The organism is Goodfellowiella coeruleoviolacea (genome assembly GCF_024171785.1).
In the GTDB taxonomy this organism is placed as follows: Bacteria; Actinomycetota; Actinomycetes; order Mycobacteriales; family Pseudonocardiaceae; genus Goodfellowiella; species Goodfellowiella coeruleoviolacea.
Genome location: NZ_JAMTCK010000007.1, coordinates 1 through 115343 on the forward strand (window position 1 = coordinate 1; position 115343 = coordinate 115343).

Below are 115343 nucleotides of genomic sequence, written 5' to 3' on the forward strand. Positions count from 1 at the left end.
CGCACGTGCGGCTACCGAGAGGGGTATCGACCCTGACCGGATCTCCTTGACCGTGACATTGCGGGCTGCCCGCCACTCGCTGGTCCTCGCCCGCACGGCAGGCGGGGGCGAGGGCTTGGCCGGTGCCGTACCCGCGGGGATCCGCCACGCGATGCTGAACCCGCGCGAACTCGGCCCGAAGCATCGCCGATCACGGATTCTGCCCCGGCGCGTCAAACGGCCAGTCTCGCCCTTTGCCTACAACAAGACCAGACACGACGAATCCTTGTCCCGGGTGAGGATCAGCTACAGCATCACCCCGCCAACACCCGACTTGACACCTGGCTCAACGACCTAACTTCCCGGCATTGCTTTGCAAACACTGCGAGTTGACACTTCGCGCAGGCCCGTTCGGGTGAACAGGGGGTGCCGCCGGGGCCGGACGGGTGCGGGTCAGGTCGCGGTCGCGCCCGGCCGGTGGCTCACTCCGCGTGCGACAGCTCCCACAGGTGCAGGCTGGTCCGGTCCCTGGTGAGCGTGCCCCACCGGCCCCGGCCGGCCGACAGGGGCGAGCCCGCGATCGGGAACGGGTAGGCGACCTGGCCGCGCAGGGTCATCGTGCGCGGGTCGACGAGCCAGTGGCGGGGCGTCTCCGCGTAATCCTCGGTGCCGACCACGGCGGTGTCGTCGTGCGGGAACGCGGCCTCGTAGGCCCAGCGGGCGCGGTCGTCGGTCGCCGGCGGCGGCACGGCCGCCTCGTCCAGCTGCCGCAGTTCCGCGCCGTCGGCTGCCCGGTGCAGGTAGAGGGTCCACTGCCCGGGGTCGGTGGTCAGGAAGTGCTCGCCGGACGGGCTCACGGCGAGGAACACCTCCTCGACGAACCGCTGGACCGTGAGTTCCGCGCCGTCCCAGTGCCCCCACAGCACGGGGGAGTTCTCGTCCCCCTCGCCGACGGTCAGTCCCATGTGGGCCGGGTCCGGGTGGGGGAAGTGCGCCGAGCCCGAGCCCACCGTCATGGTCGCGGCCCGGCCCAGCACCGTGCCGTCGGCGGGGTCGATGACCAGCCACTCCTCCTGGACGTCGTCCCCCACGTGGCCGCGCACGTGGGCCCACAGGAGCGCGCCGTCCGGGGAGAACGCCGCCGAGCCGCTGTCCGCGCGCGCGTGGTGGTCGTCGTCGGCGTACTCGGCGAACGAGGCGTGCGCCTCGGCGCACACGGCCGCGGACCAGCAGCCGTGCCGGACCTCCCAGCGCACCGCGCCGGTCGGTTCCACCGCGCGCAGGGCGTGCACGCCGGCGAACACGGCGAGATCAGCCCCGGGGGAGACGGTCACCGAGCCGTACCGGCGGGGCCAGGGCGCGGGAAAGCGCACCTCGGGCGCGGCCCCGTCCAGGTCGCGGACGACCAGTTCGGTGTCCCCGCGCTGCACCAGCAGCGTGCGCCCCGGCCAGCCCAGCACCTGGGGGCCGTCCGAGGTCGCGGGGTCGAGCGGCGCGGCGACGGTGGCCACCAGACGGGCGGCGAACCGGGCGGAACTGCTGTGGACGGCGTCGTTCGGCACGGGCGACATCCTGTCACGCGTGCCGGAGGCGGATTGATCTCACAGTGGCCGGCGCTTTATTGCCATTCTTTCGCAACAGTCCTTATTGTCCCCGGTCGTGCGCCAACGACCCGTTCCGCTGCCCGCGGTCCTGCTGCTCGCCGCCTCGGTCGCGGCCGGCTGCACCACGCCGACCACGCCCACCGCGGACGGCGGCCCGGCCGGAACCTCGATCACCATCGGCGACGGGTCCGAGCCGGACACGCTGAACCCGCTGCTGGGCTTCGGCGAGGACGGGGTGTCCAAGCTCTACGACGGGCTGGTCGAGCACAACGCCGACCGCAGCCTGCGGCCGGCGCTGGCCAGCGGCCTGCCAACGGCCACACCGGACGGTCGCAGTTGGACGGTGGGCCTGCGCACCGGCGTGAAGTTCAGCGACGGCACCGACTTCGACGCCCAGGACGTGGTCGCCACCTACCGGGCGCTGCGCGACCCGGCCTACGCCTCGTCGCTGACCTCGGACTACGCCATGATCTCGGACGTGGTCGCACTGGACGCGAACACCGTCCGGTTCGACCTGTCCCACCCGTACGCGCCGTTCCCGCACAAGCTCGTGCTCGGCATCGTGCCCAGCGAGAAGCTGGCCCAGCCGGGGCCGCTGGAGGCCAACCCGCTCAACACCGAGCCGGTGGGCACCGGCCCGTACCGGCTCGCCGAGTGGCGGCGCGGCGAGCGGCTGGTGCTGGAGGCCAACCCCGACTACTTCGGCGGCGCGCCCGCGGTCACCAAGGTCACGGTGGTGTTCGCCACCGACGACAACACCAGGGCGCAGCGGATGAGCGGCGGCGAGTTCGACGCCACCGTGCTGCCGCCCACCCTGGCCGCCACCTTCGCCGACACCGACGACGTCACGGTCATCACCCACCACAGCGCCGACTACCGCACCATCGCGCTGCCCACGCACCACCCGGTCACCGGCGACGCCGCGGTCCGGCTCGCGCTCAACCACGCGGTCAACCGGCAGGGCATGATCGACGCCTACCTCGGCGGCAAGGGCGTGCCCGCGTACACGCCGATCCCGCCGGTGCTGCCCGAGTTCGTGGAGCCGGCCGCCACCTTCTCCTACGACCGGGAGCAGGCCGAGCGCATCCTCGACCAGGCCGGCTGGGTGAAGGGGGCCGACGGGGTGCGCGCCCGCGACGGCGTGCCGGCCCGGTTCACCCTGATGTACGCGGCCGGTGACGCCGTGCGCAAGGACCTGGCCACCGCGTTCGCCTCGGACGCCAGGGCGGTCGGCATCGAGGTCAGCCTGGAGGGCCTGGGCTGGGAGGCCATCGACCCGAGGCTGGGCCAGGACGCGGTGGTGCTGGCCGGCGGCCGGCCGTTCGACCCGGACCTCACCGCCTACCCGCTGCTGCACTCCTCGTACGCGGCCAACGGCTACAACAACCCCGGTTCGTACGCCAACCCCGAGGTCGACGCCGCCCTGGACGCCGGAAGGCACACCACCGACCCCGGCCAGCGCGCGGTCGCCTACAAGCAGTTCCAGCGCGCCTACACCGCCGACCCGGGCATGGTGTTCCTGGCCTTCCTCGACCACACCTACGTGCTGCGCGACCGGTGGCAGGGCTACCAGGAGGTGGTCGACCCGCACACCCACGGCCTGACCTGGGGGCCGTGGTGGAACCTGCCGTCCTGGACCCCCATCTCGTGAGCGCCGGCACCGCCTCCCGCGGCCGGGGCAGGGCCGTGCTCGGCCTGGTCGGCCGGCGCCTGGCGCTGGCCGTCCCGGTGTTCGGGCTGGTCTCGGTCGGGGTGTTCGCGCTCGGCGCGATCTCCCCGTTCGACCCGGTCTACCAGTACTACGGCAGCCGGATCTTCACCGCGGACGAGGCCGACGTGGCCCGGGTGCGGGCCGAACTGGGGCTGGACGACGGCCTGCTGGCGCAGTTCGGCCGGTGGGCCGGCGGCCTGCTCTCCGGGGACCTGGGCACCAGCCGGTCCCTGCGCCAGCCGGTCGCCCAGGTGCTGGCCGAGCGGCTGCCGTGGACGCTGCTGCTGGTGTGCGCCGGGCTGGCCGTGGCCGTGCTGCTGGCCCTGGTGTTCGGGGTGTGGGCGGCGTGGCGGCAGGGCGGCTGGCTGGACCGGGTGGTCACCGCGGTCGGCCACGGCCTGGAGGGGGTGCCGCCGTTCGTGCTGGCCCTGGGCGCGATCGCGGTGTTCGCGCTGGGCCTGCGCTGGCTGCCGGTGGCCGGGCTGACCGACGCCGGGGCCGCGGCCAGCCCCGGCCAGGTGGCCAGGCACCTGGTGCTGCCCGCGCTGGTGCTGGGCGTGTCCCAGTCGCCGTGGCTGGTGCTGCACGTGCGCCAGTCCCTGCTGACCGCGCTGGCCGAGGACCACGTGACCGGGGCGCGCGCCCGGGGCCTGGCCGAGCACGTGGTGGTGCTGCGGCACGCCCTGCCCACCGCGCTGCTGCCGTTCGTCACCGTGCTCGGCGCGCGCGTGCCGGAACTGGTCACCGGCGCGGTGCTGGTGGAGGAGGTCTTCTCCTGGCCGGGCGTGGCCGCCGCGGTGGTGCGGGCCGCGCTGGCCGTGGACTTCCCGCTGCTGGCCGCGCTGACCCTGCTGGCCACGGCGGCCGTGCTGCTCGGCTCGCTGCTGGCGGACGTGGCCACCGCGCTGCTCGACCCGAGGGTGGCCACGGATGGCTGACCCCGTGCCGGAGACCACCGACACCGACAACACCGACACCGACACCGACATCGGGGGCGGGTGGCACTCGGCCGCGCGCCGCCGCGCGGGCACGCCCCGGCGCGCGGCCGCCGCGGCCGGCCGGGCCCGGCTGCGCGGCGGCGTGAGCCTGGTACTGCTTGGCCTGCTCGCGCTGGTCGCGCTGCTGGTGCCCTGGCTGGGTGACGCGGCCGGGCAGCAGGTCGACTACGCGGCGGTGCTGCGGCCGCCCAGCCCGGCCCACCCGTTCGGCACCGACGGCTCCGGCCACGACCTGTTCGTGCGCGCCAGCGCGGGCCTGCGGGTCTCGCTGCTGGTGGCCACGGCCTGCGCGCTGGCCTCGACCGTGCTCGGCGCGGCCGTGGGCGCGCTGGCCGGCGCGGTGGGCGGCTGGCTGGACCGGCTGCTGATGCGCCTGGTGGACACCGTCAACGCCGTGCCGCACCTGCTGCTGGGCATCGTGATCGTGGCGCTGTTCCGGGGCAGCCTCGGCGCGGTGGTGGTGTCCATCGCCGCCACGCACTGGACCACGGTGGCCCGGATCGTGCGCGCCGAGGTGCTGTCGCTGCGCTCCCGGCCGTTTCTGGACGCGGCCATCTCCGGCGGGTCGTCCCGGGCCAGGGTGCTGCGCCGGCACCTGCTGCCGGCGGTGGTGCCGCAGGCCGCGCTGTCCGCGGTGCTGCTGCTGCCGCACGCGGTGTGGCACGAGACCGCGCTCAGCTTCCTCGGCCTCGGCCTGCCGCCGCACCTGCCCAGCCTGGGCAACATCCTGGGGGAGAGCCGGCGCGCGGTGCTGCTGGGCGCCTGGTGGGTGGTGGCGCTGCCGTCCGCGCTGCTGGTGCTGGCCACCCTGGCCACCTCCGGCCTGGCCGCGGGCTGGCGGGACCGGCTGGTGCCCCGGCGGCGATCGGAGCTGGCCCTGTGAGCGACCAGACCGTGAGCGACCAGACCGTGCACGACCAGGCGGTGGGCGGCCAGGCGGCTCCGCTGCTGACCGTCGAGGCCATGTCGGTGCGGTTCACCCTCGGCCGGCCCGCGGCGCGGCGGGTGTTCGCGCGGCGCGCGGCAGGCCGGGGCGAGGTGCACGCGGTCACCGACGTCAGCTTCGCGTTGCGGCCCGGGCAGGTGCTTGCCCTGGTCGGGGAGAGCGGGTGCGGCAAGTCCGTGCTGGCCTCGGCGCTGCTGGGCCTGCTGCCGGCCAACGCGCGGCTGCGCGGCCGGGCCGTGCTCGCCGACCCGGCTGGCGCGCCCGTGGAACTGCTCGGCGCGCCCGAACCGGTGCTGGCCGGCCGGGTGCGCGGCCGGCTGGTCGGCCTGGTGCCGCAGTCCGCGGCCACCCACCTCACGCCGGTGCGCACGGCCGGCGCCCAACTGGTGGAGGCGGTGCGGGCACTGCGGCCGGCGGTGGCCGAGCCGCGCGCGCTGGCCGAGGCGCTGGCCGACCGGGTGGGCCTGCCGCGCCAGGCCCTGGACAGCTACCCGCACGAGCTGTCCGGCGGCACGGTGCAGCGGGTGGCCGTGGCCATGGCGCTGGCCGGCGACCCGCCGGTGGTGCTGGCCGACGAGCCCACCACCGGGCTGGACCGGCCACTGGTCGACCGCACCGTGGACATGCTCGCCGAACTCGCCGACCAGGGGAGGGCAGTGCTGCTGATCACCCACGACCTGGCCGCGGCCAAACGGGTGGCCACCCACGTGGCCGTGATGTACGCCAGCCGGCTGGTGGAGATCGCCCCGGCCGGGCAGCTGTTCACCGAGCCGTGGCACCCCTACACCGGCATGCTGCTGGACGCCCTGCCGGACGGCGCGTTCACCCCGATCCCCGGCCACCCGCCGGAGCTGACCGCGCTGCCGTCGGGCTGCGCGTTCTGCCGGCGCTGCCCGGACGTGCCCGGGTACGCGCCGTGCACCGACGACCCCGGCCTCATCCGAGTTGGCGACCGCTGGGTCGCCGCCCACCCGCCGTGCTGAGCGCGACCGGGATCGTGGCCGGCTACCGGCGGGGCCGGCCGGTGCTGGACGGCGTCGACCTGGGCGTGGCCCCGGGCGAGGTGGTCGGCCTGGCCGGGCCGAGCGGCTGCGGCAAGTCCACCCTGGCCCGGGTGGTCAGCCTGCTGCACCGGCCGTGGGCGGGCCGGGTCAGCGTGGACGGCACCGTGGTGACCCGGTTCCGCCACGCCGCGCCGGCCAGCCTGCGCACCCGGGTCGGCGTGGTGTTCCAGCAGCCCCGGCTGTCCGTGGACCCGCGGTTCACGCTGCGCGCGGTGGTCGCCGAACCGCTGCTGGCGGCGGGCGCGGACCGGGCCACCGCGGCCGAGACCGTGGCCGAGCTGGCCGACCGGGTCGGGCTGACCGGGGAGCTGCTGTCCCGCCGGCCGCACGAGGTCAGCGACGGGCAGTTGCAGCGCGCCTGCCTGGCCAGGGCGCTGGCGCCGCGGCCGGGCTACCTGGTCTGCGACGAGATGACCGCGATGCTGGACGCCTCCACCACCGCGGCCCTGGTCCGGGTGGTGCTCGACCACGTGCGCGACACCGGCGCCGGGGTGCTGGCGATCAGCCACGACGAGAGCCTGCTCGCGGTCTGGGCGGACCGGGTCAGCCGCCTCGGGGGAGCCGGCCGACCCGGTGCCGGGGGTGGTCAGCAGGAGCCGCCGATGACGCGCGGCACGCAGTCGGCGTAGCTGAGCAGCAGGTCGACCGCGCCGTCGTTGCGCGCGGTCTGCGCGGCGATCACGGTGTCGCGCGGGTAGAACCCGTTCAGGCCGCTGCCGCTGCTCGGGTACATCTCGAAGGTGTAGCTCCAGATCTTGTGCTGGCCCCACATCCAGTCGTTGACGTCGCCGTCGGTGATGTAGAGGTCACTGCTCTGCATGGGCGTGTAGCCGTTGCTGCCGGCCATCTGCTCGCCCAGCGCGGCGAACGCCCTGGCCTGGTCGGCGGTCAGGCCGGGAGCGGTGTCGTTGTAGGTGTAGCCGTAGGGCCACAGCACCAGCTCGGAGTAGGTGTGGAAGTCGATGTGCGCGGTGATCTGCTGCTTGCCGCCGACCACGCGGGAGTTCACGAAGTCGCGCACCCGCTGGGTCTCCGGCGCGGAGAACGCGGACGCGCCCCGGTAGGTCTCACTGCCGGTGCTGCCGCTGGACCCGCCGCAGCAGCCCCACTGGTAGCCCCAGTTGCGGTTCAGGTCGGTGCCCGCCGACGAGCTGCCCGAGTTCGGCTGCCGGTTCTTGCGCCAGCCGCGCAGCGTGCCTGCGGCGATGTCGTACTCGGCGCCGTCCGGGTTGACCGTGGGCACCACCCAGATCTCCCGGCTGTCCACAAGGGACTTGATCGCCGCGTTGCCGGCGTAGTTGTCGGTCAGCCGGTTGACGATGCGCAGGCACATCTCCACGGTGAGGTGCTCGCGGGCGTGCTGGTTGCAGGTGAACAGCACCTCGGGCTTGCTCTGGTCGGTGCCGGGGTTGTTGCTGATCTTGACCAGCGGCAGGCTCCGGCCCTCGTAGGAGTTGCCGATGCTGGACACCCGGACCAGGTTGGGGTGGTCGGTGGCGGCCTTCTGCAACTCCGCGGTCAGCTCGGCGTAGTTGTGGTAGCCGGTGTAGCCGGACGGGAAGTCCGCCGTGCCCACCGGGCCGGCCTTGGTGCCGGCGTCCCGGGTGAGCGCGTCGAGCTGCTCCTGGGTGCTGCCCAGCGAGGTCATGGTGAACCCGGCCCGGTGCAGCTGCTTGGCCTGCTCCTCGGTGGCGATCAGGGTCATCTGGTCACCGCGCACGCTGAGCACGTCAACACCGGTGTTCGCCACCCTGGTGCGGTCCTGCGGGGTCGCCGCGGTCACCTGGTAGGTGGTCGAGTCCGTGCTCGCCGATTCCGTGGTGGTCGCGGTCGGGTCCGCGTTGGCGGCCACCACGGGGGTGAGCGCCGCCAGCGTGATCCCGGCCACCAAGGCGACGAGCCTGCGACGGGTTGTCGACATTGGGCCTCCGATGGTCGACGGAGAGTGAGACCTACGGCATGTTACGGATGCCGTGCGTAGTTGACCGGCTACTCCGCAACACGTGCCATGGAGCGTGACTCCGCGCCCTGCCCGGGGAAAGGACCGTTTGTCGCCTTCCCGGGGGACGGTCGGGGTGACTGTTAACAGTTGCGCCGGGTCGCCGGCGGCGCGGCCCGCCCGGTGTGTCCGTTGTGGCCGGCGGCGCACGCCGTACCCTGGGGTGCGTAGCTCGCCAGCCGTCGGACGAACCGAGGAAGTCCATGCTCAGCCGCATTGACCTGCGTGGTCGTGTCCCCGCCCCGGTGGAACTGCGTGCGGTCCTGCCCCGCGCCGAGGTCGATGTGGACGCGGTGCTGCATCGGGTTCGCCCGATCGTGGACGACGTGGCCGCGCGCGGGGTGGCCGCCGTGCTGGACGCCACCGAGCGGCTGGACCGGATCCGGCCGGAGCGGGTGCGGGTGCCCGTCGAGGAGCTGACCGCCGCACTGGCCGGGTTGGACCCGAGCGTGCGCGCGGCGCTGGAGGAGACCATCGCCAGGGCCCGCGCGGTGCACGCCGACCAGCGCCGGGTGGACGTGACCACCCGGGTGGTGCCCGGTGGCACGGTCACCGAGCGCTGGGTGCCGGTGGCCAGGGTCGGCCTGTACGCGCCGGGCGGGCTGGCCGTCTACCCGTCCAGCGTGGTGATGAACGTGGTCCCGGCGCAGACCGCCGGGGTGGAGTCGCTGGTGGTGTGCTCGCCGCCGCAGGCGGAGCACGGCGGCCGGCCGCACCCGACGATCCTGGCCGCCTGCGCGCTGCTGGGCGTCACCGAGGTGTGGGCGGTGGGCGGTGCCCAGGCCGTGGCGCTGCTCAGCTACGGCGGCACCGACACCGACGGCGCCGAACTGGCCCCGGTCGACCTGATCACCGGCCCGGGCAACATCTACGTCACCGCGGCCAAGCGGCTGCTGCGCGGCCTGGTGGGCATCGACTCCGAGGCCGGCCCCACCGAGATCGCCATCCTGGCCGACGACACCGCCGACGCCAGGCACGTAGCCGCCGACCTGATCAGCCAGGCCGAGCACGACACCCTGGCGGCCAGCGTGCTGGTGACCACCTCCGAGGAGCTGGCCGACGCGGTCGACGCCGAGCTGGCCAGGCAGGTCGAGGCCACCAAGCACACCGAGCGGATCAGCACGGCGTTGCGCGGCAAGCAGTCCGGCTGCGTGCTGGTGTCCACTGTGGACGACGGGCTGCGGGTGGTGGACGCCTACGCCGCCGAGCACCTGGAGATCCAGACCGCCGACGCGCGGGCCGTGGCCGCCCGGGTGCGCAACGCCGGCGCGGTGTTCGTCGGCGCGTACTCCCCGGTGTCGCTGGGCGACTACTGCGCCGGCTCCAACCACGTGCTGCCCACCGGCGGCTGCGCCCGGCACTCCTCGGGCCTGTCCGTGCAGACCTTCCTGCGCGGCATCCACGTCATCGACTACGACGAGCGGGCCCTGCGCGAGGTCGCCGACAAGGTGGTGGCGCTGGCCACCGCCGAGGACCTGCCCGCGCACGGCCAGGCCGTGACCGCGCGGTTCGACCAGACCCCACTCGACGAGAAGTGAGACGGAGCACCGTGACCGAGGTGATCGGCGGCCAGGTCGACCTGGCGGACCTGCCGCTGCGCGAGGACCTGCGCGGCCGGAGCCCGTACGGCGCGCCCCAGCTGGACGTGCCGGTTCGGCTCAACACCAACGAGAACCCCTACCCGCCGCCGCCCGAACTCGTGGCCGACGTGGCGCGGGCGGTGGCGGCCGAGGCCGCCGCGCTGCACCGCTACCCGGACCGGGACGCACTGGCGTTGCGCGCCGACCTGGCCGCCTACCTGACCCGCGCCACCGGCGTGGCGCTGGCGGTGGCCAACGTGTGGGCGGCCAACGGGTCCAACGAGGTGCTCCAGCAGATCCTGCAGGCCTTCGGCGGCCCGGACCGCACCGCGCTGGGCTTCGAGCCGTCCTACTCGATGCACCCGATCATCGCCTCGGGCACCCGCACCCGGTGGCTGCCCGCGCCGCGGCGCGCCGACTTCTCGCTGGACGCGGCCGAGGCCGCGCGCGTGGTGGCCGAGGCACGGCCCGACGTGGTGTTCGTGACCAGCCCCAACAACCCCACCGGCCAGTCGCTGCCACCCGAGGAGCTGCGCGCCCTGCTGGCGGCGGCGCCCGGGATCGTGGTGGTGGACGAGGCGTACGCGGAGTTCTCCGCCCAGCCCAGCGCGGTGCGGCTGCTGGCGGAGTTCCCGGAGAAGCTGATCGTCAGCCGCACCATGAGCAAGGCGTTCGCCTTCGCCGGTGGCCGGCTCGGTTACCTGGCGGCGGCGCCGGCCGTGGTGGACGCGCTGCAGCTGGTCCGGCTGCCCTACCACCTGTCCCGCATCACCCAGGCCGCGGCCAGGGCGGCGCTGCGGCACGCGGACGCCACCCTGGCATCGGTGGCGGCGCTGGCCGCCGAGCGCGACCGGGTGGCCGCCGAACTGGCCGGGCTCGGCTTCGAGGTGGTGCCCAGCGACGCGAACTTCGTGCTGTTCGGCCGGTTCGCGGACACGCCGGCGACCTGGCGGTCCTATCTGGACGCCGGCGTGCTGATCAGGGACGTGGGCATCGCCGGCCACCTGCGGGTGAGCATCGGCACGCCCGAGGAGAACGACGCGTTTCTCGCGGCCAGCAAGGAGGTAGCGCAGTGAACCGGGTCGCCACGGTGGAGCGGACCACCAGGGAGTCCTCGGTGTTCGTCGAACTCGACCTCGACGGTGCCGGCAAGGTGGACATCAACACCGGGGTGCCCTTCTACGACCACATGCTCACCGCCTTCGGCGTGCACGGCGCGCTGGACCTGGTGGTGCGGGCCACGGGGGACGTGGAGATCGACGCGCACCACACGGTGGAGGACATCGCGATCGTGCTCGGCCAGGCGATCCGGCAGGCGCTGGGCGACAAGGCCGGCATCCGCCGCTTCGGCGACGCGTGGATCCCGATGGACGAGACCCTGGCGCACGCCGCCGTGGACGTGTCGGGTCGGCCGTACTGCGTGCACGTGGGCGAGCCCGAGGCGTTCCACACCTTCACCATCGGCAACAACTACCCGTTCGTGCTCAACCGGCACGTGTTCGACTCGCTGGCCTTCCATGCCCAGATCGCCCTGCACGTGCGGGTGATCCACGGCCGGGACCCGCACCACATCGCCGAGGCGCAGTACAAGGCGATCGCCAGGGCGCTGCGCGCGGCCGTGGAGCCGGACCCGAGGCTGTCCGGGGTGCCCTCGACCAAGGGCGTGCTGTAGCCGCCCGCGCGTGGGGCGCTGGCAGCGGGAGAGGAAAGACGTGAGCAAGGATCTCATCTGGATCGCCCTGATGGCGCTGGCCGGCTTCCTGATCGGCGGTGCCTACAGCATGTGGAAGACGGCCAAGCCGCTCGCGGTGCTGCTGGGCGTTGGCGCCCTGCTCGCCGGCGCGGGCGCGGTCGCCTGGATGTTCTAGCACCGGCGCGGGCCGGGACCGGCGAGTCCGGCGTGGACCGTCGGTAGTGGACGTTCACCGACCACTGGCCGTTTCCGAGGCGGAAATTCACTGCCTCGACCAAAGAACAGAGCTGACCGCGACACAGGGCGCTGGTGCCGGGAGTACGCGAACGAGGTCACTGCGGTAATCGGCCAGTTCGCGAAAACCGTAACCAGGGGTTGGCTATTCCGACCTGGTGTGGGTTCATTCGTCGATCTCGTCCCAGAACGCGTGAACCTGCACTGGTCCTGGCAGGTCAACGCGTGCGGCGGAACCGCCGCCCGCGCTGGGGTTCGCGCAGGCCCGCGAGCACGGTGCGGCCTCTCAGTTCTTCGCGTTCATATTGTCCCCACCGATTTTCGCGCACCGCGTCCCGCGGCAAAGTTCACGCATACATCGAACTTGTTGAGTTTTCGTCACTCACTCGGTTGGCGCTCATCGGCGTTCAGGTGAACACCCGCGGAAAACTATTGCTGCTCGCCATTTCCCGCCTGCACGATGCGACCGTAGCTGTCCGGCTATCGAATGCGAGGAGGCTGTGATGGACGAACAGACGACGGTGGAGTACGTGCCGCCCATGCTGGCCGAGGTCGGCCAGTTCAGCGCGGACACCCTCGGCGCTTTCTACGGCGACGACGAGACCGGCGGAACGTTCTGAGTCTGTGACGCGCTCCGGGTTCGTGGTCCTGCCGGACACCGCCGCGACCGCGGCGGTCCGGGTGATGCTGCCGTGGCCAGCCCCGCAGGTGTTCTCACACGCCTCGGGGCGGCCGTGGCTGGTGGGTGACCGGCCCCTGGATTCGGTCGCCGTGGTGACGGCCGGCCCGGTGCGGATGGCGGTGATCGGGGTCTGCCCGGTCACCGCCCAGCAGTTCCGCCAGTTGGTCGCCCGGGTGCGGACCCTCGCCGACGTGGACGCGCTGGCCGCCGCACTGCCGGGCACGGCGCACGTCGTGGCCAGCATCGACGGCCAGACCCGGGTGCAGGGCAGCGTGACCGGACTGCGGCGGGTGTTCCACACCCGGATCCACGGGGTGCCCGTCGCGGCCGACCGCGCCGAGGTGCTCGCGGCCATGACCGGCGCCGCCGTGGACGAGCAGGCCCTGGCCACGAGAATGGCCTGCGGGCACATCCTGCCCGCCCCCCTGGCCGAACAGCCCCTGTGGCGCGGCATCACCGCGCTGCCACCGGACTGCTGCCTGATCGTCGGCCACGACCAGGCGCACACCCGACGGTGGTGGCGGCCGCCCGCCCCGGTGCGGGGGCTGGCCGAAGGCGCCCGCGCCGTGCGGGCGGCGTTGACCGACGCGATGCGGCACCGCGGTCCCGCCGCCGGGCGGCTCAGCGCTGATCTCTCCGGCGGGATGGACTCCACCAGCCTGTGCTTCCTGGCCGCCCAGCACACTCCCACCCTGCTGACCTACTGCCACGCCGCGGCCGGAGCCGGCGACGACGACGCCGTGTTCGCCGCGCGCGCCCGCCGCGCCCTGCCCCGGGCCGAGCACCTGGTGGTCGCCCCGGACGAGCTGCCGCCGTTGTTCGCCGACCCCACCCGGGTGGTCGACACCGAAGAACCCTGCCCCTACTTCCGCGCCGTCGCCCGGCACCGCCACCTCGCTGGTCTGCTGACCGAACGGGGGGCGCGCCGGCACCTGGCCGGGCACGGCGGCGACGAGTTGTTCACCAACGCGCTGCACGGCTACCTGCACCGGTTGCTGTGGCGGCGCCCGGTCACCGCGGTGCGCCACGTGCGTGGGTACCGGGCGCTGCGCCGGTGGCCGTGGCAGGCCACCCTGGTCGGGCTGGCGCGTGCGGGCAGTGTGGCCTCGTGGTGGCGCGCTCAAGCCGATCACCTCACCCACCCCCGCGACGCTCGGCGGCTGCCGCTGCTCGGGTGGGGGCTGATGGCGCTGCACGCCCAGCCGTGGATCACTCCCGCCGCCGCCGATCTGGCTCGGCAGGCGCTGCACGCCACCGCCGAGCACGCCCAGCCCCTGGCCGACGATCCCGGCCAACACCAGCTGCTGCTCCTGCTGCGCACCAACGCCTCCCACTACCGGCTCGTGGCCCGGGTGTTCAGCGACGCCGGCGTCCAGTTGGACATGCCCTACTTCGACGACCGCGTCGCCGACGCCGTCCTCGCCGTGCGCCCGGAGGAGCGGGCCTCACCCTGGCGGTACAAGCCACTGCTGGCCGAGGCGATGCGCGGCATCGTGCCCGAGACGCTGCTCGGCCGGACCACCAAGGGCGAGTTCAGCCAGGACAGCCGGACCGGGTTTCACGCCAACCGCGGCGCGATCCTCGCGCTGTTCGCCGACTCGGTGCTGGCCGGGCGCGGCCTGCTCGACCGCGACGCGCTGCGGGCCTGCCTGGCCACCCCGCAGCCCGACACCGTCATGCGGCAGAACCTGGAAGTCCTGATCAACTGTGAGACCTGGCTGCGTGCCGCACTCCGGTCCACCACCCCACCCCCGGGGAGAACTGATGCCGCTGCGCCTGCACCCTGACGTGACCATCACCGACACCGCCGACGGCACGGTGCTGCTGCACGGGCGCACCGGCCGCTACTACCAGCTCAACCCCACCGGGGCGGCCGTGCTGCACCGGCTGGTCGCCGGCGAGGAACCGGACCGCATCGCCCACCGGCTGGCCGAGCACCACCGCATCGACCCCGACCAGGCCCACCGGGACGTCACCGCCGTGCTGACGCAGCTGCTCGCGGCCACCCTGGTGGTGCGGTCATGAGCGTCCCGATGGCGGTGTCGCCTCGGGATCGGCTCCCCCTGTGGCGGCGTGGCCTGCCACTGGCCGCCGTCGCCCTGGCACGACTGCTGACCACGCTGCGCCCGGCCCGGCTGCGCCGGGTGCTGGAGTTCGTCCGGGGCGGCGCCGCCCCGGCCACCGCGGCGCAGGCGTTGCTCGCGCGGCGGGCGGTGGTGGCGGTGAGCCTGCGCTGCGCGGGGCAGGGCTGCCTGCAACGCTCGATCGCCACCGCGCTGCTGTGCCGGCTCCGGGGAGTCTGGCCCACCTGGTGCACCGGCGTGCGCACCGATCCGTTCGCCGCCCACGCCTGGGTCGAGGTCGACGGCCAGCCCGTCGGCGAACCGCATCCGAAAGGTCACTACGCGCCCCTGCTGACCATCCCACCAGTACCCCGCGACGCGGGCCAGGTCGGGCCGGCACGCCGCAGCTGATTGCTGGCACTGGCCATCCGGCGCGGGCCGTTCGGCCCGTCCCGGTCCCGGCTCCGCTCACTCCGGTCGGTACAGGCGCAGGAACGCGCGCACGCCGTGGGTGATGAGCCTGGTCACCTCCGACTCCGGCAGGGCGATCGCGCCGTAGAACGAGCGCTGGTGCGCGATGTCGATGAACGTCAGCAGGGTGAGGTAGTTGGCGGCCTCGTGCTCGTCGTCGATGGCGAGCAGGCCCTGGTCGGCGATCCGGCGCAGGTAGCCGGCCAGGTGCCGGTTCGAGCCGCGGGGGCCGGCCTCCTGCCAGGCCTCCAGCACCGGCCGGGGAATGCGGCCCGCCTCCGCGTGGATCGCCCGGACCAGGGCGAAGTGGTCCGCGGCCGAGGCCACCGCGGCGGCCCGGTCGACGCTGAAGGCGATCAGGTCCTCCTCCAGGTCGACGATCTTGCGCAGGTGCCGGTCCATCAGCGCGGCGATGGTCTGGGTGACCTCGACAGCGCCCTCCAGCGCGGTGGACTGGAACAGGTCCGCCTTGTCGTCGAAGTGGTTGTAGATGGTGCGCTTGGACACGCCGGCCTCGGCCGCGATCGCGTCCACGCTGGCCCGGGAGTAGCCGTCCCGGCCGAACACCAGCCGCGCCGCCTGGATGATCGCCCTGCGCTTCTCCGGCATGCCGGCCACGGCTGCCCCACCTCTCCTCGTCTGCCCGATGTGCACTGCCCGGTGCAGTGTACTACCAGCGCAGATCCTGAATGGTAAACCAGTCGGTGTTGCGGCAACACTGGTTGGTGTAGTTAGCTCTGCGGCACCGAACCACTCGCTGTCGAGGAGCGCTCATGACCGACCTGCGCACCGCCTCCGCTGATTCGCCGACGCGAACACCGTCCGCCCGGCCACCCGCGCGGGCACTGCCCGGCCCGTGGCTCGCCCTGCTCGCCGCGCCGGTCGCGCTGGGCACCACCGGGCCGACCGTGGTCCTGCCCCGGATCGCCGCCGACCTGGAAATCCCCGTGGCGGCGGCCACCTGGCTGGGCACCGCCTACGGCTGGGGCGTCGCCGTGGGCACCCCGCTGCTGGCCGGGCTGCTCCGGCTGCGCGGCATCCGCGCCGCCCTGCTGCTCGGCGCGGCCCTGGTCGGCGCCGGCACCCTGCTGCTGGTGCTGGCCCCCACCCTGCCGCTGCTGCTGGCCGGTCGGGTGGTGCAGGCGCTGGGTGCGGCCGGGCTGATCACCGCGGCGATGAACCTGGCCGGCTCGACCCGGCGAATGGGGCTGATCACCGCGGCCATCTCCGCGGCGGGCGCGGTGGGGCCGCTGGCCGGCACGCTGATCGGCGCCGCGGGGACCTGGCGCCCCGTGCTGGCCCTGGCCGCGCTCACGCTGCTGGCGGTGCCCGCCGCGCTGCGGGTGGCGCCCGCCGCGGCCAGCGCCCCGGTCAGTGAGTTCGACCTGCCGGGTGCCGGGTTGGTGCTGGTGCTGGCCACCGCCCTGGTCCTGGTGCCCAGAGCGGCGCTGCCCTCGGCGGCCGTGGCGGTGCTGGCCGCGGTCGCGCTGGCCCGGCACGTGCGGCGCCGCCCGGAGGGGTTCGTGCCGCTGGACGTGCTGCGCTCGCGGTCGTTCACGGGCTGCTGCGCGCTGGCGCTGGCCCTGGCCACGTCCTACTTCGCGATCCTCTACGCGGTGCCGAGGCTGCTCGCCGACCGCGGCTGGAGCGCGGGGAGCGTCGGTGTCGGCCAGTTGGCCGTGCTCCTGCTGGGCGCGTTGCTGGTGTGGGTGCTCACCTCGGTCCGGCTGGCGCGCCCGGTCGTGCTCGGCGTGCTGACCGGACTCGGGGTGCTGGCCCTGGGGCTGGTGCTCACGCCGTGGCCGGTGCCGGTGCTCGCCTCGGCCGGCGTGGCGGTGGTGTCCGCGTCCGGCACCCAGGCGACGCTGTCCGTGCTGGCCCCGGCGGCGGTGCCGGACCGGCACCGGCCGGTGGCCATCGGCCTGTTCAACCTCTGCTACCAGCTCGGCGGTGCCTTCGGCCCGGCACTGGTGGCACTGCTGCTGGCCTGACCCGGGCCGTTTCGGACCTCACCCGCCCGGGTACCAGCCTGACCTGCGGTGAAGAACGTGGGAGGTAGGCATGTCCGAGCGGCGGCGGAACAACCACAACGACGACAGCCACGGTCACGGCGAGATGCCCTCGGACGTCCGCGAGCCGCTGTCCGTGTTCGACCGGTTCGCCACCAAGGCCAGCGACTTCGTGTCCCGCGCCTGGTTCTTCCTGATGTGCGTGCTGATGGTGGTGCTGTGGGCGCCGTCGTACTTCGTGCTGCAGGAGGTGGACACCTGGCAGCTGATCATCAACACGGTCACCACGATCGTCACGTTCCTGCTGGTGGCGCTGTTGCAGAACACCCAGAAGCGGGCGGACGACGCCACCCAGCACAAGCTCAACGCGATCGCCGACGGCCTGGCCGACCTGATGCGCCGCACCGCCGCCCAGTACCCCGAACTGGACCAGGACCTGCGGGAGCTGCGCGACGCCGTGGGCCTGGAGGACCGGGAGAGCGCGTCCTGACCGCGGCGCCGGTCAGCAGCCGCCCTCGCCGGCCGGGGTGAGCAGGGAGGCGCCCGGGCCGCGCTGGCCGTACTGGTCGTCCGGGTTCTGCAGCGCGCACACCGACAGCGACAGGCAGCCGCAGCCGATGCACGAGGTCAGCCGGGTCCGCAGCCGGGTGAGCGCGTCGATGCGGGCGTCCAGTTCGGCCTGCCACCGCTTGGACAGCCGGGCCCAGTCCGACCGCGTGGGGTTGCGGTTGTCCGGCAGCGTGGCCAGGGCGGCGCGGATGTCCTCCAGGCTCAGGCCCACCCGCTGGGCCGCGCGGATGAACGCCAGCCGGCGCAGCACCGCCCTGGAGTAGCGCCGCTGGTTGCCACTGGTGCGCTCGGAGCTGATCAGCCCGCGCTCCTCGTAGAAGCGCAGCGCGGTGTGCGGCACCCCGCTGCGCTCGACCACCTGCCCGATGGTCAACTGGGTCGGCAGTTTGGACACGCCGGCAAGCCTAGCCTTGACCTCCACATAGGTCGAGGTTGCACCGTGTTGTCATGACCACGGCGACACAGTTCGGCTACGCGGACCTCCCGCGCCTGCTCGCCCGCCTCGGCGGTGACGAGAAGCACGACCGCACCGCACTGTCCACACTGGACGTTCTCTGGGTGCTCTACGACCGGGTGCTCGCCGTGCGGCCCGACCGGCTGGACGATCCGGAGCGGGACCGGTTCCTGCTGTCCAAGGGGCACAGTCCCAAGGCCTACTACGCGGTGCTGGCGGCCAAGGGGTTCCTGCGGCCCGAGCAGCTGGACGGCTGGACCGGGTTCGCCTCCGCGCTGGGCGGCCACCCGGACCGCACCCTGATCCCGGCGGCCGAGATCGCCAGCGGCTCCCTGGGGCACGGGCTGCCGCTGGGCGTGGGCACCGCCCTGGGGCTGCGCGCCCAGCACCGCCGCGGCCCCCGGGTCGTGGTGCTGGTCGGCGACGGCGAACTGGACGAGGGCAGCAACCACGAGGCCATCGCCCTGGCCGGCCGGCTCGGCCTGGACCGGCTCACCGTCGTGGTGGTGGACAACAGCTCGGCCACGCACGGCTGGCCGGGCGGCATCGCCACCCGGTTCGTGGTGGAGGACTGGGCCACCCGGACCGTGCCCGGCCACGACCACGACGCCCTGCACGAGGCGTTGACCAGCGAGCACCCCGGCCGGCCACTGGCCGTGGTCGCCACCACCGAGCCGGCGAGGAGGTCGGCGTGAGCGGCGCGACGGGCACCGGGACCACCATGCGCGAGGCGTTCGTGGCCACCGCCGGGCACCTGCTGGACGAGGACCCCAGGGTCGCCGTGGTGCTCGCCGCCATCTCCGCCGACGTGTTCGCCGACGCGGCCCGCCGCCACCCGGACCGGGTCATCGACGTGGGCATCCGGGAACAGCTGCTGGTGGGCGTGGCCGGCGGGATGGCGCTGACCGGCATGCGCCCGATCGCGCACACCTACGCGCCATTCCTCGTCGAGCGGCCCTTCGAGCAGGTCAAGCTGGACCTGGGGCACCAGGGCGTTGGCGCGGTCCTGGTCAGCGTGGGCGCGTCCTACGACTGGGCGGCCGGCGGGCGCACCCACCACGCGCCCGGTGACGTGGCCCTGCTGGACACCCTGCCCGGGTGGACCGTGCACGTGCCGGGTCACCCGGACGAGGTGGTCGACCTGCTGCGCCGGGCGGCGCGCACCGACGACCGCGTCTACCTGCGCCTGACCAACGACGGCAACGCCCGCGCGCACCCGGTCGGCGCCGGCTTCCAGGTGCTGCGCACCGGCCGGCGGGCCGTGGTGGTGGCGGTTGGGCCGGTGCTGGACCGGGTGCTGGCGGCCACCGCGCGGCTGGACGTGACCGTGCTGTACGCGTCCACGGTGCGGCCCTTCGACGCGGTCGGGCTGCGCGCGGCCGTGCTCGCCGCCGACCGGGCCGACGTGGTGCTGGTGGAGCCCTACCTGGCCGGCACCTCCACGCACGCGGTGGCCGAGGCGCTGGCCGACGTGCCGCACCGGGTCCGGGCCCTGGGCGTGCGCCGGGACGTGGAGCTGCGCGGTTACGGCGAGCCCGCCGACCACGACGCCGCCCACGGCCTGGACGTCGCCGGCATCGCCGCCCGCATCCACGCGTTCACCAGGGCCTGAACACCCGCCCCGCCACCCATCACTCGATCGAGCGGTTTTATCTAGGGGGGCTTTATATTGAAACTAAATCCCCCCTAGAGTAGTTTGGTGGTGTTCAAACCCATGAAGCGGGCTAAGGTGGTCGCCGCCCTGATCGCGCACGGATGTGAGTCATTGCGCAACGTGGGGGTCATGAGGTGTATATCTGCCCGTGCGGTCAGCACCGGGCTCCGGTTCCGAACCATCGTCTTGTCACAGCTGGAGTGGTGTGGAGTATCAGCAAGCTGATGGGCTGCCTGCCCGAAAGGTGGTTGCAGTGAGGACCTATCGCGCGACAGCTCACCGCGAGGACAAGTGGTGGGTTGTCCACGTCGACGGCGTCGGTGCGACTCAGGGAAGGTCAACTGCGGAAGCTCAGCGGATGGCGACCGATCTGGTCGCTGTGATGGAGCAGGTGCCGATCGAGGAAGTGCTCGTGCAGATCGAGTTTGAACTCCCCGGTTCGCTGGGAGAGGAAATCAAGCGAGCGCGGCAGGAGGCTCAGGCTGCTGAGCAAGCACAGCGAAACGCCGCGGAGAAGGTGCGACGTGTGGTGACTCACCTGCTTGGCAGCGGATTGTCCAAGCAGGACGCCGCCCGGATTCTGGGGGTCTCCCCGCAACGGATCAGTCAGCTTGTGAAGTCCGGGTGATCGGTAGGGTCGGTGCGCGGTGTGCGACGGCGCCGACCCTGCCCCTCGTGCGGATGGCGGCGAGGCTGGCGCGCTGGTCAGCGGCGTTCTCCGGGGGAGATGGCCTACCCTGGGGTGGTGCCTCGTGTCGTCGTGTTGGACTACGGATCAGGAAACCTGCGCTCCGCCGAACGCGCGCTGCGCCGGGTGGGTGCCGACGTCGAGGTCACCTCGGACCATCGTGCCGCCCTGGCCGCCGACGGCCTGGTGGTGCCCGGTGTGGGCGCGTTCGCGGCCTGCATGACCGGGCTGCGCGCGGTGCGCGGCGACCGCATCATCGGCGAGCGGCTGGCCGGCGGCCGGCCGGTGCTTGGCATCTGCGTGGGCATGCAGATCCTGTTCGAGCGCGGCATCGAGCACGGGCTGGAAACGGCGGGCTGCGGGGAGTGGCCGGGCACGGTGGAGCGGCTGACCGCGCCGGTCGTGCCGCACATGGGCTGGAACACGGTGCGCGCGCCCGAGGGCTCGCTGCTGTTCGCCGGCATGGCCGAGGACACCCGGTTCTACTTCGTGCACTCCTACGCCGTGCAGCGCTGGGAACTGGTCACCGAACCGCCGTTCACCCCGCCGCTGGTGACCTGGGCCACCCACGGCGGTGACTTCGTGGCCGCCGCGGAGAACGGCCCGCTGTGCGCCACCCAGTTCCACCCGGAGAAGTCCGGTGACGCCGGGGCGCAGCTGTTGGAGAACTGGACCAAGTCGCTGGTGTCCTGAACGACCGGCCGGCCCGGTCCGCTCGGGCCGGACCCCGGCCTGCCGGTACGGCGGCGCCAGCCTGCCCCTATGGTGGAATCGTGACGTTCACCCTGCTCCCGGCCGTTGACGTGGCCGAAGGAAAGGCAGTCCGGCTCGTGCAAGGCGAGGCCGGTACGGAAACCTCCTATGGCGACCCGTTGGCCGCCGCGCTCGCCTGGCAACAGGGCGGTGCCGAGTGGGTGCACCTGGTCGACCTCGACGCGGCGTTCGGCCGCGGCTCCAACGCGGAGCTGTTGGCCAGGGTGGTCAACGAGCTTGACGTGAAGGTCGAGCTGTCCGGGGGCATTCGCGACGACGAGTCGCTGGCGGCGGCGCTGGCCACCAACTGCGCCCGGATCAACCTGGGCACGGCCGCGCTGGAGCACCCGGAGTGGTGCGCCAAGGTCATCGCCGAGCACGGCGACCGGATCGCCGTCGGCCTGGACGTGCGCATCACCGAGCAGGGCCACCGGCTGGCCGCGCGCGGCTGGACCAGTGACGGCGGCGACCTGTGGCGGGTGCTGGACCGGCTGGAGGCTGACGGCTGCGCCCGGTACGTGGTGACCGACGTGAGCCGGGACGGCACCCTGACCGGCCCGAACGTCGCACTGCTGCAGGAGATCTGCGCGCGCACCGACGCCCCGGTGATCGCCTCCGGTGGAGTGTCCAGTGTGGACGATCTGAAGGCGTTGGCGGCGCTGAGCCAGGACGGCGTGGAGGGCGCGATCGTCGGCAAGGCGTTGTACGCCGGTGCTTTCACGCTCCCGGAGGCGCTGGCCGCGGTCGCCGGCTGACCCCGCAGGCGCGGTCGGTGCCGGCCGGACCGGCCGACCGGTAAGCGTTTCCTCCGCAGGACTTCGGCGCACCGTCCCCGCAGCGGGGCGGTGCGCCGCGCTGTGTGCGCCACCCGCCGGGCGCCTGCTCCCATCTGGTGGGACAACCGGGAACGCCGGTGTGTGGCTTCCGCCACGTCCGATCGGACGATCCCAGTCCAGTATGGAGGGACATAACCGGCGGCTGGCGGGTGAAAAGATGATCTTCTGCCATTCGCCGGGAACGCGGCCGACCGATCGGTATCCTGGCCTCTCCTCAATCCTGATCCACAGGGGTGTGCGGTGGAAACGTGGCCAACGCGCCTGCCCAAGGGCGTTGACATCAATCAGCCGAGCGCGGCCCGTGTCTATGACTACTACCTGGGCGGAGCGTGCAACTTCGCCGCCGACCGCGACCTGGCCAGGCGGGCGGCCGAGGCCGTTCCCTGGGTCCGCGACCTCGCCAGGGCCAACCGGAGTTTTCTCGGCCGGGTCGTGCGCTTCATGGTCGAGTCGGGGATCAGGCAGTTCCTTGACATCGGCTCGGGTGTGCCCACCCTGGGCAACGTGCACGAGATTGCCCAGTCGGTCGATCCGTCCTGCCGGGTGGTCTACGTTGACAACGAACCGGTGGCGGTGGCGCACAGCGAGCTGCTGCTGGAGGGCAACGAGTTGGCCACCGTGGTGCAGGGCGACCTGCGCGACCCGGACGGGGTGCTCGGCGATGCCAGGACCACCGCGCTGCTCGACTTCGACGAGCCGATCGGCCTGCTCATGGTGGCGCTGCTGCACTTCCTGCGCGACGACGAGGACCCGGCCGGCATCATCGAGCGGTACCGGCGGCGGCTGGCGCCCGGCAGCTTCTTCGCCCTCTCCCACGGCACCGCCGACGTGTTCCCGGAACGGATGGGTGAGCTGGTGGAGTTCTACCGGTCAAGCAGCAACCCGGTGACCCTGCGGGGCAAGGCGGAGGTGGAGCGGTTGTTCACCGGATTCGATCTGGTCGAGCCCGGACTGGTCTGGACGGCGCAGTGGCGGCCGGAGTTCCCCGAGAACGTGGGCGAACACCCTGAGCGGTGCGCCGTCTACGCGGGAGTCGGGGTGAAGGCCGCCGGCGCGGTCGCGTCCAGTCCCGCCGAGAGCCGAACAACATGAGCGAGCCGGCGCACGACGATCCCGGCCCCAGCGCGGCGTGGCGGTCCGGCGAGGAACTCACCGCGTGGCGCGCGGACCTGGTGCGCGAGTGGGCGCGGGTGATCGCCGCGAGTTCCTCGGTGTCCAGGCCGCGCGGCGAACTGGAGGACCTGGTCGGCGGTTTCGTGGACCGGCTCACCGACGCGATGACCAGCCAGCCGCTGCACATCCAGCCGGCCAGGGACGTGGGCGCGGACCTGGTCGCCGCCGAGGTGGTCGGGGAGCGCAGCCTGCGGGACAGCATCGCGCTGCTGGGCCGGTGGCTGCCCGTGCTGGGCGGCGGCAGCGGCGCGGACTCGGTGAGCCAGCGGGTGGTGGCCGTGCTCGGCGAGCTGGCGGCCAGCTACGCCGAGGCCATGCGCGACCGCACCGTCGAGATCCAGGAGAACCTCAAGCTCGCGCTGGTCAAGGCCAAGGAGGACACCGAGCGCACGCTGCGGGTCAGCCAGGCCCGGTTCGAGGAGGTGTTCAACTCCGTCGCGGTGGGCATGGTGATCAGCGAACTCGACGGGACCATGGGCCGCAGCAACGAGGCCATGACCGAGATCCTCGGCTACTCGCCGCAGGAGATGGTCGGCCGCTCGGTGCACGAGTTGTTCTACATCGAGGACCTGGCCGATCTCACCTACCAGTACGCGGCGCTGCCGCACTCGGGCACCGGCCGGTTCCGCCGGCAGGCCAGGTTGGTGCGCAAGGACGGGGAGACCGCGTGGACCTACCTGTCGGTGTCGCTGCTGACCGACCCCGACGGGGAACCCACCCACATGGTCACCGCGGTCGAGGACGTCAGCGACCTGTACCTGCTCAAGGAGCGCTTCAAGTACCAGACGCTCTACGACACCCTGACCGACCTGCCCAACCGGCAGTTCTTCACCTCCCGCCTGGAGGCCGTGCTGGAACGGCCGCCGGTGGGCACCAGGGTACTGCTGTCCTATGTGGACCTCGAAGGGCTCGCCGCGATCAACACCGCGCTGCACCGGGATGTCGGTGACTACGTCATCCGCACCGTCGCCGGCAAGCTGCGCACGGTCTTCAGCGAGTTCTTCGACGAGCCCGACCTGATGCTGGCCCGGGTCGAGGGCGGGATGTTCGCGCTGCTCGGCCGGTACCGGGACAGCGCGCCGGACCTGGTCGGGCTGGTCAGCAGCGTGCAGGGTGAGCTGGCCGAGCCGATCTACGTCGGCGGGCACGGCGTGATGGTGACCGCCGGCATCGCGCTGGTGGACCGGGCGGCCAACGAGGTCACCGTGGAGGAACTGCTCGCCGCCGCGGACTTGACCCTGCGTCGGGTCAAGCGCAGTGGCAAGGCCCAGTGGGGTCTGTACGACCCGCAGCAGCACATCCAGGACCTCAACCGGGCCAGGGCCTCGGTCACTCTGCCCGGCGCGCTGGAGAGCGGTGAGTTCGACCTGGCCGGCCAGCCCCTGGTGGCGCGGGGACCGGACGGCGAGAACGAGGTCGTCGGCGTGCGCTTCGCCGCCAGCTGGGACAGCCTGGAACACGGGTCGGTCGGCCACGACGAGTGCCTGCGCCTGGCCGAGGAGGTCGGCACCGACCGCCAGCTCGGCGAGTGGCTGATCCGCCGGGCGGGCGAGGAAGCCCAGCGCTGGCACCGGACCTTCGCCTCGGCCGCGCCGTTCGCCCTGGTCTGCCTGACCCAGGGGCACGCGGCCGACCAGGACCTGGTCGCCGTGGTGCGCCGGGTGCTCACCGACACCGGGCTCAGCGGCGACGCCCTGCGGGTGAGCGTGCCGGCCGGCGCGCTGCGCGACGAACTCGGTGAGGCCGCGGACAACGTGGCGGTCCTGGCGGAGCTGGGAATTTCCGTGCTGCTGCACGATTTCGGCGACACCGCGGGCAACATCGCCCTGCTCGACCGCTATCCGATCCGCGGGGTGCTGTTGGCCGAGTCGGTGTGGCGGCCGTTGTGCTCGCCGCAGGAGCACAGCGCGCTGGTGCGCAGGGCGTGCACGGGATTCGTGAAGCTGGTGCGGGAGGCCGGTGCTCAGGCCATTGTGGACGGTGCGGACGCGGTGGCGCACGTGGACCGGTTGCGGGAGTTCGGTGTGGACGTGATCGCGGGTGGATTCACCCCGTTGGCCCGACTGGACGCCGAGATCGACGCGCTCACCCGAGCCGGCCGCCGCCAACCGGCCGAACCGGGCGGCGGCCCCACCGGGTCGGCCTAGCCGCCACCCCGCGCGGGTCGGGTCGGGGCCTCCGGGCGAACCGGGGTCCCCACCGGGAGAAGCAGCAGACCGCCCGGAGCCGCCGGTGGGTCCGCACCACCTCCGTGGCCGCGTCGGCCACCGGGAGTCCGTCAGTCCAGCGTGGTGGTGATCTGGTCCGGTGCCGCGGCCAGGAGCAGCAGGACCCCCGCCATCCCGAGGATCCGGCGCAGCGTGGCGCGGGATCCCCGCTGAGCGTTGCTCACCCGGCGTCGCGAGTGTGGCACGCCGTCCGGATCGCGGTGGGGTCTTCGGGGTTGTCCTGACGTGCCGCCGGCGGCGCCGCGGGCCCAGGTTCCCGGTCGACCCGAGCAGGGCGCGGGCCGTAATGTCCATTGTGGACGGACTGGGGCCCGGGTTGTGGTGTCACACGATCGGGTGTTGCTGGCACCCGGTTGCTGGTGCGCGGAACGCTGGCTGACCAGACTGGCGAAGATCCCCAGCGACCAGGGAGGTTGACGTGGCCACTTACGACACCGAGATCCAGTGGGGCGGTCCGAACGGTCAATGGCAGGCGGACCAGCCGTTGACGCTCTCCATCGTGAACCGGGAGGAGGGCGTCCCGAACAACGGCGCCCCCGCCACCGGTACCACGGTGACCTGGAGCAGCCCCAACGCCGGCAACGGCAGCATCACGTTCTTCGACGAGGGCAGCAGGTTCCAGGGAACCGCCCAGTTCCCCAACGAGGGGCCGGTCGGCTACCGCGGCACGCTCGCGAGCTGACGCCGCCCTTCGCGCTGAACTGACAGAAGCCCCGGACCACCGCAGAGCTGGATCCGGGGCTTCTGGCCGTCCGGGACCGCGGTCACGGGCGTGCCGAGGTGATCCGGTCGATCTCGTTGTCCGACAACGAGATCCCGGCCGCGGCGAGGTTCTCCGCCAGGAACGCCGGCGTCGTGGTGCCCGGCGTGGGCAGCATCACCGGGGAGCGGTGCAGCAGCCAGGCGAGCGCGATCTGGTTGACCGTGGCGCCGTGGGCCGAGGCGATCTCGCCGAGCAGTCGGGAGAGTTCCGGTGACCGGGACAGCGCGCCGCCGGCCAGGGGCAGGTACGGCAGGAAGGCCAGCCCGTTGCGCTCGCACAGCCACAGCACGTCCTCGTCGGCCCGGTGCGCCACGCTGTAGTGGTTCTGCACCGCGCTGATCGGCGCCAGGGCCATGGCCTGGCGCAGCTGGTCGGCGGTGATGGTGTCCAGACCGATGTGCTGGATCTTGCCGGCCGCGCGCAGTTCGAGCAGGGTGCCGAGCTGGTCGGCCAGGCCGACGGCCGGGTCGACGCGGTGCAGCTGGTACAGCGGCAGGCAGTCCAGGCGCAGCCGGCGCAGGCTCGCCTCGCAGGCGGCCCGCAGCTGCTCGGGCCGCCCGGCCAGGTGCCACTGGTCCGGCCCGGTGCGCACCACCCCGCCCTTGGTGGCGATCACCACCTCGGCCGGGTAGGGGTGCAGGGCCGAGGCGATGAGTTCCTCGGAGACCCCGGGCCCGTAGTTGTCCGCGGTGTCGATGAGGGTCACGCCCGCCGCGACCGCCTGGCGCAGCACGGCCACGGCCGTGTCCCGGTCCGCGGGCGGCCCCCAGTAGCCGGGGCCGGTGATCCGGCCGGCGCCGAAGCCGAGCCGGGTGACGGACAAACCGGGGCCGAGGTCGAACGTGGCGCGCACCACCGGATTCCACCACGCGGACCCCGGGCGGGCCCACCCGATCGGGGCGCCACCCGCCGCCGGAGTGGGGCACGGTCTCGCGCGCTGTGCGCGGGAACCCGGGGTGACGTGGCCGGCGTCACTCGGCGGAGCTGGCCTAGGCTCAGGGTATGTCGGTTGCCGTGCGTGTCATCCCCTGCCTGGACGTGGATCGGGGGCGGGTGGTGAAGGGGGTCAACTTCGCCAACCTGGTCGACGCGGGCGACCCGGTCGCCCTGGCGCGCGCCTACGACCGGGAGGGCGCCGACGAGCTGACCTTCCTCGACGTCACCGCGTCCGCATCGGACCGGGAGACCACCTACGACGTGGTGCGGCGCACCGCGGAACAGGTGTTCATCCCGTTGACCGTGGGCGGCGGGGTGCGCTCGACCGACGACGTGGACCGGCTGCTGCGCTCGGGCGCGGACAAGGTGAGCATCAACACCGCCGCCATCGCCCGGCCGGAGCTGCTGCGCGAGGCGTCCGTGCGGTTCGGCGCCCAGTGCGTGGTGCTGTCCGTGGACGCCAGGCGGGTGCCCGAGGGGGAGCGGCCCACCCCGTCCGGCTTCGAGGTCACCACGCACGGCGGCCGGCGCGGCACCGGCATCGACGCGGTGGAGTGGGCGGCCAGGGGCCAGGAGCTGGGCGTCGGCGAGATCCTGCTCAACTCCATGGACGCCGACGGCACCAAGGCCGGCTTCGACCTGGACCTGATCACCCGGGTGCGCGCGGTGGTGGACGTGCCGCTGATCGCCAGCGGCGGGGCCGGCGCGCTCGACCACTTCCCGCCGGCCGTGGCCGCCGGCGCCGACGCCGTGCTCGCCGCCAGCGTGTTCCACTTCGGCCAGCTGCGCATCGGCGAGGTCAAGGACGTGCTCCGCGGCACCGGGGTGGAGGTGCGGTGACCGACGCCGACCCGTCGAAGCGGGCCCGTGCGCGCCGCCCCGTGCCGGTCGAGGTGCGCGCGGCCGCGCTGGTCGCCCTGGCCGGGCCGGCGCTGTTCCTGATCGTGGCCCTGGTGCGGTGGCGCGTGGAGGGCGGTGCCGGCCTGTTCGGGGTGCCCACCGCGTTCGCGGTGGCCGAGTTCGCCGTGGCCGGTGGCCTGCTGGCGGGCCTGCGGCCGGCGCGGGCCACCGGCATGGTGGTGTTCGTCCTGGCCGCCCTGGTGCACCTGATGATCCTGCTGGGCTCGACACCGTGGTGGGCGCGCCTGGTCGCCGCGGTGCTGGCCGCCGCGCACATCTACGCGACCGTGCTGCTCGGCGCCGGGCCCACCCGCGACTACCTGGGAGGCGCACGATGACCAGCCCGCTCGACCCCGCCATCGCCGCGCGCCTCAAGCGCACCCCGGACGGGCTGGTGTGCGCGGTCGCCCAGCAGCACGGCACCGGCGAGGTGCTGATGGTCGCCTGGATGGACGACGAGGCACTGCACCGCACGCTCACCACCCGCCGCGCCACCTACTACTCGCGCAGCCGCCAGCAGCTGTGGATCAAGGGGGAGACCTCCGGCCACACCCAGTACGTGCACGAGGTGCGGCTCGACTGCGACGGGGACACCCTGCTGCTGGTGGTCGACCAGGTGGGCGGCGCCTGCCACACCGGCGACCGCACCTGCTTCGACGCCGCCCAGCTGCTCGCGCCCGAGGCCGACGCCGCCGGCCCGTCCGGGACGAGCGGGGCGAGTGGGGTGAGTGGCTGAGCCGCCGCCGGGCGCGCGGTCTCAGCCGCCGGTCAGGTCGCCGGTGAGGTAGCGCTGCAGGGTGGGGGCCACCGCGGCGACCACGGTGTCGATGTCGGCCGAGGCCATCGGCTCGAACTTGGCCACGTACCGGATCATGCCCAGCCCGATCAGCTGGGTGGCGCACAGCGTGGCCCGGAACTGGCCCTGGTCCGGCCCGGTCACCTCGGCGATCCGGTCGAAGACGCGGTTGAGGAAGACGTCCTTGAGGATGGCGGCGGCGGCCTCGTGGGTGGCCACACTGCGCACCAGCGCCGCGAACCCGCCGCCCTCGCTGCTGTCCCACGTGGTCAGGAAGGCCCGCACGATCCGCTCGCCCAGCCCGGACGGGTTGCCGTCGAACTCGTGGAGCACGCGGCCGATCACCTCCTCGGCGGTGACCGGCAGGTCGAGCACGGCCTCGGCGAACAGCCGCTCCTTGCCGCCGAACCAGTGGTTGACCATGGCCGGGTCGACTCCGGCCCTGGTGGCGATGGTCCGCACGGTCGCCTTGGTGTAGCCCTGCTCACTGAACACCTGCTTGGCCGCGGCCAGCAGCACGCCCCGGGTGTCCTGGCCGGCCGGGCGGCGGCCCCGCCGCCGAGGCGGAACATCCGGCTGCTGCGGCGGTGCTGCCCTGCCGTTGTCCTGCCGCGCTCGCCCGGGCGTCCGTCCGCTCACCCGGCCATCATCGCTGGCCAGGTGGAACGAGTTCAACACCGGCGCGCGTCGGGCCCAGGGCGGTGTCGGTTCGGGCCAGCCCCGCAACTCGCCGTGCTCGATCAACTGGCGAACCGGCACAATGGCGGCCATGGCCAGCGTGAGTGTCGGAGCCGTACCTGTCAGTGCCATGGGGGCGGTCAGCCCGTCGCGGGAGGAGTTCCACGCGTTGGCGGCGGACCGCCGGGTCATCCCGGTGGTGCGCCGGCTGCTCGCGGACGGGGAGACCCCGCTCGGGGTGTACCGCAAGCTCGCCGCGGATCGACCGGGCACCTTCCTGTTCGAGTCCGCGGAAAACGGGGACTCCTGGACACGGTGGTCGTTCGTCGGGGTGCGCAGCCCGGCCGCGCTGACCGCCAGGGGCGGCGAGGCGTACTGGACCGGCGTGCCACCGGTCGGCCTGCCCGACGGCGGCGACCCGCTGGTCGCGCTGCGCGACACGGTCGAGGCGCTGCGCACCGAACCGCTGCCCGGCATGCCCCCGCTGACCGGCGGCATGGTCGGGTTCATCGGCTACGACGCGGTGCGCCGGCTGGAGCGGCTGCCCGAACTGGCCGAGGACGACCTCCAGGTGCCCGAACTGGTCATGCTGCTGGCCACCGACCTGGCCGCGCTGGACCACCACGAGGGCACCATCACCCTGATCGCCAACGCGGTGAACTGGGACGACAGCCCGGAGCGGGTGGACGCCGCCTACGACGACGCCGTCCGCCGGCTCGACGCGATGACCGCCGACCTGCACACCTCGGCCGCGCCGACCGCGGCGGTGTTCTCCCGGCCCCGCCCGGAGTTCAAGCGCTGCCGCACCCCCGAGGAGCACCACGCCGCGGTGGAGGCGGCCAAGGCCGCGATCCGCGCGGGGGAGGCGTTCCAGGTGGTGGTCTCCCAGCGGTTCGAGATGCCCACCACGGCCGACGCCCTGGACATCTACCGGGTGCTGCGCACCACCAACCCCAGCCCGTACATGTACCTGCTGCGGCTGGACGGCTTCGACATCGTCGGCTCCAGCCCGGAGTCGCTGGTCACCGTGCGGGAGGGCCGGGCGACCACCCACCCCATCGCCGGCACCCGCTGGCGCGGCACCGACGCCGAAGAGGACGCGCTGCTGGAGAAGGACCTGCTCGCCGACGCCAAGGAGCGCGCCGAGCACCTGATGCTGGTCGACCTGGGCCGCAACGACCTGGGCAAGGTCTGCGTGCCGGGCACGGTGCGCGTGGTCGACTTCTTCAAGGTCGAGCGCTACAGCCACGTGATGCACATCGTGTCCACGGTCACCGGTGAACTCGCCCCCGGCCGCACCGCGTTCGACGCGGTGGCCGCGTGCTTCCCGGCCGGCACCCTGTCCGGCGCGCCCAAGCCCAGGGCGATGGAGCTGATCGAGGAGCTGGAGCCGACCAGGCGCGGCCTGTACGGCGGGGTGGTCGGCTACCTGGACTTCGCCGGCGACGGCGACACGGCCATCGCCATCCGGACCGCGCTGCTGCGCGACGGCATGGCCTACGTGCAGGCCGGTGGCGGCATCGTGGCCGACTCCGACCCGGTCGCCGAGGACAACGAGACCCTGAACAAGGCCGGTGCGGTGCTGTCCGCCATCGCCATCGCGGAGACGCTGGTGCCGGCCGACCGACTAGACGAGTTTCCCCGTGCCTGAAGCAGACCACCCAGCCGTGCCCGGACCGACGTCGACGCCGAGCGAGCTACCCCGAGCCGATTCACCCGCCGCCGGTTCACCCGCCGCCGATTCACCCGCCGCCGGTTCACCCCGCGGCGACGCGCCACGGGCCCGGCGGCCCGGCGCCCGGCCGATGTGGCTGTTCGTGCTGGCACTGCTGGCCGCCGCCGCCGCGCTGGGTGGCTCGTCCCTGCTGACCTGGACGGCCTACCTGCAGGAGCGGCCGGGTGGCGGCTACACGCTGGTCCGGCACACCGGAGCCGAGGCCAGCCCGGCGCTGGTGCCGCTGGCCCTGGTGTGCCTGGCGGCGATCGCGGCCGTGGTGGCGCTGGCCGGCTGGCTGCGCCGGGTGCTCGGCGCGCTGCTGGTCGCGGCCGGGCTGGGCGCCGCCTGGATCGGCGTGTTCGCCGGGCGGGGCGCGGCCGGTGCTGGCGCGCAGGTGCTGTCCAGCCAGCAGTACCAGGCACAACTGCGGGACTCGGCGCTGACCGGGGTGCTGGGCCGGGGGCTGGTGGTGCTGGCCGCGCTGCTGGTCATCGGCGCCGGCGTGCTGCTGGTGCTGCGCGCCTCGGCCATGCCCCGCCTGGGGTCGAGCTACCAGACACCCGGCGCGGCCCGCGCCGCCCGCAGGGCCAGCGCCGACCCGGACCGGGAACTGTGGAACGCGCTCAGCGAGGGCCACGATCCCACGGTGGGCGAACGGTGAGCCGCACGGAGTCGCCGCGTGCGCACGTTTGCGCACGTCGGCCTGGAAGGGCCTGCCCAAGCAGCGCGGATCGGGTGACCCGGTGCCGCGTGGGTCGCTCGCGCGGGGTTAGCATCCTTGCGGCGGGAAGGGGAGCATGACGTGAGGGAGCTTGCCTGCGAGCAAGGCGACATCGGAGCCCTGGGAACCGGCGTGAGGCCCACCGGACGGGCCGTTCGGACAGCGCCGACGAGCGTCGGTGAGGTGTTCGGATGACTGTTCTCGAAGCGATTCTGGAGGGTGTGCGGGAGGACCTCGCCGAGCGCGAGGCCGCCACTCCGTTTGAGACGATCAAGGAGCAGGCCAGCAAGGTCGCGCCGCCGCTGGACGTGATGGCGGCCCTGCGGGCGCCAGGGGTCGGGGTGATCGCCGAGGTCAAGCGGCGCAGCCCGTCCAAGGGCGCGCTGGCCGAGATCGCCGACCCGGCGGCGCTGGCGGCGCAGTACGAGTCGGCCGGCGCCAGGGTGATCAGCGTGCTGACCGAGCGGCGGCGCTTCGGCGGGTCGCTGGCGGACTTCGACGCGGTGCGCGCGGCGGTGCGGATCCCGTTGCTGCGCAAGGACTTCATCATCAGCCCCTACCAGGTGCACGAGGCCAGGCTGCACGGCGCGGACCTGGTGCTGCTGATCGTGGCGGCACTGGAGCAGAACGCGCTGGTCTCGCTGCTGGACCGGGTGGAGTCGCTGGGGATGACCGCACTGGTGGAGGTGCACACCGCCGAGGAGGCGGACCGGGCGCTGGAGGCCGGCGCGAGCGTGATCGGGATCAACGCCCGCAACCTGCACACGCTGGAGGTGGACCGGGACGTGTTCGGCCGGATCGCGCCCGGGCTGCCGCACGACGTGCTCAAGATCGCCGAGTCCGGGGTGCGCGGGCCGGGCGACCTGATGGCCTACGCCGGGGCCGGCGCGGACGCCGTGCTCGTCGGTGAGGGCCTGGTGACCAGTGGCGACCCGAGGGCCGCGGTGAACCAGTTGGTGACCGCGGGTTCGCACCCGGCCTGCCCTCGGCCCAGCAGGTAGCAACGCGGTCGGCGGGACGACCGCACCGCCGACGAGTCTGGAGAACTGAGATGAGCAGCGGCGACCACGTCGACCAGCACGGACCGGACGCGCGGGGCCACTTCGGCCCGTACGGCGGCCGGTTCATGCCGGAAGCGTTGATGGACGCCCTCGACGAGCTGTCCGCCGAGTACGACAAGGCGCGGGTCGACCCGGCGTTCACCGGGGAACTCGACCGGTTGCTGCGCGACTACGCCGGGCGGCCGTCGCTGCTCACCGAGGCCCCCAGGTTCGCCGAGCACGCCGGTGGCGCGCGCATCCTGCTCAAGCGCGAGGACCTCAACCACACCGGTTCCCACAAGATCAACAACGTGCTGGGGCAGGCCCTGCTCACCAAGCGGATGGGCAAGAAGCGGGTCATCGCCGAGACCGGCGCGGGGCAGCACGGGGTGGCCACGGCCACCGCGTGCGCCCTGCTCGGCCTGGAGTGCGTGGTCTACATGGGCGAGGTGGACACCAAGCGGCAGGCGCTCAACGTGGCCAGGATGCGCCTGCTCGGGGCCGAGGTGATCCCGGTGAAGACCGGGTCGCGCACGCTCAAGGACGCCATCAACGAGGCCCTGCGCGACTGGGTGACCAATGTGGACACCACCCACTACCTGCTGGGCACCGCGGCCGGCCCGCACCCGTTCCCGCTGCTCGTGCGCAACCTGCACCGGGTGATCGGGGTGGAGGCCCGGCAGCAGTGCCTCGACCTCCTCGGCCGGCTGCCCGACGTGGTGGCCGCGTGCGTCGGCGGCGGCTCCAACGCCATCGGCATCTTCCACGGCTTCATCGACGACCCGGGCGTGCGCCTGGTCGGCCTGGAGCCGGGCGGTGCGGGGCTGGACAGCGGCCGGCACGGCGCCACCCTCACCGCGGGCAGCCCGGGCACGCTGCACGGCGCCCTGTCGTACCTGTTGCAGGACGAGGACGGCCAGACCATCGAGGCGCACTCGATCTCGGCCGGATTGGACTACCCGGGCGTCGGCCCGGAGCACTCCTGGCTCAAGGACACCGGCCGGGCCGAGTACCGCCCGGTCACCGACGCCGAGGCCATGGCGGCGTTCTCACTGCTGTCCCGCACCGAGGGCATCATCCCGGCGATCGAGTCGTCGCACGCCCTGGCCGGCGCCCAGCAGTTGGGCCGGGAACTCGGCCCGGACGCGGTGATCCTGGTCAACCTGTCCGGGCGGGGCGACAAGGACGTGGACACGGCCGCCAAGTGGTTCGGCCTGGTCACCGAGGAGGAGGCCGAATGAGCCGGCTCGCCCGGATGTTCCAGGAGTGCCGGGCCGAGGGGCGTTCCGCGCTGGTCGGGTACCTGCCGGCCGGCTACCCCACGGTGCCCGGTTCCCAGGACCTGCTCACGGTCATGGTGTCGGCCGGCTGCGACCTGGTCGAGGTGGGCGTGCCCTACTCGGACCCGGTGATGGACGGCCCCACCATCCAGGCCGCGGCCGAGCACGCGCTGCGCGCCGGGTTCCGGCTGCGCGACCTGTTCACCGTGGTGGAGTCGGTGGCCACGGCCGGTGGCCGGGCCGTGGTGATGACCTACTGGAACCCGGTGTACCGGTACGGCGTTGACGCCTTCGCCCGCGACCTGGCCGCGGCCGGCGGGCTGGGCGTCATCACCCCCGACCTGGTGCCCGACGAGGCCGACGACTGGCTGGCCGCGGCCGAGCGGCACGCGCTGGACCGGATCTTCCTGGTGGCCCCGTCGTCCACGGACGAGCGCATCGCCCGCACCGCGGGCGCGGCCAGCGGGTTCCTGTATGCCACCTCGGTCATGGGCGTGACCGGTGCCAGGGACGCGGTCAGCCACGCCGCGCCCGAACTGGTGCGGCGGGCCCGCGCGCACACCGACCTGCCCATCGGCGTCGGCCTGGGGGTGCGGTCGCGGGAGCAGGCCGCCGAGGTCGCCGGGTTCGCCGACGCGGTGATCGTGGGCTCGGCCTTTGTCACGGCCGCGGCCACGGGCGAGGCGGCCGTCCGGGAGTTGGCCGGCGAGCTGGCCGAGGGTGTGCGGATCGGGGCGGACTCCGCGTCCCCGGTGGGGTAGCGCAGACCGACCGGTCGCCTGTCTGCCAGGCGAGCCGGTGACTGACGGAGATCGCTCGGGTCGATAGGGTTGCTGCCCTGTCGGCCCGAAGTGATGTCGGAGCACAGCTTGCGCAGTCGAAGACTCTCGCTGTCCGCCGCTGTCGTGGCCGCCGTGGCCGCGCTGTTCGGCACCGTGGTCGACGCCGAGGCGCCGCCACGGCCGGCCCGCTGGTCGCTGCCCCTGCCCTACCAGGGCGAAGCCCGGCAGGTGATCACCGTGGTGGCACCCGAACCGACCGCGACCAGCGCCACGCTGACCGCCTGGCAGCGTGAGCCCACCGGCTGGTCACCCGCGCTGGGCCCGGTCCGCGCGGACGTCGGCACCGACGGGGTCGGTCCGGCCAGCGAGGCGGTCGCCCGCACCCCGGCCGGCGTGTGGCAGCTGACCGAGGCGTTCGGCAGCCTGCCCAGCAACGGCACCCGGCTGCCGTACCGGCGGATCGACACCGCTGACTGGTGGGTCTCGGACACGCGCTCGCCGCACTACAACACCCACGTCCGCTGCGCGCCGGGCACCTGCCCGTTCGACGAGGACAGCGGCGAGAACCTCGGCCGGGTCGGTCCGGCCTACCAGCACGCCGTGGTGCTGGACTACAACCGCGACCCCGTGCTGCCCGGTGCCGGCTCCGCGTTCTTCCTGCACGTCAGCCAGGGCCGCCCCACCGCGGGCTGCGTGGCGGTGCCCGGCGCCGACCTGGACGCCCTGATGCGCTGGCTGGACCCGGCCGCCCAGCCCGTGATCGCCATCGGCGTGGCCGGAACCCCAGGTCCGCGTTCCACGATCGGGTGAAGCTGGCGGCGGTGGCCGGAATCCGCCCCGATCCTGTCGGTGCCCCTCGGGACAGTGGCCGCGTGATCAGTTCACCGATCGCCACACCGTGCCACACTGGCGCTTGCCAGGTGGTTCCGTCCGATCTCGGAGGTGACGTCCCGTGGCCGCTCCACTGGAGTCGGAGTCGGCGGGCTACCTGCTGCCCCGCCACGAGGGAGCCTGGACGATCCAGGATGTGCTCGCTCTGCCGGAGGACCGGACACAGCGGGTCGAACTGGTGGACGGGGCTCTCGTCGTGAGCCCGCGGGGTGCCCTCCTGCACCAGGTTCTCGCGTTCGAACTGGGTGCGACGCTGAAGGCGGCCTGCCCAGCGGGGCTGCGGGCGACTGCGGAGATCGACGTCGAAATGCCCGCTGGTAACTGGCTGATCCCGGACTTCACGGTGATCCGGGACGTCGGCTTCCCGGCTGGGCTGTTTCCCGCGGAGCACGTGGTGCTTGCCGGCGAAGTCGTCTCGCCCAGTTCGCGTAGGCGTGACCGCACGCTCAAGCGACAGCTCTACGCCGAGGCGCGGATTCCGTTCTACCTGGTCGTCGACCTGGGGGAGGAGCCGGTCAGCGCGGTGCTGCTGGAGTTGGACGGTGACGGCTACCGCGAGGTCGTCCGCAGTGAGGCCGGGAAGCTGCTGCTGGACCGGCCGTTCCCGGTCACCCTGGAGCTGACCGTGTAGGCGTCTCGGCGCCACCCGGCCGCATGACGTTGGGGTCTCAGGTTGCGCTGGTGGTGGGGGCGAGCTATGCGCACCCGCTACGGTGGTAGGCGTGTTGTCACTCGCGTCCACTGCCGTGCTCGCCACGATCCCGAGTCCGGACCGGGGGGTCTGGCACCTGGGGCCGATCCCACTCCGGGCCTACGCGGTGTGCATCATCGTCGGCATCGTCGTGGCGATCTGGTGGGGAGAGCGCCGCCTGGTGGCCCGGGGTGGCGAGCCGGGCACGGTCGTCGACATCGCCGTGTTCGCGGTGCCGTTCGGCCTGGTCGGCGGCCGGCTCTACCACGTGGCCACGGACTGGGACAAGTACTTCGGGCCGGGGCGCAACCCGCTGGACGCGCTGGCCGTCTGGAACGGCGGCCTGGGCATCTGGGGCGCGATCGCGCTGGGCGGGGTGGGCGCGTGGCTGGCCTGCCGCCGCAGGGGCATTCCGCTGCCCGCGGTGGCCGACGCGATCGCCCCGGGCATCGTGACCGCGCAGGCCATCGGCCGCCTGGGCAACTACTTCAACCAGGAGCTGTACGGCGCGCCCACCACGGTGCCGTGGGGCCTGGAGATCTACCAGCGGGTCGACCCGGCCACCGGGCTGCCGGACGAGCTGGGCGGGGTGGCCATCAACCACACGCCGGTCGAGATCGTCCACCCCACGTTCCTGTACGAGCTGCTGTGGAACCTGGGCGTCGCCCTGCTGGTGGTCTGGGCCGACCGGCGCTTCCGCCTGGGCCACGGCCGGGCCTTCGCGCTGTACGTGGCCGGCTACACCGCGGGGCGGTTCTGGATCGAGCTGATGCGCCGCGACGAGGCCACCCACGTGTTCGGCGTGCGGATCAACGTGTTCACCGCCGCGCTGGTGTTCCTCGGCGCGGTCGTCTACCTGGTCCTGGCCCGCCAGCGGGGCGAGCGGGAGGACCTGGCCGCGGTGATCAGCGCGCAGCGGGCGGCCGAGGGCGGCTCGCCCAGCGGTCAGCCGGTCCCGGCCGGGGTGACCAGCGCGGCCGGCGCGACTGGCGCGACCGCGGCGGCGGGAACGTCCGGCGAGGCCGGTGGCGGGCAGATCGCCGGGCCGGCCGGGAGCCAGGCCGAGGTGGCCACCCCGACCAGCGAACGGATCAGCGGCGCGGGAGCCGGCGCGGCCGGTGGCGAGAGCGACGGCAAGGACGGCGGGGACGGCAAGGACGGCGCGAAGACCGGCTGAACCCGCCTGACGCGCGATTCTTCTCGGCGCCGGCCAGCACTCCACCAGGTGCGGGCCGGCGCCGATGTCATGTCCGGGGTTGTTGGGCCGGCCGGGCCGCGCGCACCGGGGTGACCGCCGGGCTGCCGTCCGGCGCGGACAACACGGTCACCTGGGCCGCGTAGTGCCGGCCGACCAGGTCGGCGGTGAGCACCTGCGCGGGCGGTCCGGACGCCACCACCCGGCCGGCGTCCACCAGCACCAGCTGGTCGGCGTACTGGCCGGCCAGGGTCAGGTCGTGCAGGGTGCTCACCACGGTGGTGCCGTCGGCCAGCCGGAGCGTGTCGATCAGCTCCAGCAGGGCCTGGGCGTGGCCGATGTCCAGGCCGGTGGTGGGCTCGTCGAGCAGCAGCAGGCCGGCCTGCTGGGCGAGCACCCTGGCCAGCACGGCCCGCTGCCGCTCGCCGCCGGACAGGGTGCGCAGCGGCCGACCGGCCAGCGCGCTCAGGTCCAGCCTGGCCAGCACGTCGGCCACCACGTCCAGGTCGGCGGCGCTCTCCCGGGCCAGTGGGCCCAGGTGCGGGGTGCGGCCGAGCAGCACGTAGTCGGTGACGGTGAGCCCGTCGGGCAGTTCGGGGACCTGCGGGGCGTAGCCGATCAGCCGGGCCCGCTCCCGGACGCCCAGCTGGTCGGCCCGGCGCCCGTCCAGCAGCACCTCGCCGGTGTGCCTTGCCAGTCCGGCCACCGCCTTGAGCAGGGTGGACTTGCCCGCGCCGTTGGGCCCGATCACCGCGAGCCAGCTGCCAGGTGGCACGGCCACCGACACCTGGTCGACCACCCACCGGTCCCGGTAGCCCGCGCTGACCCCGCGCAGTTCGATCGACGTCACTCCGGACCCCTCCGGCTGGTGCGCAACACGAGGACGAAGAACGGCGCGCCGGCGAACGCGGTCACCACACCGATGGGCAGTTCGGCCGGGGCGAACGCGGTTCTGGCCAGCACGTCCGCGGCGATCAGGAAGGCGGCCCCGCCGATCAGCGACAGCGGCAGCACCACCCGGTAGCTGGCGCCGGCCAGCAGCCGGACCAGGTGCGGCACGACAATGCCGACGAAGCCGATCAGGCCGCTCACCGACACCGCCGCGGCCGTGGCCAGGGACGCCGCCGCCAGCACGGCCAGCCGCACCCGGGCCGGCCGCACGCCCACCGACACGGCTTCGGCGTCGCCGAGGGCGAGCACGTCCAGCAGCCGGGCGCAGCCGCACAGCACCACCGAGGCCAGGGCCAGGTAGGGCAGCACCAGCCACACCTCCTGCCAGCCGGTGGTGCTCAGGCCGCCGAGCATCCAGGTGTAGACCTGGCGCAGCGTGTCGGCGTGCAGTTGCTGCACGAACGTCTGGATGGCGGTGAGGAACGCGGCCACGGCCACCCCGGCCAGCAGCAGCGTTGCCGTGCCCCGGCCGGCCGAGCGGCCCAGCAGCCAGGTCAGCGCCACCCCGCTGAGCGCGCCGGCGAACGCGGCCAGCGGTAGCGGACCGACCACCCAGTCCTGCGCGCTGGGCACCAGGGCCACCACCAGGGTGGCGGCCATGCCGGCGCCGGCGGCCGCGCCCAGCAGGTAGGGGTCGGCGAGCGGGTTGCGGAACACCCCCTGGAAGGCGGCGCCCGAGGCGGCCAGTGCCGCGCCGACCAGGCCGCCGAGCAGCACCCGGGGCACCCGCAGCTCCCACAGGATCGCGGCTTCCCGCTCGGACAGCGGCGAGGTGCCGCCGGTGAGCTGGGCCGCCACCTCGGCCAGCACCCGCTGCCAGCCCAGATCGGTCGCGCCGAGCAGCACCGAGCCGACGGCCACCACCAGCAGCACCGCCAGCGCCACGGCGAGGCGGCCGGCGGTCAGCCGGGTGACGTGCGCCGCGGATCGCCTGGCTCTGCCAGGCGAGAGCTGGGACGACGCGGATCGCCTGGCCTTGCCAGGCGAGAGCTGGGACAACACAGTTCGCCTGGCTTCGCCGGGCGGGGGCTGGGACGACGCAGTTCGCCTGTCCTTGCCGGGCGAGAGCTGGGATGGCGGGGTTCGCCTGGCTCTGCCGGGCGGGAGCTGGGACGGTGAGGTTTGGCCGGCTTCGCCGGGCGGGGGCTGGGACGGCGGGGTTTGGCCGGTCTGGTCGGGCTGGGGCTGTGCTGACGCCGATCGGCTGGGGTGGTCAGCCGAGGGTCGAGAAGACACGGACACCTCATCGTTCGCGGGCAGGGATCAGGTGCGCCCGGCCGCGCGCCGCCGCTGGTGTGGTCGGGCGGCGCGCGGCCGGGTGGTGGTCAGCCCTGCTGTGCGGTCCTGGTCACCGCGTCGGACACCGTGCGCACCAGGTCGACCACGCGGGGGCCCCAGCGCGAGGCGATGTCGTCGTTCAGCGCCACCACACCGTTGTCGCGGACGGCGGTCACCGACTGCCAGCCGGGTCGGGCCGCCACGGCAGCGGCGTCCTGGCCGCAGCACTTGGTGTCGGCCAGGAAGACCAGGTCGGGGTTGGCGTTGATGACGTGCTCGGGGGACAGCTGCGGGTAGTCCCCGGTGCCTCCGGCCGCGTCAGCCACGTTGACCAGCCCGAACAGGCCGTAGATCTGGCCGATGAAGGTCCGCGAGGTCGCGCTGTACAGCTGCGGGTCCAACTCGTGGTAGTAGGTCAGCTGCTTGGCCGGCTTGGGCGTGTCCTTGACGATCTTGTCGATGTCCGAGCGCATGGTGCGGACCAGGTCCTCGGCCTCGGTCAGGTGGCCGGTGGCCTTGCCCAGCGCGGTGACCTCGGCGTACAGCTCGTCCAGGTTGTGCGGCGAGGGCAGCAGCAGCACCGGGACCTTGACCTTCTCCAGGCTGGCCACCAGCTGCTCGGTGTCGTTGGAGGCGATGACCAGGTCCGGGTTGTAGCCGGTGATCGCCTCGATGTTGGGGGTGTAGCCGGACAGGTCGGTGCGGGGTGCCTGCTCCGGGTAGTTGGACTGGTTGTCCACGGCCACCACCTGCTCGCCGGCGCCGATGGCGAACAGCGACTCGGTGCTGCTCGGGGCGAGCGAGACGATCCGCTCCGGCCGCCGCTCCACGGTGACGGCGTGGTCGGTGCCTGGCACGGTCACCTGGACCGGGAAGGCGGCGGTCTGGGCGGCGCTGCTGGCCGTCGTGCTGGTGCCGGCGCCGGGAGCGGCGTCCCGTTCCCGGTTGGCGCAGCCGGTCAGGGCGAGCACGCCGGCCAGGGACACCAGGGGCACGGTCACGGCGAGCCGGCGTGCGGTGCGGCGGGCGCCGGAACGGGGTGCGCGGCGGCGGAGGAGGTGGGGTAGCGGCATCGGTCCCTCGGGGCGGATCGGCCGGCGCTGGGGCGGCCTGCCCCGCAGGGCGGGTGAGGACGCGCCACTCCTGCACCGGGAGCGGAAGACGTCAACGCGCGGCGGGCAGGCGTCCTGGCTCGGCCCCGACCAGCCCCGGCGAGGGGTGGGGAACCATCACAGTTGCGGCACAGCGCCGGATTCGCACCGGTCTTCGCTGCCTGCGCGCGGCCGGGTCGGCACGGGCCGACCGGCAACCCGGGACCGTACCAGGTGGGCGGGACGGCATGGAGTGAGTCACAGCCGGGCACGGGCCGAACGGGGGCGACGGCCTGGCGCGAACGGCGGTGTGCGCTCGGCCACCGGGGGATGCGAGTAGTCCGAACGGAGTAGCGACACCGGATGGATGGTGGGTAGGGTTTAGCGGGCGCGGTTATCCCCGCGGTGGCCAAACGCGAGGTCCGAGCGTCGGCGGTAGTGTCGTCAACGGCGCTTCAATCGTTACATTGCAATGACTCATATCACCTTTACGAGGGTGTTTATTCGTTTCGCGACTGTTAAAGTCGCGTCAACACGCGGGCCACCGTCGTCCCGAGCCCCCACAACAGACCGGCTGTCCGACTGAGGACTCACAGCCCGAGGACGACGAGGGAGGTCTGCGCAGTGATCTTCTCCGCCATCCCCAGCCCCCAGGGGCTCTACGACCCCGCTGCTGAGCGTGATGCCTGCGGCGTGGCAATGGTGGCCGACATCAGGGGTCGGCGGTCGCACGGCATCGTGGCCGACGCGTTGACCGCCCTGGCCAACCTCGAACACCGCGGCGCCGCCGGCGCCGAACCCACCAGCGGTGACGGGGCCGGCATCCTGCTCCAACTGCCCGACGCGCTGCTGCGCGCCGAGGTGCCGTTCGACCTGCCCGAGCCGGACGAGGACGGGCAGCACGCCTACGCGGCCGGTGTTGTCTTCTTGCCGGTCGAGGCCGAGCAGCGGGCCAAGGCCGTCGCACTGGTGGAACGCATCGCCACCGAGGAGGACCTGCGGGTGCTCGGCTGGCGCGACGTGCCGGTGGACCCGGACACCGCCGGCGTGGGCCCCACGGCCCGCTCGGTCATGCCGCACTTCACCATGCTGTTCGTCGCCGGCACCCCCGACGCCGACGGCCGGCTGCCGCGCGGCCTCGACCTGGACCGGCTGGCCTTCTGCCTGCGCAAGCGGGTGGAGCGGGAGAGCGTGGTCGCCGGCTGCGGCGCGTACTTCCCGTCACTGTCCGCGCGCACCCTGGTCTACAAGGGCATGCTGACCACCGGGCAGCTGCCGGTGTTCTTCCCCGACCTCACCGACACCCGGCTGGCCAGCGCCATCGCCCTGGTGCACAGCCGGTTCTCCACCAACACCTTCCCGTCCTGGCCGCTGGCCCACCCGTTCCGGTACGTGGCGCACAACGGCGAGATCAACACCATCCGGGGCAACCGCAACCGGATGCGGGCCAGGGAGGCGCTGCTGGACTCCGGGCTCATCCCCGGCGACCTGGCCAGGCTGTTCCCCATCTGCGACCCGGACGGCTCGGACTCGGCCTCCTTCGACGAGGTGCTGGAGCTGTTGCACCTGGGTGGTCGCAGCCTGCCGCACGCGGTGATGATGATGATCCCCGAGGCGTGGGAGAACCACACCTCCATGGACCCCAAGCGGCGGGCGTTCTACCAGTTCCACGCCAGCCTGATGGAGCCGTGGGACGGCCCGGCGTGCGTCACCTTCACCGACGGCACCCTGGTCGGCGCGGTGCTCGACCGCAACGGGCTGCGCCCGGCGCGCTGGTGGCAGACGGCCGACGGCCGGGTGGTGCTGGCCAGTGAGACCGGCGTGCTGGACGTGCCGCCGCAGGACGTGGTGGCCAAGGGCCGCCTGCAGCCGGGCCGGATGTTCCTGGTGGACACCGAGGCCGGCCGGATCGTGGACAACGACGAGGTCAAGTCCGAGCTGGCCGGTGGCGCGCCCTACGACGAGTGGCTGCACGCCGGCCTGCTGCGGCTGGACGAGCTGCCCGACCGGGAACACGTGGTGCAGAGCCACGAGTCGGTGCTGCGCCGCCAGCTCACCTTCGGCTACACCGAGGAGGAGCTGCGCGTCCTGCTCACCCCGATGGCGACCACGGGCGCCGAGCCGCTCGGGTCCATGGGCTCGGACACCCCGGTCGCGGCGCTGTCTCAGCGGTCCCGGTTGCTCTACGACTACTTCGTGCAGAACTTCGCCCAGGTGACCAACCCGCCGCTGGACGCGATCCGTGAGGAGATCGTCACCTCGGTGTCCCGGGTGATGGGCCCCGAGCAGAACCTGCTGGAGCCCGGCCCGGCCTCCTGCCGGCACATCGAGCTGCCGTACCCGGTCATCGACAACGACGAGCTGGCCAAGCTCATCCACATCAACGACGACGGCGACCTGCCCGGCTTCTCCTGCACCGTCCTGTCCGGACTGTATGAAGTGGACGGTGGTGGCCGGGCGCTGGCCGAGGCGATCGAGCGGGTCCGCCGGGAGGCCTCCGAGGCCATCGCCGCGGGCGCGCGCACCCTGGTGCTGTCCGACCGCGACTCCGACCACCGGATGGCGCCCATCCCGTCGCTGCTGCTGGTCTCCGCCGTGCACCACCACCTGGTGCGCACCAAGGAGCGGCTGCGCGTGGCCCTGGTGGTGGAGAGCGGCGACGCCCGCGAGGTGCACCACATCGCGCTGCTGCTCGGCTACGGCGCCGCCGCGGTCAACCCCTACCTGGCGTTCGAAACCATCGAGGACCTGATCGCCCAGGGCGCCATCACCGGCACCGAGGCCCGCAAGGCCGTGCGCAGGTATGTGACCGCGCTGGTCAAGGGCGTGCTGAAGATCATGTCCAAGATGGGCATCTCCACGGTCGGCGCCTACACCGCCGCCCAGGTCTTCGAGGCCGTCGGCCTGTCGCACGACCTGCTCGACGAGTACTTCACCGGCACCGTGTCCAAGCTCGGCGGGGTCGACCTGGACGTGCTCGCCGAGGAGGTCGCCCTGCGGCACCGCCGCGCCTACCCGGACAACCCCACCGACCGCGCGCACCGGCGCCTGGAGGTCGGCGGCGAGTACAGCTACCGCCGCGAGGGCGAACTGCACCTGTTCACCCCGGAGACCGTGTTCCTGCTCCAGCACGCCACCCGGACCAGGCAGGACGAGGTGTACCGGCGCTACACCGCCGAGGTGGAGCGGCTGTCCCGGCAGGGCGGCACCCTGCGCGGCCTGTTCAAGCTGCGCACCGAGGGCCGCACACCCGTGCCGATCGACGAGGTGGAGCCGGTCTCCTCGATCGTCCGGCGGTTCAACACCGGCGCCATGTCCTACGGCTCCATCTCGGCCGAGGCGCACGAGACCCTGGCCATCGCCATGAACCGGCTCGGCGGCCGGTCCAACAGCGGCGAGGGCGGCGAGGAGCGCGAGCGGCTCTACGACGCCGAGCGCCGCTCCGCGGTCAAGCAGGTGGCCAGCGGCCGGTTCGGGGTCACCAGCGAGTACCTGGTCAACGCCACGGACATCCAGATCAAGATGGCCCAGGGCGCCAAGCCGGGCGAGGGCGGCCAGCTGCCCGGCTACAAGGTGTACCCGTGGATCGCGCGCACCCGGCACTCCACGCCGGGCGTCGGCCTGATCTCGCCGCCGCCGCACCACGACATCTACTCCATCGAGGACCTGGCCCAGCTGATCCACGACCTGAAGAACGCCAACGAGCAGGCCAGGGTGCACGTCAAGCTGGTCAGCGAGCTGGGCGTGGGCACGGTCGCGGCCGGTGTGGCCAAGGCGCACGCCGACGTGGTGCTGATCTCCGGCCACGACGGCGGCACCGGCGCCTCGCCGGTGAACTCGCTCAAGCACGCCGGCACGCCGTGGGAGATCGGCCTGGCCGAGACCCAGCAGACGCTGCTGCTCAACGGGTTGCGGGACCGGATCACCGTGCAGGTGGACGGCGCGCTGCGCACCGGCCGGGACGTGGTCGTGGCCGCGCTGCTCGGTGCCGAGGAGTTCGGCTTCGCCACCGCGCCGCTGATCGTGGCCGGCTGCGTGATGATGCGCGTCTGCCACCTGGACACCTGTCCGGTCGGCGTGGCCACCCAGAACCCGGAGCTGCGCAAGCGCTACACCGGCTCGCCGGAGTTCGTGGTGAACTTCTTCGAGTTCATCGCCAACGAGGTGCGCGAACTGTTGGCGCAGTTGGGTTTCCGCAGCATCGACGAGGCGGTCGGCCACGCCGAGCTGCTCAACGTGGACGACGCGGTCGAGCACTGGAAGGCCTCGGGCATGAACCTGGCGCCGGTGTTCGCGGTGCCGGAAACCCCGTACCAGACCGCCAAGCGCAAGGTCCGCGACCAGGAGCACGGGCTGGAGCACGCGCTGGACCGCACGCTCATCCAGCTGGCCGAGGGCGCGCTGGAGGACGCCCACCCGGTGCGGCTGGAACTGCCGGTGCGCAACGTCAACCGGACCGTGGGCACCCTGCTGGGCGCCGAGGTCACCCGCCGCTTCGGTGGCGCCGGCCTGCCCGACGACACCATCCACGTGACCCTGTCCGGGTCGGCCGGCCAGTCGCTGGGCGCGTTCCTGCCCCGCGGCATCACCCTGGACATGGTCGGCGACGCCAACGACTACGTGGGCAAGGGCCTGTCCGGCGGCCGGATCGTGGTCCGCCCGCACCCGGACGCCAACTTCGCGGCCGAGCGGCAGGTGATCGCCGGCAACGTGATCGGCTACGGCGCCACCAGCGGGGAGATCTTCCTGCGCGGGCTGGTGGGCGAGCGGTTCTGCGTGCGCAACTCGGGTGCGCTCGCGGTCGCCGAGGGCGTGGGCGACCACGCCTTCGAGTACATGACCGGCGGCCGGGCCGTGGTGCTCGGCCCGACCGGGCGCAACCTGGCCGCGGGCATGTCCGGTGGCATCGCCTACGTGCTGGACCTCGACCCGGCTTCGGTGAACCAGGACATGGTGGAGCTGCAGCGGCCCAGCGGTGAGGACCTGCGCTGGCTGCGCGAGGTCGTGGAGCGGCACCACCAGCTCACCGGCTCGGCCGTGGCCGCGTCGCTGCTGGGGGACTGGCCACGCCGGTCGGCCGCGTTCACCAAGGTGATGCCCGGCGACTACCAGCGGGTGTTGGAAGCGGTACGGATCGCGCGGGTCGAGGGCCGCGACGAGGACGAGGCGATCATGGAGGCGTCGCGTGGCTGACCCCACCGGTTTTCTCAAGCACACCCGGGCCGAGGCGCCCAAGCGTCCCGTCGCCGAGCGGCTGGGTGACTGGCACGAGGTCTACGCCCCGCTGGACGCGGCCGAGCGGGAGAGTCAGGTGCGCACCCAGGCCACCCGGTGCATGGACTGCGGCATCCCGTTCTGCCACTCCGGCACGGCCGGCTGCCCGCTGGGCAACCTGATCCCGGAGTGGAACGACCTGGTGCGCCGGGGCGACTGGTGGCAGGCCAGCGAGCGGCTGCACGCCACCAACAACTTCCCGGAGTTCACCGGGCGGCTGTGCCCGGCGCCCTGCGAGGCCGCCTGCGTGCTGGCGATCACCCCGGACGCCGGTGGCGCCGTGGCGATCAAGCGGGTCGAGCAGACCATCGCGGACGTGTCCTGGGACAACGGCGCGGTCAAGCCGCGTCCGTCCACCGTGTCCTCCGGCCGCAAGGTGGCGGTGGTCGGTTCCGGCCCCGCCGGCCTGGCCGCGGCCCAGCAGCTCACCAGGGCCGGCCACACCGTGACCGTGTACGAGCGGGACGACCGGCTCGGCGGCCTGCTGCGCTACGGCATCCCCGAGTTCAAGATGGAGAAGGCCGTCCTGGACCGCCGGCTCAACCAGCTGCGCGAGGAGGGCACCAAGTTCGTGACCGGCTGCGAGGTCGGCGGGACCAAGCCCGGTGACCTGTCCGTGGAGCAGCTGCGGGCCAACTACGACGCGGTGATCCTGGCCGTGGGCGCGCTGCGGGGCCGCGACGACCGGGAGACCCCCGGTCGGGAGCTGGCCGGCGTGCACCTGGCCATGGAGCACCTGGTGCCGGCCAACCGGGCCTGCGAGGGCGACGGCCCCAGCCCGATCGACGCGGCCGGCAAGCACGTGGTGATCATCGGCGGTGGCGACACCGGTGCTGACTGCCTGGGCACCGCCCACCGCCAGGGCGCGGCCAGCGTGGTGCAGCTGGACCAGTACCCGCAGCCGCCCAGCCAGCGCGACGCCGAGCGTTCGCCGTGGCCGGTGTGGCCGTGGATCCTGCGCAGCTACCCCGCGCACGAGGAGGGCGGCGAACGCAAGTTCGCGGTCGCCGTGCAGCGGTTCGTGGGTGACGAGAACGGTCACGTCAAGGCGATCGAGCTGCGTCGGGTGCGGGTGGAGAAGGACCCGGCCACCGGGCGGCGCGTGGTGGTGCCGACCTCGGAGGAGATCGAGACGATCCCGGCCGACCTGGTGCTGCTGGCCATCGGCTTCGAGGGGGTCGAGCACATGCCGCTGCTCGACGGCCTGGGCATCGAGCTGACCAGGCGCGGCACCATCTCGTGTGGCTCGGACTGGCAGACCGAGGCGCCCGGGGTGTTCGTCTGCGGTGACGCGCACCGGGGTGCGTCGCTGGTGGTGTGGGCGATCGCCGAGGGCCGTTCGGTGGCTCGCGCGGTGGACGCGTTCCTCACCGGCTCGTCGGACCTGCCCGCCCCGGTGATCCCCAACATGCTGCCCCTCGCGGTGGTCTGAGACCCCGGTGAGACCCCGCTGCCCGGCGCCACAACGAGGTGGCCCGGGCAGCGCCTTTTTCCCGCCCCGCGCCACGATCAGGCATCGTCCTGCGCGGACTGGACCCGCTGCTGGCGCGCGTTGGTGGCGGACCGCGGGTCGTTGGCGTGCTCCAGTTCCTGGACGTAGGCGCTGACGAGTTCGATGAACTCCTCGTGGGTCATGGACACCTCTCGCTCGTCGATGAAGAGGTTCCAGAGATGTGCGCCCTCCTCGTCGATACTCAGGGCGATGGTATTTCCGGAGAAACCCCACTCCGCACGATCCCTGAGCAGCTCGTCGTGGTTGCGCGCCTGGTTGACAGCGTCATCCAGGGTGTCACCCATGTGCTCTTCGAGGAACTGTGCGATCACGAAATACTGATCATCTGAACCATCACCAGCCTCCTCCACTGTGACGCGACCGGCTGCGTTGCGGCCGAAGCGAAAGCGCATCAGTCGCTCCCTTCCTCCTCGATTGTTGGTTCGATCACCGGCCAGACTGTTTTCACGTCATCAAGGGTCGCCTCGTCGAACTGGGTGCCGTCGGCGATGTATCCCTGAATTCGGATGTTCCGGTAGAAACCTTCCCAGAGACGTGGATCAGTCTTTCCGTTGGCCATGACACCGTGGATGCGATTCGCAAAAGCTGCCCTGACCGGCTGAGCGACCTCGGCGCTGCTCCATTGGTCCGGAAAGAACGTGCTGTCTCGTTTGCCGTCGGGCTCACCCCTGGGGTTGGGGCCCCTGACGTCAGCTTCGTAAACACCGTTGGCTCCTTGGTTCCTGATGTTGGCGAGTTCGAAGCCGTCTGGTCCCGTTCCGCGTGGGTAGTGGTGGTGGCCGGTGAGGCGGTTTCCTCGGGGGCGTTTGCGGTTGTAGCCGCCCTGGTAGAGGTGGTGGTGGAGGTCCTGGTGGAGTGGGGTGGGGGCCGGCCAGGGCGGTTTCGGTGGGGATGGGGGTGCCGTGGCGGGTCATGCCGAGGTTGTGGTGCAGGTAGGTCTCGATGTGGTCGTTGATGAGTGTGCAGGTGCGGGTGTTGTCGAGGGCGCGTTCGGCGAGGTCGAGGCAGTGGGCGTGGATTCGTGCCACGTCGAGGGCGTGGGCGATGGTGCCGGTGCAGGCGTGGTGGACAAGGGTGCCGGCTTCGGTGATGAGGTCGGCGACGTGGTTGAGAAGTCCGTTGATGTGGTTGGTTCCGTCGAGTGCGTGGTAGAGCGCGTTGGCGATGTCGCGGAAGGTCGCCACTGGTGATCGCCCCCTGCCGTGCCGGGTGGGTGGGAATGGCACGGCCTTCACGTTCATGCCGGGACGAGTGCCTGCCAAGACACACGATGGGGTGAGATCACGAGGTTCGCTGGCCCGCGGCGGAGTGGTGGTGGTGAGGCAACCGGAGGGGTTCCCCAGGTGTCCTTCTTCGTGATGGACACCCACAGTGCCCGCGTGCGTGCCGTGCGTGAGGCACCTGGCCCAATGGGGAGGCCCGTTGAGGGGACGACGGAGACGGCCGGCTGTCGCGGGCGCGGTTGTCGTGGCGGTGGCGGCGGCGGTGGTACCGGGTGCCGGCGCCTCGGCCGCGCCGGCCGAGCGCGTGGTGTCGGCGTCGGCGCAGGCGGGGCGGTCGGTCACGCTGATCACCGGTGACCGGGTGGTGGTCGGCGGACCGGAGGGGATCAGTGCCCGGCCCGCCACGGGGCGGGAACACGTCAGGTTCTTACGGCAGGCGGGGCCGGACGGCACGCTGGTCATTCCCGAGGACGCGGCCACGCTGGTGGCCAACGGGAGCCTGGACCGGCGGCTGTTCAACGTGACCAGGCTGGTGGAGGTCGGCTACGACGACACCAGCCGTCCGGACCTGCCGCTGATCGTCGGCCACGCGGACGGCCAGGCGCGGTCGGCGGCACTGGGTGCGGCCGCCCAGGTGACGCGTGAGCTGGCCAGCATCGGCGCCACCGCGGTGCGCGCGGACAAGGCGCGCGCCGCCGAGTTCTGGGCGGGGGTGCGCGGCACCGGGGCGACCGCGACGACCATGGCCGCCGGCGTCACGCGGATCTGGCTGGACGGGCCGGTGCGGGCCACCCTGGACCACAGCGTGCCGCAGATCGGGGCGCCGCAGGCGTGGCAGGCCGGGCACACCGGCAGGGGCGCCACGGTCGCCGTGCTGGACACCGGCATCGACACCAGCCACCCGGACCTGGCCGACGCGGTGATCCGGGCCCAGGACTTCACCGGCAGCGAGTCGGGCACGGACGACCGGGTCGGCCACGGCACGCACGTGGCCTCGACGATCACCGGCGGCGGCACGGCCAGCGGCGGCCGGTACCGCGGGGTCGCGCCGGACACCGCGCTGGTCAACGGCAAGGTGCTGGACGACGGTGGCGGCGGCGCCGAGTCGTGGATCATCGCCGGCATGGAGTGGGCCGCGGCGTCGGGCGCCGATGTGGTCAACATGAGCCTGGGCGGCGGCCTTCCCGAGGACGGCACCGACCCGATGTCCCAGGCGCTGAACCGGATCTCCGAACAGACCGGGGCGCTGTTCGTGGTGTCGGCCGGCAACAGCGGTGGCGCGCCGGGCAGCCCGGCCGCGGCGGACCGGGCGCTGACCGTGGGCGCGGTGGACCGGAACGACGCGCTGGCCGAGTTCTCCAGCCGGGGGCCGCGCTGGGTGGACCGGGCGATCAAGCCGGACCTCACCGCGCCGGGCGTGGACATCGTGGCCGCGCGGGCCGCGCACGGGCAGCTCGGTGACCCGGTCGACCAGTCGTACACGCGGTTGTCGGGCACCTCGATGGCCGCGCCGCACGTGGCCGGGGCGGCGGCGATCCTGGCCGGGCAGCACCCGGACTGGACGGCCGAACAGCTCAAGGCCGCGCTGATGGGTGCGGCCAAGCCGATCGGCGGGCAGTCCGTGTTCGAGCAGGGCGCCGGCCGGGTGGACGTGGCGCGCGCGGTGGCGCAGCCGGTGTACGCCACGCCGGCCAGCCTGTCCAACGGCGTCGCCCGGTGGCCGCACGGGGACGACGCCCCGATCGTCCGAACCCTCACCTACCACAACGCCGGCGCGCAGCCGCTCACCCTGGAGCTGGCCGCGGACGTGCGCGACCCGGCCGGCAACCCGGCGCCCGCCGGCATGGTCACCGTGGCACCGAGCCGGGTCACCGTGCCCGCGGGCGGCCAGGCCGAGGTGACGGTCACCACGACGACCACTGTGGACGGTCCGGACGGCGACTACACCGGCCGGATCACCGCGACCGGCGGCCAGGTCTCGATCCCCACGCCGATCGCGGTGACCAGGGAGGTGGAGAGCTACGACGTCACGCTGCACTTCCTGGACCGGGCCGGGAAGGCCACGCCCGAGTACTCGTTCCGCTTCGTCGACGTCGACCACCCGCAGGCGTACCTGTCCTACGACGCCTCCGGCACGGTGGTCGCCCGACTGCCCAAGGGGCGCTTCTACTTCGAGGCGGGTGTGCAGGACCAGGTCGCGGACGGGTGGGAGTACACCAACGTGATCGAGCCCGAGTTCACCGTGACCGGGGACGCCGAGGTCACGGTCGACGCCAGGGCGGGCAAGCCGGTCGGGGTCACCGTGGACCGGGCGAATGCCCGACCGGGATCGTCCTACCTCTCGTACGGCCTGCGAACCAGCTGGGGCGACACCGGCCTCAGCATCATCGGGCGGGACTTCGCCGGGCAGTACACGCGCCCGTCCAGCACGTCCGCGCCGGGCAGGTTCACCTTCGAGATCGGCGCGGTGCTGGCCGAACCGGACGGCAGGGGCGGATTCGCGGGCAGCCCGTACCTGTACCACGTGCGCCAGTCCGAGGACGCCCTGGTGCCCGCGGACCTGGTGCGGCACAGCGCGGACCGGGACCTGGTCCGGGTGCGCTCCGAGCACGCGGCGACCGTGCCCGGCCGGCATGGCGTGCGCGAGGAGATGGTGAGCGCGCCGCTGCCGTTCGGCCTCACCGAGTACTACAGCCCGAATGTCCCGTGGTACAGCACGTTCAGCGAGACCACCGACCCGGACGACTTCGACGCGCGGGAGAGCTACCTGTCCACGGTGCCCGCGCGGACGTTCTCGGCCGGCCGGCCGGTGCTGGAGCGGTGGAACACCGGCGTGTTCGGGCCGGCGTTCCCGCTGGAGCCGGGCTACCCGGCGGACCTGGCCGGGCGGGAGGGCGACACCCTGGGGTTCAACGTCCCGCTGTTCACCGACCAGGCGGCCGACCACGGTGGCGGAGCGCGAACCACCAGCGGGGGCACCGTGCTGTACCGGGACGGCGAGCGGGTCGGCGAGACCGCCTATGCCGGCTACGGCCGCTTCCCGGTGCCGGCGGGGCGGGCGTCGTTCCGGCTGCACACCGAGGCCACCCGCGGTGGTGCGGGGCAGCTGTCCACGTCGGTGCGCGCGGACTGGACGTTCGCCTCGGACACCGTCGCCGGTGCCGAGCCGGCGGCGCTGCCGCTGACCGCGGTGCGGTTCGCCCCGGTGCTGGACGAGCACAACCGGGCGCCGTCGGGCGTGCCGTTCCCGGTGCCGCTGTACCTGCAGCGCAACGGCCAGGACAAGCCGGGCGAGGTGCGTGAACTCGCCGTGTGGGCGTCCTTCGACGACGGCGCGACCTGGACGGCGGTGCCGGTGCGCACGGTCGCCGGGCAGCGGCTGGCGTTCCCGCACCACCCCAGGGGCGCGGGGTACGTGTCGTTGCGGGCCAGTGCGACCGACGCCGAGGGCAACGCGGTGGAGCAGACCATCATCCGGGCCTACGCCCTGAAGTAGGGGCGGGCGAGCAGCTGGGCGGGGCCGTCACCCAGGGGTGGGTGGCGGCCCCGCCGGCCGTCCGGCGGACCAGTGTTTCAGATTTGAAAAACATCCTCTGGATGGCTGCTGTGCTGGAGAGTTTCCTTCTGGAGTTGGCCGAACAGCGGGCCACCGGGCATGTTGTTCAGATTTGAAAGAGTGGTAGCGTGGTGGCGTGGTCGAGCAGTTGAACCAGGCGCAGTTGCGGTGCTGGCGCGCCTACATCGAGACGAGCCTGTGGCTGAACGCCCAACTGGAGGACGACCTGCGGTCGGCCACCGGGCTGAGCATGACCGACTACCAGGTGCTCGTCCTGCTCTCCGAGGCCCCGAGACAGCGGCTGCGCATGGGGGAGTTGGCCAACCGGATGGCGTTCGCGCCCAGCCGGGCCACCTACCAGGTGGACTCCATGGCCAAGCGCGGGCTCGTGGTGCGCGAGAGCTGTCCGGAGGACCGGCGCGGCAGCCAGGCCGTGCTCACCGCCTCCGGGCTGTTGACGCTGCGCGAGGCCGCGCCGCACCACCTGGTCTCGGTCCGGCGGCACTTCGTCGACGCGCTCGACGAGGCGGAACTGGCCTGCCTCACCCGGGCCTTCGAGCGGCTCGGCAAGCGCGGCGGCACGCCCCCGGCCACATCCCAGGACACCCAAGCCTGACAAGGAGACCACCATGCCGGCCATCACCGTGGACGACGTCCTCGTCCTGCCCCGCCTGCCCGAACTCGACCCCGCGACCACCCGGTACCGGGAGGTCCGGCGGCTGACCACCGCGCCGAGCGGCTTCGAGGGCGAGGGATTCCCGGTGCGGCGCGCCTTCGCCGGCGTGCCCCAGCCCGAACTGGACCCGTTCCTGCACCTCGACCAGATGGGCGAGGTGGACTACGCGCCCGGTGAGCCCAAGGGCACCCCGTGGCACCCGCACCGCGGCTTCGAAACCGTCACCTACATGATCGACGGGATCATGGACCACCAGGACTCGAACGGCGGTGGCGGCAGCATCACCAACGGCGACACCCAGTGGATGACCGCCGGGAGCGGGCTGCTGCACATCGAGGCGCCGCCCGAGCACCTGGTGGTCAGCGGCGGCCTGTTCCACGGCCTGCAGCTGTGGGTGAACCTGCCGCGCGCCAAGAAGCTGGCGCCGCCGCGCTACCAGGACATCCGGGGCAGTGCGGCGGCCCTGCTGACCACGCCCGACGGCGGCGCGCTGATCCGGGTGATCGCCGGGGAGGTGGCCGGCCACCGCGGGCCGGGCAGCACGCACACCCCGATCAGCGTGGTGCACGTGAGCCTGGAGCCCGGCGCCCAGCTGGACCTGCCGTGGCGGTCCGACTTCAACGCGCTGGTCTACGTGCTCAGCGGTCGGGGCGGCGTGGGACAGCAGGGCCGTCCGGTGCACACCGGCCAGCTGGCCGTGTACGGCCGCGGTGACGCGCTGCGGGTGCGCGCCGACGCCAGCCAGGACGGCAACGCGCCCCGGCTGGAGCTGTTCGTCATGGGCGGCGAGCCGATCAGGGAGCCGGTCGCGCAGTACGGGCCGTTCGTGATGAACACCCGCGAGGAGCTGATCGAGGCGTTCGAGGACTACCAGGCCGGCCGGCTCGGGGTCGTCCCGGCCGAGCGGGTGCCGCACACCCCCGCGCCGGGGGAGGGCGCCTGAACCGAGCCGGGTCAGCCGGATCGAGGTGGGTCGAGGTGCGCGTGGGCCGGGTGCGGGCCCGCGTGCGCCGGTTGGCGCAGTGCCCGCCGCCGTTCGTCGGCTGTGGGTTCGCGGCCCGGTTCAGCGCGTGCGGAAGCCGGTACACTGGGCAAACCGCCGTGGCGACCGTGTCGGCAACGTGTGGTGTGCAACATGCGGACGGATGCGGTGGGGCGGCTCACGAGGTCGCGGTGTTCGGTGTGGAAACCACAGTGCGTGCGGCGTTTTCAGGTCAGGTCAGGGCAGGAACAGGAAAAGGGTTCAAGCGGTGGCTACAGGCAGCGTTGTCAGGTTCGACAAGACTCGCGGGTTCGGTTTCATCGCCCCGGACGAGGGCGGTGACGACGTCTTCGTGCACGCGTCGGTGCTCAACGACGACGCGCAGTTGATGGTCAGCGGGACGCGGGTGCAGTTCCAGGTCATGGAGGGCGAGCGCGGGCTCAAGGCGTTCGGGGTGCAGATCCTGGAGACCCCGGCCCCGGTGACGCCCCGGGTGGATGTGCGCACGGTGTCCCGCGAGGACGACCTGTGCGACGTGCTCTCCACGGCGGAGTTCGCCCAGAAGATCACCGACGTGCTGATCGAGGTGGCTCCCGCGGTGACCGGCGCGCAGATCGTGCAGGTCCGCCAGCGCCTGGTCAGCTTCGCCCAGTCGCACGGGTGGATCGAGGGCTGAGCCGACAGTCCGCTCGGGTGCGCGGGGCCGGCCGGCCCCGCGCGTAGGCTGCCCGCGTGCGGTTCACGGGTTTCGGCGAGTACGCCGTTGACTTCTTCGACGGGCTGGAAGCGGACAACTCGAAGGCGTACTGGCTGGACCACCGGGACACCTACCAGTCCGACGTGCGCGCGCCCATGGAGGCGCTGCTGGCCGAGCTGGCCGAGGAGTTCGGGCCGGGCAAGGTGTTCCGGCCCTTCCGCGACGTCCGCTTCTCCCACGACAAGTCGCCCTACAAGACGCACTGCGGTGGCGTGGTCGAGCGGGGCCGCGGTGGCGGCGCCTACTACGTGGAGGTCAGCGCGGCCGGCCTGCTGATCGGCGGCGGCTCGTTCGCCATGGCCGCCGACCAGTTGGCCCGCTACCGCACCGCCGTGGCCGACGAGCGGCGCGGTGGCGAACTGGTCCGCCTGCTGGCCGCGCTGACCAGGCGTGGCTGGGAGCTGCGCGGTGACCGGTTGAAGACCCGGCCGCGCGGGGTGGCGGCCGACCACCCCCGGCTCGACCTGCTGCGCCACCGCAGCCTGTACGTGGTGCGCTGCTGGCCGCCGGACGACGCGCTGCACGAGCGGGCGGCGCTGACCCGGGTGCGCGCCGGCTGGCGGCAGGTGCGGGAGTTCAACGAGTGGTGCGCTGACCACGTGGGGCTGAGCGCGCGTCCCTGGTGACCGGGTTGCCCCGGGCGACGACCGCCCCGACCAGGCAGCCGGCCAGGCCCACGGCCGCGCCCACCACGTCGGTGAGCGCGTCGAGCACGTCGCCGTCCCGCCCGATCGGCAGCAGCGACTGGAGCACCTCGGAGCCGGCCGCGTAGCCGAGCAGCAGCACGGCCAGCTGCCAGGTGCGGACGATCCCGGCGGCGTAGCCGGTGATCGCCAGCAGCGCGAACAGACCGGCGTGCACGAGCTTGTCCGTGCCCGGTGGCGCGCTGGGCACACCTGACTCCGGGGTGAACAGCACGACCACACTGAGCAACACCGCGGCTACGAAGGGAATAATTCGAGGGGGCACGCCCAGAATTGTCCCGTCCCGCCGAAGATTACCCGTGGGTACATCCGGATCGGTCCAGCATGCGGCGCTAGGCTGCTAGAACGTGAGCCGACGTGCGAAGATCGTCTGTACCCTCGGGCCAGCCACCTCCACCGAAGAGAAGGTGCGCGACCTGGTAGCCGCCGGCATGGACGTGGCCAGGATGAACTTCAGCCACGGCAGCCATGCCGACCACAAGCAGGTCTACGACCTGGTTCGGGCCGCGGCCCGCGACTCGGGCCGGGCGGTGGGCATCCTGGCCGACCTCCAGGGCCCGAAGATCCGGCTCGGCAGGTTCGCGGCCGGCCCGGTCGAGTGGCGTACCGGTGACGTCGTCCGGGTCACCGTCGAGGAGGTGCCCGGCACCCACGACCGGGTTTCCACCACCTACAAGGGACTGGCCAGGGACGCCAAGGTCGGCGACCGGCTGCTGGTCGACGACGGCAAGGTCGGCCTGGTGGTCACCGACATCGAGGGCCCCGACGTGGTCTGCGAGGTCGTGGAGGGCGGCCCGGTCAGCGACAACAAGGGACTGTCCCTGCCCGGCATGGACGTGTCCGTGCCGGCCATGAGCGAGAAGGACATCGAGGACCTGGAGTTCGCGCTGGGCCTCGGCGTGGACTTCGTGGCGCTGTCCTTCGTGCGCTCGCCCGCCGACATCGACCTGGTGCACCAGGTGATGGACCGGGTCGGCAAGGGCCGCCGGCCGGTCATCGCCAAGCTGGAGAAGCCGGAGGCCGTCGACAACCTGGAGGCCATCGTGCTGGCCTTCGACGGCGTCATGGTCGCCCGCGGTGACCTGGGCGTGGAACTGCCGCTGGAGTACGTGCCGCTGGTGCAGAAGCGGGCCATCCAGATCGCCAGGGAGAACGCCAAGCCGGTGATCGTGGCCACCCAGATGCTCGACTCGATGATCGGCAACTCCCGGCCGACCCGGGCCGAGACCTCGGACGTGGCCAACGCCGTGCTGGACGGCGCCGACGCGCTGATGCTGTCCGGGGAGACCAGCGTCGGGCGCTACGCCATCGAGTCCGTGCAGACCATGAGCAAGATCATCATGGCGGTGGAGGCCGAGTCCACCGTGGTGCCGCCGCTGACCCACGTGCCGCGCACCAAGCGGGGGGTCATCTCCTACGCGGCCAGGGACATCGGCGAGCGGCTGCACGCCAAGGCACTGGTCGCCTTCACCCAGTCGGGCGACACGGTGCGCCGGCTGGCCCGGCTGCACACGCCGCTGCCGCTGCTGGCCTTCACGCCCGAGCAGGAGGTGCGGAGTCAGCTATCTCTCACCTGGGGGACCGAAACGTTCTTGGTGCCTAAGGTGGACTCCACCGACCAGATGGTGCGCCAGGTGGACCAGTCGATGCTGGCCATGGACCACTACCAGGCCGGCGACCTGGTTGTCATCGTCGCTGGCTCGCCGCCCGGGACGGTCGGCTCGACTAACCTCATCCGGGTACACCGTCTGGGTGAAGAAGACCACGCCTGATCTCGGTCCGTGACCCCGGACCGGGGTACGACCGAGGAGGTCACGTGACTGAGGCAGCACGCGCCGCGGCGGCCGACCCCGCCGCCGCGGCTGCGGCGGTCCCCGTGCCGATGACACCCGACGGTGTCGCGTACGGACAGCCGGTGCTCGACCGCCTGGTCGCGCTGCTCGACCTGGAGCGCATCGAGGAGAACATCTTCCGCGGGGTGAGCCCGGCGGAGTCGCCGGTGCGCGTGTTCGGCGGTCAGGTCGCCGGCCAGTCGCTGGTGGCGGCCGGGCGGACGGTGCCGGCCGACCGTCGGGTGCACTCGTTGCACGCCTACTTCATCCGGCCCGGCGACCCCAGCATCCCGATCGTCTACGAGGTGGACCGGATCAGGGACGGCCGCTCGTTCACCACCCGGCGGGTGGTGGCGGTGCAGCGCGGCAAGGCGATCTTCTCGCTGTCCGCGTCGTTCCAGCTGGACCAGCCCGGCATCGACCACGCCGAACCCATGCCCGAGGTGCCCGGCCCGGAGACCCTGCCCACCTACGCCGAGCAGGTGGGCGACTACCGGGAGCGGATCGGCGGCATGTCGGCCGTGCCCCGGCCGATCGACATCCGCTACGTGACCGAGCCGCCCTGGCTGGCCCGGGAGACCGGCCGGCGCGAGGCGCGCAACCAGGTGTGGATGCGGGCCGACGGCAAGCTGCCCGACGACGACCTGCTGCACGTGTGCGTGCTGGCCTACGCCTCGGACCTGACCCTGCTGGACGCGGTGCTGGCCAGGCACGGCGTGTACTGGGGCACCGACAAGGTGCTGGGCGCCAGCCTGGACCACGCCATGTGGTTCCACCGGCCGTTCCGCGCCGACGAGTGGTTCCTCTACGACTGCGCCTCGCCCAGCGCGTCCGGCTCGCGCGGCCTGGCCACCGGCCGGTTCTTCAGCCACGACGGCAGCCTGGTGGCCACGGTCGTGCAGGAGGGCCTGCTGCGCGTGCTGTCCTGACCCGCTGCTGACCGGGCCCCGGGCCGCGGGCCGCGTCGGCGGGCCGGCCGGCCGGGCCGCAGGAAATGCGGACCCGGCCGGGGTCTTGCAGGATCGGGGCATGGAGCGCAGGACTTTCGGCACCACGGACATGGCGATCACGCCCGTCGGGTTCGGCGCGTGGGCGGTCGGCGGCCCCGGCGTGTACGGCTGGGGCCCGCAGGACGACGACGACTCGGTCGCCGCCATCCGCCGGGCCGTCGAACTCGGCGTGAACTGGGTGGACACCGCCCCGGTCTACGGCAGGGGCCACTCCGAGGACGTGGTGGCGCGTGCCCTGGCCGACCTGCCCGAGGCCGACCGGCCCTACGTGTTCACCAAGTGCGGCATGGTGTTCACCTCCGACGATCCCGGGGCGACGCCGGAGTTGGTCGGCCGGCCGGAGAGCATCCGGCGGGAGTGCGAGCAGTCGCTGCGCCGGCTCGGCGTGGACCGGCTCGACCTGCTGCAGATGCACTGGCCGCCCACGGACGGCACCGCCGTCGAGGACTACTGGGGCGCGCTGCTGGAGCTGAAGCGGGAGGGCAAGATCCGCGCGGCCGGGTTGTCCAACCACAGCGCGGACCAGTTGGAGCGGGCCGAGGCGGTCGGGCACGTCGACTCGCTGCAACCGCACTTCTCGGCGATCGCCCGGGACTTCGCCGGCGCGGACCTGGAGTGGTGCCGGCGGCACGACACCGCGGTCATCGGCTACAGCCCGATGGAGTCGGGCCTGCTCACCGGCAAGTACGACCAGGACAGCGTGGCCAAGCTCGACCCGGGGGACTGGCGCAGGCAGAACCCGGAGTTCACCACCAAGCTGCGCGACAACCTGGCCGTGGTGCGCGCCCTGGACGAGGTGGCCCGGCGCCACCAGGTGAGCGTGCCGGCGGCGGCCGTGGCCTGGACCCTGGCCTGGCCGGGCATCACCGGGGCGATCGTGGGCGCGCGGCGGGCCGACCAGGTGGACGACTGGGTGGGCGCCGCGTCGGTGACGCTGGCCACCGAGGACCTGGCGGCCGTGGCCGTCGCCATCGAGGCCAACCAGGTGGGCAGCGGGCCGACCCAGCCGTGATCAGACGGCTCGACGCCGGGCTCAGGTCCAGGTGACCACGAGCCGGTCGCGCTGGCCGAACCGGACCAGGTGGTCGGCCACCACCTCGCGCACCCGGCGCAGCGACTCGCCGTCCGGGGCGCTGACCCGGATGTGCAGCACGCCGGGCGCGCAGCGCAGCTCGGCGCGACCCGCGAAGCTCGCGCTGAAGCGCACCTCGCCCCGGCCGTCCGCCCAGTGCGTCTCGACCCTGTTGGCGAAGTGCCTGACCAGTTGCGAGCCGTACCGCTCCGGCCGGTCGGTGGCCACCGCCGCCTCGCTGACCAGCGCGGTGGCACCGTTCTCCGCGCTCACACCGCCAGCCTAACCGCACGTCAGGGGCGCGGCCACGGCCTGGCGGGCGGGCCGGCGCCGACCATGATTCACCAACCCGCCCGGGTATTCCGGTTGCGGACGTCATGAACCACACCTGGCCCAGTACGTGTCCGGTACTGGCGCCGGGCCCAGAATCGGGCAGGCTGGTGTCCATGGCAGAAAGCACAACCGGCACGGCCCGCATCGCGGTCACCGGCCTGGCGACCATGGGCAGCAACCTGGCGCGGAACCTGGCTCGCAACGGGTTCCGGGTGGCCGTGCACAACCGGACCCCGGCACGCACCAGGGCGCTGGTGGAACAGCACGGCCACGAGGGCGACTTCGTGCCGGCCGAGACGTTGCCGGACCTGGTGGCGGCCCTGCAGCGGCCGCGGCAGATCATCATCATGGTCAAGGCGGGGCAGCCCACCGACGCGGTCATCGACGAACTGGCCGACCTGCTCGAACCCGGCGACATGATCATCGACGGCGGCAACGCGCACTTCGCCGACACCCGCCGCCGCGAGGCCCGGCTGCGCGAGCGCGGCCTGCACTTCGTGGGCGCCGGCATCTCCGGCGGCGAGGAGGGCGCGCTCAACGGGCCGAGCATCATGCCCGGCGGCTCGGCCGAGTCCTACCAGCACCTCGGCCCGGTGCTGGAGACCATCGCCGCCAAGGTGGACGGCCAGCCCTGCTGCGTGCACGTGGGACCGGACGGCGCCGGCCACTTCGTCAAGATGGTGCACAACGGCATCGAGTACGCCGACATGCAGCTGATCGCCGAGTCCTACGACCTGCTGCGGCACGTCGGCGGCCTGGAGCCGGCCGCCATCGGCGAGGTGTTCCGCACCTGGAACTCCGGTGACCTGGAGTCCTACCTGGTGGAGATCACCGCCGAGGTGCTCGGCCACGTCGACGCCGCCACCGGCAAGCCGCTCGTGGACGTCATCGCCGACCAGGCCGAGCAGAAGGGCACCGGCCGGTGGACCGTGCAGGAGGCCCTGGAACTGGGTGTGCCGGTCACCGGGATCGCCGAGGCGGTGTTCGCCCGTTCCCTGTCGGCCAACACCGACCAGCGCGCGGCCGTGCGCGCCGCGTTCCCCGAGGCGGAGCAGGCCGCGGCGAAGGCGCCCGAGGGCCTGGTGGAGGACGTGCGCCACGCGCTGTTCGCCTCCAAGGTGGTCGCCTACGCCCAGGGCTTCGACGAGATCAGGGCGGCCAGCCAGACCTACGGCTGGAACATCGACCTCGGCGCGATGGCCACCATCTGGCGCGGCGGCTGCATCATCCGCGCCCGCTTCCTGGACCGCATCCGGGCCGCCTACGACCGCGACCCCGAGCTGGCCTCGCTGCTGGTCGACGACTACTTCGCCAGCGCGGTGGAGCAGGCGCGGGAGGCGTGGCGGCGAGTGGTGGTGGCCGCGGTGCGGGCGGGCGTGCCCACCCCGGGCTTCTCCTCGGCGCTGGCCTACTACGACGCGCTGCGCGCCGAGCGGCTGCCCGCCGCCCTGGTGCAGGGTCTGCGCGACTACTTCGGCGCGCACACCTACCGCCGGGTGGACCGGGACGGCTCGTTCCACACCCTGTGGTCGGCCGACCGCAGCGAGGTGTCGGCCTGACCGGCTGACCAGCTCCCGCCCCTGACGCGGCCCCCGGCAGCCAACCTGCCGGGGGCCGCGCGCATCCGGACGGGACAACCCGGCCAGCACCGATCCCGAGACGGCCGGGTGGCCGCCAGAATGCTCACGTCCGGAGCTGGTTCCCCGACTTCGCAGGAGTGCAGATGTTCGCTCGCGCACGCGTCCTCGCCATCCCGATCGCGCTGGTCGCCGGGCTTGCCCTGGTGGCGGGCCCGCCCGGCGCGGCGCCACCGGGCGCCCAGGCCACCGCGGCGGTGGCGCTGGCCAAGGACCTGGACAGGATCCTCGGTGACGGCAGGCTCGCCGGTGCCAGCACCGGGCTGGTGGTGCGCGACGCCACGACCGGCGAGGTGCTCTACACCCGGGACAGCGCCCGCCGGCTGGTGCCCGCGTCCAACGCCAAGCTGTTCACCTCGGCCGCGGCCCTGGAGGTCCTCGGCCCGGACCACCGGTTCACCACCAGCCTGCACAGCACCGGCAGCGTGCGGGGCGGTGTGCTCGGCGGTGACCTGTACCTGCGCGGCACCGGTGACCCCACCATGCTGGCCGCCGACTACCGGAACCTGGCCGCCGCCCTGGCCGCCCAGGGCGTGCGCCGGGTGAACGGCGACCTGGTCACCGACGACACCTGGTTCGACAGCGTGCCGTTCCCGCCCGGGTGGGCCTGGGACGACGAGCCGTACTACTACAGCGCGCAGACCTCCGCGCTGACCGTGGCACCGGACACCGACTACGACGCCGGCTCGATCACCGTCGTGGTCACGCCGGGGCAGCCGGGCCAGCCCGCCACCGTGACCTTCGACCCGCCGACCGACTACCTGACCGTGGACAACACCGCGGTCACCGGCCCGGCCGGGTCCGCGAGCACCCTCACCGTGGCCCGCGACCACGGCACCAACACCGTGCGGGTGCGCGGCTCCGTGCCGGCCGGCGGCGCCGCGGTGCGCCAGTGGATCACCGTGGTCAACCCGACCGGCCTGGTCGCCAGCCTGTTCCGCGCCGCACTGGCGGCCGAGGGGATCAAGGTCACCGGCGGCACCCGCAGCGCGGCCACCCCGGCCGGCGCGCGGCAGCTGGCCGCCCACGAGTCCATGCCGCTGAGCCAGCTGCTGGTGCCGTTCCTCAAGCTGAGCAACAACTTGCACGCCGAGGCGCTGGTGAAGGCCATGGGGCGCAAGGAATCCGGCGCCGGCACCTGGAGCGCGGGCCTGGCCGCGGCGAAGTCCCGGCTGGCCGGCCTGGGCGTGGACACCGGTGCGCTGAGCCTGTTCGACGGTTCCGGACTGTCCCGAATGGACAACGTGGCGCCGGACCAGATCGCCGCGCTGCTGGTGGCCGCCAAGGCCAAGCCGTGGTTCGGTGTCTGGTACGACGCGCTGCCGGTGGCCGGGGCCAGCGACCGGATGGTGGGTGGCACGCTGCGCAACCGGATGGCCGGCACACCGGCGGCCAACAACCTGCACGCCAAGACCGGGTCGATGACCGGGGTCACCGGCCTGTCCGGCTACGTCACCGCGGCCAGCGGCCAGACGCTGGCGTTCTCCTTGGTGCAGAACAACTTCAGCGCGGCCTCGCTCAAGGACGTCGAGGACGCGGTGGCCGTGCGGCTGGCCGGCTACCGGGGTGCCGACGACACCTCGGTGGCGGTGTCCGTGCCGGCGCAGCGCGCGGCCGTGCCGGCCGACGAGGCGGCCACCCCGGTGCGGGAGTCGGCGTTGGAGTGCTCCTGGACCAAGTCCTGCTGATCGCTGGTCCGCCCCGGGCACCGGGGCGGTGTGCGGTGAGCCAGGTGTCCCCGGCTCACCGCACACCCGGCGGGGTCAGCCCGCCGTCACCATTCCGTTGACCGAGGTGCCGTTGCCCGGGCTCCCGGTGGCCGGGGTTGCGGTGGCCGGGGTTGCGGTGCTGGCGGGCACCCGCACCGGGCTCAGCTCGCCCCGCTCGGCGTCGACCAGGTACACCCGGGCGGCCGAGATGTCGAAGTACATGCCGACCAGTTTGAGTTCACCCCGCTCCACCGCCCGGCGCACGCTCGGGTAGCTGTGCAGGTTCTCCAGCTGCTGGAGCACGTTGGCCACGCTGAGCCGCTCGACATCGGGCAGGTCGGTGTGGTCGTGCGCGTCGGTGCGGCCGCGGAACCGGTCCAGGCTGGGGGCGGCGTGCCGCAGCCAGGAGCCCAGCCGCGACTCCGGTTCGCTGGACCCGGCGAGCACCGCCTTCATCGCACCGCAGTCGGAGTGTCCACACACGACGATCGTGGGCACCTCCAGCACGTCCACGGCGAACTCGATGGCCGCGCCCACCGACGCGTCCCCCTCCGGGCCGGCCGCGTCGTAGCGGGGCACCAGGTTGCCGATGTTGCGCACGCAGAACAGGTCACCAGGGCCGCTGCTGGTGATCATGTTGGGCACCACGCGGGAATCGGCGCAGGTGAGGAACAGCTGGCCGGGTCGCTGGCCCTGGGCGGCCAGCTCCTCCAGGAACGGACGCACCAGCGGTGCGGCCCGGCGCTGGAACTCGTCCATGCCGCGCAGCATCGCGGCGGGCGTGCGCGGCGCGGTGTGCTGGGCCTGCCAGTGCGACCAGGGCGCGAACCAGCGGGGCAGCGGCGAGGGCGGGGTCTTGCGCCGGCCCAGCCGGTCGGCAACGGCCCGGCTGTACCAGCTGTCGTGCACCTCGTCCACGTCGACGCGACCGCCCAGCCGCTCGTAGCCGGACCGCCAGTCGTCCACCGCCTCGAAGGCCGCGTGGTCCATGAAGTCCACGTGCAGCTCCAGCACCACGTGCTGGCCCAACGGGATCTGGCGCAGTTCCCGGACCAGCCGGCCCACCCGCAGGAACGCCAGCGAACCGCGCACCACCACCCGCCAGTCGGCGTGGTCGTCCTCGTCGCGGTCCACCCGCACCGAGCTGTCGGTCAGCTTCACCAGCGCGCCGAGCACGGTCACGCCGATGCCCAGCAGCACGCCCTCGACCAGGCCGAGCGTGACCACGCCGAGCACGGTCACCACGTAGCTGGCGAACTCGCCGTGGCGCAGCAGTTGGCGCATGTGGCCGCCGTTCACCAGGCGCACGCCGGTCACGAACAGCACGCCGGCCAGCGCGGCCATCGGGATCAGCTCCAGCACGCCGCCGAGCAGCAGCACGAACACCAGGATCCACAGGCCGTGCAGCATGGTCGAGGCCCGGCTGCGGGCGCCGGCCGCGACGTTGGTGGAGCTGCGCACGATCACGCCGGTGATGGGCAGACCGCCCAGCGCGCCGGACACGGTGTTGCCCACCCCCTGGGCCACCAGCTCGCGGTCCAGGTTGGCGCGCGGACCGTTGTGCAGCTTGTCCACGGCGACCGCGGACAGCACCGACTCGACGCTGGCCACCAGGGCCACGGTGACGATGGCGACGGCGATCGAGACCATGCCGCCCTGGGGCAGTTGCGGCAGCACGATGTCGCCGATCGGGTCCTCCGGCAGGTCGACCCGGGCCAGGTCCGGGCCGAACAGGCTGCCCAGCGCGGTGGCGGCGACCACCGCGACCAGCGGCGCCGGCACCACCTTGGCGCGCGGAATCCTGGGCCACGCCAACAGGATCGCCACGGTGGCCGCGCCGATCAGCAACGATCCACTGTGGAGCGAGATGAGGTTGCCGGGGATGGCGGCGAGGTTGGCCAGCACGGAACTGGCGGACGCACCGCCCAGCATCACGTTGAACTGGCCGGCGGCGATGGTGATGCCGATGCCGGCGAGCATGCCGTGCACCACCGAGGGCGACAGCGACAGCGCGAGCCGGCCGACCCGGGTGACCGCGAGCAGGATCTGCAGCAGACCGGCGCCCACGGTGATCGCCGCGGTGGCGGCCCAGCCGAAGTCGGCGATCACGCCGGCCACGATCACGGTGAGCCCGGCGGCCGGACCGCTGACCTGGAGCGGTGCTCCGCTGAGCGCGCCGGCGAGGATGCCGCCGACCACGGCGGCGACCAGGCCGGCGATCAGCGGCGCGCCCGTGGCCGCGGCGATGCCCAGGGAGAGCGGGATGGCGATCAGGAAGACCACGAGCGAGGCGGGCAGGTCGTGCCGGAGCACGCTGTTGAGCCGGCCGCCGCCGGTCTGCTGGCCGCCGGGCGGGGGCCCTGCCGTGGTGTGCTCGCCCGCGTGGCTGCGGGCGGCGGTGGATCGGTTCATCGACCGAGGTTTCCTTTCGGACACATGCACTGGGGGGTGTTGCTGGGGCACGCGCCACGCTCCGGCGGCCGGGATCGCCGGCTGCCCGGACGGGCGGGTGTGGTGCCGACGCCACCCAGGCGCCGAGAACACCGTGCGGCGCGGCGAACGGCCGCGGCGGCACGGGTGTGGTGGAACGCGCCAGTGCGGCGCGGCGGAGGGCTCGCCGCACTGGTGTGGGGGAAGAACTCACCGCGGCGGTGCGGTGTGCGGCCGGCCGGCCAGCGGTGGCCCGACCGGTGGGACGGGTGGCGTCAGCCGAGCCCGGCTGGGTGCGCCGCTTTCGACCGGACGTCGTGGGTGTCGGCCGTGGCCGAGTTGGCCGAGTTGGCCGAGGACCGGGTCAGGCAGCGGCGGGGCTGCTGACTGGTGGTGACGCCGCTGCACAGGCCGCTGAGCGCGGGCCTGGCCTCGACGCGGTGTCGGTTGGCTGCCATCGGGCACCTCCGTGTCGGCACGCTGGGTGTGTCGGCACTGTCGCGGCTGGGGCTGTGGTGGCGGATGAACCGGTGAGCCGGCCGCGTATCTCCATGATGCCGATCACACGAACGCGATGCCTAACTAATCACCCAATTGTGTCAATCCTCACGAATAGGACACTTTGGGTAGCAGCTAGTGACCGTCGCCGGCGTCCGGCCGCCGCAACAGCCATCCGATCAGAGCAGAACCAGGGGGAGCAGTGGCGGGACCGGCCCGGTCGGGGGCGCGATGCCGGCCCCGCCGTGACGCGCCGGACCACGCGGGTGCGCCTCCCGGCGGGAGACGCCTGCCCGGCACGAGCCACACCCGGTGGTGTCGCACCAGGTGTGTGCCAGCAGCCTGCTGGCCGGCCACCGCGGCCGGCAAGCCGTACCACGCGTTCGGGTGGCTGATCCGCGCGCGGGCCGGCCGTGGTCACGGTCCGTGCGCCAGGGGCGGACCTCGGGGATCACCCCGATCGGCTCGGGCCGTTCGACCCTGACGAAAGTCGGGGCGTCCTGACAGACCTGAGGTGGATGTGCGCGCGCCGAGGACGCGGTGGAATGAACCCGGTTCGCCCGCTGGCCAACGGGATCGGCGGGTGTGCGATCTTGGTTGCTTCTGTCCAGTTTGTCCTGTCGCGCGTCGCGCAGTCCCGGCGGCGTCGCCAGTGAAGGGAGTCGCTGTGGCCCTGTTGACCGGTGCCCTCGAGGCATTGGCCGACCTGCCCCCGGCCGTGGTGGTCGTGGCGGCCGGCGCGTTCGCCTTTGGCGAGTGCGCCCTCGGTCTGGGTTTCCTGGTGCCCGGTGAGGCCGCCCTGCTGGTGGTCGCCACCACGGTGACCAGCGCGCCGGCCTTCCTGGTGATGTGGCTGGTGGTCGCGGTCTGCGCGGCGGCCGGCAACTCCGTTGGCTACCTGCTCGGGCGCCGCTACGGGAACCGGTTGCGGGACAGCCGGATCGTGCGCCGGCTGGGCCAGCAGCACTGGGACCGGGCCGGCGACCTGCTGCACCGCACCGGCGGCCGGGCCGTGCTGGTCGGCATGTTCATGCCGGTGGCCCGCACCCTGCTGCCCGCGGCCGCCGGCGCGGCGCGGCTGCCCCTGCGGCGCTACCTGCCCTCGGTGGTGGCGGGCGCGCTGGGCTGGTCCGCGCTGCACATCGGCATCGGCATGGCCGCGGGTGCCTCGGCCAAGTACGTGGAGCAGGCCCTGGGCACGGCCAGTTGGGTGGTGATCGGGGCGATCGCGGTCACCGCCGGGATCGTGCTGCTGGTGCGCCGCCGCCGCGCCCAGCGCCTGGCCGCCCAGCAGGCGGCCGAGCAGACCGACGAGCGCGACCTGGAGGTGGTGCCGTAACCGGCGGTGCCACCGGCCGGTGCGGCGTGGAGGACGTGGGTCGGCCGGCGTTCCGCCGCCGCGGGCTGGATGCCCTTGTCCGTCGGCCGACCCACGTCGTCTAGGTGCCCAGCTGGTCCACTGTGGACACCGGGGTGGTGGTGGGTCCGGTGGCTGGCTGGACAGGACCCAGTCTCGGGCACCGCTCTATAAGAACACTGGAAGTGGACTGCACCAATCTCTACGCTGCCCACACCGGGGTTTGTGCGGGTTGCCGTGCCGGGGCGCCGCCACGGGCTCGGGAACCCGCGACGGACGAAGGGCGGGTCGGTGACGCACCACGTCGGGGAAGCTGTGCGGTTCGAGATTCTCGGCATGCTCAGGGCGGTGCGCGGGTCCGACGAGCACACCGCCGCCGCGGTGGAGTTGGGCACGCCCAAGCAGCGCGCCGTGCTGGCCGTGCTGCTGCTGGCCAGGAACACCCCGGTCAGCCGGGCCCGGATCATCGACGCGGTGTGGGCCGAGGCCGCGCCGCCCAGCGCGGTGAACCTGGTCCAGACCTACATCGCCGGGCTGCGCCGGGCACTGGAGCCGGGCCGGGCCCGCCGCGCCCCCGGCCGGCTGCTGACCTCCACCGCGGACGGCTACCTGCTGCGCGTCGACGCCGGCGCCCTCGACCTGGAGGTGTTCGAGCAGCGCACGGCCCGGGCCACCCGGCTGCGCGACGCCGGTGAGCTGGCCGAGGCGGCCGCCACCCTGGCCGAGGCGCTGCGCATGTGGCGGGCCGACCCGCTGGGCGGGGTGCCCGGGCTGTTCGCCGAGGTGGAGCGGGGCAGGCTGGTCGAGCGACGGCTGGCCGTGCTGGAGGAGTACGCCGAACTGAGCCTCGCCCTGGGCCGGGGCGCCCGCCTGGTGGGCGAGCTGTCCCGGCTGCTCGCCGAGCACCCGCTGCGGGAACGGCTGCACGGGCTGCTGATGCGCGCCCTGCACCAGGCCGGCCGCCCGGCCGAGGCGCTGGCCGCCTACCGCACCGCGCGCGCCGTGCTGGTCGCCGAACTGGGCGTGGAGCCAGGACCGGAACTGCGCCGGCTGCACCAGGTCATCCTGGCCGGCGGTGCGCCGGAACCGGCGCCGGCGGGCGGCGCGGTGACCGCGGGCGGCGCCGGCACCGACCTGGGCCCCGCCCCGACCCCGGCGCAGCTGCCCCGCGACCCCACCACCTTCCTGGGCCGGGACGGTGAACTGGCCGAGCTGGACGCGCTGCTGGCCGAGGCGCACGGCACCGGCCCGGTGGTGGTGGTCACCGGGCCCGCGGGAGTGGGCAAGACCGCGCTGGCCGTGCACTGGGCGCACCGGGTGCGCGAGCACTTCCCGGACGGCCAGCTGCACGCCGACCTGCACGGCTACCACCCCAACCGGGAGCCGCTGGACGCCGGGGAGGTGCTCGGCCGGTTCCTGCGCGCGCTGGGCGTGCCCCCGGAGGAGGTGCCCGCCGCCACCGAGGAGCGCTCCGCGCTGTACCGGACGGTCAGCGCGGACCGGCGGATGCTCGTGCTGCTGGACAACGCGCGCGGCTCCGAGGAACTGCTGCCGCTGCTGCCCGGGGCGCGGTCCTGCGTGCTGGTGACCAGCCGGCGGCGGCTGGTCGGCCTGGTCGCGCACGCGGACGCCCGCCTGGTGGACCTGGACATGCTCGCGCCCGAGGCGGCCGTGGCCGTGCTCAGCCGGATCGCCGGCGGCGAGCGGGCCCGGGCCGAACCCGGCGAACTGGACCGGCTGGCCCGGCTGTGCGACCGGCTGCCGCTGGCGCTGCGCATCGCCGCCGCCCGGCTGGCCGCCGCGCCCACCCTGCGCGTCGCCGAACTCGTCGCCGAACTGGGCAGCGAGCACGGCCGGCTGGGCGCGCTCGGTCTGGAGGACGGCCAGAGCACGGTGCGCGCCGCGCTGGACGCCTCGCACCGGGCCCTGCCCGCGCCGGCCGCCCGGGTGCTCGCGCTGCTCGGCCTGCACCCCGGGCCCGAGGTCACCGCCTGGCTGGTCGCGGCCACGGCCGAGGTGCCGCTGCCCGAGGCCCAGCGGGCGCTGGACGCGCTGGTCGCCGCGCACCTGCTGGCGGTCGGCGAGCCCGGCCGGTACACCGCGCACGACCTGGTCCGCGCCTACACCAGGGAACTGGCCGGCCAGCTGCCGCCCGAGGCCGCGCACACCGCCACCGAGCGGATGCTCGACTACTACCTGCACTGCGCCGACCTGGCCGACGGGCTGCTGCCGATCGCCCGGGGCGCGGTGCGCGTGGACCCGCGTTGGCCGCCGGCGCACACCCCGCCGCTGCGCACCGGCAGCCAGGCCATGGCCTGGCTGGACGTGGAGCGCGCCAACCTGGTGGCCGCCGCCGAGCACGCCGAGGCGAACGGCTGGCTGACCCACGCCTGGCAGCTGCCCTACACCCTGTCCCGGTTCTTCTGGCTGCGCACCGACCGCAACACCTGGCTGCGCACCCACCAGCTGGCCCTGCGCGCGGCCAGGGAACTCGGCGATCCCGACGCGCAGTTCGTCACCCTGTTCAACCTGGGCGTGGTGCTGCTGCAGTTCCGCCGGTTCGACGAGGCACTGGCCGTGCAGCGGGAAGCCCTGGCGGTCAGCCGCGCCCAGGGCGACGTGGACCGCCAGGCCAGGGCGCTGACCACCATCGCCAACACCCTCCAGGACCTGGGCCGGCACGCCGACTCCGAGGAGCACTACCGGGAGGCCGTGCGGATCAGCCACACCGCCGGCGCCCGCTGGGCCGAGGCCAACGCCAGCCACAACCTCGGCCTGCTGCAGCTGGCCACCCACCGCCCGGAGGCGGCCGAGACCACCCTGCGCGCCGCCCTGCGGATGTACCACGAGGTGGCCGAGCGGTGCGGGGAAGCCAGCTGCCTGACCGACCTGGCCGGCGTGCTGCTGGACCGGGGCCGGCTGGCCGACGCCCTGGTGGTGGCGCGCCAGGCGCTGGGCGTGGCCAGGCAGGCCGCCAGCGCCTACCACCAGGCACTGGCCCACGACCGGGTCGCCGCCGTGCTCGACCGGCAGGGCGCGGCCGGCGCCACCGCGCACTGGCAGCGCGCGCTCGCCCTGTTCTGCGACCTGGACGCGCCCGAGGCCGGCGTGGTGCGTGCCCACCTGGCCCGCGCCAAGGCCGGCCGCTGACCCAGCCGACTCAGCTGACCTGGCTGCCCCGGCTGACCCGGCCGTTTCGGCTGACCCGGCTGCCCCGGCTGACCCGCTGTTCCGGCCGCCCCCCGGCCTCAGCCCCGCGCGATACCGGCGAGCAGCCACCGCAGGCCGCGGCGGAAGCTGTCGAGCAGCCGCCCGGGAGCGCGGCCGCGGCTGACGCCGACCAGGGGCCGGGCCGGCTCGGCATGGATCGGCCCGGATCGTCCCGGTCCCGGGCCGGCCCACGCGGCGGTCGGCGATGCTCCCACACGTCCGGGTGGGGCTGCCGGCAGAATGCACCCCGCAAGCAAGGCCAGAAGGCGGGATCGGATCGTGACGACGTCTATTCATCAGAGGATCGCCGAGGAACTGGGCGTGCGGGAGAGCCAGGTGGCCGCGGCCGTCGACCTGCTCGACGGCGGGGCCACCGTCCCGTTCATCGCCCGCTACCGCAAGGAGGCGACCGGCACGCTCGACGACGCCCAGCTGCGGCAGCTGGAGGACCGGCTGCGCTACCTGCGGGAACTGGAGGAGCGGCGCACCGCGATCCTGGAGTCGATCACCGCGCAGGGCAAGCTGGACGACGCGCTGCGCGCGCAGATCATGGCGGCCGACTCCAAGGCCCGGCTGGAGGACATCTACCTGCCGTTCAAGCCCAAGCGGCGCACCAAGGCGCAGATCGCCAGGGAGGCCGGGCTGGGCCCGCTGGCCGAGACCCTGCTGGCTGACCCGAGCCAGGACCCGCAGACCCTGGCCGCCCAGTACGTCGACGCCGAGCGCGGCGTGGCCGACGTGACCGCCGCGCTGGACGGCGCGCGGTCGATCCTGGTCGAGCAGTTCGCCGAGGACGCCGACCTCATCGGCGAGCTGCGCGAGCGCATGTGGTCCCGCGGCCACCTGGTGGCCAGGGTGCGGGAGGGCAAGGCCGAGGAAGGCGCCAAGTTCGCCGACTACTTCGCCTTCGACGAGCCGTTCACCAGCCTGCCCTCGCACCGCATCCTGGCGATGTTCCGCGGGGAGAAGGAAGAGGTCCTCGACCTCACCCTGGAGCCGGACGAGCCGCAGCGCGCCGAGGACGGCGCGGCACCGGTCCGGCCGACCGGTCCCACCGACTACGAGACGCGCATCGCCGCCCGCTTCGGCATCGCCGACCAGGGCCGGCCGGCCGACCGCTGGCTGCTGGACACCGTGCGCTGGGCCTGGCGCACCCGCATCCTCGTGCACCTGGGCATCGACCTGCGGCTGCGGCTGCGCCAGGCCGCCGAGGACGAGGCGGTGCGGGTGTTCGCCGCCAACCTGCGCGACCTGCTGCTCGCCGCGCCCGCCGGCTCCCGGCCCACCATGGGCCTGGACCCGGGCTTCCGCACCGGCGTGAAGGTCGCGGTGGTGGACGCGACCGGCAAGGTGGTGGCCACCGAGACGATCTACCCGCACCAGCCGCAGCGGCGCTGGGACGAGGCACTGGCCGTGCTGGCCCGGCTGGCCCGCGAGCACCGGGTCGAGCTGATCGCCATCGGCAACGGCACCGCCTCCCGGGAGACCGACAAGCTGGCCGCCGAGCTGATCGCGCGGCAGCCGGAGCTGAAGCTGACCAAGGTCGTGGTGTCCGAGGCCGGCGCGTCGGTGTACTCGGCCTCGGCGTTCGCCTCCCAGGAACTGCCCGACCTGGACGTGTCCCTGCGCGGCGCGGTGTCCATCGCCCGCCGGCTGCAGGACCCGCTGGCCGAACTGGTCAAGATCGACCCCAAGTCCATCGGCGTCGGCCAGTACCAGCACGACGTGTCCGAGACCAAGCTGTCGCGGTCGCTGGACGCCGTGGTGGAGGACTGCGTGAACGCGGTGGGCGTGGACGTCAACACCGCGTCCGCGCCGCTGCTCACCCGGGTCTCCGGCATCACCCAGGGGCTGGCCGAGAACATCGTGCTGCACCGGGACGCGCACGGGCCGTTCCGGTCCCGCAGGGCACTGCGCGACGTGCCCCGGCTGGGGCCCAAGGCGTTCGAGCAGTGCGCCGGCTTCCTGCGCATCCCCGGCGGCGACGACCCGCTGGACAGCTCCAGCGTGCACCCGGAGGCCTACCCGGTGGTGCGCCGGATCATCGAGGCGACCAACACCGACATCCGCGGCCTGATCGGCAACACCCAGGTGCTGCGCGGGCTGCGCCCGGAGCGGTTCGTCGACGACGCGTTCGGCCTGCCCACCGTGACCGACATCCTCAAGGAGCTGGAGAAGCCGGGCCGCGACCCCCGGCCGGCGTTCCAGACCGCGACCTTCGCCGAGGGCGTCGACACGATCAGCGACCTCAAGCCGGGCATGCGGCTGGAGGGCGTGGTCACCAACGTGGCCGCGTTCGGCGCGTTCGTGGACGTGGGCGTGCACCAGGACGGCCTGGTGCACGTGTCGGCCATGTCCCGCAACTTCGTCAAGGACCCGCGCGAGGTGGTCAAGCCCGGCGACATCGTCACGGTGAAGGTGCTGGACGTGGAGGTGCCCCGCAAGCGCATCTCGCTGACCCTGCGCCTGGACGACGAGGTCCCCGCCGGCAACGGCCAGCGCGACGCCGCCGGCGGCTCGCCCCGCCGCGACCGCGACGGCGGCAACCGCCGGGGCAACCAGAACCAGCGCCAGGGCGGCCGGGGCAACCAGCGCCAGGGCGGCGGCAACTCGCTCGGCGGCGGCGGTGCCATGGCCGACGCCCTGCGCCGCGCCGGCCTCGCCCCCCGCAACCCCAACCGCTGATCCCGTCCCCCCGCTCCGCGAGTCGACTGTGCAAACCCCGCGAGTCGACATCTCACGCAGGGCCGTCCGGGTGACGCGGGGCAGGGGAGAAGAGGTGACGGACGGGGTTGGCGTGACCAGCGCACGCCAGCCCCGCCGCTGCCCTGCCGCGTCGCCCGACACCCGCGGAACCAGCTGGGTGGGCGACCATCCGCCGGGACGTCCACCCGGCGCGGCGCACCCACACCGGCACGCCCAGTCGGGCGGTGGGCGCACCACAACCCGCCGCCCACCAGGGCCGCGGTCGGCACCCCTTACCCGCCGCGCCCACCCTCAGCCGGCCCGCCTGCGGGGGTAAGGGGTCGGCGCCGGCAGGACGGGGTGTCCTTCCGATGTCCGGGCCCACCCCTCAGCAGCACTCTCGGTTCCAGCAAGAACAGGGAACCAGAGAGGTGATCGAGATGGTGTGGACGCCGGAAGCGGTGCAGGCCGAGGTGGACTACCGCTGGAACAGGGACGACAACGAGACGTGGCAGCACGTGGCTGAGGCCAGGCGGATGTGGCGGCTGCGGCGGCAGGCGCGGCGCGCCGGGCGTGGGGCTGCTCACCAGGCGGACACGCCCGGGCCGAAGGCCGCCTGAGGTGTGCGAGCATGCCGGGGTGCCACGTCTTGGATCGGGAATTCCACTGGTCGCGCGCGCCGCGGAGCTGGGAGGGCTGCGCGCGGCCCTGGACCGGGCCGACCAGGGGACGGCGGCCGGGGTGCTGGTGTCCGGGGACGCGGGCATCGGCAAGACCCGGCTGGTCGAGGAGTTGGCCGCGCAGGCCAGCGCGGCCGGCGCGCTGGTGCTGACCGGGCGGTGCCTGGACGTCGGCGAGAGCGGCCTGCCCTACCTGCCCTTTGCCGAGGCGCTGGGGCAGTTGCGGGACGAACGGCTGGCCGCGGTGCTGGCCAGGCCGGCACTGGTCCGGCTGCTGCCCGAACTGGCCATCGCCGGCCGGCTGGGGCAGCGGCCGGAGCAGGCCTCGGCGTCCGGGCTGACCTCGGGCATGGACCTGCCCACCGCGCTGGGGCTGCCCCGCACCGAGCAGGACGTGGGGCAGCTGCAGCTGTTCGACGCGGTGTTCGGCCTGCTCGGGGAGTTGGCCGAGCAGAGCTGCGTGGTGCTGCTCATCGAGGACCTGCACTGGGCGGACGCCTCCACCCGGCGGCTGCTGTCGTTCCTGCTGACCCGGTTGCGCACGCAGCGCGTGCTGGTGGTCGCCAGCTACCGCACCGACGACCTGCACCGGCGGCACCCGCTGCGGCCGCTGCTGGCCGAACTGGTGCGGCTGCCGATCGTGGAGCGCCTGGAGTTGGCCCCGCTCAGCCAGGACGACGCGTGCGCCTTTGTCCGGGCCCTGGTCGGCGACGACGTGCCCGACCAGGTCGTGCGGCAGGTGGCCGCCCAGTCCGAGGGCAACGCGTTCTTCGCCGAGGAGCTGATCGCCGCCTACTCCGGCTGCGGCCCGGCCGGTCTGCCGGCGAGCCTGGTCGACGTGCTGCTGGCCCGGGTCGAGCAGTTCGGCCCGGCCGCCGCCCAGGTGGTGCGGGTCGCCTCGGCCGCCGGCCGCCAGGTGGCGCACGCGGACCTGCGCGCCGTGGTGGACCTGGACGAGCTGGCCCTGGACGAGGCGCTGCGCGAGGCGGTGCAGCGCCACGTGCTGGTCGCCGGGGACGACGACGTGTACCGCTTCCGGCACGCCCTGCTGCGCGAGGCGGTCTACGGCGACCTGCTGCCCGGCGAGCGGGTGCGGCTGCACGCCGGCTACGCGCGGATGCTCGCCGCGCGCACCGCCAGCGGCACCGCCCCGCGCGGCACGGCCGCCGCACTGGCCCACCACAGCCTGGAGAGCAACGACCTGGGCCAGGCGCTGGCCGCGTCGGTGCGCGCCGCCGAGGAGGCCAAGGACCTGAGCGCGCCAGCCGAGTACCTGGGCCACCTCGAACAGGCCCTGCGGCTGTGGGACGCGGTGCCCGCCGACCAGCGCCCGTCCGACGTGGACGAACTGGAGCTGCTGCGCCGGGCCTCCTGGGCGGCTGGCACGGCCGGCGACCCGGAGCGCGCCCTGGCCTACGCCCGCTCGGCCGTGGCACTGGCCGACCGGCTCGGTGACCCGGAGGCCGCGGCTGACGCGCGCCAGCGGCTGGTCCAGACGCTGCTGGTGCTGGAGGGCCACGAGGCCGAGGCGAACGAGATCACCGACCAGGCCTGGCAACTGGTCGCGGACCAGCCGCCGAGCCGGACCCGGGCCAGGGTGCTCGCCCTGCAGGCCCGCGTCCTGCGCTACCTGGGTGGACACGAGCAGTCGGTGCGCCGGGCCGAGCAGGCGGTGCGCGACGCCCGTGCCGTGGGCGCGGTGGACGCCGAGGTCGACGCGCTGGTCACCCTGGCGCTGCAGGCCGAGCGCACCGGCGAGGATGAGGACGCCGTGCGCCAGCTGCGCCTGGCCGTGGACCTGGCGGTCGAGGGCGGAGCGCTCGCCGAGGAACTGCGCGCCCGGTACTACCTGGGGCTCAACGCCTACGAAGCGGGCCTGATCGACAAGTCGATCGAGATCATCGACGCGGGGGTGGCCAGGGCCACCGACCTCGGCCTGTCCTGGAGCGGGTTCGGCCTGGAACTGCGGGTGATCCAGGCCATCGCCAAGTACGCCGGTGGCGACTGGGACGGCGCCGAGGCCGCGGCCCAACCCCCGGGTGAGGCGGTGTCCAGCGTGGTGCTGACCAGGCTGGCCGCTGCCGCGCTGTACCCGCTGGTGGGGCGGGGCCGGTTCGCCGAGGCCGAGGAGCTGATCACGCGGCTGCGCGAGAACTGGCAGGTCGACCTGACGATCCCGCTGATCGCCGGCGCCGCGGGCGCGGAGCTGGCCTGCTGGCGCGACGACCCCGACCAGGCGGTCGAGCGGGTCGGGGAGTCGCTGACCTGGGCGCGGCGCATCGGCGGCCCGTGGGTGCTGGCCGGTATCCGGCTGGCCGCGCTGGGCGTGGCCGCGTGCGCCGACCAGGCGGTCCGGGCGGTGCGCCGCCGGGACACCGACGCGCTGGCCGCCGCCGTGGCCGAGGGGCGCCGCCTGCACGAGCACGCCCGGCTGACCGCGGCCAACGGCAGTCCCCGCACCAGCGACCTCGGCCCGGAGGGGGTGGCCTGGCTGGCCAGGGCCGAGGCGGAACTGGCCAGGCTGCTGGCCGTCCACGGCCCGACCCACCAGGACGGGCAGGCGGTGGACGCGGCGCGGCGGTGGGCGGACGCGGTGCGGGCGTTCGACTACGGGGCCCGCTACGAGCAGGCGATCTGCCGGTGGCGGTGGGCCGAGGCGCTGCTGGCCGCGGAGCGCCGGGACGAGGCCGCCGAGCACCTGCGCCAGGCCGCGGCGGTGGCCGCCGAACTGGGGGCGCGCCCGCTGGCCGAGGCGGTCGAGGCGCTGGCCGGGCGGGCCCGGATCGCGCTGCGCGCGGACCAGCCCGTGCCCCGGCAGACCCTCGACCTGTTCACGCCCAGGGAGCGGGCCGTGCTGGAACTGGTCGCGCTGGGGCGCACCAACCGCGAGGTCGGTGAGGAGCTGTACATCAGCGAGAAGACCGTGAGCGTGCACCTGACCCGGGTCATGGCCAAGCTCGGGGCCAGCCGCCGGGCCGAGGCCGTGGCGCTGGCCTACGACCGGGGGCTGCTGGACACCCCGGCCGGCCCGTCCGGGCGGGTCGACGACGGCCCGCCCGGCGGTTAGTCCACTGCGGATGCGTCCACCGTGGTTCGTCCACTGCGGACTCGTCCACTACGGACGCGTGCAGTCCTTCCACTTCACGTGGTAGGTGGTGTTGAGGTCGCCGTCGGTGGAGTCCATGGCGACGAAGCTGGTCTTCTCCGGGTGCAGGGTGCCGGCGTTGGCGCGCAGTTCGGTGTTGATGTTGAAGATGCGCTCCTCACCGCACGGCGAGTAGACCAGCTGCGGGGTCTCCACCTCGTTGGTGGTCTGCCAGTTGTCGTCGTACACGCCGTTGAAGGTGCTCTTCACGTGCGGTGTCTCCGACATTCCCTGGAAGTAGTAGCTCGCTTCGTGGGAGGCGGTGGCGCCCTGTTCCAGGTGCGCGAATCCCCGGTAGTCGGTCTTGTAGATGGCGAAGCTGAACCCACCGGGAACGTGCACCACCAGGGCTATCTGGCAGTTCTTCCTGAAATCCGTTGGCAGCGAGTTCCCGCCGGATCTGGCCAGGTAGTCGCTGTAGGTCACGGTGAAGGCCGTGTTGTCCGGCGACATGGCCACGGACGCGGTGCCGGTCGGGCAGCCCGAGCCGTTGACCGTCACGATGCTGATGACGATTTTGTCGTCGGGCGGGTCGGTGAAGTAGGACCCGTTGCCCACGGCGGTCAGGGGGGAAAGCGCTGTTGACAGGGTGAGCGCCGCTGCGGCGAGAGTGGTAAACATGGTGCCCTTTCGGAGACGATAACGGCTCGAACTGAAATCCCTGAAAATCGTCCGGAAACGAGCCGACGCCTGCCGTACCGGGTAAGCCGGGACAATCGCGTCCCGCGACTCTCGGTGGCTAATCCCCAGCTTTTCCGGATACTAGCTGGCGCACTGCTTCCATTCGAAGTGATAGGTGGACCGGACGCTTCCGTCGGTGGAGTCCATGGTCACGAAGCTGGTCTGGTCCGGGTGCGCGAGACCGGCGTTGACGCGCAGTTCCGTGTTCACGTTGAAAACGGTGTCCTCGCCACAGGGCGCGTAGACCAGTTTGGCCTCGTCCTTCTCGTCGGTGGTCTGCCAGTTGTCGCTGTAGGGGCCGGTGAGCGGGTGGCTGACCGACGACGTCTCGGACACGCCCTGGACGTAGTAGCTGGCCTTCTGCAGGCCGGTCGCCCCACTCGCCAGGTGGGCGAAGCCGCGGTAGTCGGCCTTGCTGACGGCGTAGGTGAAGCCCTGCGGGATGTGCACCAACATGGAGATCTGGCAGTTCTTCCGGAAGTCGGTCGGATCGGAGTTGCCGCCGGCCACGGCCGTGTACTCGCTGTAGGTCACGGTGAAGGCCGTGTTGTCCGGGGCCGGCGCCACGGCCGCGCTGCCCGCGCGGCAGCCCGAACCGTTGACGGTCAGCACGTCGATGACGATTTTCCCGGGGGGCGGCACGTCTGACTGTTCCACCGGAGCAGGCGAGGTGACCAACGCCATCGCGGTACCAACGGCAGCGATCGCGGTAAGCATCTATCTGTCTCCTTAATCAGCCACTGAGGTGGTGCGAATTACGGGTCCAGGGCTCGGCAAAGCCAGTCGCAAAGATTCCGGTTCGCTGGATGCCGGCCGGCCGCGGTGGCGGGCCGGCGTCACCGAAGAGTTGACGGAGCAGCACGGCGACACCTTGATGACGAGGAGGGTGTGGTGGCACTTCTTCTCGTCGCACTCAGCGCAACCAGGTCGGCATTTGCTGAGAACCTCTCGCCTGTGGAACAAGAGCTTGCTGGGCCTTGGGTCGTCCACGTTACCGGCGGGCTACACGCCGGGTAACCGCTGAACGGAGGCAGTTCATTTCTGCGCAACGGATCAGATCGTCGACGTGATTTGTTCAGGATAAGCAAGCAATTCCAGGCCGCGTCTCTGTGGAATACGGACCAATCGGACCGTCGGTGGCCGCGCCTACCATCCGTCGGCATGGAAAAGGGAACCAGTGCCGTCGCGGCGACCCTGCGCGCGGCCGGCGCGCTGCTCGCCGGCTACGCCAGGGACGCGGAGACCTGCGAACGCGAGGACATCGCCGACGACGCCGCCGAGATCCGTCGGCACTACGCCCGGGTGCGCGCGGCCGACCCGGACAACACCACCGCCGCGGTCGGTCTGGCCGTGCTGTCCGCGGCCACCCTGCGGGCCAAGGTGAACGAACTGGGCGAGGAGTGGTGGGAGGACGACGACCCGGCCCCGTTCGCCGAACTCGAACCCGACGAACGCAGCGGCCGGTCCCTGGCGCGCCGGGCGGTGGCCGCGGCCAGGCACGCGCTCGACCTCGACCCGACCAACAACCTGGTGTGGTTCGTGCTCGGCCAGGCACTGGAGTGGCTGGGCGAGCACGCCGGCGCCAGCACCGCCTACCGGGAGGCGCTGCGGCTCGACCCGTTCGACGATCCCGCCCGCCACCGGCTGGCGGCGCTGGACGAGCCCACCCCGCCACCGCCCCGGCCGACCGCCGCCCACCGGCACACCTGCGGCTTCTACCTGGTGCACCTGACCCAGGTGGTCGACCACAGCGGCACCGAGCGGGGCGAGGCCTGGCTGCTCACCGATCCCGCCGAGGTGCGCGCGGCGGTGGACGGCTGGCTGCCGAACCTGGACTCGACCGCCTTCCTCGACGAGACGTTCCAGGTGGAGACCTACGTCCCGGGCCAGCCGATCCAGGTGACCGCGCTGCGTGAGGCCCTGCGCACCACCCCGAACGGCCAGCCCGCCGTGCACTGGCCGGCCGCGGTGTTCCCGTCGACCGTGGGTGAACCGCTGCCCGCCGGCCAGCCCGTCCGCGAACTGGGCAGGACCTACTTCTTCGGCCGCAACGAGCACACCGGATAGCCGGCCCGGACCCGCGGCGCGGTGCGGGTGTCCACCCGGGGGAGGAGACCACGTCCTCCCGTGGGTGGACCCGCCGCCGGGGCTGATCGGCCCACCGGACTGCCCCGGAACTGTCCCGCGAGTGGATGTCCGCGCGTGCTCCGGCTGGCTAGCTTCGGCCGGTCAGCAAAACCGCGTGAAACCGAGTGGAGTGCGCACATGTCCGCAGTGGTGTCCCAACTGGGTACCCGAACCGCCGTGGCCGCCCGCGACCTGGTCAAGGTCTATGGCAAGGGGGACACCGCGGTCCGGGCCCTGGCCGGGGTGAGCGTGAGCTTCGCCGCCGGCGAGTTCACCGCGATCATGGGGCCGTCCGGCTCCGGCAAGTCCACCCTGATGCACTGCCTGGCCGGACTGGACACAGTGGACGGTGGGTCCGTCCACATCGGAGACACCGACATCACCCACCTCGGCGACCGGGAGCTGACCCGGCTGCGCCGCGACCGGATCGGGTTCGTGTTCCAGGCGTTCAACCTGCTGCCCACGCTCACCGCCCGGCAGAACATCCTGCTCGGCCTGGAGTTGGCCGGCCGCAAGGCCGACCAGGCCTGGCTGGACACCATTGTGGACACGCTCGGCCTGCGCGAGCGGCTGGACCACCGGCCCACCGAGCTGTCCGGTGGCCAGCAGCAGCGGGTGGCCTGCGCCAGGGCCCTGGTGGCCCGGCCGGACGTGGTGTTCGCCGACGAGCCCACCGGCAACCTCGACTCCCGCTCCGGCGCCGAGGTGCTGGACTTCCTGCGCATGTCGGTGCGCCGGCTCAACCAGACGGTGATCATGGTGACGCACGACCCGGTCGCCGCCTCCTACGCCGACCGCGTGGTGCTGATCGCCGACGGCGCGCTGGCCGGCGAGATCACCCAGCCCACGGCCGACTCGGTGCTGGCCGCGCTGGCCCACCTGGGGGCGTGATGCTGGCGACGATCCTGGCCGGACTGCGCGCTCGCGCGGCCCGGCTCGTGCTGTCCTCACTGGCGATCGCGCTCGGGGTCGCGTTCGTGACCGGCACGCAGGTGCTCGGCGCCGCCCTGGACGCCAACGCCCGCGACGGGCTGGCCAGGCACGCGCGCAACGTGGACGCGCGGATCACCGTCGACGCGGCGGAGCCGGGCCAGTCCACCCTGGTCAGCCCGGAGACGCTGGCCGCGGTGCGGCGGGCGCCCGAGGTGGCCGCCGCGGACGGGCGCGCCTACCGGGAGGTGCCGCTGCTGGACGGCGCCGGCAAGGCGGTGCCCGCGGTCGCCGTGGCCCTGGAGACCGACCAGCGGCTGCGCACCGCCGACCCCGTGCAGGGCCACCTGCCGACCGGCCCCACCGAGATCGCCATGCAGGACCGGACCGCGGCCACCCGCGGCCTGACCGTGGGCCAGCAGGTCACCCTGCTGGGCACCGACGACCAGCCGCGCACCTTCACCCTGGTCGGCACCTACCAGCAGGCGTTGACCCGCAGCTCCCTCTACACCAGCGACCAGGTGCTGCTGCTGCCCGAGGCCCTGGCGGCCTTCGCCGACCAGCCCGGGTTCACCGAGGTGGTGGCGGTGGCCGCCGCCGGGGTGAGCCAGGAGCAGCTGGTGCGCGCCCTGTCCGCCGTGGCCACCCAGCCCGGCGTCGCGGTGACCACCGGCGCGGCGTACACCCAGCAGCTGCTGGACACCTTCGGCTCGCAGGCCGGCCAGATCACCTACATCCTCACCGGCTTCGCCCTGGTCGCCCTCGTGGTCGCGGCCCTGGTCATCTACAACACGTTCACCATCCTGGTGGCCCAGCGCACCAGGGAACTGGCGCTGCTGCGCTGCGTGGGCGCCGACCGCGGCCAGGTGTTCCGCGCCGTGCTCGCCGAGGCCGTGGCCATGGGGCTCGTCGCCGCGCTGTTCGGTCTCGGCGGCGGGGTGGGCGTGTCCGCGCTGCTCCAGCTGTCGCTGGGGGCCTTCGGCGGGGCGGCCGTGCCGGCGGTCCGCACCCCGGTGTCGCTGACCACGGTGCTGACCGCGCTCGGCGTCGGCGTGCTGGTCACCGTGCTGGCCGCGGTGCTGCCGGCCCGCCGGGCCACCCGGGTGCCACCGGTCGCGGCCATGCGTGGCCAGCCCGACAGCAGCGGCGAGGTCGCCAGGACCAGCGGCTGGCGGGTGGCCGCCGCGCTGCTGCTCGCCCTGGCCGGGGCCGGCGCGCTGGTGCTCGGCGGCCGGATCAACAACGAGACGAGCATCACCGTCACCGGGGCCGGCACCATGCTGGTGCTCTGCGCCGCGGTCACCCTGGGCCCGCTGCTGGTCGGCCCGGTCAACCGGGTGCTCGGCGCCCTGCCCGCGCTGCTGCTGGGCGTCCCGGCGAAGCTGGCCGCAGCCAACGCCGGCCGCAACCCCAGGCGGACCGCGGCGACCATGGCGGCCCTGATGATCGGCGTCACCGTGGTCAGCATGGTGAACGTGGTCGCGACCAGCGCCAAGGCCACCGTGGACGCCGAGATCGACCAGCAGCTGCCCGCCGACTACACGATCACCTCCAGCCTCTACGACCGCGCCCTGCCCACCGCGCTCGCCGACCAGCTGGCCGCACTGGACGAGGTGGCCACGGCCGCGCCGACCAGGACGGGCGACATCCGGGTCGACGGTGCGGCCGAGAACGCGGCCGGGCACCTGTGGCTGATGGGCGTCGGCGACGGCGTGATCGGCACCCTGGTGCGCCCGGAGACCGCGACGGGCCAGCTCGGCTCGCTCGGGCCGGACGAGCTGGCCATCTCCGAGCAGGCGGCCAAGCGGACCGGCCTGGCCGTGGGCAGCACCGTCCCGGCGGTGGCCGTGTCCACCGAGTCCCAGGGCGACGGCCCGCGCCGGGACCTGCGCGTGGTCGCCGTCTACCGGGACGCCAGCGGCCTGGGCGACGCCCTGGTGGGCATGGACACGTTCACCGGACTGCACCCCGAGCAGACCGGCTACGACTCGATCATGGTCAAGCTCGCCGACGGGGTGAGCCCGCAGGCGGGCCGGGCCGCGGTGGAGCGGGTCACCGCGGCCACCCCGATCGCCCGGATCGACAGCGCCGCCGAGACCAAGGCGGAGCTGGGCGGCCAGCTCGACCAGCTCCTGGCCTTCGTCTGGGCACTGGTGGGCCTGGCCGTGGTGATCGCGCTGTTCGGCATCACCAACACGCTCACCCTGTCGGTGCTGGAGCGCACCAGGGAGTCGGCGCTGCTGCGGGCACTCGGCCTGACCAGGGGACAGCTGCGGCTGATGCTGGTGGTCGAGGCGGTCCTGATGGCGCTGATGGGCTCGGTGCTGGGGCTGGTGCTGGGCATCGGCTGCGGCTGGGTGATGACCGAGAGCCTCAGCAGCGCCCAGACCCAGATGCTGTTCACCGTGCCCTACGGCCAGACCGGCGTGCTGCTGCTCGGCGCGGTGGTCGCGGCCGTGCTGTCCTCGGCCCTGCCGGCGCGCCGGGCCGCCCGGTCCTCGGTGGTCGCGGCGATGGCCACGGCCTGACCGCACCCGCCGGCCGCGCGCCCGCCGGCCGGCACCGGGGCCGGGTCGAGCCGCGCCGAACGGCTGACGCCTGACCAGGTGACCTTTCCTGCCGCAAACGTCATGGTCGGCGCGGGACCGCATCTACCAGGTGCGCCGGTTGGCCCGAGCGAGGGCCGGGCCAACCGGCGCACCGCCGGGCCCGATCCGGTCGGCGCCGGCGCCCCGAGCCCGGCGCCCAGTGCCCGGCGTCCAGTGCCCGGCGCCCACTGCCCCGGCGTCCAGTGCCCAGTGCCCGGCCCCGGCCAGCCGGCCAGGGCCCCCCGGGTCAGGCCCTCGGGTCAGGCCGAGGCCCGCCGCACCAGCGTCACCGGCAGCACCTCCCGACGCGGCCGCACCTGGTCACCCCGCACCAGCCGCATCAGGTGGTCGACCATGCGCCGCACCTGCTCGGCCGCGTCCTGGCGCACCGTGGTCAGCGGCGGATCGGTGGTCGGCGCGATCAGCGGGTGGTCGTCGAAGCCGACCACGGCCACGTCCTCGGGCACCCGGCGGCCGGCCCGGCGCAGCGCGGCCAGCGCGCCCACCGCCATCAGGTCGTTGGCCACGAACACCCCGTCCAGGTCGGGCACCCGGGCCAGCAGCGCCCGCATGGCCCGCTCCCCGCCCTCCCGGGTGAACTCGCCGTTCTCGGTCAGCAGCGCGGTGCTGGCCGCGTCCGCGTCGACCGCCTCCCGCCAACCAGCCAGCCGGTCGATCGCGGCCAACTGGTCGGCCGGTCCGGTGATGCTGGCCACCCGGCGGCGGCCCAGCCCGAGCAGGTGCCTGGTGGCGGCCAGGCCACCACCGTGGTTGTCGTTGTCGACCAGGTGCAGCCCGCGCAGCTGGCCCCACGGCCGGCCGGCGAACACCACCGGCAGCGGCAGCCGCCGCACCACCGAGGGCAGCGCGTCGTCCTTGTGCGGGGCGAACGCCAACGCGCCGTCGACGTGCCCGCCGGACAGGAACCGCCGCGCCCGCACCTGGTCCTCGGGCGAGCTGACCAGCAGCAGCACCATCTGGGCGTCGATCTCGGCCAGCGCCCGCGCCGCCGTCCTGATCACCCGGGCGAAGTGCGGGTCGTCGAAGATCCGCGGCTCGGGCTCGGACACCACCACCGCGACCGCGTCGGTGCGCCGGGTGACCAGCGTGCGGGCCGCCTGGTTGGGCTGGTAGCGCAGCTCGCGGACGGCGGCCTCGACCGCGTCCCTGGCCTCCTCGCTGACCCTGGGCGAGCCGTTGAGCACCCGGGACGCCGTGGCCCTGGAGACACCGGCCCTGGCCGCCACGTCCTCCAGCGTGGGCCGGTGGCCGGACTGCGTCGGGTCAGCCACGGGCAACCACTCCTCGACCTCGCCGAACGGGACACCGTCGTCAGTGGACATCCTCGCGCACGGGTGGTGTCGTGGCTGGACGTTGTCGCGACGGCGACCGGCCAGTCTAGGCAATCCCCCAACCACGGGCCGACAACAGGCCCCACCCGGCCGGCGGTGGTCCACGGCCCGCGCGCCGGCACCCCGAGGCCACGGCGCCGCCCCGGCCGCGTCACCGGCTCGGACCAGCCGATTGTGTGGCCGGACGCCAGCCCTTTGGGTGGTGCCAGCGGCCTGATGACCTCGGCACACTGGATCTCCGACCGTCGACGTCGGGGGAGTGGTGATGGCGATGGTGATGGCGATGAGGCCCCGTACCCTGCTCAGGATCTTCCTGGTGGTGACCGCCCTGCTGTTGCCGAGCAGCCTGGTGGGCGTGGCCACCGCCACGACAACAGGCCCGGCCGACCCGGCGGAGGCCGCCCCGACCACCCCGTCCGCCCGCCTCGGCGCCGCCGCCAGCCCGGGCGCGGCCCACCGCGGCCTGACCGGCCCCGCCCTGCTCGGTGCCGCCGGCCCGGTGGTGTGGCACGTCCCGATCACCGCGCCCGGCCAGGTCAGGGACCTGGAGCGAGCCGGCTTCGACGTGGCGCGGTCCACCGACGACAACGCCCTGGTGATCGGTGATCTCGGGGTGGCCGGCCGGCTGCGCGCGCTGGGCTACCGACCGACCGGGTTCGGCGATCTCTACCGGGAACCGGCCACCCCCCGGCGGTCCGCCGCCGCCGGCACCTACTACGGCGGCTACCACACGGTGGCCGCGCACGAGCAGCACCTGGACGACGTCGCCCGCGAACACCCCGACCTGGCGACCGTGCACGACATCGGCGACTCGTGGCTGCGCACCAGGGGCTGGGGCGGGCACGACATCAAGGCCGTGTGCCTGACCAGGAAGGAACAGGGCGACTGCGCGCGCACCCCGGACGCGGCCAAGCCCAGGTTCACGCTGGTGGCGCAGGTGCACGCCAGGGAGATCAGCACCGGCGAGCTGGCCTGGCGGTGGATCGACCACCTGGTCGGCGGCTACGGGACGGACACCGAGGTCACCGACCTGCTGGACAGCACCGAGGTCTGGGTGGTGCCGATCGCCAACCCCGACGGGGTGGACGTGGTGGTCTCCGGCGGCAACCACCCCAGGATGCAGCGCAAGAACCTGGACTCGGACAACGGCACCTGCCCGGCCAGCAACGTCGGCATCGACCTGAACCGCAACTCCAGCTACAAGTGGGGCGGTGCGGGCGGTGAGCCGTGCGCCGAGTCCTACCAGGGGCCCGAACCCCGCTCCGAACCCGAGACCGTCGCCCTGGAGAACCTGTTCACCTCGATCTACCCCAGACAGCGCGGCACCGACGACAGCGACCCAGCACCGGCCGGCGCCCGCGGTGTCATGCTCACCCTGCACAGCTTCGGCGACTACATCATCCTGCCGTGGGGCTGGACCGACCTGACCGCGCCAAACGACGCGCAGCTGCGCGCGCTGGGTGAGCGCATGGCCGCGCACAACGGCTACACCGTGGGCACGAACGCGGAGACGGTCGGCTACGAGACACCCGGCACCACCGACGACTTCACCTACGGCGTGCTCGGCGTGGCCAGCGCGACCTTCGAGATCGGCTCGGCCTGGGGCGAGTGCGGCGGGTTCTTCCCCCGGTACTCCTGTGTGGACAGCGAGTTCTGGCCGGAGAACCGGGGCGCGTTCATGGTGGCCGCCCAGGCGGCCGCGGCGCCCTACGCGCTCGACCGGTCCCACCCCGCGGCCGGCACCCGGTCGGCGGGCGGGAGCGGTGACGACCCGGCGGTGACCCGTGCGGCGGGCTGACCGGGCGCGTCCAGCGGAGCGCGGCCCCGGGATCAGTCGTCGCCGTCGTCCGCTCCTGTCCGGCCGCGCACCACGGCGAGTTCCCGCTGCACCGCGACCAGGCGACGCTCTATGCGACCCAGGTGGTCGTCGGCAGCGGCTTTGGCTGCCACGCGGGCCAACACCAGGCTGGCACCGGACAGGCTGGCCACGATCACCGCGCCGGTCAGGTGCCAGGTGGGTGCCTGCGGCGCACAGGTGAAAACGTCGGTGAACCGGTCTGACGAGCAGGTGACAAAGGGGATGCCGGCTAATGCGATGCTGGCCGCCGCCACACCTCCGAGCAGTGCCATCCCGAAGGTCCGCATCAGTGCGAACGAGGCGTTGGCGACCCCGACCGCGGCAATGAGAAACAGCAGTGGCACTGGTTGAGGAAACGGCCCGAGCGCGGCGCACCCCACCATGAGGGCACCGACGACCGCCTGACCGATGGCGGTGTCCCGCGAAGTACGTGTGGACACGATGTCGGACCTTAACCGCCGGCGAAATCGGTGGGCCCGCCACGTTCGCTTTTTCCGCTTGCGAGACTGATTTCGTTCGCCGCGCGCTCGCGCGGTGGGCGTCGGCTTCGGTGACGGGCGGTCAGGGCGGGAACATGTGCACCCGAACAATTGCGATCCACTACGTGCGTGCCGCGTTGCGGGGCGCACGGCGGACCGGCCGGGACACCTCGGCGGTGCTGGCCGACGCGGGCATCGCCGCCGCGCTGCTGCGCGACGACCGCGCCAGGGTCACCGTGGACCAGTACACCGCGCTGATCCAGGCGTTGTGGGACCTGCTCGACGACGAGTTCATGGGCTTCGGCGCCCGGCGCAGCAAACGCGGCACGTTCCCGATGATGTGTCTGCTCGTGGTGCACTGCCCCGATCTGGCCGCGGCACTGCGGCGGGGCTGGGCCTTCTACGATCTGTTCGACGGCGCGCCCCGGGCGTGCCTGCGCGAGTCGGGTCGGGGAAGCGTCCGGTTCGAATTGGACACCTCCGGATTCGACGATCCGGATCATTTCCTCACCGAGTCGTTACTGCTGTTGTGGCACAGGTTTGCCAGCTGGCTGATCGGCCGGCGGATCCCGTTGCGGTATGTCGACCTCGGCTACCCCGAGCCGGCGCACGGCGCCGAGTACCACCTGATGTTCGGCTGCCCGCTGCGCTTCCGCCAGCCCGGCACCGCGCTGGGCATCGACGCCAGGTTCCTGGCCATGCCGGTGGTGCAGGACGAACTCACCCTGCGCCGGTACCTGCGTCGCTCCCCGGCGGACCTGCTGTCCCGCCGCGACTACGGCGTCGACCTGGCCAGCCAGGTGCGGCGCATCCTGGCCGCCGGCCTGGCCCGCGGCCCCGCGGCCCGGCCGGTGCGGGACAGCGGGTCGGACGGCGACCAGCGCCGGCTGCCCTCGGCCGAGGAGGTGGCCGCCCGGCTGGGGATGAGTGCGCCCACCCTGCGCCGCCGGCTGCTGCACGACGGCATGTCGTTCCGGGCGGTGCGCGAACAGCTGCTCCGCGACGAGGCCGTGGCCAGCCTGGTCAGCGGCCGCGAGTCGGTCGAGCAGTTGGCCCTGCGCCTGGGTTTCTCCGAGGCCAGCGCCTTCCACCGGGCGTTCCGCCGCTGGACCGGCAACAGCCCCGGCGCCTACCGGGCCGGCGGACACCCCAGCACACAGCGACCCGGGTGACCGGTGTCCACCCCGCTCATCGGATGACCTGTCCGCGCAGGATGATCCGTACCGGGTCGCGCAGGACGGTCGGGTCCGCCAACGGGTCGGCGTCGTAGGCGACGACGTCCGCGGGCGCTCCGTCGACCAGACCGGGCAGGCCGAGCCAGGACCGGGCGGTCCAGGACGCCGCGCCCACCGCGGCCTCGACGGGCAGCCCGGCGCGCAGCAGCCACTCGATCTCGCCGACCACCCGGCCGCACGGCTTGCTGTCGGTGCCCGCCAGGACCGTGACACCGGCCTCGTGGGCGGCGCGGGCGGTCGCGAACAGCCCGTCCCAGCCGCTGCGCAGCCACTCCGCGTAACGCTCCGGCGTCGCTGGCGTGATCTTGTCGAGGTTCTGGGCGAACGCGCTGAACGTCGGCACCAGCGCGGTGCCCTGCGCCGCCATCCGCGGCAGCAGCGCGTGGTCGAGGTGCAGCCCGTGTTCGATGCTGTCCGCGCCGGCGAGCACGGCGTTCCGGCCGCCTTCGGTGGTCTGGGTGTGCACGGCGACCCGGCCGCCGATGGCGTGCACCGCGGCCACGGCATCGGTCAGTGCGTCCAGCGGCACGGCAGGCACACCCGGCAGCCAGTCCCCGATGATCTTGCACCAGCCGGCGGACGCACGTGCCTCCGCAACCGCCGCGGTCGCCAGTTCCGCTTCGGTGACGTCCCGGCCGAAACCGGGGAAGAACCTGCCCGGCGTCGCCAACCACCGGCCGCCAGGCACCAGCCGGGGCAGGTCGACGTCGTCGTGCACCCGGGTGGAGTCGCGCTCGGCCGAGCCGGGAGTGCGCACCAGGAGCACGCCCGCGTCCCGGTGCTGGAGCAGCTGCCGGCGGAACAACGCCAGGTCGAACGGATCGCCTGGTGTCTCGAAACCGGGGTGGGTGTGCACATCGACCAGACCGGGCAGCAACCACACCCCGTCAGCCACGATCTCGCCGTCGGCCCGCGCGTCGAGCCGCAGCCGGTCCCCCTCGACCCACAGGGTGCGTTCCACGCGATCCGGCAACACGATCCCGCGAAGCCCCAACGCCATTCGCCACCCCATCCCTCGCGGACGGCGGGATCGCTGGCACATCCGGCGGCCGACCGGGACGGCCGCGAAGCTGGCCGAGCCGACGCGCGGAAGACCACGAACCCGTTGACAGCAACCAGTTTCCGGCCATCCCCCACCCTTCCCGGGGGGCTGCCCCAGCGCCAGCCTAGCCGCGTGCCCGGGGTGGGAACAGCACCGCGGCGAGAGCTGTGGACAACCCCGATTCCGGGCACCTTTCGCGGTGGCCGGTTGTGCACAACTCCGGGCGGTGCCTTGACAAGCCGCCACTTGATCAACCGGTGCGGCGACGAACCGGTGCCTGACAAACCAGTGCTGGGTTTTGCCAACCGAGGCTGGCCGTGCCGCGCGGGACCTGCGCTGACTCGAAGCTCCTACGTTCGTCACGGTGATGCGGGGCACGCGCCGCCGTGGCGACGAGTGACGAGTGACGAGTGACGAGTGACGAGTGGAATGAACCAGCCTGTCCGGAATTTCGGTAGGTGCTGGTCCATCGAAGGTCGGCGTGTCGCGGTGACGCGGGCTTTCTCCGTGATTCTCGGGCAGAACCGTTGTTTGACCTGCCCCAGCCAGCCAGCCGTGCCGCGCTGTCGGGCCAGCGGTGGTAGGGCGCCGGCCACTCGGGGCGGGCCCAGGTGCGGCGCCGACAGGAGACGGGTCCGTCGGCGCCGCACCCGCACAACAGCGGTCTAGAAGCGCTCACCCCGGGCCGCGCGCTCGCGCAGCGAGGCGGGCGGGCGGAAGCGTTCGCCGTAGGTGTCGGCCAGGTAGTCGGCGCGGTCGACGAACTCGGCCAGCCCCACGGAGTTCACGAACTGCACGGTGCCGCCGGTCCACGGCGCGTAGCCCAGGCCGAGGATGCTGCCGACGTTGGCGTCGCTGACCGAGGTCAGCACCCCCTCGTCCAGGCAGCGCAGCGTCTCCAGCGCCTGCGCGTACAGCAGCCGGTCGCGCACGTCCTGCTCGCTGACCCCGGCCTCGGGCCTGGTGAACCGCTCGACCAGGCCCGGCCACAGCCGCTTGGGGCCGTCCGCCGGGTAGTCGTAGAACCCGGCACCGCCGGACCGGCCGGGGCGGCCCAGTTCCGTGACCATCAGCTCCAGCACGTCGAACGCGGGGTGGTCGGTCAGGCCGCGCGGCCCGGTCGAGCCGGCCGAGTCCGGTGCGTCGGCCAGGTCGGCCAGGGTCTGCTGGCGGATCTTCAGCGGCAGGGTCAGCGTGACCTCGTCGCACACCGCCAGCGGTCCGACCGCCATGCCCGCCTTGCGGGCCACGTTCTCCACCAGCGCCGGGTGCACGCCCTCGGCCACCATGGCGATGCCCTCGGTGATGTAGGTGGCGAACGTGCGCGAGGTGTAGAAGCCCCTGGCGTCGTTGACCACGATGGGCGTCTTGCCGATCTGGGTGACGTAGTCGAACGCCCTGGCCAGGGTCGCGTCCGAGGTCCGCTCGCCGCGGATGATCTCCACCAGCGGCATGCGGTGCGCCGGCGAGAAGAAGTGCAGGCCCACGAACCGGTCCGGCGCCGGCACGGCCGCGGCCAGGCCGGTGATCGGCAGGGTGGAGGTGTTGGAGGCGATCACCGCGTCGGGCAGCGCGGTGGCCTCGGCGGCCGACAGCACCCGGCCCTTGAGGTCGCGGTCCTCGAACACCGCCTCGATCACCAGGTCGCAGCCGGCCAGGTCGGCGTCGGAACCGGTGGGGTGGATCCGGGCCAGCACCTCGTCCCGCTGGCGCGCGTCCAGCTTGCCCTGTTCGACGCGGCGGTCCAGCCGGGCCGCGATGCCGTCCTTGCCCTTGGCCGCGACCTGCTCGGACACGTCCTTGAGCACCACGTCGATGCCGGCCTGCGCGCTCACCTGCGCGATGCCGGCGCCCATCATGCCGGCGCCGAGCACGCCCAGTTTCCTGGTCAGCCGGCGCTCCACCCCGGCCGGCCGGGACCGGCCGGACTTCACCTCGTTGAGCTGGAACCAGAACGTGCCGATCATGTTCTTGGCGACCTGGCTGGTGACCAGCTCCCGGAAGTAGCGCCGCTCGATGGCGAGCGCGGTGTCGAAGTCGACCAGGGCGCCCTCCACGGCCGCGCTCAGGATCTTCTCCGGCGCGGGCACGGCACCGCGGGTCTTCTTGTGCAGCACGGCCGGGGCGGCGACGAGCAGCTGCCGGGTGTCGGGGTCGTCGATCCGGAAACCCGGCACGGTGTGGCCCGGCTGGTCCCACGGCTGCACGGCCGCGTCGGGGTGCTCCAGCAGCCACGCGCGGGCCCTGGCCAGCAGGTCGTCGTGGTCGGCGGCCAGCTCGTGCACCAGGCCCGCCCTGAGCGCCTGCGCCGGGCGCAGCTGCCGGCCCTCGGCCAGCAGGGGCAGCGCGGCGGCGACCCCGAGCAGCCGCACCATCCTGGTCACCCCGCCGGCACCGGGCAGCAGGCCGAGGGTCACCTCGGGCAGGCCGATCCGGACGTGGTCGGCGTCCAGGCAGATCCGTCGGTGGCAGGCCAGGGCCAGCTCCCAGCCGCCGCCCAGCGCGGAGCCGTTGAGCGCGGCCACCACGGGCACGCCCAGCTGCTCCAGCCGCCGGAACTGCGCCTTGATCGCGTCCAGCCCGGCCAGGAACTCCTCGACGTTGTCCTCGGTGACCCCGATCAGCACGGTCAGGTCGCCGCCGGCGAAGAACGTCTTCTTCGCCGAGGTGATGATCACGCCGCGGACGCTGTCGCGCTCGCGCTCCAACCGGTCCACGGCCGCGCCCATGGCCGCGCCGTACGCCGCGTTCATCACGTTGGCCGAGCCGGGCATGTCCAGGGTGAGGGTGACGATGCCGTCAGCGCCGTCCAACGCGTAGCGGATGCCCTCGACGGCGTTCTCGGTGGTGCTGCTGCTCATGTCCGTCCTCACACCCGCTCGATGATCGTGGCCACGCCCATGCCGCCACCCACGCACAGGGTGGCCAGGCCGCGCCGCAGGTCCCGCCGCTCCAGCTCGTCCAGCAGCGTGCCGAGGATCATGCAGCCGGTGGCGCCCAGCGGGTGGCCCAACGCGATGGCCCCGCCGTTGACGTTGACCTTCTCGTCCGGCACGCCCAGCTCCCGCTGGAAGCGCAGCACCACCGCGGCGAACGCCTCGTTGACCTCGAACAGGTCGATGTCCTCCACGGTGAGCCCGGCCCGGTCCAGCGCCTTGCGCGCGGACGGGGCCGGCCCGGTGAGCATGATGGTGGGCTCGGTGCCGACCGCGGCGGTGGCCACCACCCGGGCCCTGGGGGTGAGCCCGAGGTCGCGGCCGATCCGCTCGGTGCCGATCAGCATGGCCGCCGCGCCGTCCACGATCTGCGAGGAGTTGCCGGCGGTGTGCACGTGGTTGATCCGCTCCACCACGGGGTAGCGGTCGATGGCCACGGCGTCGAAGCCCAGTTCGCCGGTGAACGCGAAGCTCGGCTTGAGCGCGCCCAGGGTCTGCACGGTGCTCTCCGGGCGGATCGCCTCGTCGTGGTCGAGCACCACGGTGCCGTTGCGGTCCACCACCGGCACCAGCGACCGGTCGAAGTGGCCCTTGTCCCTGGCCAGGGTGGCCCGCTGGTGGGAGCGGGCGGCGAAGGCGTCCACGTCCTCGCGGGTGTAGCCGTCCAGCGTGGCGATCAGGTCGGCGCTCACCCCCTGCGGGACGAAGTGGGTGTGCAGGGCGGTGGCCGGGTCGAGCATCCACGCGCCGCCGTCCGAGCCCATCGGCACCCGGGACATCGACTCGACGCCGCCGGCCACCACCAGGTCCTCGAAACCCGAGGCCACCTTGGCCGCGGCCAGGTTCACCGCTTCGAGCCCGGAGGCGCAGAACCGGTTGAGCTGCACGCCGGCCGTGCGCTGGTCCCAGCCGGACACCAGCACCGCGGTCCTGGCGATGTCCGCGCCCTGCTCGCCGATGGGCGAGACCACGCCGAGCACCACGTCGTCCACGGCCGAGGTGTCCAGGTCGTTGCGGTCGGCCAGCGCGTCGAGCAGGCCGGCGGCCAGGTCGACCGGCTTGACGCTGTGCAGTGATCCGCGTTTGCCCCGGCCCCGGGGCGTGCGGACCGCGTCGAAGATCAACGCCTCACTCACTTCAAGTTCTCCCGACTTGGGGTTCTCCCGGCGGAACTGGCCGCCCGGGGTCGGTTGCTGCTTCCACGGTAGGCCGCCCGCTCGGTCGGCCCCCATGACTGCGGAGATCGTCCTGGGTGACCGTTTCGCTCACCCGGCCACCCCGGCCACCCGGGCTGGCCCGGCGGCCACCGGGCGGGATCGCCGGAGACCGCCCGCCGGCCCGCGCACCGGAGGAGGATGGCCGCATGTCCGACCACAGCACCCGGCGGTCGCCCTGGCTGACCGAGGACCTGGACCTGTTGCGTGAGCTGGCCCGCTCGTTCCTGGCCAGGGAGGTGGCCCCGAACCTGTGGCGGTGGGGCGAGCAGGGGCACGTCGACCGCGACCTGTGGACCAGGGCCGGCGCGGCCGGGCTGCTCTGCCTGAGCATCCCCGAGGAGTACGGCGGCGGGGGCGGCACGTTCGCGCACGAGGCCGTGCTGATCGAGGAACAGGCCAGGATCGGCGACAGCGCGTTCGGCACCAGCGTGCACAGCGGCATCGTCGCGCACTACGTCAACGCGCACGGCACCGAGGAGCAGAAGCGGCGCTGGCTGCCCGGCCTGGCCAGCGGCGAGCTGGTCGGCGCGATCGCCATGACCGAGCCGGGCGCCGGCTCGGACCTGCGGGGCATCAGCACGCGCGCGGTCCGCGACGGCGCGGACTACCGTCTCACCGGCGCGAAGACGTTCATCTCCAACGGCAGCCAGGCCGACCTGGTGATCGTGGTCGCCCGCACCGGGGGTGCGCCGGACGCGCCCGAGCTGTCGCTGCTGGTGGTGGAGACCCGGGAGGCCGAGGGGTTCAGCCGGGGCCGGGTGCTGGACAAGGTCGGGCTCAAGGGCCAGGACACCGCCGAGCTGTTCTTCGACGAGGTCCGGGTGCCCTCGGCGCACCTGCTCGGCGGCCGGCCGGGGCAGGGCTTCGCCCAGCTGATGGACCAGCTGCCGCAGGAGCGGCTGATCATCGCGGTGTCCTCGGTCGCGGCCATGGAGCACGCGCTCGCGCTGACCGTCGAGCACGTCAAGCAGCGCACCGCGTTCGGGCGCGAGCTGATGGCCTTCCAGAACACCCGGTTCACCCTGGCCGAGTGCGCCACGGAAGCGGCGGTGGCCCGCTCCTTCGTGGACGACTGCGTGCTGCGGCACCTGCGCGGCGAGCTGGACGCCACCGGCGCGGCCATGGCCAAGTGGTGGGCCAGCGACCGGCTCTGCCGGGTGGTCGACGAGTGCGTGCAGCTGTTCGGCGGCTACGGGTACATGACGGAGTACCCGATCGCCCGGGCCTGGACCGACGCCCGGGTGCAGCGCATCTACGGTGGCACCAACGAGATCATGAAGGAGATCATCGCCCGGTCGCTGTGAGCGGGGGCGGTGGTGGGCGGGCCGGCAGCGTGCGGGCGGTTCGCCAGAGATGTCGGGGCCGGGCGAGGGAGTGGAACGTCGTGGGGCATGGGCCGCTTGCCGGACTGCGCGTGGTGGAACTGGCCGGGCTGGCGCCCGCACCGTTCGGCTGCATGGTGCTCGCCGATCTCGGCGCGCAGGTGACCAGGGTGGACCGGGTGTCGCAGCCCGGGGACCCGCTGGCCGACCCCACCGACTTCCTGGCCCGCAACCGCCGCTCGATCGGGGTGGACATCAAGCGGCCCGAGGGCGCGGAACTGGTGCTGCGCCTGGTCGAGCGCGCCGACGTGCTGGTGGAGGGGTTCCGGCCGGGGGTGACCGAGCGGCTGGGCATCGGCCCGGCCCAGTGCCTGGCCCGCAACCCCACGCTGATCTACGGCCGGATGACCGGCTGGGGGCAGGACGGGCCGCTGGCCGACCGGGCCGGTCACGACATCAACTACATCGCCCTGGCCGGCGCGCTGGAGCCGATCGGCCGGGCCGGGGCACCGCCGACGCCGCCGCTGAACCTGGTCGGCGACTTCGGCGGCGGCGGGCTGCTGCTGGCCATGGGGCTGCTCGCGGCGCTCTACGAGCGGGACCGCTCCGGTCGCGGCCAGGTGGTGGACGCGGCCATGGTGGACGGTGCCGCCCTGCTGACCACGTTCCTGCACGGCATGCGCTCGGCTGGCGGCTGGTCGCGCCCCCGGGGGGAGAACCTGCTGGACGGCGGCGCGCCGTTCTACGACACCTACCAGGCCGCCGACGGGCGCTACGTCAGCGTCGGCGCGATCGAGGAGAAGTTCTACGCGGAGCTGATCGACGTGCTCGGCCTGCGCCACGAGGACCTGCCCAGCCGGCACGACCCGGCGAACTGGCCGGAGCTGCGGCAGCGCATCGCCGCGGCGGTGCGCACCCGGCCGCGCGACGAGTGGGCGCGGCTGGCCGCCGAGCGGGACGCCTGCCTGGCCCCGGTGCTGGATCCGGGGGAGGCCACCGGCCACCCGCACAACCGCGCGCGGCAGACGTTCGTGGCGGTCGACGGCAAGCTCCAGCCGGCGCCGGCGCCCCGCTTCGACCGCACGCCGGCCGAACACCCGCGGCGGCCGGCCCGCCCCGGCGAGCACACCCGGGAGGTGCTCGCCGAACTCGGGCTGACCGAGGCGGAGATGAACGCCCTGGCCAGCGCGGGTGTGGTGAACCGGTGCGACGAAGGGTGAAAGCCGGCGGCCAGCGCGCGACAGCCGGTGTCGCTGGTGCCTGGTCCGCGCCCCGGTTCGGGCGGTCCAGGTGACCGGACATCCGATGTAACGGACCGGACTCGATTGCGTTCTGTGGTCGTTACCTGCCGTTCTCGCGTTGCTGCTGACTCCGAGCCGTCACCGCCGCCAACACCGAGCTGACCAGGCACGGGGCGTGTGTGGGTGACGGTCCAGCCGCTGTCCAGGTGATGGTGAGTGAACTTCGCCGCTCTCGGCAAGGACTCTGGTCGAGGTTCGTCCGTCCGACGGCGGTAGAAGAGTGCGTTCGGGTGATGTGCACGATCACGAATCGTGAGTAGTACGGCGTGTTTGCTGTTCATCGAACGGGTGATGCGACAGCATGGCGCGGGCGCCGGGCGAGGGGGCACCGGGCGCACCGGCCGCGGTGCGCGGCGCGGGGTGGGGGAGAGGAGTCGGGTGGTGAGCCTCAAGAAGATCGTGACCATCGCCGTGGTCGCGTTGCTGCTCTTCGTGCTGATCCGCGATCCGGAGCAGGCGGCCGGCGCGGTCCAGCAGGTCCTGCTCTGGCTGCGGCAGGGCGCCGAGGCCGTGCTGACCTTCGTGCGGCAGCTGTTCGGCTGAGCCGGCCGGCGGCTGCTCCGGCCGGGTGGTGGTGTCCTGGTTGCCGGGCGGTGGGTCGGCCGTGCTCGCCGTGTCCGGCGGAACACCGACCGGAACGGACGATCACGCAACGTGATGGATACCCCGTTCTGCTGGCCAGAGATTGGACCTTTCGGGTGGATTACCGGGGGTCACACCCTGATAACGGCCCATCTTTCCGGTAAGGGTCTAGCGGTTGTCGGTCCCTGCGAATACGGTGCGCTGCATTGGCTGATCTTCGGCCGACGAGGAGGCATGAATGGTCGAGGATTCCGGGGTCGACGCCCTGCTGCGGCAGTGGACGTCGGAGAGGTCGGATGACGCGGAACTGCGTGAGGCGAACCAGATCAAGGACCAGTGGCTCGCGGAGGCGCCCTCGGTCCAGCCCGGCATCCCCGTGCAGCGGGGCCGGGGCGGTTCGCGCTCGCTGGTGGCGATCGAGACCGCGGATCCCAGGTACGTGGAGGCGATGCGCAAGCGCGCCCCGGGCGTGCCCGACGAGCTGCTCGCCGCCGCCGCGAGCTGGTGGCAGCTGGTCGGTGACGTGACCGAGGCCGAGCAGTGGTGGGACGCGGGGATCAGCCCGCTCGACCAGCGCGCGCTGGACTACCGGGCCGCCGGGCTGACCCCGGCCGACCTGGGGCGCCGGCTCGGACCGATGACGGTTCTCCAGCACCTGCGGCGCGGCAGCGCGGCGGCCTGGTGCGTGGCCCGGCTGCAGCGGCAGCGGCGCGACGGGGTCGCCTGACCAGCCAGCGGGCCCGGGCGACTCACCGGGCCGGTCGGTCCCGGGTCTCCCGGCGGTCGGCCAACAGAATCGTGCGGCAGGCCAGTTGCAGGGCCAGCCGTTCGTCGCGATCGGCCAGGCTCACGTCGAGCAGCCGCTCGACGCGGGCGATGCGGGCGGCAGCGGTGTTGCGGTGGACGCCGAGCACCGCGGCCGTCTCGGTGATCGAGGACTCCGCGTCCAGGTAGACCGCCAGGGTGCGGACCAGGTCACCGGGTTGGTCCCGCAGTGGCGCCAGCAGGGCCCTTGCGGCCGGCTCGAACGTGTCGGTCCGAGTCCAGGCCAGCAGGAGCTGGGCCATGCCCAGCCGGTCCACGTGCAGGAACCGTCCGGTCTCCGGCCGGCCCGCCGCCAGCCGCGCGGCGTCCGCCGCCTCGGCCACGGTCCGCGCGATCCCCTCCGGCCCCTGTCTCGGCCGGCCGATGCCGGTGTGCACGTCCAGGGTCCGGGCCAGTCCCCGGTGCGCAGCTCTGGCCTGTTCAGCCAGTTCCCGCACCTCGGTGGGCCCGGGCTCGTCGGTGACCGTGACCCACGCGGTCCACCCGGCGCCGTCCTCGGCGACCACCGCGGCCAGTCCGGCCGCGCGCAGCGCCGTGCGCACGTCCTCGCGCAGGCCCACCACGTCCACCCCGGGGCTCACCCCGATCCGGATGCCCACGTGCCAGCCGGCCAGCCGCCAACCCGCGTCCGCGGCCCGGCGGCGCAGCTCGGCCGAGGGCTCACCGGTCAACCGCAGCACGTCCCCCAGCAGCGCGGCCCTGGCCCTGGCGTCCCGCTCCAGGTCCAGCCGCCGGGTCAGCAGCCAGTGCCGCACCGCGCCGGCCGCCACCACCAGGGCGTCGGCCGCGGTGTCGGCCCGACTGGTCGCCGCCCCGGCCAGGGCCACCACCAGCCACGCCTGCGGGCTCGGCTGGGTCGGCTGACCCGAGGACTGCTCGGCGGGCACCGGCCGCTCCTCGGGCAGCAGCACCGGGTGCGCCAGCAGCAGCCGGTCCGGCGCGGCGATCCGCTGCGGCACCGGCTCGGCCACCCGCAGCCCGGTCAGCTCCACCGCGCCGCCGGCGATCAGCGTGCCGTGCCGGTCCAGCAGCGCGCTGGGCGCGCCCAGCACCCGGTCCAGCGCGGCCAGCACGGCCGGTGGCGCCAGCAGCCGCCCGCCCAGCGCCCGGTGCACGGCCAGCACCGCGCCGGCGTGGTCGACCGCGGGTGCGGCCAGGAACACCCGGGCGGCCACCACCAGGTCCAGCACGGGCGCGTCCGCGCCCAGCACCACCACACCCAGCCGGTCGGCGAGCAGGCCGGTGGTCCGGCCCAGCCCGCCCGCTGGGGCAGCGGCCAGCAGCAGGCCGCGGCCACCGGTGTCGGCCACCCGGCGCAGCAGCGCGTCCAGCCGCCAGTCGGCCAGCGACACCGGACCGACCAGGGCGAGCAGTTCCCCACCGGCCACCTGGTCGGGCAGGTCCAGGCCGGCGTGCGGGCGCAGCCCGGTCACCAGGGCCGCCGGCGCCAGCCGCCCGGCCAGCACCCGCACCCGCCCGGCCCACTCGGGCAGCGCCAGCAGCGCGGGCAGCGGCACCCCGGCATCGGCGTCCACCACGGCCGTGCTCACCCCTCCCGCACCGGCGCGTCCGGTGCTGTCGTGCCCGGTGCTGTCGTGTCCGGTGCTGGTGGGCCGGCGTCGGACAGCAGCACGGGTGGCTGGGGCAGGCCGAAACCCCGAGGGGACACCAGCGGCAGCCGGTCGGGGCGGGTCCAGAACGCCGGCGCGGGCACCTGCACCACCAGCGCCTCGTCACCCGGGCGCACCCGGTCGCACGGGATCGGCGTCAGCGTGCGGGCGTCGAGCAGGGCGAGCACGTCCGGTGTCGTCCCGACCAGCGCGCCGTCGACCAGGGCCAGCAGGTACTCGGTGCCCATCACCAGGCGCACCACCGCGCCGCCGCCGCGGTCCACGACGGACGCGCTGCCCGGACCGGACGCGCTCGCATGGCACACCTCCACCACCGGGCCCTGGCCGAGCACCCGGCCGCCGATCGCGGCGGCCACGGCCGCGGCGCCGGCCGACTCGGGCAGGGCCAGCACGGCGGCGCCCAGCCGGACGGCCGCGCCCACCGAACCCACCACCGCGCAGTCAGCCAGCTGACCGGCCGGGACCGGCGCCAGCACCAGCACCGCCCAGCCGCCGGTGGTGGCCAGGTAGCCGCGGGCGGTCCGCTCCACCTCGGCCGGGCTGGCGCCATCCACCAGCACCACCCGCCCGCCCGGCTCGACCAGCGCGCACGGGCACACCCGGCGGCCGGCCGCCACCAGGCTGAACTGGTCCAGCCGGGGCAGGCCGCGACCGCAGAGGTCGGCGTCGACCACGGGCAGGCCCAGGGTGGCGCCGGCCACCAGGGCGCTGATCCCGTTGAGCCCGCCGACCTCGATGGACATCAGCGCGGCCGGGGCGGCGCGCTGCCCGGTCCACCGCCCGATCGCCTCGACACCCAGCTCGAACTCGCCGCCGCCGGGCAGCTTCTCGGTGAACACCGCGGTCGCGCCGACCACCCCGAGCGGCACCACCAGCGCGTCGGCCGGCAGGTCGGCCACGGCCGGCACGGGCACCCCGTCGGTGGCGGCGAGCAGGCCGCGCAGCAGCACCGACCCGGTCCGGGTGTCCCCGCCGCCGCCCGAGCCGAGCAGGGCCACCCCGCGTTCCAGTGCGGGGACCTGGTCGGTGCGGATGCGCATGCGCCTCAGCGTGCCACCCGCGCCGCACGCGCACCGGCCCGGGCGCGGCAGGGCGAGGCGCGGCAGGGCGAGGTGCGGCAGGGCGGGGTGCGGGCGAGCGGTGGTCAGGCCGGAACCAGTTCCTCCACCGGGCGGAACGCGTAGGGCAGGCCGAAGGCGGCCGGGCCGAACGTGGCCAGCGCCTGCGGGCTGCGCATCAGCTCCGGGGTGGAGATGCCCACCACGGTCACCCGCTGGCCGTAGCGCAGCGACTCGGTGGTGATCGGCTCGGCCTGCTCCGCGTCGAGCACGCACACCAGGTCCGGCACCACGCACCGCACCTCGCCGTCCACCAGCGCCACCAGGTGCTCGTTCTGGAACACCAGCTCCAGCTGCCCGGTGGCGCCGCCCATCGCGGCGACGCGCGCCCGGCCCCGGGCGAACCCGGCCTCGGTGCGCCGCTCCACGTCCACCACCTTGCCGCGGAACAGCACCCGCAGGTGGCCGTAGAGCGTGTCGGCCAGCACCTCGGCCAGCCGCGCCACCGGGTCGGTGTTGGCCTGCCTGGCCTCGCGGATGGCCCGGCCAACCGACAGCGCCAGGCTCAGCGTGCGCGGGATGGCGGTGCGCCGCACGTCCGCGCCGCTCATCGCGTACTCGGCGATGTGCGCGACCCCGCCCAGCCGCACGGTCACGCCGCGCGCCAGCCACTCCATCCGGGCGTTGTCCGCGCGGGTGTCGATCACCACGGTCTCACCGCCCTCCCCGGCGATGGCCATGGGCGAGCCCGGCACCCCGTACACCGAGAAGGTCTCCATCTGCAGTTCCGGAAAGGCCCGGCCCATGCCGTCCGCGTCCACCACGGGCAGCCCGGTCAACGCCCCGACCAGCAGCGGGATCATCGAGTTGATGCCGCCGCACTCGATGGGCATGGTCGCGTCCGCGGTCCGGTCCAGGTGGTACTCCAGGGCGCGCAGCGCGGCCACCGGCTCGGTGCCGGCGGGCAGCTTCTCGAACACCACGGTCGGCGCGCCCATCTGCGCGGTCGGGATGACCAGGGCGTCGTCCGCGACCTCGGTCGGGTCCAGCACCAGCACCGGGCCGTGCTCGCGGATGGCCTGCCGGACCAGCAGCTGCCCCACGTGCGGGTCACCGCCGCCGCCGGTGCCCAGCAGGGCCGCGCCCCGGGCCAGGTCGGCCAGGTGTTCCTCGGTCAGGGTCCAACTCACGCCGACACCTCCGGGGCGGGGCAGCGAACGGGATCGATGTCGTAGCCGAAGTAGCGCGGCCCGGCCAGGGCCAATCCGCCCGCGCTGTGCCAACGCGGGTCCGCGGGCGCGGCGATCACCGTGACCCGGTGGCCGAACCGCAGCGACTCGGTGGTGACCGCCTCGCCGGACTCGCTGTCCAGCGTGCAGATCAGGTCGGGCACGGAGGCCAGCACCTCGGCCCGCTCGCCGTCCCCGGCCACGCGCTCGGCCACCAGGTGCTCGTTCTGGAACCGGATCAGCAGGCGCGCGCCGCTGTCCCCGCCCAGCCCCTCCAGGGTGGCCTCGCCTCGGGCGAAGCCCTTGCTGGTGCGGCGCAGCACGTCCACCACCTTGCCGGTGAACAGCCGGCGGCCACCCAGCCGGGCCACGGCCGCGGCCACCGGGTCCTGGTGGCGCTCGCGGGCCTGGCCGACCAGCCGGCCCAGCTCGGCGCACAGGCTCAGGGTGTCCGGCACCAGCGCCTGCCTGGCCTGCGCACCGGTCATGGCGAACGCGCTGGTCATGGTCGAGCAGCCCATCTCGACCGTGGCGGTGCGCACCAGCCGCTCGGCCCAGTGGTTGTCCACGGCGTCCACCACCAGGCGGTTGCCCTTCTCGTCGGCCACCGACATGGGCGTCGCCCTGATGTCGTAGAGGGTGGGCAGCACCATCTGGATCTCCGGGAACGCCCGGCCCATGCCGTCGGCGTCCACCAGGGGCAGGCCCAGCTGGGCGGCGGCCACCACCGGGATCAGCGAGTTCACCCCACCGGCCTCGGCGCACGCGATGTGGGTGACCGGCCGGCCCCGGTACTCGGCCAGGGTGGCCACGGACAGCCCGACCTGCTCGATCGACGGCAGCTTCTCCACCATCACGGTGGGCGCGCCCACCATGGCCACGGTGAGCACCTGGGCGTCGTCGGGCAGTTCGGCCAGCGGGGTCAGCCGCACCGGGCCGTGCTCGCGCAGCGCGGCCGAGGCGAGCAGCCGGCCGATGTGCGGGTCGCCACCGCCCCCGGTGCCCAGGATCGCCGCGCCCCTGGCGATGTCGACCAGGTCGTCGCCGGTGATGGACCGTGTCATGTGCTCGTCCCCCTCAGTCCTCGACCTTGAGGTCGCCCACGGCCTTGACCCGCACCCGGGTGGCGTTGCCCGGCAGGTAGGGGATGGGCACCTCGTCGAAGTCCACGATCGTCACGCTGCCCGGCGTGGCCCCGGCCGCCACGGCCCGGTCCACCGCCTCCTGCCTGGCCTCGTCCAGCACGGCCTCGCGCCGGCCCGGCTCCACCGCGAACACCCGGTCCACCTCGCCGCCGACCTGCGCGATGGCCGCGCCGATCGCGTTGGCCACCGCGTAGTGCTCCGGCCGGTGCACCCGGCCGCCGTCGGCCAGCTCGTCGGGCAGCAGGATGGAGCCGCCGCCCACGGCCACCACCGGCAGCGGCTCCGCCGAGGTGCGCATCCGCTCCACCACGTCGGCCACGTCCGCGGCGATCCGGTCCAGTGCCGCGCGCACCAGGCCGCGGTCCAGGTGGGCGACCAGGCCCGGGTCGCCGACCTCGGCGGCGCCCGCGGCCACCGCGATGTCGGTGGCGGTGAGCGTGTCCCCGCCGAACACCAGCGCCCGGCTGGTCAGCTCGTAGCCGACCGAGTCCGGCCCCACGGTCACCGCGTCGGCCTGCCCGCGCACCAGGCTGCCGCCGCCGATGCCGATGCTGAGCACGTCGGGCATGCGGAAGTTGGTGCGCACCCCGGCCACGCTCACCTCGGTGGTGGCCTCGCGCGGGAAACCCCGTTGCAGCACACCGACATCGCTGGTGGTGCCGCCCACGTCGACCACGGCGCAGGTGTCCACACCGGACAGCACGGTGGCGCCGCGCATGGAGTTGGTCGGCCCGGAGGCGAAGGTGGCCACCGGGTAGCGCCGGGCGAAGTCCACGTCCATCAGCGTGCCGTCGTTCTGCGACAGGTACAGCGGCGCGGTGATGCCGGCGCCGGCCACCGACGCGGCCAGGCCGTCCACGATGTGCGCGGCCAGCTCGCGCAGGGCCGCGTTGATCACGGTCGCGTTCTCCCGCTCCAGCAGGCCGATCCGGCCGATCTCGTGCGACAGCGACAGCGCGACCCCGGGCAGCTCGGCGGCGAGCAGCTCGGCGGCCCGCGCCTCGAACTCGGCGTTGACCGGGGAGAACACCGAGGTGATCGCCACGCTGCGGACCCCGTGCGCGGCCATGTCCGCCGCGGCGGCGCGCAGTTCGGCCTCGTCCAGTTCGGCGATGTGCCTGCCGTCGAACTCGTGCCCGCCGTGGCACAGGTAGCTGCGCCCGTTGATCGCGCCGACCAGGTGCTCCGGCCAGTCCACCATGGGCGGCAGCGACGCGGTGGCCGGCAGGCCCAGGCGCACCGCCGCGGTCGGCGCCAGCCGGCGCGCCTCGATCAGCGCGTTGATGAAGTGGGTGGTGCCGATCATCACCGCGTGCACCTGGCCGGGGTCGAAGGCCCGCTGCCGCTGCAGACCGTCCAGAGCGGACACGATGCCGGAGGTGACGTCCGCCGTCGTGCTGGTCTTGACGGCGGCCAGGACGGTGCGTCCCCGCATGAGGACCGCGTCGGTGTTGGTGCCGCCGACGTCGATGCCGATGTGCACGAAGACTCCTCGCTGTTTGCCTTGTGGTGCTTGGTGGGACTGCCGCTCGGTGGCGTGCTCGGGTGTTGCCGGCGGCCGGGGGGCAACCGGCCGCCGGCAACGGTCAGTGGGCCGCGGCCGGCGCGCTGACCGACGTCCGGTCGGGGCCCTCGGTCGGGCTGGTCCCCACGCCGCGCACCAGGCCCAGCTTGCCCGCCACCAGGTACAGCACGAACGCGACGACCAGCGAGTTGATGCTGCCCAGTCCGATGTGGACGAACCGGCCGACCAGCGCGGCGAGCACCCACACCACCAGCGTGGCCGGCACCCAGGTGGGCGCGCTGGCCGGCAGCGCGCCGCTGCTCCTGCCGCGCTCCAGCTCGCCGCGCCACCGGCGGACCAGGAAGTACTCGGCCACCAGCACGCCCACGATCGGCGGGAACGCCACGCCCAGCAGGGTGAGGAAGTCGGTGAAGCTGTCCAGGATGCCCGCCGCGGCCAGCACGCTGCCGGCCACGCCCAGCACGGCGGTGACCACGCCCCGGTTGACCTGGCGGCCGAACACCGTGCCCACGAAGTTGACCACGCCCAGACCGGCCGAGTACAGGTTCCAGTCGTTGATCTTGAGCGTGCCCAGCACGATCACCAGGGTGCCGACCCAGCCCACCGACGAGGTGACGATCGTGGTGACGCTGGCCGAGCCGATCGCGTGCGCGAGCAGCACCCCGGCCAGCCCGATCACGTACTCGCCCAGGGTGACGCCCACCAGGGTCTGCTTGACCACGTCGGCGGTGCTCCGGTTGAACCGGGTCATGTCCGGGCTGATCACCGCGCCCACGATGAACCCGCCGGCCACCAGGGTGGTGCCCTGCACCAGGCTCAGCTGCGGGCCCGGCGCGGCCTGGGTGGCCAGCTCGCCGAGGTCGTGCTTGGTCAGCTCCGCCGTGACCGACCAGGCGACCAGCGCCAGGAACGCCGGCACGGTCAGGTAGGCCGTCCACGCCATCGAGTGGAACCCGCGCACCACGATCGCGGTCACCAGCAGGCCGAACACCAGTGCCCAGCCCCACTCGGGCAGCCCGCCGACCAGGGCGACCAGCCCCTGCGCGGACACCGCCGACTGGATGCCGAACCAGCCGATCAGGCTGATCCCGATGACCAGGCCGATCAGCGCCGACCCGGCCCGGCCGAACCCGGTCCAGCGGGCCAGCATGGACGTGGACAGCCCCTCCCGGACGCCGATCACGCCCAGGAAGATCGCCACCACCTCCAGGATGACCGAGCCGAGGGTGAGGGCCAGCAGCGCGCCGCCGAAGCTCATGCCGAACCCGAGCGTGGCGCCGAGCAGGAACTGGCTGAGCGCGGAGATCTGGCCGAACCGCTGCACCGCGATCGACCACCACGAGTACCGGGCTGCCGAGGGCACCCGGGCAAGCGCGTAGTCGTCAACACCAACGGTGTCCGATGCACCCATGGGGCCTCCCTGAGCAGCGCTTTCGATGCCTGCCGCGTTGTTGACCGGCAACGGTAGGCCGCCCCGCCCTGACCCGTCACTGGGCAGGACGCCCACCCGGGCGCCTCCCACTGGTCACCTCGCACACCCCACCGCGAGTTGACTTTGCAAACCTCGCGAGTCGCACGTTCAGGCAGGGCCGTTCGGGTGACGCCCGGGCCGGGGAAGGCGGGGGAGGTACCGGACGGGGGAGCCGGCGAACCGGGGCGGGGCGACGGGGTGGTCGCGCCGCCGATCCCCGGGTGGCGGCGAGCCGGAGGAGCAACCGGAACGAATGGGACGAACGTCACCCGGACTCGGTACGTAGTCTCACTACTCCCGGGCGCGTGCGGACCGCGGGCCGGTGCTAGCGTCGAGGGGTGCGTGGCGACGTGTTCACCCCCAGGCGAGTGCTGCTGGTTCTGGGGTGCGCGTTGGTGTTCGTGGTCTGCTGTGGCCTGGCCACCTGGCAGTGGCAGCGCTTCACATCGGCCAGCGGGACCATCCAGAACTTCGGCTACGTCCTGCTGTGGCCGCTGTTCGGGGTGTTCCCGACCTTCATGTGGTGGCGGATGGCCCGGCTGAACGCCCAGCACCGGGCCGCCGAGGCGGAGGCGTCCGCCACGACGTCCGCGACCGACCCGGCCGACGCCGCCGGTGCGTCCGGTGGTGCGGAGCCGGGCGCGCGCGAGGACGTCGCCGCCGTGCCCGCACCGCGTGCGGTCGTGCCGGCCACCCGTGCCGTCGCGCACGCCCCCGACATCGAGGACGACGAGGACGAGGAGCTGGCGGCCTACAACCGCTACCTCGCCGAGCTGAACGCCAGGAGTGAACGCCGTGCCGGTTGAGCAAACCTCCGCGCAAACGTCCCGGGTCGAGCTGGCGGCCGGAGTCGCCGGCGCGTTGAGCCGCTTCCGGATCCTGGCCTACGTGGTCGGCGTCGGCCTGCTGACCCTGGTGGCCGCCATGCTCGTCAAGTACCTGGGCGACCAGGCGGTGCTGGTGCAGGTCATCGGCCCGATCCACGGGTTCCTCTACGCGGTGTACCTGATCCTGGCCGTGGACCTGGCCATCAAGGCCCGCTGGTCGATCAAGGGAACCATCCTGGTGCTGCTGGCCGGCACCATCCCGTTCGTGTCGTTCTACGCCGAGCGCAAGGTCACCGACCGGGTGCGCGCCGGCGGCACCCTCTGAATCAGCACCGCACACCGCACACCGCACACTGGCCGCGTTGCCCCGGCGACATCCCGGGGAACGCGGCCAGTGGTGTGAACGGGGCCTGCCGCCCGCCGGCCGCGGCCCGTCGCCCGGATTCCCCGACGCCGGGCGGTGGCGCGTTCCGGGTCACACCCCGGACCTGGGCGGGCTTTGTCGCGGCGGTTCGGGCCAGGTGTTTTGATGCCACCAGATAAGCAGGAGCGAGAGGAACAGGCCCAGCATGCAGTCAGCAGCCAGCCGTCAGACACCGTTGCACGCCGAGCACGAGGCCCTCGGCGCGATGTTCACCGACTTCGCGGGCTGGCGGATGCCGCTGCGCTACGAGAGCGAACTCGCCGAGCACAAGGCCGTCCGGCAGACGGCCGGGCTGTTCGACCTGTCGCACATGGGGGAGATCCGGGTCACCGGGCACGAGGCCGGCGCCGTGCTGGACCACGCCCTGGTCGGCAACGCCTCGGCGATCAAGGTCGGCCGGGCCAGGTACACGATGATCTGCCAGGACGACGGCGGTGTGCTGGACGATTTGATCGTCTACCGCACCGGCGAGCACGAGTACCTGGTGGTGGCCAACGCGGCCAACACCGCCGTGGTGCTGGCCGCGCTGGTGGAGCGCGCGGTGAACCGGGACGCCCTGGTCACCGACGCCTCCGAGGAGTACGCGCTGATCGCGCTGCAGGGACCGGCCTCGGTGGCGATCCTGTCCGGGCTGTGCTCGATCGACCTGGACGGGGTGCGCTACTACGCCTCCTACCCGGCGCAGGTGGCCGGCCAGCCGGTGCTGCTGGCCCGGACCGGCTACACCGGTGAGGACGGCTTCGAGCTGTTCGTCGCGCCGGAGCACGCGGTCGCGGTGTGGCGGGCCCTGCTGGCCGCCGGCAACGCCCACCGGCTGCGGCCCGCCGGCCTTGGCTGCCGGGACACCCTCCGGCTGGAGGCCGGGATGCCGTTGTACGGCAACGAACTCACCACCGAACTCACCCCGTACCACGCCGGCCTGGGCCGGGTGGTGAAGCTGGACAAGCCCGGGGACTTCGTGGGCCGGGCCGCGCTGGCCGAGGTGGCCGAGCGCGGAGTGGACACCGTCCTGGTCGGACTGACCAGCACCGGCCGGCGGGCGCCCCGGCACGGCTACCCGGTGCTGGACGAGCAGGGCGCCACCGTGGGCACGGTCACCAGTGGCGCGCCCTCCCCGACGCTGGGCCATCCGGTGGCCATGGCCTACGTGGCCACGGCGCACGCCGAGCCGGGCACCCGGCTGCTGGTGGACGTGCGGGGCCGGCAGGAGCCGGTCGAGGTGACCACGCTGCCCTTCTACCAGCGGGCGCAGTGACGCCAGCGGTCGCGCCGAATCGTGTGGGTGCGCGCACAAACAGTGGGCGCGCACCGGGCCCGGTGAGCAGGATGAGGGGCTGACGTGGTGACGGGGCCGGTCGGTGCACCGGCCCCGTTTCGTGTTCCGCACCGAAGGGCCAGCCGATGTCCACTGGGGTTCCCACCCTGCCCGAGAACGGTCTGCACGACGTGCTCGCGCTCGCCGCTGACGCGCAGAACCTGCTGTTCCGCGCGGCCCGCACGGCCAACGCGTTCACCGACGAGCCAGTCACCGACGAGCAGCTGCGCGCCGTGCTCGACCTGGCCAAGTGGGGGCCGACGGCGATGAACAGCCAGCCGCTGCGGGTGGTGTTCCTGCGCAGCGCCGAGGCGCGCGGCCGACTGCTGCCGCACATGTTCGGCGGCAACCGGGACAAGACGGCCAAGGCTCCGGTCACCGCGATCCTGGCCGCTGACGGCGAATTCCACGAGCTGCTGCCCACGGTCTTCCCGGCGGTGCCCAACGCCAGGGAGATGTTCGCGGACGACGAGGAGCTGCGGCTGCGCTCCGCCCGGCTGAGCGCGGCCCTGCAGATCGGCTACTTCATCGTGGCGGTGCGCGCGGCCGGCCTGGCCGTCGGGCCGATGACCGGGTTCGACGTCAACGGCGTGCGCGCGGAGTTCTTCGCCGGCACCGGCACGGAACCGCTGGTGGTGGCGAACATCGGGCACGCGGACCACACCGCCACCTACCCGAGGGCTCCGCGCCTGGGCTTCGACGAGGTCGCCACGGTCCTCTGAACCACCGCGACACCGGGACCCGAGGACACGGGACCCGCGCCGGCGCGGGTCCCGTCACGGTGTCACCGGGACCCGCGCCGACGGGCCATCATCCGCAGCACCAGCACGGCCACCACGGTGCCGACCAGGAACGCCGCCGGGCGCCGTCGCACCGCGGCCATGCCCTGCTGGGCCAGGTTGGCCACGGGCGGGGGCATGGCGTTGAGGGTCTGCTCGGTCCTGGCCTGCAACGCGGCCTTGCGCTGGTCCAGCTGCTCCTTGGCGCGCCGGGGCACGTTCATCTTGTGCGCCAACGCTTCCACGGTCTCGCCCAGTTCCTCGCGGGTCAGCGCGGCGTCCGCGCGCAGCTCGGCCATGCGCGGCGAGTCGGACGGGCGGATGTCAGCCTGGTCCGGCGTGATCGGCCGCATGTCCATGGCGTGTTCCCTGGCCTGGGGCGGGACCCCGACCGGGACGTCGTTGGCCCTGCGTTGCGAAGTACTCATCCGTGCGCCCTTTCCTTGAGCATCTGCATGTCCCTGCGCACGTCGGACACGGCCTGTTCGGGCAGTGGCGGCACGGCGCGCCTGGCCGAGGACCGGCCGGCGAGCGCGAACACCCCGGCGATGATCAGGAGGGCGACCCCGACGATGATCGCCGCGACCCACGGGGTGATCGCCGTGGCCAGCAGCATGATCAGGCCGGCGATCACCGCGCCGCCGCCGTAGAGGGCGAGCACGCCGGCGCCGCTGAGCAGGCCGGCGCCCCGGCCGAGCCGCTTGCCCTTCTGCCGCATCTCCAGCGCGGCGATGCGCATCTCGTCGCGGACCAGCCGGGTCAGCTGCTCGGACATGTCGCTGACCAACTGGCCGATCGGGCGGTCCTCCGGCCGGGTCGACGCGTGCCATCGCGTCTCGTGCGTGGTCATGCCGCTCCTCCTTCCACACGTGCGTGAGCACCTGGCCCCAGACTGGTGGCTCCAGCCTCGGCTACCCGGATTCGCGGGGGGCTAACCGGCGACCCGCCGCCCGGGGGAGCGGCGGGATCAGGCGGTCTGGGTGGCGGCGTCGTCGGCGACCGTGGGCAGCGCGCCGTGCCGGCGCAGGTGGTCGGTGCCGTGCGCGAGCACCATGCGGTAGCCGCCCCCGGCGGTGGGCTCCCAGGTGGTGATCGACCCGTTGGCCACCACGTTGGGCAGCGCGATGGCGCGCAGTTCCGGCTCGGGGATCTCCTCCAGCAGGTAGCGCAGCAGGAACACGGTGATCTCGTGCGCGAAGAACAGCACCCGCTGGCCGGCGTGCTCGGTGCGCAGCTCGCTGAGCAGGGTGCGCACGCGCAGGGCCACGTCCGCCCAGGACTCGCCGCCCGGCGGGCGGTAGTAGAACCGGCCCAGGTGCTTCTTGCGGGCCAGTTCCTCGGGGAACCGCTCGGCCACGCCGTGCGAGGTGAGCAGGTCCAGCACGCCGAGTTCCCGGTCGCGCAGGCGCTCGTCGAACACCGGGGAAACCACTCCCTCGCCGAAGGCGGTGGTCAGCGCGATCCGGGCGGTGTCGACCGTGCGCAGGTAGGGCGAGACCACCACCAGGTCGGGCCGGTCCTCGGCGGGCAGCTCGGCGAGCCACCGGCCCACCGCGCGCGCCTGGGACCGGCCCTGCTCGGTCAGGGGCACGTCCGCGTCGCGGTGCGGGCTGCCGGTCCGGGCCAGGCCGGCGGCCTCGGCCTGGTCCATGGCCACGTTGGCGCTGCTCTGCCCGTGTCGGACGATGCCGACCCACCCCAGTGCTGTCACGTCGGCGACGGTACTCCGGTGGGCCGGGCCGGCCGGTCAGCCGAGCCCGGCCGGTCAGCGGCTCAAGACCAACGGGTCAGTGGGACCACTGGCCAGGGGAGCCACCGGGGCAGCGGCTCACCGGGTCAGCGGCTCACCTGGTCAGCACCGCGGCGATCGCGTCGATGCCCCGGTCCAGGTCGGCGCGGCTGATCACCAGCGGCGGCGCCACCCGCAGCGTGGTGTCGTGGGTTTCCTTGCACAGCACGCCCCGCGCCGCCAGCGCCTCGCTGGCCTGCCGGCCGGTGGGGCCGCCCGGGGCGATCTCCACCCCGGCCCACAGGCCGCGGCCGCGCACCTCGGCCACGCCGCTGCCGATCAGCTCGCCCAGCCGGCCGTGCAGGTGGGCGCCCAGTTCCCGGGAGCGCTGCTGGAACTCGCCGGTGGCCAGCAGCCGGATGACGGCCCGGCCGATGGCGCAGGCCAGCGGATTGCCACCGAACGTGGAGCCGTGCTCGCCCGGCCGCAGCACACCGAGCACCGCGCGGCTGCCCACCACGGCCGAGACCGGCATGATGCCGCCGCCCAGGGCCTTGCCCAGGGTGTAGAGGTCGGCGCGGACGCCCTCGTGGTCCAGGGCCAGCAGGTCGCCGGTGCGGGCCAGGCCGGACTGGATCTCGTCGGCGATCAGCAGGATGTTGTGGGCGTCGCAGAGCCGCCGGACCTCGCGCAGGTAGCCGGCCGGGGGCACGACCACGCCGGACTCGCCCTGGATGGGCTCGATCAGCACGGCGGCGGTGCGCTCGGTGATGGCCGAGGCCATGGCCTCGGCGTCGCCGTACTTCACCACGGTGAACCCGGGCGTGTACGGGCCGAAGTGGTTGTGCGCCACGGGATCGGTGGAGAAGGACACGATGGTGGTGGTGCGGCCGTGGAAGTTGGCGCCGGCCACCACGATCTCGGCCGTGCCGTCGGGCACGCCCTTGACCTGGTAGGCCCACTTGCGGGCGACCTTGATCGCGGACTCGACCGCCTCGGCGCCGGAGTTCATCGGCAGCACCATCTCGGTGCCGGTCAGCTCGGCGAGTTCCCGGCAGAACAGGCCCAGCTGGTCGTGGTGGAAGGCCCGGCTGGTCAGGGTCACCCGGCCGAGCTGTTCGGTGGCGGCGGCGATGAGGGCGGGGTGGCGGTGGCCGAAGTTGAGCGCCGAGTACCCGGACAGGAAGTCCAGGTACTCGCGGCCGTCCACATCGGTCACCCGGGCGCCCTCGGCGTGGCTGATCACCACGGGCAGCGGGTGGTAGTTGTGCGTGCTCCACTGCTCGTCGAGGGCGACGAACTCACCCGTGCCGGCGGGAACGTCGGCTGGCTGGCCGGAGGAGTGGGGTGCGGTGACGGTCATACCCAAGGCTAGAACGCGGGCGACGACTGTTTCATCCACTCCTCGTTGCGTATTTCCGCTGATCATTGTGCGAACAAGGGGTTGATCGAGTGATTTGTTGCGTCGAGCGGCTGTCCGGCGGCGGTTTGCCACGGACAGGTTCACCCGGTCGAGTGGCGGTTGTCCGCGCGGGGTCGTGCCGGCCCGGCTCTTGTCAACGCGAGTGGTCCAGGCCAATGTGAGATGCCGGAGCCACTCCGGGCGAGGGCTCCGGGTGTTGGCACAGGCTGATCCGGAAGGTGCGACGGGCATGCGCGCAGGCGTGGGACGACGGCGGTTTCTCGGAGCGATGGGGGTGGGGCTGGGCGTGGCACTGGGCACGGGCGCTTCCGCGTCGGCTGATCCGACCCCGACTGATCCCGCGCCGGCTGGCCCAGCGCCGGCTGGCCCTGGGGCGGCTGGCCCCGCGCCGGCTGGCGCCGGGTCGGCCGATCCGGTGACCAGCGGCCAGGCCGGGGACCAGGATGCGGCCGGCCGGCACCGGCCCGCCCCCACCGGCCGGGTCTACCTGGGCACCTACACCTCCAGCGGCGGCGGGACCGGCATCGGGCTGGGCCGCTACGACCTGACCACCGGGCAGCTCACCGCCACCGGGGTGCTGGCCGGCGTGGCCGACCCGTCGTTTCTGACCTTCGACCGCACCGGCCGGCGGCTGTACGCGGTCAACGAGCAGGCCGCCGGCCGGGTCACCGCCATCGCCGTGGACGAGGCCGGCGCCCCGCGCGTGCTCAACGCGCAGTCCACCGGCGGGGACAGCCCCTGCCACCTGTGCGTTCACCCCAGCGGCAGGTACGTGATCAGCGCCAACTACGGCTCGGGCAGCCTGTCCACGCACCCGGTGCGCGCGGACGGGTCCCTGGGCGCGCGCACCGACCTGGTGCGGCACACCGGTTCCGGCCCGGACCCCGACCGCCAGGCCGGCCCGCACGCCCACATGGTGCTCACCGACCCGGCCGGCCGGTACGTGCTGGCCGTGGACCTGGGCACGGACTCGGTGTACGCCTACGAGCTGAACCTGGGCACCGGCAGGCTGCGGCTGGCCGCCCGCTCGGCCACCCGCCCCGGGGCCGGGCCGAGGCACCTGGCCTTCCACCCCAACGGGCGGTTCGCCTACGTGGCCAACGAACTGGACAGCACCATCGCGGTGGCCGCCTACGCGCCGGCCACCGGTCGGTTGACCTTCGGCCAGACCCAGCCCACCAGCCCCAACGGCGACGCCGGCGTGCGCAACTACCCGGCCGAGGTGCTGGTGTCCGCCGACGGCCGGTTCGTCTACCTGTCCAACCGGGGCCACGACACCATCGCGGTGTTCGCGGTGGAGCAGGGCGGTGCCGCGCTTCGGCTGCTGGCCACTCCACCGGTTGGCGGCAAATTCCCCCGGCACATCAGTTTCGATCCGACCGGCTCGCTGCTGTTCGCCGCAAATCAGAATTCGGGCACGGTCACCAGTTTTCGGGTCGACCGGGCGAGTGGGGCGCTCACCCCGTCAGGTACGCCCCTGGCTGCGCCAACGCCCGTTTGCGTGATCGCCACCTGATTATCGCATTAACTTTTGCCGGAATGTGTCCGTTTCCACGGCCTGCGTGCTAGTTAATTTTTCCCAGGCCGTGTGAAACGGAGGTCCCAATGTTGCGCGTCCGTCAGATGGTTGGCGCTTTTGTGGGAGCGCTCGCCGCCGTGGTGCCCAGTGTCCTGTTGGGTGGGGTGGCCGCGGCGGCGCCAGCCCCGGTCGACTACGTCGCCCTCGGCGACTCCTACGCCTCCGGCACCGGAACCGGTCAGTACGACTCGGGCAGCGGCAACTGCAAGCGCAGCCCGCGCGCCTACGCCGCGCTGTGGAGTTCCACCCACGACGTCAGCTCGTTCGCGTTCGCCGCCTGCTCCGGGGCGACAACCGCGGACGTGCTGGCCAACCAGGTGTCCGCGCTGTCCGCGGCGACCGACCTGGTGACGCTGTCCATCGGCGGCAACGACGCCGGCTTCGGCGAGGTGGTCACCACCTGCACCCTGGGCAGCGACCAGGACTGCGCCACCGCGGTCGCCGACAAGCAGCAGTTCATCAACGCGGAGCTGCCCGCGCTGCTGGACCAGACCTACCGGGCCGTGGACGCGGCGGCGCCCTCGGCGCGGGTGGTGGTGCTGGGCTACCCGAGACTGTTCGAGTCGGGCTCCTGCTTCGGCGGGCTCAGCCAGACCAAGCGGACCACCCTCAACCAGGCCGCCGACCTGCTGAACACGGTCGTCCAGCAGCGGGTGGGCACGGCCGGCTTCGAGTTCCTCGACGTGCGCCCGGCCTTCGCCGGCCACGGGATCTGCGCCAGCTCGGCCTGGATCAACGGGCTGACCTTCCCGCTGGGCGACTCCTACCACCCCAACACCAACGGGCACCGCAACGGCTTCCTGCCCGCGCTGACCAGCCTGATCGGCTGACGGCCGCGCACACCCCGAAAACCCCGAAAACCCCGACCGCACCGACCACGTCGAGACCACCCGCCGCCGCCCACCGCCGCACCTCGGCCGGTGGGCGGCGGCGCGCGACTGCCCCGTCCGGCTGGCTCGTGCGGTGTTCTGCCTGGTGAGCCTGCCTCGGTGGGGGTAAGGAAGATGACATCGCGCGGCCTGCCGTGACAGTGTGTCGCTGATCGTGACCTGGCGTAGCTGGGGCTGTGGTCCAGCGGGCGCCCGAGCAAGCACTGTCCGGAGGAGCGAGATGATCGACGAGTGGCTGACCGCGCTGGTCGCGATGGGTGTGCTGGTGGGCGTGGCAGTGCTGTGGCTGGCCTGGCTGGTGGTGGCCGAGTCCCGGGAGCGGACCAGACACGGCGTGGGCCAGCGGCGGCGCCGGACGCCGTGACCCCGGCCGGGCCCGCGCGCTGGACCGCGGCGCCCCGACCCCCGGTCCGGTCCGGCCGGTAGCGTTGCGGCACGGGCGGGACCCGGGCCGGGCCGGC

At 73.3% G+C, this 115343-nt stretch carries 99 protein-coding genes and 1 pseudogene; 68 read left to right on the plus strand and 32 right to left on the minus strand.

Annotation, left to right across the window (positions count from 1 at the left end):
* Window positions 1–461: 461 nt before the first annotated feature.
* Complete coding sequence (locus LX83_RS16005) at window positions 462–1550, minus strand: hypothetical protein (RefSeq protein ID WP_407649590.1); 1089 nt, start codon at window positions 1548–1550, stop codon at window positions 462–464.
* A gap of 88 nt (window positions 1551–1638) precedes the next feature.
* On the opposite strand from LX83_RS16005, the gene LX83_RS16010 reads away from it, so the two are divergent.
* The 5 genes from LX83_RS16010 to LX83_RS16030 are packed head-to-tail and all read left to right on the plus strand — an operon-like array spanning window position 1639 to window position 6931.
* The gene (locus LX83_RS16010) at window positions 1639–3234 is read left to right on the plus strand and encodes an ABC transporter substrate-binding protein (RefSeq protein ID WP_253772075.1); all 1596 of its coding nucleotides are present in this window, start codon (window positions 1639–1641) and stop codon (window positions 3232–3234) included.
* Entirely contained in the window at window positions 3231–4232 is a 1002-nt protein-coding gene (locus tag LX83_RS16015; RefSeq protein WP_253772077.1) for an ABC transporter permease, read from the plus strand. Before LX83_RS16010 ends, LX83_RS16015 begins: the two co-directional genes overlap by 4 nt.
* The gene (locus LX83_RS16020; RefSeq protein ID WP_253772079.1) at window positions 4225–5175 is read left to right on the plus strand and encodes an ABC transporter permease; all 951 of its coding nucleotides are present in this window, start codon (window positions 4225–4227) and stop codon (window positions 5173–5175) included. The genes LX83_RS16015 and LX83_RS16020 overlap by 8 nt, the downstream gene beginning before the upstream one ends.
* Window positions 5172–6221, plus strand: coding sequence for an ABC transporter ATP-binding protein (locus LX83_RS16025; RefSeq protein ID WP_253772082.1), 1050 nt, complete (start codon window positions 5172–5174; stop codon window positions 6219–6221). The genes LX83_RS16020 and LX83_RS16025 overlap by 4 nt, the downstream gene beginning before the upstream one ends.
* Window positions 6215–6931, plus strand: coding sequence for an ABC transporter ATP-binding protein (locus LX83_RS16030; RefSeq protein ID WP_253772084.1), 717 nt, complete (start codon window positions 6215–6217; stop codon window positions 6929–6931). The genes LX83_RS16025 and LX83_RS16030 overlap by 7 nt, the downstream gene beginning before the upstream one ends.
* On the opposite strand, the gene LX83_RS16035 is transcribed toward LX83_RS16030, so the two are convergent.
* The gene (locus LX83_RS16035) at window positions 6889–8223 is read right to left on the minus strand and encodes a M14 family metallopeptidase (protein ID WP_253772087.1); all 1335 of its coding nucleotides are present in this window, start codon (window positions 8221–8223) and stop codon (window positions 6889–6891) included. The genes LX83_RS16030 and LX83_RS16035 overlap by 43 nt on opposite strands.
* Window positions 8224–8504: 281 nt before the next feature.
* Between LX83_RS16035 and hisD the strand changes: the two genes are divergently transcribed.
* The 8 genes from hisD to LX83_RS16075 all read left to right on the plus strand — a co-directional run bounded on the left by hisD (window position 8505) and on the right by LX83_RS16075 (window position 14964).
* A complete protein-coding gene (gene hisD / locus LX83_RS16040) occupies window positions 8505–9839 on the plus strand; it encodes a histidinol dehydrogenase (RefSeq protein ID WP_253772089.1) in 1335 nt (444 codons plus the stop codon).
* An 11-nt stretch (window positions 9840–9850) separates the two neighbouring features.
* Window positions 9851–10957, plus strand: coding sequence for a histidinol-phosphate transaminase (locus LX83_RS16045; RefSeq protein ID WP_253772092.1), 1107 nt, complete (start codon window positions 9851–9853; stop codon window positions 10955–10957).
* On the plus strand, window positions 10954–11553 hold the full coding sequence (gene hisB / locus LX83_RS16050) for an imidazoleglycerol-phosphate dehydratase HisB (protein WP_253772094.1): 600 nt from the start codon (window positions 10954–10956) through the stop codon (window positions 11551–11553). Before LX83_RS16045 ends, hisB begins: the two co-directional genes overlap by 4 nt.
* 40 nt (window positions 11554–11593) lie before the next feature.
* Complete coding sequence (locus LX83_RS16055; protein ID WP_253772096.1) at window positions 11594–11749, plus strand: hypothetical protein; 156 nt, start codon at window positions 11594–11596, stop codon at window positions 11747–11749.
* Between the two features lie 562 nt (window positions 11750–12311).
* Window positions 12312–12428, plus strand: coding sequence for a lasso RiPP family leader peptide-containing protein (locus LX83_RS16060; RefSeq protein ID WP_253772098.1), 117 nt, complete (start codon window positions 12312–12314; stop codon window positions 12426–12428).
* Window positions 12429–12432: 4 nt separating this feature from the next.
* Entirely contained in the window at window positions 12433–14277 is a 1845-nt protein-coding gene (locus tag LX83_RS16065; RefSeq protein WP_253772100.1) for a lasso peptide isopeptide bond-forming cyclase, read from the plus strand.
* Entirely contained in the window at window positions 14255–14515 is a 261-nt protein-coding gene (locus tag LX83_RS16070; RefSeq protein ID WP_253772102.1) for a lasso peptide biosynthesis PqqD family chaperone, read from the plus strand. The genes LX83_RS16065 and LX83_RS16070 overlap by 23 nt, the downstream gene beginning before the upstream one ends.
* On the plus strand, window positions 14512–14964 hold the full coding sequence (locus LX83_RS16075) for a lasso peptide biosynthesis B2 protein (protein WP_253772104.1): 453 nt from the start codon (window positions 14512–14514) through the stop codon (window positions 14962–14964). Before LX83_RS16070 ends, LX83_RS16075 begins: the two co-directional genes overlap by 4 nt.
* Before the next feature lie 57 nt (window positions 14965–15021).
* Here the strand turns inward: LX83_RS16075 and LX83_RS16080 are convergent, their stop codons facing one another.
* Window positions 15022–15633 (minus strand): TetR/AcrR family transcriptional regulator, encoded by a 612-nt coding sequence (locus tag LX83_RS16080; RefSeq protein WP_253772770.1) that lies wholly within the window; start codon window positions 15631–15633, stop codon window positions 15022–15024.
* A 164-nt stretch (window positions 15634–15797) separates the two neighbouring features.
* Here LX83_RS16080 and LX83_RS16085 point away from each other — a divergent pair, with 164 nt between their 5' ends.
* Together LX83_RS16085 and LX83_RS16090 are read left to right on the plus strand one after the other, a co-directional pair.
* Window positions 15798–17015: an MFS transporter gene (locus tag LX83_RS16085; RefSeq protein ID WP_253772106.1), complete on the plus strand. Its 1218-nt coding sequence runs from the start codon at window positions 15798–15800 to the stop codon at window positions 17013–17015.
* A 70-nt stretch (window positions 17016–17085) separates the two neighbouring features.
* On the plus strand, window positions 17086–17523 hold the full coding sequence (locus LX83_RS16090; RefSeq protein WP_253772108.1) for a low affinity iron permease family protein: 438 nt from the start codon (window positions 17086–17088) through the stop codon (window positions 17521–17523).
* A 12-nt stretch (window positions 17524–17535) separates the two neighbouring features.
* Here the strand turns inward: LX83_RS16090 and soxR are convergent, their stop codons facing one another.
* Window positions 17536–17997: a redox-sensitive transcriptional activator SoxR gene (gene soxR / locus LX83_RS16095; RefSeq protein WP_253772110.1), complete on the minus strand. Its 462-nt coding sequence runs from the start codon at window positions 17995–17997 to the stop codon at window positions 17536–17538.
* A 53-nt stretch (window positions 17998–18050) separates the two neighbouring features.
* On the opposite strand from soxR, the gene LX83_RS16100 reads away from it, so the two are divergent.
* From LX83_RS16100 to LX83_RS16135, 8 genes are all read left to right on the plus strand, one after another.
* Window positions 18051–18752, plus strand: a complete 702-nt coding sequence (locus tag LX83_RS16100; RefSeq protein ID WP_253772113.1) for a thiamine pyrophosphate-dependent enzyme — start codon at window positions 18051–18053, stop codon at window positions 18750–18752.
* A gap of 26 nt (window positions 18753–18778) precedes the next feature.
* Complete coding sequence (locus tag LX83_RS16105; protein WP_253772772.1) at window positions 18779–19669, plus strand: transketolase family protein; 891 nt, start codon at window positions 18779–18781, stop codon at window positions 19667–19669.
* A gap of 400 nt (window positions 19670–20069) precedes the next feature.
* Window positions 20070–20339, plus strand: a complete 270-nt coding sequence (locus tag LX83_RS16110) for a hypothetical protein (protein WP_253772115.1) — start codon at window positions 20070–20072, stop codon at window positions 20337–20339.
* A 117-nt stretch (window positions 20340–20456) separates the two neighbouring features.
* Entirely contained in the window at window positions 20457–21092 is a 636-nt protein-coding gene (gene hisH, locus LX83_RS16115; RefSeq protein ID WP_253772117.1) for an imidazole glycerol phosphate synthase subunit HisH, read from the plus strand.
* An 80-nt stretch (window positions 21093–21172) separates the two neighbouring features.
* Window positions 21173–21907: a bifunctional 1-(5-phosphoribosyl)-5-((5-phosphoribosylamino)methylideneamino)imidazole-4-carboxamide isomerase/phosphoribosylanthranilate isomerase PriA gene (gene priA, locus LX83_RS16120; RefSeq protein WP_253772119.1), complete on the plus strand. Its 735-nt coding sequence runs from the start codon at window positions 21173–21175 to the stop codon at window positions 21905–21907.
* 321 nt (window positions 21908–22228) lie between these two features.
* A complete protein-coding gene (locus LX83_RS16125; protein WP_253772121.1) occupies window positions 22229–23080 on the plus strand; it encodes an SAM-dependent methyltransferase in 852 nt (283 codons plus the stop codon).
* Window positions 23077–25308, plus strand: a complete 2232-nt coding sequence (locus LX83_RS16130) for an EAL domain-containing protein (RefSeq protein WP_253772123.1) — start codon at window positions 23077–23079, stop codon at window positions 25306–25308. The genes LX83_RS16125 and LX83_RS16130 overlap by 4 nt, the downstream gene beginning before the upstream one ends.
* A 499-nt stretch (window positions 25309–25807) precedes the next feature.
* Window positions 25808–26071, plus strand: a complete 264-nt coding sequence (locus tag LX83_RS16135; protein WP_253772125.1) for a hypothetical protein — start codon at window positions 25808–25810, stop codon at window positions 26069–26071.
* Between the two features lie 82 nt (window positions 26072–26153).
* On the opposite strand, the gene LX83_RS16140 is transcribed toward LX83_RS16135, so the two are convergent.
* Window positions 26154–27005, minus strand: a complete 852-nt coding sequence (locus tag LX83_RS16140; RefSeq protein ID WP_253772127.1) for an aldo/keto reductase — start codon at window positions 27003–27005, stop codon at window positions 26154–26156.
* A 149-nt stretch (window positions 27006–27154) separates the two neighbouring features.
* On the opposite strand from LX83_RS16140, the gene hisF reads away from it, so the two are divergent.
* The 3 genes from hisF to hisI are packed head-to-tail and all read left to right on the plus strand — an operon-like array spanning window position 27155 to window position 28724.
* Window positions 27155–27928: an imidazole glycerol phosphate synthase subunit HisF gene (hisF, locus tag LX83_RS16145; RefSeq protein WP_253772129.1), complete on the plus strand. Its 774-nt coding sequence runs from the start codon at window positions 27155–27157 to the stop codon at window positions 27926–27928.
* Window positions 27925–28326 carry a hypothetical protein gene (locus LX83_RS16150; RefSeq protein WP_253772131.1) on the plus strand — a complete coding sequence of 134 codons (402 nt, stop codon included), beginning with the start codon at window positions 27925–27927 and terminating at the stop codon, window positions 28324–28326. The genes hisF and LX83_RS16150 overlap by 4 nt, the downstream gene beginning before the upstream one ends.
* A complete protein-coding gene (gene hisI, locus LX83_RS16155; protein WP_253772133.1) occupies window positions 28323–28724 on the plus strand; it encodes a phosphoribosyl-AMP cyclohydrolase in 402 nt (133 codons plus the stop codon). Before LX83_RS16150 ends, hisI begins: the two co-directional genes overlap by 4 nt.
* Window positions 28725–28745: 21 nt before the next feature.
* Here the strand turns inward: hisI and LX83_RS16160 are convergent, their stop codons facing one another.
* Entirely contained in the window at window positions 28746–29555 is an 810-nt protein-coding gene (locus tag LX83_RS16160) for a TetR/AcrR family transcriptional regulator (protein ID WP_308203988.1), read from the minus strand.
* Between LX83_RS16160 and LX83_RS16165 the strand changes: the two genes are divergently transcribed.
* The 8 genes from LX83_RS16165 (at window position 29545) to lgt (ending at window position 37761) form a co-directional block, all read left to right on the plus strand.
* Window positions 29545–31113, plus strand: a complete 1569-nt coding sequence (locus LX83_RS16165) for an anthranilate synthase component I (RefSeq protein ID WP_407649591.1) — start codon at window positions 29545–29547, stop codon at window positions 31111–31113. The genes LX83_RS16160 and LX83_RS16165 overlap by 11 nt on opposite strands.
* A 154-nt stretch (window positions 31114–31267) precedes the next feature.
* Window positions 31268–31840, plus strand: coding sequence for a Trp biosynthesis-associated membrane protein (locus LX83_RS16170; protein ID WP_253772137.1), 573 nt, complete (start codon window positions 31268–31270; stop codon window positions 31838–31840).
* A gap of 251 nt (window positions 31841–32091) precedes the next feature.
* The gene (trpC, locus tag LX83_RS16175; protein WP_253772139.1) at window positions 32092–32901 is read left to right on the plus strand and encodes an indole-3-glycerol phosphate synthase TrpC; all 810 of its coding nucleotides are present in this window, start codon (window positions 32092–32094) and stop codon (window positions 32899–32901) included.
* Between the two features lie 50 nt (window positions 32902–32951).
* Window positions 32952–34181: a tryptophan synthase subunit beta gene (gene trpB / locus LX83_RS16180; protein WP_253772141.1), complete on the plus strand. Its 1230-nt coding sequence runs from the start codon at window positions 32952–32954 to the stop codon at window positions 34179–34181.
* The gene (gene trpA, locus LX83_RS16185; protein WP_253772143.1) at window positions 34178–34981 is read left to right on the plus strand and encodes a tryptophan synthase subunit alpha; all 804 of its coding nucleotides are present in this window, start codon (window positions 34178–34180) and stop codon (window positions 34979–34981) included. The genes trpB and trpA overlap by 4 nt, the downstream gene beginning before the upstream one ends.
* Before the next feature lie 108 nt (window positions 34982–35089).
* Window positions 35090–35812: a L,D-transpeptidase family protein gene (locus LX83_RS16190; protein ID WP_253772145.1), complete on the plus strand. Its 723-nt coding sequence runs from the start codon at window positions 35090–35092 to the stop codon at window positions 35810–35812.
* A gap of 142 nt (window positions 35813–35954) precedes the next feature.
* The gene (locus LX83_RS16195; RefSeq protein ID WP_253772147.1) at window positions 35955–36524 is read left to right on the plus strand and encodes a Uma2 family endonuclease; all 570 of its coding nucleotides are present in this window, start codon (window positions 35955–35957) and stop codon (window positions 36522–36524) included.
* Window positions 36525–36618: 94 nt separating this feature from the next.
* Window positions 36619–37761: a prolipoprotein diacylglyceryl transferase gene (gene lgt / locus LX83_RS16200; RefSeq protein ID WP_253772776.1), complete on the plus strand. Its 1143-nt coding sequence runs from the start codon at window positions 36619–36621 to the stop codon at window positions 37759–37761.
* A 67-nt stretch (window positions 37762–37828) separates the two neighbouring features.
* Here the strand turns inward: lgt and LX83_RS16205 are convergent, their stop codons facing one another.
* The 3 genes from LX83_RS16205 to LX83_RS16215 all read right to left on the minus strand — a co-directional run bounded on the left by LX83_RS16205 (window position 37829) and on the right by LX83_RS16215 (window position 41009).
* Window positions 37829–38629 carry an ABC transporter ATP-binding protein gene (locus LX83_RS16205; RefSeq protein WP_253772149.1) on the minus strand — a complete coding sequence of 267 codons (801 nt, stop codon included), beginning with the start codon at window positions 38627–38629 and terminating at the stop codon, window positions 37829–37831.
* Window positions 38626–39636, minus strand: a complete 1011-nt coding sequence (locus tag LX83_RS16210; protein ID WP_253772778.1) for a FecCD family ABC transporter permease — start codon at window positions 39634–39636, stop codon at window positions 38626–38628. Before LX83_RS16210 ends, LX83_RS16205 begins: the two co-directional genes overlap by 4 nt.
* Window positions 39637–40055: 419 nt before the next feature.
* On the minus strand, window positions 40056–41009 hold the full coding sequence (locus tag LX83_RS16215) for an ABC transporter substrate-binding protein (RefSeq protein ID WP_253772151.1): 954 nt from the start codon (window positions 41007–41009) through the stop codon (window positions 40056–40058).
* A gap of 714 nt (window positions 41010–41723) precedes the next feature.
* On the opposite strand from LX83_RS16215, the gene gltB reads away from it, so the two are divergent.
* Window positions 41724–46292, plus strand: a complete 4569-nt coding sequence (gltB, locus tag LX83_RS16220; RefSeq protein ID WP_253772153.1) for a glutamate synthase large subunit — start codon at window positions 41724–41726, stop codon at window positions 46290–46292.
* Window positions 46285–47805, plus strand: a complete 1521-nt coding sequence (locus LX83_RS16225) for a glutamate synthase subunit beta (RefSeq protein ID WP_253772155.1) — start codon at window positions 46285–46287, stop codon at window positions 47803–47805. The genes gltB and LX83_RS16225 overlap by 8 nt, the downstream gene beginning before the upstream one ends.
* Window positions 47806–47882: 77 nt before the next feature.
* Here LX83_RS16225 and LX83_RS16230 read toward each other — a convergent pair whose 3' ends face one another.
* On the minus strand, window positions 47883–48278 hold the full coding sequence (locus tag LX83_RS16230) for a hypothetical protein (protein ID WP_253772157.1): 396 nt from the start codon (window positions 48276–48278) through the stop codon (window positions 47883–47885).
* A pseudogene (locus LX83_RS16235) lies at window positions 48278–48721 on the minus strand (EndoU domain-containing protein); the annotation flags it as partial. The gene LX83_RS16230 and the pseudogene LX83_RS16235, both read right to left, overlap by 1 nt.
* Before the next feature lie 67 nt (window positions 48722–48788).
* Between LX83_RS16235 and LX83_RS16240 the strand changes: the two are divergent.
* The 6 genes from LX83_RS16240 (at window position 48789) to LX83_RS16265 (ending at window position 55706) form a co-directional block, all read left to right on the plus strand.
* Window positions 48789–49076, plus strand: a complete 288-nt coding sequence (locus LX83_RS16240) for a hypothetical protein (protein ID WP_253772159.1) — start codon at window positions 48789–48791, stop codon at window positions 49074–49076.
* A gap of 232 nt (window positions 49077–49308) precedes the next feature.
* Complete coding sequence (locus LX83_RS16245; protein ID WP_253772161.1) at window positions 49309–52605, plus strand: S8 family serine peptidase; 3297 nt, start codon at window positions 49309–49311, stop codon at window positions 52603–52605.
* A 196-nt stretch (window positions 52606–52801) separates the two neighbouring features.
* Window positions 52802–53281 (plus strand): MarR family winged helix-turn-helix transcriptional regulator, encoded by a 480-nt coding sequence (locus LX83_RS16250; RefSeq protein WP_253772163.1) that lies wholly within the window; start codon window positions 52802–52804, stop codon window positions 53279–53281.
* 13 nt (window positions 53282–53294) lie between these two features.
* Window positions 53295–54284, plus strand: a complete 990-nt coding sequence (locus LX83_RS16255; RefSeq protein ID WP_253772165.1) for a pirin family protein — start codon at window positions 53295–53297, stop codon at window positions 54282–54284.
* A gap of 307 nt (window positions 54285–54591) precedes the next feature.
* Window positions 54592–54999, plus strand: coding sequence for a cold-shock protein (locus LX83_RS16260; protein ID WP_253772167.1), 408 nt, complete (start codon window positions 54592–54594; stop codon window positions 54997–54999).
* 56 nt (window positions 55000–55055) lie between these two features.
* The gene (locus LX83_RS16265; protein WP_253772169.1) at window positions 55056–55706 is read left to right on the plus strand and encodes a DUF2461 domain-containing protein; all 651 of its coding nucleotides are present in this window, start codon (window positions 55056–55058) and stop codon (window positions 55704–55706) included.
* Here the strand turns inward: LX83_RS16265 and LX83_RS16270 are convergent.
* Window positions 55657–56016 carry a VanZ family protein gene (locus LX83_RS16270; RefSeq protein WP_253772171.1) on the minus strand — a complete coding sequence of 120 codons (360 nt, stop codon included), beginning with the start codon at window positions 56014–56016 and terminating at the stop codon, window positions 55657–55659. The genes LX83_RS16265 and LX83_RS16270 overlap by 50 nt on opposite strands.
* Window positions 56017–56131: 115 nt before the next feature.
* Here LX83_RS16270 and pyk point away from each other — a divergent pair, with 115 nt between their 5' ends.
* The 3 genes from pyk (at window position 56132) to LX83_RS16285 (ending at window position 59638) form a co-directional block, all read left to right on the plus strand.
* Complete coding sequence (gene pyk, locus LX83_RS16275) at window positions 56132–57556, plus strand: pyruvate kinase (protein WP_253772173.1); 1425 nt, start codon at window positions 56132–56134, stop codon at window positions 57554–57556.
* Window positions 57557–57600: 44 nt separating this feature from the next.
* Window positions 57601–58545 carry an acyl-CoA thioesterase II gene (gene tesB / locus LX83_RS16280; protein WP_253772175.1) on the plus strand — a complete coding sequence of 315 codons (945 nt, stop codon included), beginning with the start codon at window positions 57601–57603 and terminating at the stop codon, window positions 58543–58545.
* Window positions 58546–58645: 100 nt separating this feature from the next.
* Window positions 58646–59638 carry an aldo/keto reductase gene (locus tag LX83_RS16285; RefSeq protein WP_253772177.1) on the plus strand — a complete coding sequence of 331 codons (993 nt, stop codon included), beginning with the start codon at window positions 58646–58648 and terminating at the stop codon, window positions 59636–59638.
* Window positions 59639–59659: 21 nt separating this feature from the next.
* Here the strand turns inward: LX83_RS16285 and LX83_RS16290 are convergent, their stop codons facing one another.
* Window positions 59660–59971: a DUF2218 domain-containing protein gene (locus LX83_RS16290; RefSeq protein ID WP_253772179.1), complete on the minus strand. Its 312-nt coding sequence runs from the start codon at window positions 59969–59971 to the stop codon at window positions 59660–59662.
* Window positions 59972–60144: 173 nt separating this feature from the next.
* Between LX83_RS16290 and gndA the strand changes: the two genes are divergently transcribed.
* Both gndA and dacB read left to right on the plus strand, forming a co-directional pair.
* The gene (gene gndA, locus LX83_RS16295) at window positions 60145–61590 is read left to right on the plus strand and encodes an NADP-dependent phosphogluconate dehydrogenase (protein WP_253772181.1); all 1446 of its coding nucleotides are present in this window, start codon (window positions 60145–60147) and stop codon (window positions 61588–61590) included.
* A gap of 164 nt (window positions 61591–61754) precedes the next feature.
* Window positions 61755–63356 carry a D-alanyl-D-alanine carboxypeptidase/D-alanyl-D-alanine endopeptidase gene (dacB, locus tag LX83_RS16300; RefSeq protein ID WP_253772183.1) on the plus strand — a complete coding sequence of 534 codons (1602 nt, stop codon included), beginning with the start codon at window positions 61755–61757 and terminating at the stop codon, window positions 63354–63356.
* Window positions 63357–63431: 75 nt separating this feature from the next.
* Here the strand turns inward: dacB and LX83_RS16305 are convergent, their stop codons facing one another.
* Window positions 63432–65789 carry a SulP family inorganic anion transporter gene (locus LX83_RS16305; RefSeq protein ID WP_253772185.1) on the minus strand — a complete coding sequence of 786 codons (2358 nt, stop codon included), beginning with the start codon at window positions 65787–65789 and terminating at the stop codon, window positions 63432–63434.
* A 293-nt stretch (window positions 65790–66082) separates the two neighbouring features.
* The gene (locus tag LX83_RS16310; RefSeq protein WP_253772187.1) at window positions 66083–66265 is read right to left on the minus strand and encodes a hypothetical protein; all 183 of its coding nucleotides are present in this window, start codon (window positions 66263–66265) and stop codon (window positions 66083–66085) included.
* A 707-nt stretch (window positions 66266–66972) separates the two neighbouring features.
* Between LX83_RS16310 and LX83_RS16315 the strand changes: the two genes are divergently transcribed.
* The 5 genes from LX83_RS16315 (at window position 66973) to LX83_RS16335 (ending at window position 77304) form a co-directional block, all read left to right on the plus strand.
* Complete coding sequence (locus tag LX83_RS16315) at window positions 66973–67644, plus strand: DedA family protein (RefSeq protein ID WP_253772188.1); 672 nt, start codon at window positions 66973–66975, stop codon at window positions 67642–67644.
* 333 nt (window positions 67645–67977) lie between these two features.
* Window positions 67978–70812: an AfsR/SARP family transcriptional regulator gene (locus tag LX83_RS16320; RefSeq protein WP_253772189.1), complete on the plus strand. Its 2835-nt coding sequence runs from the start codon at window positions 67978–67980 to the stop codon at window positions 70810–70812.
* Between the two features lie 339 nt (window positions 70813–71151).
* Entirely contained in the window at window positions 71152–73557 is a 2406-nt protein-coding gene (locus tag LX83_RS16325) for a Tex family protein (RefSeq protein WP_407649592.1), read from the plus strand.
* Between the two features lie 431 nt (window positions 73558–73988).
* The gene (locus LX83_RS16330; protein ID WP_253772191.1) at window positions 73989–74177 is read left to right on the plus strand and encodes a hypothetical protein; all 189 of its coding nucleotides are present in this window, start codon (window positions 73989–73991) and stop codon (window positions 74175–74177) included.
* 19 nt (window positions 74178–74196) lie between these two features.
* Entirely contained in the window at window positions 74197–77304 is a 3108-nt protein-coding gene (locus LX83_RS16335; protein WP_253772192.1) for a helix-turn-helix transcriptional regulator, read from the plus strand.
* A 48-nt stretch (window positions 77305–77352) separates the two neighbouring features.
* On the opposite strand, the gene LX83_RS16340 is transcribed toward LX83_RS16335, so the two are convergent.
* The gene (locus tag LX83_RS16340; RefSeq protein WP_253772193.1) at window positions 77353–78003 is read right to left on the minus strand and encodes a DUF4360 domain-containing protein; all 651 of its coding nucleotides are present in this window, start codon (window positions 78001–78003) and stop codon (window positions 77353–77355) included.
* A 141-nt stretch (window positions 78004–78144) separates the two neighbouring features.
* Window positions 78145–78780 carry a DUF4360 domain-containing protein gene (locus tag LX83_RS16345; protein ID WP_253772194.1) on the minus strand — a complete coding sequence of 212 codons (636 nt, stop codon included), beginning with the start codon at window positions 78778–78780 and terminating at the stop codon, window positions 78145–78147.
* 444 nt (window positions 78781–79224) lie between these two features.
* On the opposite strand from LX83_RS16345, the gene LX83_RS16350 reads away from it, so the two are divergent.
* From LX83_RS16350 to LX83_RS16360, 3 genes are all read left to right on the plus strand, one after another.
* Window positions 79225–80130, plus strand: a complete 906-nt coding sequence (locus LX83_RS16350) for a tetratricopeptide repeat protein (RefSeq protein WP_253772196.1) — start codon at window positions 79225–79227, stop codon at window positions 80128–80130.
* 198 nt (window positions 80131–80328) lie between these two features.
* Window positions 80329–81081, plus strand: a complete 753-nt coding sequence (locus LX83_RS16355; RefSeq protein ID WP_253772198.1) for an ABC transporter ATP-binding protein — start codon at window positions 80329–80331, stop codon at window positions 81079–81081.
* Complete coding sequence (locus LX83_RS16360) at window positions 81081–83648, plus strand: ABC transporter permease (RefSeq protein WP_253772200.1); 2568 nt, start codon at window positions 81081–81083, stop codon at window positions 83646–83648. The genes LX83_RS16355 and LX83_RS16360 overlap by 1 nt, the downstream gene beginning before the upstream one ends.
* A gap of 320 nt (window positions 83649–83968) precedes the next feature.
* On the opposite strand, the gene LX83_RS16365 is transcribed toward LX83_RS16360, so the two are convergent.
* Window positions 83969–85051 carry a LacI family DNA-binding transcriptional regulator gene (locus tag LX83_RS16365; RefSeq protein ID WP_253772202.1) on the minus strand — a complete coding sequence of 361 codons (1083 nt, stop codon included), beginning with the start codon at window positions 85049–85051 and terminating at the stop codon, window positions 83969–83971.
* A gap of 292 nt (window positions 85052–85343) precedes the next feature.
* Here LX83_RS16365 and LX83_RS16370 point away from each other — a divergent pair, with 292 nt between their 5' ends.
* Window positions 85344–86858 carry a M14 family zinc carboxypeptidase gene (locus LX83_RS16370; RefSeq protein ID WP_253772203.1) on the plus strand — a complete coding sequence of 505 codons (1515 nt, stop codon included), beginning with the start codon at window positions 85344–85346 and terminating at the stop codon, window positions 86856–86858.
* A 32-nt stretch (window positions 86859–86890) separates the two neighbouring features.
* Here LX83_RS16370 and LX83_RS16375 read toward each other — a convergent pair whose 3' ends face one another.
* Window positions 86891–87301, minus strand: coding sequence for a hypothetical protein (locus LX83_RS16375; protein WP_253772205.1), 411 nt, complete (start codon window positions 87299–87301; stop codon window positions 86891–86893).
* 221 nt (window positions 87302–87522) lie between these two features.
* Between LX83_RS16375 and LX83_RS16380 the strand changes: the two genes are divergently transcribed.
* A complete protein-coding gene (locus LX83_RS16380) occupies window positions 87523–88569 on the plus strand; it encodes an AraC family transcriptional regulator (RefSeq protein ID WP_253772207.1) in 1047 nt (348 codons plus the stop codon).
* A gap of 16 nt (window positions 88570–88585) precedes the next feature.
* Here LX83_RS16380 and LX83_RS16385 read toward each other — a convergent pair whose 3' ends face one another.
* The 3 genes from LX83_RS16385 to LX83_RS16395 form a co-directional block, all read right to left on the minus strand.
* Window positions 88586–89593, minus strand: a complete 1008-nt coding sequence (locus LX83_RS16385; RefSeq protein WP_253772208.1) for an amidohydrolase family protein — start codon at window positions 89591–89593, stop codon at window positions 88586–88588.
* 746 nt (window positions 89594–90339) lie between these two features.
* Window positions 90340–92535, minus strand: coding sequence for a 3-hydroxyacyl-CoA dehydrogenase NAD-binding domain-containing protein (locus LX83_RS16390; RefSeq protein ID WP_253772209.1), 2196 nt, complete (start codon window positions 92533–92535; stop codon window positions 90340–90342).
* An 8-nt stretch (window positions 92536–92543) separates the two neighbouring features.
* The gene (locus LX83_RS16395; RefSeq protein ID WP_253772210.1) at window positions 92544–93746 is read right to left on the minus strand and encodes an acetyl-CoA C-acetyltransferase; all 1203 of its coding nucleotides are present in this window, start codon (window positions 93744–93746) and stop codon (window positions 92544–92546) included.
* Window positions 93747–93973: 227 nt separating this feature from the next.
* On the opposite strand from LX83_RS16395, the gene LX83_RS16400 reads away from it, so the two are divergent.
* The 4 genes from LX83_RS16400 (at window position 93974) to LX83_RS16415 (ending at window position 97759) form a co-directional block, all read left to right on the plus strand.
* Window positions 93974–95131, plus strand: a complete 1158-nt coding sequence (locus LX83_RS16400; protein ID WP_253772211.1) for an acyl-CoA dehydrogenase family protein — start codon at window positions 93974–93976, stop codon at window positions 95129–95131.
* 80 nt (window positions 95132–95211) lie between these two features.
* Entirely contained in the window at window positions 95212–96369 is a 1158-nt protein-coding gene (locus LX83_RS16405; protein WP_253772212.1) for a CaiB/BaiF CoA transferase family protein, read from the plus strand.
* A gap of 462 nt (window positions 96370–96831) precedes the next feature.
* The gene (locus LX83_RS16410; protein ID WP_253772214.1) at window positions 96832–96993 is read left to right on the plus strand and encodes a hypothetical protein; all 162 of its coding nucleotides are present in this window, start codon (window positions 96832–96834) and stop codon (window positions 96991–96993) included.
* A gap of 277 nt (window positions 96994–97270) precedes the next feature.
* Window positions 97271–97759 (plus strand): helix-turn-helix transcriptional regulator, encoded by a 489-nt coding sequence (locus tag LX83_RS16415; protein WP_253772216.1) that lies wholly within the window; start codon window positions 97271–97273, stop codon window positions 97757–97759.
* Window positions 97760–97781: 22 nt separating this feature from the next.
* Here the strand turns inward: LX83_RS16415 and LX83_RS16420 are convergent, their stop codons facing one another.
* The 6 genes from LX83_RS16420 to LX83_RS16445 all read right to left on the minus strand — a co-directional run bounded on the left by LX83_RS16420 (window position 97782) and on the right by LX83_RS16445 (window position 105856).
* Entirely contained in the window at window positions 97782–99407 is a 1626-nt protein-coding gene (locus LX83_RS16420) for a PucR family transcriptional regulator (RefSeq protein WP_253772218.1), read from the minus strand.
* Window positions 99404–100528: a DUF917 domain-containing protein gene (locus tag LX83_RS16425; protein WP_253772219.1), complete on the minus strand. Its 1125-nt coding sequence runs from the start codon at window positions 100526–100528 to the stop codon at window positions 99404–99406. The genes LX83_RS16420 and LX83_RS16425 overlap by 4 nt, the downstream gene beginning before the upstream one ends.
* Before the next feature lie 104 nt (window positions 100529–100632).
* Window positions 100633–101736, minus strand: a complete 1104-nt coding sequence (locus LX83_RS16430) for a DUF917 domain-containing protein (RefSeq protein WP_253772221.1) — start codon at window positions 101734–101736, stop codon at window positions 100633–100635.
* The gene (locus LX83_RS16435; RefSeq protein ID WP_253772223.1) at window positions 101733–102839 is read right to left on the minus strand and encodes a DUF917 domain-containing protein; all 1107 of its coding nucleotides are present in this window, start codon (window positions 102837–102839) and stop codon (window positions 101733–101735) included. Before LX83_RS16435 ends, LX83_RS16430 begins: the two co-directional genes overlap by 4 nt.
* A 13-nt stretch (window positions 102840–102852) precedes the next feature.
* On the minus strand, window positions 102853–104403 hold the full coding sequence (locus LX83_RS16440; RefSeq protein WP_253772225.1) for a hydantoinase/oxoprolinase family protein: 1551 nt from the start codon (window positions 104401–104403) through the stop codon (window positions 102853–102855).
* A 103-nt stretch (window positions 104404–104506) separates the two neighbouring features.
* On the minus strand, window positions 104507–105856 hold the full coding sequence (locus tag LX83_RS16445; RefSeq protein WP_253772227.1) for a purine-cytosine permease family protein: 1350 nt from the start codon (window positions 105854–105856) through the stop codon (window positions 104507–104509).
* A gap of 398 nt (window positions 105857–106254) precedes the next feature.
* Between LX83_RS16445 and LX83_RS16450 the strand changes: the two genes are divergently transcribed.
* The 4 genes from LX83_RS16450 (at window position 106255) to LX83_RS16465 (ending at window position 109204) form a co-directional block, all read left to right on the plus strand.
* Complete coding sequence (locus tag LX83_RS16450) at window positions 106255–106722, plus strand: transcriptional regulator (RefSeq protein ID WP_253772229.1); 468 nt, start codon at window positions 106255–106257, stop codon at window positions 106720–106722.
* The gene (locus tag LX83_RS16455) at window positions 106712–107068 is read left to right on the plus strand and encodes a DUF3817 domain-containing protein (protein WP_253772231.1); all 357 of its coding nucleotides are present in this window, start codon (window positions 106712–106714) and stop codon (window positions 107066–107068) included. The genes LX83_RS16450 and LX83_RS16455 overlap by 11 nt, the downstream gene beginning before the upstream one ends.
* 244 nt (window positions 107069–107312) lie before the next feature.
* Window positions 107313–108422 (plus strand): glycine cleavage system aminomethyltransferase GcvT, encoded by a 1110-nt coding sequence (gcvT, locus tag LX83_RS16460; RefSeq protein ID WP_253772233.1) that lies wholly within the window; start codon window positions 107313–107315, stop codon window positions 108420–108422.
* 146 nt (window positions 108423–108568) lie between these two features.
* A complete protein-coding gene (locus tag LX83_RS16465; RefSeq protein ID WP_253772235.1) occupies window positions 108569–109204 on the plus strand; it encodes a malonic semialdehyde reductase in 636 nt (211 codons plus the stop codon).
* 62 nt (window positions 109205–109266) lie between these two features.
* Here the strand turns inward: LX83_RS16465 and LX83_RS16470 are convergent, their stop codons facing one another.
* From LX83_RS16470 to rocD, 4 genes are all read right to left on the minus strand, one after another.
* Window positions 109267–109689, minus strand: coding sequence for a DUF3618 domain-containing protein (locus tag LX83_RS16470; RefSeq protein WP_253772237.1), 423 nt, complete (start codon window positions 109687–109689; stop codon window positions 109267–109269).
* Complete coding sequence (locus tag LX83_RS16475; protein ID WP_253772239.1) at window positions 109686–110111, minus strand: phage holin family protein; 426 nt, start codon at window positions 110109–110111, stop codon at window positions 109686–109688. The genes LX83_RS16470 and LX83_RS16475 overlap by 4 nt, the downstream gene beginning before the upstream one ends.
* Window positions 110112–110228: 117 nt before the next feature.
* Window positions 110229–110972 (minus strand): histidine phosphatase family protein, encoded by a 744-nt coding sequence (locus LX83_RS16480; protein ID WP_253772241.1) that lies wholly within the window; start codon window positions 110970–110972, stop codon window positions 110229–110231.
* Window positions 110973–111105: 133 nt separating this feature from the next.
* On the minus strand, window positions 111106–112353 hold the full coding sequence (rocD, locus tag LX83_RS16485; RefSeq protein WP_253772242.1) for an ornithine--oxo-acid transaminase: 1248 nt from the start codon (window positions 112351–112353) through the stop codon (window positions 111106–111108).
* Window positions 112354–112828: 475 nt separating this feature from the next.
* Between rocD and LX83_RS16490 the strand changes: the two genes are divergently transcribed.
* The 3 genes from LX83_RS16490 to LX83_RS16500 all read left to right on the plus strand — a co-directional run bounded on the left by LX83_RS16490 (window position 112829) and on the right by LX83_RS16500 (window position 115246).
* Complete coding sequence (locus tag LX83_RS16490; protein WP_253772244.1) at window positions 112829–113929, plus strand: lactonase family protein; 1101 nt, start codon at window positions 112829–112831, stop codon at window positions 113927–113929.
* Window positions 113930–114018: 89 nt separating this feature from the next.
* On the plus strand, window positions 114019–114822 hold the full coding sequence (locus LX83_RS16495) for an SGNH/GDSL hydrolase family protein (RefSeq protein ID WP_253772246.1): 804 nt from the start codon (window positions 114019–114021) through the stop codon (window positions 114820–114822).
* Window positions 114823–115102: 280 nt separating this feature from the next.
* Window positions 115103–115246 carry a hypothetical protein gene (locus LX83_RS16500; protein ID WP_253772248.1) on the plus strand — a complete coding sequence of 48 codons (144 nt, stop codon included), beginning with the start codon at window positions 115103–115105 and terminating at the stop codon, window positions 115244–115246.
* Window positions 115247–115343: the final 97 nt, after the last annotated feature.

Coding starts and splice junctions, on each gene's coding strand:
- LX83_RS16005 (WP_407649590.1), bottom strand. CDS start 1,550: ATGTCGCCCGTGCCGAACGACGCCGTCCACAGCAGTTCCGCCCGGTTC.
- LX83_RS16020 (WP_253772079.1), top strand. CDS start 4,225: ATGGCTGACCCCGTGCCGGAGACCACCGACACCGACAACACCGACACC.
- LX83_RS16035 (WP_253772087.1), bottom strand. CDS start 8,223: ATGTCGACAACCCGTCGCAGGCTCGTCGCCTTGGTGGCCGGGATCACG.
- hisD (WP_253772089.1), top strand. CDS start 8,505: ATGCTCAGCCGCATTGACCTGCGTGGTCGTGTCCCCGCCCCGGTGGAA.
- LX83_RS16060 (WP_253772098.1), top strand. CDS start 12,312: ATGGACGAACAGACGACGGTGGAGTACGTGCCGCCCATGCTGGCCGAG.
- LX83_RS16070 (WP_253772102.1), top strand. CDS start 14,255: ATGCCGCTGCGCCTGCACCCTGACGTGACCATCACCGACACCGCCGAC.
- LX83_RS16075 (WP_253772104.1), top strand. CDS start 14,512: ATGAGCGTCCCGATGGCGGTGTCGCCTCGGGATCGGCTCCCCCTGTGG.
- LX83_RS16080 (WP_253772770.1), bottom strand. CDS start 15,633: ATGCCGGAGAAGCGCAGGGCGATCATCCAGGCGGCGCGGCTGGTGTTC.
- LX83_RS16085 (WP_253772106.1), top strand. CDS start 15,798: ATGACCGACCTGCGCACCGCCTCCGCTGATTCGCCGACGCGAACACCG.
- LX83_RS16090 (WP_253772108.1), top strand. CDS start 17,086: ATGTCCGAGCGGCGGCGGAACAACCACAACGACGACAGCCACGGTCAC.
- LX83_RS16100 (WP_253772113.1), top strand. CDS start 18,051: ATGACCACGGCGACACAGTTCGGCTACGCGGACCTCCCGCGCCTGCTC.
- LX83_RS16105 (WP_253772772.1), top strand. CDS start 18,779: ATGCGCGAGGCGTTCGTGGCCACCGCCGGGCACCTGCTGGACGAGGAC.
- LX83_RS16110 (WP_253772115.1), top strand. CDS start 20,070: ATGGCGACCGATCTGGTCGCTGTGATGGAGCAGGTGCCGATCGAGGAA.
- LX83_RS16130 (WP_253772123.1), top strand. CDS start 23,077: ATGAGCGAGCCGGCGCACGACGATCCCGGCCCCAGCGCGGCGTGGCGG.
- hisF (WP_253772129.1), top strand. CDS start 27,155: ATGTCGGTTGCCGTGCGTGTCATCCCCTGCCTGGACGTGGATCGGGGG.
- hisI (WP_253772133.1), top strand. CDS start 28,323: ATGACCAGCCCGCTCGACCCCGCCATCGCCGCGCGCCTCAAGCGCACC.
- LX83_RS16165 (WP_407649591.1), top strand. CDS start 29,545: ATGGCGGCCATGGCCAGCGTGAGTGTCGGAGCCGTACCTGTCAGTGCC.
- LX83_RS16160 (WP_308203988.1), bottom strand. CDS start 29,555: ATGGCCGCCATTGTGCCGGTTCGCCAGTTGATCGAGCACGGCGAGTTG.
- LX83_RS16170 (WP_253772137.1), top strand. CDS start 31,268: ATGTGGCTGTTCGTGCTGGCACTGCTGGCCGCCGCCGCCGCGCTGGGT.
- trpC (WP_253772139.1), top strand. CDS start 32,092: ATGACTGTTCTCGAAGCGATTCTGGAGGGTGTGCGGGAGGACCTCGCC.
- trpB (WP_253772141.1), top strand. CDS start 32,952: ATGAGCAGCGGCGACCACGTCGACCAGCACGGACCGGACGCGCGGGGC.
- trpA (WP_253772143.1), top strand. CDS start 34,178: ATGAGCCGGCTCGCCCGGATGTTCCAGGAGTGCCGGGCCGAGGGGCGT.
- LX83_RS16230 (WP_253772157.1), bottom strand. CDS start 48,278: ATGCGCTTTCGCTTCGGCCGCAACGCAGCCGGTCGCGTCACAGTGGAG.
- LX83_RS16255 (WP_253772165.1), top strand. CDS start 53,295: ATGCCGGCCATCACCGTGGACGACGTCCTCGTCCTGCCCCGCCTGCCC.
- LX83_RS16285 (WP_253772177.1), top strand. CDS start 58,646: ATGGAGCGCAGGACTTTCGGCACCACGGACATGGCGATCACGCCCGTC.
- gndA (WP_253772181.1), top strand. CDS start 60,145: ATGGCAGAAAGCACAACCGGCACGGCCCGCATCGCGGTCACCGGCCTG.
- dacB (WP_253772183.1), top strand. CDS start 61,755: ATGTTCGCTCGCGCACGCGTCCTCGCCATCCCGATCGCGCTGGTCGCC.
- LX83_RS16305 (WP_253772185.1), bottom strand. CDS start 65,789: ATGAACCGATCCACCGCCGCCCGCAGCCACGCGGGCGAGCACACCACG.
- LX83_RS16310 (WP_253772187.1), bottom strand. CDS start 66,265: ATGGCAGCCAACCGACACCGCGTCGAGGCCAGGCCCGCGCTCAGCGGC.
- LX83_RS16340 (WP_253772193.1), bottom strand. CDS start 78,003: ATGTTTACCACTCTCGCCGCAGCGGCGCTCACCCTGTCAACAGCGCTT.
- LX83_RS16345 (WP_253772194.1), bottom strand. CDS start 78,780: ATGCTTACCGCGATCGCTGCCGTTGGTACCGCGATGGCGTTGGTCACC.
- LX83_RS16350 (WP_253772196.1), top strand. CDS start 79,225: ATGGAAAAGGGAACCAGTGCCGTCGCGGCGACCCTGCGCGCGGCCGGC.
- LX83_RS16355 (WP_253772198.1), top strand. CDS start 80,329: ATGTCCGCAGTGGTGTCCCAACTGGGTACCCGAACCGCCGTGGCCGCC.
- LX83_RS16360 (WP_253772200.1), top strand. CDS start 81,081: ATGCTGGCGACGATCCTGGCCGGACTGCGCGCTCGCGCGGCCCGGCTC.
- LX83_RS16365 (WP_253772202.1), bottom strand. CDS start 85,051: ATGTCCACTGACGACGGTGTCCCGTTCGGCGAGGTCGAGGAGTGGTTG.
- LX83_RS16370 (WP_253772203.1), top strand. CDS start 85,344: ATGAGGCCCCGTACCCTGCTCAGGATCTTCCTGGTGGTGACCGCCCTG.
- LX83_RS16375 (WP_253772205.1), bottom strand. CDS start 87,301: ATGGTGGGGTGCGCCGCGCTCGGGCCGTTTCCTCAACCAGTGCCACTG.
- LX83_RS16390 (WP_253772209.1), bottom strand. CDS start 92,535: ATGAGCAGCAGCACCACCGAGAACGCCGTCGAGGGCATCCGCTACGCG.
- LX83_RS16400 (WP_253772211.1), top strand. CDS start 93,974: ATGTCCGACCACAGCACCCGGCGGTCGCCCTGGCTGACCGAGGACCTG.
- LX83_RS16415 (WP_253772216.1), top strand. CDS start 97,271: ATGGTCGAGGATTCCGGGGTCGACGCCCTGCTGCGGCAGTGGACGTCG.
- LX83_RS16425 (WP_253772219.1), bottom strand. CDS start 100,528: ATGCGCATCCGCACCGACCAGGTCCCCGCACTGGAACGCGGGGTGGCC.
- LX83_RS16435 (WP_253772223.1), bottom strand. CDS start 102,839: ATGACACGGTCCATCACCGGCGACGACCTGGTCGACATCGCCAGGGGC.
- LX83_RS16445 (WP_253772227.1), bottom strand. CDS start 105,856: ATGGGTGCATCGGACACCGTTGGTGTTGACGACTACGCGCTTGCCCGG.
- gcvT (WP_253772233.1), top strand. CDS start 107,313: ATGCAGTCAGCAGCCAGCCGTCAGACACCGTTGCACGCCGAGCACGAG.
- LX83_RS16465 (WP_253772235.1), top strand. CDS start 108,569: ATGTCCACTGGGGTTCCCACCCTGCCCGAGAACGGTCTGCACGACGTG.
- LX83_RS16470 (WP_253772237.1), bottom strand. CDS start 109,689: ATGAGTACTTCGCAACGCAGGGCCAACGACGTCCCGGTCGGGGTCCCG.
- LX83_RS16475 (WP_253772239.1), bottom strand. CDS start 110,111: ATGACCACGCACGAGACGCGATGGCACGCGTCGACCCGGCCGGAGGAC.
- rocD (WP_253772242.1), bottom strand. CDS start 112,353: ATGACCGTCACCGCACCCCACTCCTCCGGCCAGCCAGCCGACGTTCCC.
- LX83_RS16495 (WP_253772246.1), top strand. CDS start 114,019: ATGTTGCGCGTCCGTCAGATGGTTGGCGCTTTTGTGGGAGCGCTCGCC.
- LX83_RS16500 (WP_253772248.1), top strand. CDS start 115,103: ATGATCGACGAGTGGCTGACCGCGCTGGTCGCGATGGGTGTGCTGGTG.